This window comes from uncultured Granulicatella sp. (genome assembly GCF_963521425.1).
Lineage (GTDB): Bacteria > Bacillota > Bacilli > Lactobacillales > Aerococcaceae > Granulicatella.
Map to the genome: position 1 here is coordinate 1 of NZ_CAUQUN010000003.1, position 107355 is coordinate 107355.

The following is a 107355-nucleotide window of genomic DNA, read 5'->3' on the forward strand; positions in this document are numbered from 1 at the left end:
GCTGTGTTGTTCTGAATGGTTCCAAAATATGACGATGGTCGTGGTGCATTAGATTGGGGTTTTAGAGCTGTGTTGTTCTGAATGGTTCCAAAATTAGTTGAGTTACAATTTGAGCAAACAATTGGTTTTAGAGCTGTGTTGTTCTGAATGGTTCCAAAATCTAAATATTACTATGAGTTATTACTTCAAAGTTTTAGAGCTGTGTTGTTCTGAATGGTTCCAAAATCCATTAGCATCTTGATACATCATAATCAGAGTTTTAGAGCTGTGTTGTTCTGAATGGTTCCAAAATGATATGCAAGACGGGGTGGAATTATAATCAGCTTTAGAGTTATGTTGTTTTGAATAGTAATTAAATGATAATGTTACAAAGCTAAATAGTTTTTTAGGAGTAAAATTATGGCAAATAAAATGATACTTGTAGAAGAAAAAGAAGCGTATGTAAAAGGGATGGCAAATTGATAAGGAACACCTAGAATCTATCTAGGTGTTTTTTTCTTGTTCATTAGTAGTATTACTAAACTTATAAAATTCATTCAACAAGACTCAAAAGTATGCTAAGTATATGTTATATGTTAAAATCAAAGAAAATACATGATTAAAAGGGGTTAGGAAAATGAAAAATATTTCAGCAGCAGAATTTCAAAAAGTAAACCAATCAGAGGAAGTCGTTTTAATTGATGTTCGTGAAAAAGATGAGTATCAAGCTGGACATATTCCAGGAGCAGACAATTTTCCATTAAGTGAATTAGGAACAACTTGTTCGAATTTAGATAAAAATCAACCTTATTATGTCGTTTGTCAAGCAGGGGGGCGTTCTGCCAGAGCCTGCGAATTTTTGGAAGCTCAAGGTTTTGAAGTGGTGAATGTAACTGGTGGAATGAATGCTTGGCAAGGTGAAGTTGCTAAGTAGGAAAATTTTTCTATTGAACAGATGGCTCTCGGTTTCTCAATTTTCAATCGAATATTCAGTTTTGAATTTAAGTTCATTGGAAAATATGATAAAATGAAATAGAATTTGCAAAACTAGGAGGAGTATTGTGCCGGGATTATTTATTACGATGGAAGGCCCAGATGGAGCAGGAAAAACAACTGTGATTGAAAAGCTTATTCCATTATTAGAAGAACGAACAAATGTGACCATTACTTCTACTCGAGAACCTGGAGGAAGTCGAATTGCTGAAGATATTCGACAAATTATTTTAGATGTTCAAAATGTAGAAATGGATGTTCGAACAGAAGCAATTTTATATGCAGCCGCAAGAAGACAACATTTAACGGATCGAATTTTACCGAATTTAGAAAAAGGTGGCATTGTATTTTGCGACCGATTTGTAGATAGTTCATTAGTTTATCAAGGAGTAGCTCGTGGAATTGGTGTCGAAGAAGTGTATCAATTAAATCAATTTGCAACAGCAGGGAAAACACCAGATGTGACTTTATATTTGGATGTTCCAGCTGAAATTGGATTAGAAAGAATTCATTTAGCAAAAGGGAATCGTCAATTTGATCGATTAGATCAAGAAGGCCTACAATTCCACAAAATGGTTCGACAAGGATACTTGGATATTATACCGACAGATCCTGAACGTTTTATCCAAATCGATGCAACAAAAACAGTAGATGAAGTTGTGCAAGAATGTTTAACAGCTTTAGTAGACCGTTATCCAGAATATTTTACGAATGGAGAGAGATAATATGAAATTAATTATTGCAATTGTACAAGATAAAGATAGTCATTTATTAAGCGATGAGTTTGCAAATGCAAATGTTCGTGCAACTCGTTTATCTACAACAGGTGGATTTTTACGAGCAGGAAACACAACATTTTTAGTAGGGATTGAAGAAGAACGTGTGGAAGAAGTTTTAACAATTATTCGTGAAAACTGTGAATCAAGAGAACAATTAACAACTCCTCCAGTACACTTGGATACAACATTAGAAGCAGGAATGTCAATGCCAGTTCCAATTCGTGTAGGTGGTGCAACTGTATTTGTTGTTCCGGTAGAAGCTTTCCATCGTTTCTAATATGAGCATGCTGAAGCAATCTTTTATTCATGCAGTACAAAAAAATCGTTTAGGGCATGCCTATTTATTTGAAGGAATGCAAGGGGTTGGAAAAAGAGATTTAGCCCTCTTTCTTGCCAAATTAGTTTTTTGTCAAGAAAGAGATAATCATGAAGAACCTTGCTTAAAGTGTGATTATTGCCGAAGAATTGATGAGGGAAATTTCCCTGATGTCATGGAGGTTACTCCAGATGGGCAGACGTTAAAAGTAGACCAAATGCGTGAGTTAAAACAACAATTATCCAAAACAGCAATGGAAGGACATATGAAAGTGTGTATTATCCATGATGTGGATACATTAACGACTGGTGCAGCAAATAGTTTGTTAAAATTTTTAGAAGAACCAGAGTCTTCTATATTATTTTTATTACTAACAAGCCGACTTAGTAAAGTATTGCCAACAATTCAATCTCGTTGTCAAATTGTTCATTTTGCAACGCCTGTTATGGAAACTTTAACGAATCAATTAGAGGAAGCAGGAGTAATTCCTTCCGTCTCTCGTCTATTAGCAACATTGACAAGTGATTTGGATGAGGCATTAGAATTAGCCAATAGTGAATCATTCCAACAATTGCGTCAAGATAGTTGGCAATGGTATACACGAGTATTTCAAAATCGTTCGATGGCATTTGTAACGATTCAGTCGCAAATGATGCCGTTATTGACTTCAAAGGCTGAAGGTCAACGATTTTTAGAATTGTTATCCATTTATGTGAGAGATTCTCTTTATATGGCAATAGGTGCTAAAGAGCAAATGATTCAAAAAGATAAAGCAACGACTTTACAAACGATTGCGAATCAGTTAACTGTGCAAAAGTGGATTGAATTACATGAGAATACGACTAAATTGTTAGAAAAAGTTCAATCAAATGTAGGGATACAGGCTGCCCTAGAACAATGGGTATTAATGATTCCTTAGTAAGAAAGGAGAGATGGTATGACGAATCGTCAATTATATGACCGAGTAGAACAATTAAAAAGACAAGTTCATCAGCAATTAGAATTGTTAGAAGAAATTAGTCAAGAATTACAAGTGGTCATTGAAGAAAATCATAATTTAACGATGGAAAATCTTCACTTAAAAGAACGATTAGATACCATCGACGAATCTGTTCCAACAGATCAATCAAATGAGCAGGTGGAACAAAAGAAAAAACGCAGTCAGTCATTGATTAATTTGGAAAATATTTACGACCAAGGCTTCCATATTTGTAATTTTTATTATGGAAAACGTCGTGATAATGATGAAAATTGCATGTTTTGTACCGAAATTTTATTTAGTGAAAAGCAATAAATATTAGAATAACAGACTAAAAAAACACTTTTCTATTGGTAGCAAGGACGCCAGCAGCCTCGCAAATGCGAGTCTCATGGCTAAACTTCGAGCCTTGGTCTCGAAGTTTCCTGTAATATAAGCCGGTACGGCTTATATTACTACTGCTACGGGAAAAGTGTTTTTTATTCTGTTATTCTGGGTTCTATCATGATATTTGGTTGATATGTAAATGACGTAGAATACTAGCAACTGATGCATTTTCTCCTTAGCAAAAATAATATAAGCCGCGAAACGGCTTATATTACAGGGAGAATTCGAGACAAAGGCTCGAATTCTAGCCATGAGACTCGCTTAGCGAGGCTGCTGGCGACCTTGCTACGTTTAGGAAATTTCTTGTATTCTAGTATTCGTTTTTGTTAAAGAAAGCAATATCTTTATAAAAAGAAGCAATATGTTATATGATATTCACCTTTCTATCAAAAATATAATCGTTTATAATAAACATACGTAAGAAATGGGAGTGAAAGATATGAAACAAAAACCAAATGTTATTCTATTAATGGTGGATCAAATGAGAGCCGATGCGCTATCTTTTAATGATCCAAATCATTTTGCGATAACACCAACTTTAGATATGATGGCTTCTTTGGGATATAATTTCGAACAAGCCTATTCTCCTGTTCCGAGTTGTGTACCAGCACGTGCAGCCTTATTAACCGGAATGGATCAGTCTTCTACGGGTCGTGTAGGGTATGAAGACGAAGTTCCTTGGAATTATACAAATACATTACCTCAAACATTCAGAGATTGGGGATACCAAACAGAGTGTATTGGGAAAATGCACGTTTACCCTTCAAGAAAAAGAATGGGATTTGACCACGTAGTATTACACGACGGGTATTTACATGTCGATCGAAAATATGATAAAGCTTATGGGCAAAATTTTGAAGCTTCTAGTGATTATTTAGAATTTTTGAAAAAAGAATTAGGCCACGATATTGATATGATTGATGATGGTGTCAATTGTAATTCTTGGGATGTTCGTCCATGGGAATTGCCAGAAAAATATCACCCAACAAACTGGGTCGTTAGCGAGTCGATTCAATTTTTAAAACGTCGAGATCCTTCCGTGCCATTTTTCTTAAAAATGTCATTTGAAAAACCTCATGCACCTTTAAATCCACCGAAATATTTTTATGATTTATATATGGATGCATTGCCAGATGAAATAGATTTGCATATTGGAAACTGGGAACGACTAGAAGAAAAGATTCCGGATTTATATGCTCATCGTGGGAAATTAAAACCAGATGCGCAAAAAAGAATGTTAGCAGCTTATTATGGCTTAGTTTCTCATATCGATAATCAAATTAGCCGTTTCTTAACAGCGTTGCAAGAATTTGATTTAGATAAAAATACGATTATTTGGTTTGTATCCGATCATGGGGATCAATTAGGAGAACATTATTTATTTAGAAAAGCTTATCCTTATCAAGGAAGTATTAAAGTTCCATCGTTTATTTATGATCCAGGAAATATTATTGCAGCCAGTCATAAAACAATTAAGCAATTAGTAAAATTACAAGATATTTTCCCTTCATTAGTAGATTTAGCACTTGGAGAACAAGTGGAAGTGGATGGAAAGAGTGTGAAGCAATTACTGTTTGGTCATTATGAAGGTTGGAGACAAGATTTCCATGGGGAACATAGTAAGGGTGTCGATTCTTGTCAATTTGTCTTAACTCAAGATTGGAAATTCATTTGGTATCCTGTAAAGAATGAATATCAATTATTCCATATGCCAACGGATCCAAATGAAATGAAAAACCTAATATCAGAAGAAAGTTATGCTTCAGTTATTGAAGAGTTAACAGCAAAACTAGTGCAATATTTAGAAAATCGTCCGGAAGGATTTGTCAAAGATGGACAATTACGTCAAGTGCCAGTTGAAGCGATTCGTGCAACTCTTTATAAGGAGGAAGCTTAATGGAATTTGTTCAAATACCCGCTGGAACTTTTTTAATGGGAGATTCTACTCATCAAGGATTTGTAGAAGACTATGAAGGACCATCTGTAGAAAAAGAAGTTCATGCATTTGAAATGGCAAAAACTCCGGTGACGAATGCAGAATTTTTAGAATTTGTACAAGCAACTGGTTATCAAACTTTAGCGGAGAGATTAGGCGATTCCTATGTATTTCATTTGTTGTTGCCTGAGGAAAAAAGGGAGAATTATCCTCATGTAACAGGTTCTCCTTGGTGGAAAGTCGTGCCAAATGCTAATTGGGCACATCCATTTGGAGAAGGATCTAGTATAGAGGGAATCGAAGATCATCCAGTCGTTCATATTGCATTAGAAGATGCTATTGCTTATTGTCGATGGGCTAAGGTGCAATTGCCAACTGAAGTGCAATGGGAATATGCTGCTAGAGCAATGAGTACAAGTACATATCCTTGGGGAGAGGATTTAGTACCTGAATCAGGCTATCGCGCAAATACATGGCAAGGAGATTTTCCAAATACCAATGACGCATTAGACGGATTTGTTGGAACAGCTCCTGTGTATTCATTTGAACCGAATGATTTTGGATTATATCAAATGATTGGAAATGTTTGGGAATGGTGTAGTCATCAAAGAGGGATTGTTTTACCTTTAGTAGAAGAGAGGATTTCTATTGATTCGATAGTACCTAGTGGGGAATTTGCCATTCGTGGGGGATCATTTTTATGTCATTGTTCTTATTGTAATCGATATCGAGTAGCTGCTAGAAATGGCGCCTTTGTAACGTCTACAACAAGTCATATGGGATTTCGTTGTGTCCGTTTTGAGGAGGAATCATATGTACGTAGCAATATATAGCATCATCGTCTGGATTGCGACTTTTATTGGCGCAATAACGGGATTAGGTGGAGGAATTATTATTAAACCGGCTTTTGATTTTGTTGGGTTAGATCAAGCGGCGATGATTAGTGTGTATTCGACAATTGCAGTATTTTCGATGTGTATTGTATCACTTTATAAAAGATGGGATGATGTAAAAAATAGTCAGCGAAAAATTGCATTAGGTCTTTCAGTAGGTTCGATTGTAGGGGGATTATCTGGGGAACAAATTTTCCAAATGGCGTTACAAGCTTGGGGAAACCGATTGGTGAGTTTATCCCAATCGATTTTATTAGTCATCATTCTAGTGGGAATTATTGTGTATGCCTTTTTCCAAGAGAAAATTGTGACTCACTCCTTAAACCAATTATTTGGGATTATGGTTTTAGGGTGGAGTGTAGGTTTAGTATCGGTTTTTCTTGGAATTGGGGGAGGTCCTTTGAATATTGTGCTGTTATTATATTTCTTTTCAATGAAATCAAAAGAAGCGGCTTTTTATTCGATTCAAATGATTTTCTTCGCGCAGATTATGAAAATGGGCTCCATTGTGACGCATCTGCATCAGATTGAATGGAGTGGGTTATTAGTGATTTTGATTATTGTTTTTGCATTTTTAGGTGGATATTTTGGAACAAAAATTCAAAAGAAATTAACCCACCAACAAGTACTAAACTGTTATCATTTACTGATGATAGTCTTACTATTTATCAATTTGTATAATGTGTATCGACGACTATAATTTAAAAACTAGAACAGACTTCCTTTAGTTGCAAGGTCGCCAGCAGCCAGCTAATGCTGTCTCATGGGGAAATTTCGAGCTTAGGTCTCGAAATTTCCCTGTAATATTATCCGATATATATCGGATAATATTACTTTTGCTACTAAAAAAAGTCTGTTCTAGTTTTTTGAATTAACTACACAAAGTTGAAAAAGTACTAGGGGTTACAGAATAAAAAAATCTATGATGATAGATACGAATTTGGACAATCAACAAAAATTTAATTTTTGTGTGAAAGATGAATAAGAAAAATAGACAAGACTTTTTTGCCGCTAAAGTCATATAATTCAATATACATATTGGATTATATGACAGGTAAAATTCGAGACCGAGGCTCGAATTTTAGCCATGAGACTCGCTTTTGCGAGGCTGCTGGCGACCTTGCTGGCTAAAAAGTCTTGTCTATTTTTATTTACGTCTACTCTTGATGAATCAACTTATAAACGTCTTGTTTTTTTAGTTGGTTTTGTTTTGCTACCCATTTAATGGCGTCTTTTTGAGAAAGTTGTTGGTGCTCCATTGCCCATTGAACTTGTTCTTCTAAACTTAAATGTTCATAAGAAGCAGTTTCTTCCGTTGCAACGCTAGTTGTTACTTCTTCTGGACGAGTGGTCCCAATTAAAATACAACATTCGCCTTTTAATTCTTCTTCCGCACATAGAGTTTTCAATTCTAAAGCCGTTCCACGAATAAATTCTTCATGCTTTTTCGTTAATTCCCTACATAAAACGACTTCCTTTTCTTCACCATAGACTTGAACGATAAGACTAAAACAATCCTCTAATCTATAGGGAGACTCATATAAAATCACTGTTTCACTATGACTCGATAAAGCTGTTAACTCAGCCACTCGGTCCTTTTTCTTTCTAGGAAGAAATCCGTAAAAATAAAATGGTTGAGGAACTAATCCTGATGCGATGAGTGCAGTAATTGCAGCATTAGCACCCGGTAATGGAATAACGGTAATTCCTTCTTGAATACAAGCTTGAACAAGTTCAAATCCTGGATCACTAATCGAAGGAGTTCCGGCATCACTTACTTGAGCAATATTTTTTCCTTCTTTTAACCATTCGATAACACTAGGAATCCGTTCCTGTGTGTTATGTTCATGAAAACTTTTTTGAGGAGTTTGAATTTCAAAATGATTTAATAATTTCTGAGTATGTCTTGTGTCTTCTGCAAGAATAAAATCGACTTCTTGTAAAGTTCTAATGGAACGAAAAGTCATATCGTCTAAATTTCCAATGGGAGTAGGGATTAAGTATAGTTTCCCATAAGGTGATTCTTCAAAACTTTTTTGTCTCATGAAAGTTCCTCCTGTTGTAATAATTGAATGATAGGCATGGCTGTTTTTCTTATGCTCACACCTTGCCCTGTTAGATAGTTTATTTTTTGACTACGAGTTTGTTGTTTAAAAGCATATTCTGCTTTCAATGCTTCGGATTTAGTAGCATATTCTTTAGCATATAATAGGGTAATGGGGCGTCTTGTTTTTGTATACTTAGCTCCTGTTCCATTATTATGAGCCATGATTCTTTTTTCTACGTTTGTTGTGTATCCTGTATATAAAGTGTTATCCTTACATAAGGCAACATATATATAATGTGTTCCCATTTCATTAACCCCATAATACTTTTTTTAAATTATCCGTATATTGATTATTTTCATCAAAAATAGTAATCGGTGGTAAAATACGAACGCCACCCGGGTGTCCGTCTTTTATCAGTTCAATGAGGACAATATTACTTTCTTTTCCTTCTTTTGGATGAATGAATTGAATTCGTTTTGGTTCTAGTCGGTAGACTCTTGCTATTGTTAAAATATCCGTGAGACGATCTGGGCGATGAACGATAAAGGCTTTTCCTTTCATCTTTAGTAACCCGGATATGTTTTGCAGTAATTCTTCTAATGCTAAATGAATTTCATGACGAGCAATCGTGAAAGCTTCCTTTTGATTGACGAGAGCTTGTTCTTGTAATTTGAAATAAGGAGGATTACATGTAATGTAATCGACGGAGTCTTTCTTTAGTATCGTTGTAATTTCTCGAACATCTGCTTGGAGTATTTCTACTTTTTTTTCTAATTGATTGAGTTGGATTGTTCGATTTGCCATATCACATAACACTTCTTGTAATTCAACGCCTAAAATTTTATTGTTTGTTTTAGCGCTGAGTAAAAAGCTGACGACTCCATTTCCCGTACATAGATCTACAATGTTTGCTTTTTTTTGATGAGGGATAGTAGCGAAATCACTTAATAATACTGCATCAATTGAAAAAGAGAATACTTCCGAACTTTGGATAATATCAATATTTTCTCGTTCTAATCTATCTAGTCTTTCATGTGGTTTTAACTCAATCGTCATAAAGTCTCCTTAATTTCATCCAGTATAGTAGGTTTATTTTAGCATAGAAGGGAAGACTCTGCACAAAAATATATTTTTAAGAATCAAACTTAAGACCTATGACATCTAAAATGGAAAAAGGCATAATAGACTTGTAAATGATATTAGAAAATGAATGGAGGAATCCGATATGAATGAAAAAGAACGTATTTTAGATTTAGTAAAAAAAGGAGTGATTAGCTCGCAAGAAGCAATTTCTTTATTAGAAGAGCTTGGAAAAAATCAAGGGGAAGCTTCAAAAGTGAGTGAGCAAGAGAAAAAAGATGCATCCACTTACCAAAAAGAAGATGAAAAACGATTCGATACAGTTTTAGACAGTATCGCATCTGTTGTCACAAATTTTTCAAGTGAATTTGATAAAGAATTTGAAACATTAAACCAAGTGACTCAACAAGTGAAACAAAAAGAAGAACGAATCGAAGAACTTCATACAGCAAAAGCTCTTGATAAACTAACTGTAGAACAAGAAATGGAATTACAAAGACTTAATGAAGAATTAGAAGTCTTACGTTCTCAACAAAGAAGTTTAGAAGAAGAGAAAAAAGCAGCACAAGATGAAATGAAACGATTGAAAAAAGAAGAATTCGATGAAAAAATTAAAAAAACCAAACAAAAAATTGAAGAAACAGATTGGCAACAAACAACAAGTGATTCTCTATCACAATTAGGAGGAATCATTGGACGATTTGCAGGTCAATTTGCTAAAGCAGCTGCTGAAACAGCTCGTAATGTAAGTGTTACGATTAAAGATCATCCAAGTTTTTCAACGATGTCTCCATTTTTCTATAAAACAACTCATTCTTATGCCTTTGAAGAAGAGTTTGGCGAAATTGGTATTGTTGAAATCAAAGTGGCAAATGGTGATATCAAAATGAAAACTGCTCCTCAATCAACTGTAACGATTGAAGGAGAATTTCGATTAAATGAAGAATTTGAAACGGAAGAAGAAATTGAAAACTATATAAATGAGCGATTGAATGTTAGTCTAGAGAACGATACATTTAAATTCTTTATTCCAAGTAAAAAAGTTTATGCAGATGTGACTTTTGTTTTCCCAGAAAAAGAGTATGATTATGTTAGTGTTAAAGGGTTGAATAGTGGAATTCGAATGAAAGATTTCACGGGAAAAGATTTTTATGCAGAATCACAAAATGGTGAAGTTTCTGTTAAAAATGTGAGTGGAACTATGTTAGAACTGACAAGTAAAAATGGAACGATTAAACAATTAGATGGACAATTCAAAGATACTATTTTAGATGGAACAAATGGGAATATTATTTTTGATGCAGAAGCAGAAAGTGCCACACTAAAAACAGTTAATGGTTCAATTAAAGTGAAAAAAGTTTCACCAAATGCCAAACAAATTATGGCTAAAACGGTTAATGGAAATGTACAATTAGATGTACCAGAATCATTAGAATTAGAAGCAACTTTAAGTACATCACTAGGAAAATTACATTATGATGATGCACAATACGAAGTGATTAAACATGAAAAAACAGTGACAAGTCATTCAGTTGTTTTAAGAAAACAAAAAGAAACGGTTCCTGTTAGAATTACAGGGAAAACAACGACTGGAAGTGTGACATTAAATTCGGTACAATAGAGATAAATTCGTAAAGAGGAGAGAACTATGAAAAGAAAAAGATTAATGCGTTCAAAAGATAATCGTATATTAGCAGGTGTTATTGGTGGGGTGGCAGAATATTTAGACGTTGACGCAAGTATTTTAAGAGTCATCTTTGTATTGTTAACATGGTCAGGAATGCCAATCTTATTATATATTTTACTTGCGATAATTATTCCTTCAGAAAAAAGACCAAGAAATTACAACTATTATTATGATTCTTACAATCAACCGAGAAAAGAAGCTCGAAAAGTAGAAGAAGACGATTCTGATTGGAGTGACTTCTAAGGGGATGTTTTTAAGAAAAATCGCTATTAACACAGTAGGATTTATGGTCATTGCAGCATTGCTTCCTCAATTCGTTGTAACCAATTGGGGATCAGCTTTGTTTGCGGCGATTGTTTTATCAATTTTAAATGTTGTCGTGAGACCAATTTTGATGATTGCCTTTATTCCATTAATTGCGGCAAGTTTTGGTTTTTTCATGCTCATCATTAATGCACTAATACTTGGTTTAATGATGGGAATTGTTCCAGGGATTCACGTTACATCATTTTGGATGCTAATTGTGGTAAGTGTGTTATTAAATATTTTTAGAAAATTTGTTGAAAATTTCTTCAAGGAAGAAGAATATTATTAGGATAAAATGATTTTTCATAAGTAGTCATAAAGATCTACTATGAAGAGTCATTTTTTATTTCAGTCATCTGGGGGAAGGAAAATATTAGAGAATCTATAAAGTTTTAGTGTAGAATTTACCCGAGAAGTATAAAAATGTGGTATGATAAACTAGAATAAGTAGAAAATGAGGGATGATATGAAATCGAACGTAACGATAGAAAAACTTGCCGAAAAACTTCATTTAAAACCATTACATGGTTTAGAATATTTAAATCGTGAAGTTACCACTAGTGAAATTTCAAGGCCAGGATTAGAATTAGCAGGATATTTTAATTTTTATCCAGCAGAAAGAATTCAATTATTAGGAAGAACAGAATTATCATTTGCAGCACAATTATCTTCGCAAACTAGATTAAAAACAATGCGTCGATTATGTACACCTGAAACACCTTGTTTTGTTATCGCAAGAAAATTATTACCACCAGAAGAATTAGTTCAAGCAGCAGAAGAAGCTAAAATTCCTATTTTACAAGCAAGCTCGAGAACGACTCATGTATCGAGTAGTGTTACGAATTATTTGGAAAGTCGATTAGCTCCTCGTACATCAATGCATGGTGTATTAGTAGATGTATACGGAATTGGAATGTTGATTACTGGAGAAAGTGGCGTTGGTAAATCTGAAACAGCCTTAGAATTAGTTCAAAAAGGTCACCGTCTAGTAGCAGATGATCGTGTTGAATTGTATCAACATGATGAATTAACCCTTGTTGGTGAAGCTCCAGAAATTTTAAATAATTTAATTGAAATTCGTGGAATCGGCATTGTTGATGTAATGACATTATTTGGTGCAGGAGCTATTTTAGATACGAAACAAGTAGATTTATTAGTTCATTTAGAAAATTGGACACCAGATAAGCAATATGATCGTTTAGGAAGAGCAGTTGAAACGACTGAAGTGATGGGAGTAAGCATTCCAAAAATGAGAATTCCTGTGAAAACTGGTCGAAATGTTTCGATTATTTTGGAAGTTGCTGCGATGAACTTCCGTGCGAAAAAAATGGGATTTGATGCTACAAAAACATTCACAGAACGTTTAGAGCAGTTAATCGCTGAAAACAGCGAACAATAGGAGGCGATTGTATGAATGAATTTTTACTTCAAACGATTAATCCTATAGCTATTGAAATTGGTGGCTTACAAGTTCGTTGGTATGGTATCATTATTGCAACTGCTATTTATATCGCAGCTACTCTAGCAGATAGAGAAGCAACTAAAAAAGGATTTCGTAAAGATTTTGTAGTTGATTTAGTATTTTGGGCAATTCCATTAGCCTTTTTAGGAGCAAGATTTTATTATGTTTTGTTTGAATGGAAGCATTATATTGCTAACCCGATTGATATTATTAAAATTTGGGAAGGCGGTATTGCCATTTATGGTGGATTAATTGGTGGAGCCTTAACAACTTATTGGTTTTGTAAGAAGGAAGAAGTTTCCTTTATTTTGTTATTAGATATTTTAGCGCCTGTTGTCTTATTAGCACAGTCAATTGGACGTTGGGGGAATTTCACGAATCAGGAAGCTCATGGTGCAGAAGTTACGAGACAATTTTTAGAAAATCTTTATTTGCCAAGTTTTATTATTGATCAAATGAATATTAATGGCGTTTATTATCATCCAACTTTTTTATATGAATCTTTATGGTCTGCTTTAGGAGTTATTTTATTAGTCATTTTAAGAAAGAAAGCTTCTATTAAAGTTGGGGAAATTGCAGCGACTTATCTGATTTGGTATGGATGTGGTCGTTTTGTAATTGAAGGAATGCGTACAGATAGTTTATGGCTATTTGGAGTGATTCGTATTTCTCAAGCATTATCTTTAATCTTAGTGATTGGAGCCATCATATGGGTATGGATGCAAAGAAGAAATCATCCACAGAGACCTACTTATGCATCCGTTGATGATCCAAAATCATCGGATTTATGGATTTAAAGGAGTCAGTTTATGAAACAAAAAATTGCAATTTTAGGGGCAGGTTCTTGGGGAACAGCATTGGCTATGGTTTTAAAAGACAATGGTCATGATGTATGTTTATGGGGAAATAATGCTTCTCAAATTGAAGAAATTTATACAAACCATACAAATCATCAATATTTACCAGAAGTTATTCTAAATGAAGAAATTTATGCAACAACAGATTTAGAAAAAGCACTATCAAGGGCAAATGCAGTTTTATTTGTGCTTCCAACTAAGGTTATTCGTTTAGTCGCTAAACAAGTGGCTCCTTTATTAGAAGGCAATCCTGTGATTATTCATGCGAGTAAAGGGTTGGAACAAGAAAGTTACTTGAGAATTTCTGAAATTTTAAAACAAGAATTACCAAAAGAGAAGTATGAAGAGATTGTCGTGCTTTCTGGGCCAAGTCATGCAGAAGAAGTTGCTAAAAAGGATTTAACAACAATTACTGCTGCATGTGCTGAATTATCATCCGCAAAAATTGTTCAACAATTATTCAGTAATTCTTATTTTAGAGTATATACGAATATGGATGTTATTGGCGTGGAATTAGGAGCAGCATTGAAAAATGTTATTGCAGTTGGTGCAGGTGCTTTACATGGACTAGGCTATGGAGATAATGCTAAAGCAGCTTTAATGACTCGTGGTTTAGCAGAAATTAGTCGTTTAGGAATTGCTTTTGGAGCAGATCCACTAACTTTTATTGGATTAAGTGGAGTGGGTGATTTAATTGTAACTTGTACAAGTATTCATTCAAGAAACTGGCGAGCAGGAGATCAATTAGGTCAAGGAAAATCTTTAGACGATATTTTATCTAATATGGGAATGGTTGTTGAAGGTGTCGAAACATGTAAAGCAGCTTATAAATTAGCTCAGGAAAAAGGAATTGAAATGCCGATCACAAACGCTGTTTACAATATTTTATATAATGGGAAAAATATTAAAACAGAAGTTTTACAATTGATGGAAAGAGAAAGAAAATCAGAAGTATCATTAAAATCACATCAAGAACAAATGGAGGTATCACAATGAAAAAAGTAAAAAAAGCAGTTATTCCGGCAGCTGGTCTAGGAACACGTTTATTACCAGCAACAAAAGCGATGGCAAAAGAAATGTTACCAATCGTAGATAAACCAACGATTCAATATATTGTAGAAGAAGCTTTAGCTTCAGGAATTGAAGAAATTTTAATTGTTACTGGAAAGAGTAAACGTCCAATTGAAGACCATTTTGATTCAAATATTGAATTAGAATCTAATTTGGAATCAAAAGGGAAAAAAGAGTTGCTTGAGTTAGTTCAAGAAACAACAGGAATTAAATTATACTTTGTTCGTCAATCTTATCCTAAAGGGCTTGGAGATGCAGTTTTACAAGCGAAAGCATTTGTTGGTGGAGAGCCATTTGTTGTTATGCTTGGAGATGATATTGTCAAAGCAAAAGTACCGTTAACAAGACAACTAATTGAAGGATATGAAAAAACTCATGCTTCAAATATTGCGGTAATGGAAATTCCAATGGAAGATACAAATAAATACGGAATTATTGAACCAGAAAGTAAAGTAGCTGATGATTTGTATAATGTTCGTCACTTTGTAGAAAAACCAAAACCAGAAAATGCACCAAGTAATTTAGCGATTATTGGTCGTTACTTATTAACGCCTGAAATTTTTGATATCTTAGAAAATCAAAAACCAGGAGCAGGTGGAGAAATTCAATTAACAGATGCGATTGATACATTAAACCAAACTCAACGTGTATTTGCGAAGAAATTTGAAGGTACAAGATATGATGTTGGAAATAAACTTGGTTATATGACAACAAGTATCGAGTTCGGATTAGAGCATCCAGAAATTAAAGATGAATTAAAAGATTATATTATTGATTTAGCTCATCAATTAGAAGGTAAAACTTCAAGCAAGAAAGTTGTTGAATCAAAAGAAAAATAATAAAATAGAATAGACAATAAAAGGACTGAACAACAAAAGTTGCAACTAGGCAGTAGTTTTTGTTCAGTCTTCTTTTATAACTAAAGGTAAAGGAGATTCGATAATGGAAGAAAGAACAATTTATGATGTGATTATTATTGGTTCAGGACCTGGAGGGATGACAGCGGCATTATATGCTTCACGTGCGAACTTAAAAACATTAATTTTAGAAAAAGGAGTTCCTGGTGGAGAACTTTTAAATACTTCTGACGTAGAAAATTACCCAGGATTTTCAAATATTAGTGGACCAGATTTAGCAGACAATATGTATAAAGGAGCAATGCAATTTGGTGCAGAATATGCATATGGCAATGTAAGTGGTATTGAAGTGGATGGAGATTTACGTATTGTTCATGCAGGGAAAAAATCTTATGCCGCTTATGCAGTAGTGATTGCGACTGGTTCTTATCACCGTAAATTAGGGGTTCCTGGTGAAGAGGAATATGCTGGAAGAGGTGTTTCTTATTGTGCAGTGTGTGATGGAGCTTTCTTCAAAGGTAGTGATTTATTAGTCATCGGTGGAGGAGATTCTGCCGTTGAAGAAGGAACTTATTTAACACAATTTGCCAATAAAGTTACGATTGTTCACCGTAGAGATACCTTACGTGCACAAAAGATTTTACAAGATCGTGCATTTGCGAATGAAAAAATGGACTTCTTATGGAATAAAGCTGTAGAAGAAATTTCAGGAGATGAGCAAAAGGTGACTCATGTTACATTAAGAGATACTCAAACTCAGGAACTTTCTCAAGTAGAAGCTGCGGGAGTATTTATTTATGTTGGATTATTACCGTTGACAGAGCCGTTTAAAGATTTAGGAATTACAAATGAAGAAGGCTGGATTGTCACAAATGAAAAAATGGAAACAAGCATTCCTGGCATTTATGCAGTAGGAGATGTGCGCCAAAAACATTTAAGACAAATTACAACAGCTGTTGGTGATGGTGGAATTGCCGGAAATGAAACATATCACTATGTAGAAAGTATTAAGGAAAAATTGGCAAAATAATAGAATTGTTTGTTTCGAAATAGAAATTCACATATTTGAGAAATGGGAGTTTTCTTAAAGAAAATATATCGAATTTGTAGCAACAGCCGTTGACAAATGTGTAGGATTTTGTTATTATAAACAGGCAAATCGTAAAAAAATCGATGAGTTATTGAATCTATTTGGAAATGAGAGGTGTCATTCATGCGTATCAACATTTTATTAGAATGTGCTGAAACAGGTGAACGTTTATACTTAACAAGCAAAAACAAACGTAACAACCCAGAACGTTTAGAATTAAAAAAATATTCTCCAAAATTACGTAAACACGTTGTTTTCAAAGAAACTAAAAAGTAATTTCGAGAAAAGTAATTGGAAGGTCAAGCGAAGCTTGGCCTTTTTTTCTTGTTACGGAAGAGAACTGGATTTTTTGAAATAGTAGCAAAGGACGCCAGCAACCCTGCGGTTTCATGGCTAAAATTCGAGCCTAGGGTCTCGAATTTCCCTAACATTAGTAGCCATTCAGTGGCTCCTAATGTGTTTGCTACTATAAAAAATCCAATTCTCTTTTTTCGTGACCGTATGAGGGGACGTATGTAAAGTGGATTTTTTGATATAGTAGTAAAGGACGGCAGCAGCCCTGCGGTTTCATGTGATTGCTACTATAAAAAATTCATTTGTCACCATAACACTACCTTAATAGTTCAAAATCTTGTATACTGTTAAAGGTGATTAAAATGGAGAAACAGCATACAAAAAATTTTATAACGAGTGGAAATATTAATCGAGTCATTTTAACGATTGCCACTCCTTTAATGATTAATAATTTAATTCGAACTTTATATAATTTAACGGATGGATTGTATGTAGCTCAGTTGTCTGCTGAAGATTTTGCGGCGACTGCGTTTATTTGGCCGTTAAATTTTTTATTTATCTCAATTGGTTTGGGAATTAGTGTTGGAGCAACGGCTCTCATTGCGCAATATTTCGGAGCAAATGATTTAAAATTAGCTAAGAAATATACTTGGAATACGATGGCGTTAACGTTTGTTTTTGGTTTTCTATTATCAACGATTGGCTATATTTTTGCTGGTCAATTTGTAGAATGGATGGGAGCTAGTGGAGTCTTTTATGAGAAATCGACTGCGTATTTAAAAATTAATTTTATTGGATTATTTTTTGATTTTGCTTATTTTGGATATCAAGCATTGCTGAATGCGCAAGGTAGAACAAGAGTCATTACAGTAGTTAGTACAATATCCTCTATCACGAATGTCTTATTAGATCCGATATTTATTTTTGCAACGATTCCTTTTACACAAATTCCTGGATTAAATGCGGGGATTGAAGGAGCTGCTTGGGCAACGGTAATTGCGAAAATTATATTATGGTTTTTAGCGATTATGGCTACTAGAAGAGAATCCATTATTCATGTTCCATTGTATGAAGTGGATTATGATGCATCTGTTATTCGTAAAATTTTACAAGTAGCATGGCCTTCTGCATTTGGATATGGGGGAGCTGCATTTGGTTTTACTGTATTAAATGGATTAATTCAGTCATACGGGACTTCTGTTCTTGCAGCTTATTCTATGGTTAATCGTATTTCAGATATTTTAACACAACCGCAAATGGGAATTGGATCTGCTTTAACAGCCATTATTGGGCAAAATATGGGAGCAGGATTATTTGAACGAGCTCATGCGATATTTAAACGAGCATTGATTTGGGTGTTATTCATTTCTGCACTTGGAAGCGTAGCTATTTTTATGTGGCAAGATACTTTACTTCATATTTTTATTAAAGATGTAACGGATACGATTCTTTGGAATAGTGCGGTTGAATATTTATATTACACAGCATTCATTATTTTCTTTATGGGGATGTTTTCTGCGTATAGTGGATTTTTCCAAGGTTGTAGTGCAACAAAATATTCCATGAATATGTCAATTGGACGTTTATGGGTTGCTCGTTTACCAATTATTTGGATATTAGGAAGTTTAACAGAGTTAGGAGCTACTGGTATTTGGATTGCGATGTTACTTTCGAATGCTTTAACGGTTTTATATGGACATTTAGTTTATAAATGGAAAGACTGGAGTAGCATGCATTATGCAAAAGGAGAGAGTTAGTACATGTTGAAAGAATTTATTAAATATTATAAACCGTATCGAAAATTATTTTTATTAGACTTTACTTGTGCGGTTATTGTGGCAATTTTAGAATTAGCCTTTCCTGTAATGGTTCATCGTGTCATTGATGAAGTGTTACCACAACAAAATGTTGGAATTATTTTAGTAGTAGGATTTAGTTTAGTGGCGCTATATGCGACTTCTACAGTATTAAATTATATTGTCGTATCCTTCGGGCATTTATTAGGCATTAATATTGAAACGGATATGAGAAGAAATTTATTTGCCCATATTCAAAAACAATCATTTTCATTTTTTGATAATATGAAAATCGGTGAATTATTAAGCCGTTTATCGAGTGATTTATTTGATATTAGTGAATTAGCACATCATGGTCCAGAAGAATTGTTTATCGCTATTATGACGTTAATTGGTTCGTTTGTATTGATGTATCAAGTTCAACCAACACTAGCTTTATGGACAATTGTATTTGTTCCGTTTTTAGCGATTGCATTAGCGGTTTTCAATCGAAAAATGTCAGCAATTAATCGTCAAATTTATAAAGGCTTAGCTCACTATTCTGCTGGTTTGGAAAATGTGTTAAGTGGGATGCGAGTGGTAAAGGCTTTTGCCAATGAAGAACATGAACAACAATTATTTGAAGGGTTAATTCAAGAATATCGCACGAATAAAATTCAGTTTTATAAAACAATGGGTTCAAGTAGTTCGTTTAATTATTTATTAATGCGTAGTATTAATTTATTTACATTAATGCTTGGTTCGTATTTTACCGTTACAGGACAACTTACTGCGGGAGAATTAGTGGGGTATATTTTACTAGCAAATGTTTTTGTTCGACCTATTGATAAAATGAATTCGATGATTGAATTATATCCAAAAGGAGTTGCTGGATTCCGTCGTTATCAAGAATTAATGGCTATTGAACCGGATATTCAAGATCGACCTGATGCAATCGAAGCGCCTCATTTTGAAGGAGATATTTCTTATCGTAATGTAAGTTTTGGATATGAAGAAAACAAAGCTGTTTTGGAACATGTTTCAATGGATGTGAAGAAGGGAGAAACCGTTGCGTTTGTAGGGCCTTCTGGTGTAGGGAAAACAACATTGGTGAATTTATTACCTCGTTTTTATGAATTACAAGAGGGAGAAATTTTAATCGATGGGCAAGATATTCGTAACTTTACAATGCAATCGTTAAGACGTCAAATTGGAGTTGTTCAACAAGATGTATTTTTATTTAATGGAACGATTCGTGAAAATGTACTTTATGGTCGATTAGATGCAACGGATGAAGAAGTAGAAGAAGCTATTGAGCGTTCTAAATTAAGAGAAGTAGTCGATGATTTAGAGTTTGGTTTAGATACTCAAATCGGAGAACGTGGGGTCAAATTATCTGGTGGACAAAAACAACGATTATCGATCGCCCGTATTTTCTTAAAAAATCCTTCGATTTTAATTTTGGATGAAGCAACAAGTGCATTGGATACTCAAACGGAGAAATTTATCCAACAATCCTTTGATGAACTCGCAAAGGGAAGAACGACTTTTATTATTGCGCACCGATTAGCAACCATTCAACATGCAGACCGTATTATTGTAGTAACAGAAGATGGTTTAGCAGAAGATGGTACGCATGAGGAATTATTGAAGAAAAATGGCATTTACGCTAATTTATATCATGCACAATTTGCGTAATGAAAGAGGAAAAATACTTTGCTATTATGGCAAAGTATTTTTTATTTTATCTAATAGAATATATGAATAAATTAATGAAGCATACATTAAATTGCAGAAAGTTTCTGCAATTTTTTGTCATTTACAGGGAAAAAATCCTGGAATATAATTTAAATATAAATGATATAGCTATTGAGTTTATGAAAAAGAGGTGTACTGATGTTAACTAAGAGGCAGTTGAAATTAGTTGAAATACTAAGTAATTTAGAAACTTATCAGACTGTTGCACGAGTTGCTAATTGTTTAGGAGTATCAGAGAGAACTCTTCATACGGAATTGAAAGTTATAGAAAGTGAAGGTTTTAAAATAGATAGAAAAAGAGGTCTTGGGATAAGATTAAAAGAACTAAACCAAGAGTACGATATATCTGATTTTGAAATTGATAATATTAAAAATCGCCGAATTGAAATTATGAAAAAAATTATTTTCGATCAACAAAGTATAACTTTTTTTGGATTAGCAGAGGAGTATTTTACAAGCACAACATCAATTCAAAATGATATACGAGTAATTTCAAAGATTTTATTTAGAGACACTAATGTTAATTTGGTAAGCGATTACTTAGGTACTCGACTAGATAAATGTAGTACGGAGGAAATGATTAAAGTGATGGTTAACTTTAATTCATTTATCATTTCTGAGATGGAAGATAGAAATTTAGATGATAATAATAAACTGGTTTTATTATCAGAATACTATTCTAGGGATGTTGTATTTGTTTGTAATAGTATACTTTATAGCTTTGTGAAGAAAAATGTAAACGCTATTTCTGATGCGTATATAGAATATTTCCTTAGATATTTAATTGTATTAGTATATCAATTAAAGAATGACAGACATATTACTTTGGTTGAAAATTCAGTTGATTATTTTCAACACTCTTTCTATATTGATAGTGCTGTAAAAATATTGCATAAAGCATCATTACGATTGCATTTTAATTATACTAACGAAGATGTTCAATATTTATCATTACTTTTGTTGAATTATAGGTTTGAAGAATTACCTCAAGAAAAAGTAGATAACAATTTTATTAATGATTTAGTAAAACAAGTTTCTAAAGCGATGAATATTGATTTTTATAAAGATGATGTATTGTTAAAACAGTTACATCAACATATACCAGCTATGCTTTCAAGATTAAAATATCAAACAGTAGTAAAAAATCCTTTTTCAGAACAAATTAAATTAGAATATTCAATCACATACAATATTCTATGGATAATTTTAGAAGAAATATTACCTCAAAATATAAGTAAAATAAATGAAGATGAAAATGCATTTTTAACTTTATATTTCCAACTATCTATTGAAAAATTAAAGAAGGGAAGAAAAATTCTTGTTATATGTCCAACAGGAATTGTAACTTCTGAGCTTTTAATAAACAAAATTAAAACAGTATCACCATCTTTTGATAGGATTGAGATAGCTTCAATATCTGAAGCTTTTGAACTCGATTTAAATTCTTATGATTTAATATTAAGTACAGTAAAGATACCTAAAAAACTTAAGAATGCATATCTTGTTTCACCGTTAATAAGTGATGATGATTTAAAATTTTTGTTTAATAAAAATAAATCATTAGATAAGAAAAAAGCCAATTTAGATTGTTTAAAAGAGTTTATTAAACAAGATTTGATATTTGTTAATGAGACGATGAATAATCGAGAGAGCCTATTTCAAAGGACAGGAAAAAAATTGGTTGAAAAAGGTTACGTAAATGATTTTTTCCTTAATAGCTTATCAGAGCGTGAGAATTTAGGAGGGACTGATTTACCATTAGGTGTAGCTGTTCCTCATGGGAAAACGAAGGATGTGAGAAAGAGTTTTATTACTATCGTAAAGCTAGATAAGAAAATTCATTGGAAAGATTATAAGATTAATTTAGTTTTTATGATAGGAATTGCTCAAGACGATATTCATCTAACAAAAAAAATTATTTCTAATATATATAATCTTATTAGTGATGAACAAATATTAAAACAATTGAGACAAGTGAAAACGAGTAAGGAGGTTGAGGATATACTTTATGGAAGAAAGTAAAATTATAAATAGAAATTTAATCTTTTTAGATGAACCTAAAGTTGATAAAGAACAAATTATTAAATTTTTTGCAAACAAATTAAAAGAGAATCATTATATTGATGATGAAAATACATTTTATGAAGCAGTTATGGAAAGAGAATACGAAATTCCAACTGCAATTGGATATGACATTGCAATCCCACATGGAAAATCAAATACTGTCTTACAACCTTTTATTGCTTTTTTAAGAACGCAAAATAAATTTAAATGGACTGAAGGTTATGAGGATGATGTACAATTAATTTTTCAAATAGGGGTACCTGCAACTGGAAATGAAAAATTACATTTAAAATTTATATCTGAGGTTAGCAAAAAATTATTAGATGAGCATTTTAGAGATAAGTTAAAGACTTTTTCTGATGCAGAACAAATATATGAATTATTAAATTCTATAGAAATATAGGAACAAAAGGAGGAATAATTATGAAAATTGTAGCAGTAACTGCTTGTCCTACAGGGATAGCACATACGTATATGGCTCAAGAAGCTATTGAAAAAGAGTGTTTAAAACGTGGTTATGAAGTACATGTTGAAACGCAAGGTGGAATGGGAATTGAAAATGAACTAGAACAAGATGTTATTGATGAAGCTGATTTTGTTATTTTAGCAATTGCTGTAGAAATTGAAGGACAAGATCGGTTCGAAGAAAAGGAAAATGCTGGAAAGGTATTATACATTGAACCTGGAGAGGCAATTAGAAATCCAGGAGCAATGATTGATCAGATTGAATCTATTTAATGGGGGGATTTATCATGGATTATAAAGTTATGAAGGAACTACAAAAAGCTTTTAATACAGGTGTTTCTTATATGTTACCTGCAGTTGTTGCAGGTGGGGTGTTTATTGCTTTATCTCTTGCAACAGGTAAGCCAGGAGATGGAGGAATGGAAACAACTAATCAATTTATGAAAAATATGCTCGATATAGGTGTTGGGGCATTTTCAGTAATGATTCCTATTTTAGCAGGGTACATTGCATATTCAATTGCAGGAAAACCAGGTTTAGCTCCTGGTATGGTTTTAGGTTATATTGCGAATAATCCAATAGGTGAGGCAAAAGTAAAAACAGGGTTCTTAGGTGCAATGCTTTTAGGGGTTTTAGCAGGTTATTTTGTTAAATGGTGTAAAACATGGAAAGTTAATAATACTATTAGAACTTTAATGCCAATTATTATTATTCCGATTTTATCAGTATTTACGTTAGGTATGTTTTATATTTATGTTATTTCAGTTCCAATTGGTGCTGCAATGAATTGGCTAGTTAACACATTAAGTACAATGCAAGGTGGTTCAACAATTCTTTTAGGATTAATTATTGGTGCTATGACTGCTATTGATATGGGGGGGCCAATTAATAAGACTGCAACAGCTTTTACCTTAGCGTTAATGGCAGAAGGTATTTATTCACCAAATGGTGCTCACCGTATTGCAGTTGCTATTCCACCACTTGCAATGGCGATTTCAACTATTATTGATAGAAAAAAATATACAAAAGAAGATAAAGATTTAGGAATGTCAGCGTTGTTTATGGGCTTAATAGGGATTACCGAAGGAGCTATTCCGTTTGCAGTTAAAGATATGAAACGTGTATTACCTGCAATTATTATTGGTAGCGCTGTCGGTGGAGCGTTAGGGATGATAAATAATGTTGAAGCTTTAGTTCCACACGGTGGTTTAATTATTCTTCCGGTAGTAAATGGAAAACTATGGTATGTTATTGCAATGTTAATTGGTACTTTGGTTTCTGTAGCCATTCTACATTTTACAAAACCAAATTTATCTGAAGATGAATTAATAAAATAAAAGAGGAGAGGTAATAATTATGAGTAAACTTTCAATTAAAAATGTTGTAAATGGGTTGCTAGAATTACAAAAAACAGGGGAATCAGCAACGTTATTAGGAATTGGACCAATGTCTAAAAATTGCGTTCAAGCAACGTTAGAATTATCTAAAGAAGATGATTATCCAGTAATGTTTATTGCTAGTAGAAATCAGGTAGATTTAGATGAATTAGGTGGAGGATATGTAAATGGTTGGAATCAATTTACTTTTGCTAAGGCTGTTCAAGAAGTAGCAGAAGAAATTGATTATGATAATATGTATTACTTGTGTCGAGATCATGGGGGACCTTGGCAAAGAGATAAAGAAAGAAATGATCATTTACCAACTGAAGAAGCAATGAATTTAGGTAAACAATCATATATTGGAGATATTGAAGCAGGTTTTGATTTGTTAATGATTGACCCAACGAAAGATCCTTTTGAAATTGGGAAAGTTATTCCTTTAGATACTGTTATAGAAAGAACAGTTGAGTTAATTGAATTTTGCGAAAAAGAACGTAAGTCTCGTAATCTTCCAGTTATTGGATATGAAGTTGGTACAGAAGAAACTAATGGAGGATTAACTTCCACTGAAACATATGAAACATTTATTAATAGATTAAAAGTGGAATTAGAAGATAAAGGATTACCAATGCCTACATTTATTGTTGGTCAAACAGGAACATTAACTCGTAAAACGGAACAAGTAGGACATTTTAATTTTAAAAATGCATATGATTTAGCTCAAATGGCTAAAAAATATGGAGTCGGTTTAAAAGAACATAATGGGGATTATTTAGATGATGTAACCTTATTAGAGCATATTCCTTCATCTATTACAGCAACTAATGTTGCTCCACAATATGGAACAGAAGAAACACGTGCGTACTTGAACCTAGCAAAAGTGGAGCAAAAACTTGTAGAGTATGGGTTAGTTAAAGAACCTTCTAAAATTGCAGAAGTTTTATTAGTCAAAGCAATTGAAAGTGAACGTTGGAGAAAATGGATGGTAGGAGAACAGGTAAATCTTACAGTCCAAGAAATTCTTAATGGAGATAAATCTTTACAACAAGAAATTTTAGATATTGCTGGACATTATACATTTAATGATTCTGAAGTTAAATCGGAAATTGAAAAATTATATTCAAATCTAAATAAGCATAATATTGATGGAAAACGTTATGTGATTGATCATATTAAACGCCCAATTCGTGATTATGCTGAATGTTATAATTTAAAAGGCGTTACAACAAGAATCAAGAATATTATTAAGTAAAAGAATGTCCCTTTTAGGGACATTTTTTTACAAAGAAAATGACGAAATATTTTATTGTTTGAAGAATAGTTAAATTTAATGTAAAGAAGGTATATTAAATGGGATTTGATTTAAAAGATAGTTTAGCAGTTAATACACTCAGAGTTCTTTCGGCAGAATCGATAGAAAAAGCTAATTCAGGACATCCCGGTCTTCCACTTGGCGCAGCGCCTATGGCGTATGTGCTGTGGAATAAAATTCTAAATGTAAATCCTAAGACAAGTCGTAATTGGACTAATAGAGATAGATTTATTTTATCCGCAGGACATGGTTCTGCACTTCTTTATAGTCTGTTACATTTATCAGGATATGATGTTAGCATAAATGATTTAAAAAATTTCCGTAAATTAGGATCAAAAACTCCTGGGCATCCAGAGGTCAATCATACAGATGGTGTTGAAGCAACAACGGGACCTTTAGGTCAAGGAATTGCAAATGCAGTTGGAATGGCTATGGCAGAAAAACATCTAGCGGCTAAATATAATAAGAATAATTTTGAAATTGTAAATCATTATACATTTGCGCTTCATGGAGATGGATGTTTAATGGAAGGTGTAGCTCAAGAGGCTATTAGTTTAGCTGGACATCTTAAATTAGGAAAATTGATTCTTCTATACGATTCGAATAATATATCTCTTGATGGGCCTACTTCGAAAACTTTTACAGATGATATAAAATCAAAATTTGAAGCTAGTGGTTGGCAATACATTTTAGTTGAAGATGGAAATGATTTGCAAGAAATAGAAAAAGCTATCAACCTTGCTAAAAAAGAAGATAAGAAGCCTTCACTGATTGAAGTGAAAACGATTATAGGTTATGGTGCAATAAAAGAGGGGACATCTGCAGTGCACGGCGCTCCTTTAGGAAAAGAAGGGGTTGAACATATAAAAAAAGTATATGACTATAATTATTCTGAATTTGATGTGCCTAAAGAAGTGTTAGAATGTTTTGAGTTAGGTATAAAAAAACGTGGAGAAAAAGCAGAATTATTATGGAATAAAATGTTTGAAGAATATCAGGAAAAATATCCAGAATTAGCAAAAGAATATCTGCTTTCTTTTGAAAATAGAGAAATTAAAATTGAATTGGAACCTCATAAATTAGGGACATCAATGGCTAGTAGAGTTTCTAGTCAAAAGGCTATCCAACAAATTTCTAATCAAGTTTCTGAATTTTGGGGAGGATCTGCTGACTTATCATCATCCAATAAAACAATGATAGATACTGAATCAGACTTTGAATTTAATAACTATATTGGAAGGAATATCTGGTTTGGTGTACGAGAATTTGCAATGGGAGCAATTATGAATGGAATTGCACTCCATGGAGGAACTCGTATTTATGGTGGCACATTCTTTGTATTTTCGAATTACTTACTTCCTGCAATAAGAATGGCAGCAATGCAGGGATTACCAGTAGTGTATGTTATGACACATGATTCTATTGCAGTGGGAGAAGATGGACCTACGCATGAGCCGATTGAGCAATTAGCTTCCGTTCGTTCTATGCCGAATATAAATGTTATACGACCTGCAGATGGTAATGAAACAAATGCAGCATGGAAAAGAGCTTTATATGAAACAAAACGTCCTACAATGTTAGTGTTGACGAGACAAAATTTACCTGTATTACTTGGAACAAATGAGTTTGCAGAAGAAGGAATAAATAAAGGAGCATATATAATTTCAGAAGCTAAAGGAGAAATAGACGGGATTATTATTGCTACAGGTTCAGAAGTCGCATTAGCTTTGGAATCACAAAAAGAACTTGAAAAAGAAGAGATATATGTACGAGTAGTTTCTATGCCATCTCAAAATATATTTGATGAACAATCATTAGATTATAAAGAAAAAATACTTCCTACTGCTATAAAAAAGAGAATGGTAATTGAGGCAGCCTCAAGTTTTGGTTGGGGTAAATATATTGGGATGAATGGTAAAACATTGACAATTGATACTTGGGGATTATCAGGATCTGGAGAGTTGTTGTTTGAAAAATATGGATTTTCGGTAGATAATGCCATTAAAATTTATAAATCGATTCATATGTAGTAGTTATGAATAGAAGTGGAAGTTAAACCGTAATATTTAAAGAATAATAGGAGAGTGTTACTCTCTTATTATTTTTTTACTCTTTTATTTGCCGTCTATACTTTGATATTCTTCTTATAAATATGATACAATGACCCAGAGAAATTTGAAGGAGAAAATCAATGAGTATTTTAAATGTAGAAAAATTAACCCATGGGTTTGGGGAACGTGCAATTTTTAATGATGTCAGTTTCCGTTTATTAAAAGGGGAACATATTGGATTAGTCGGAGCAAATGGTGAGGGCAAGTCCACTTTTATGAATATTGTAACAGGAAAACTTCAACCAGATGAAGGAAAAATTGAATGGTCTAAAAATGTGAAAGTTGGTTATTTAGATCAACATACAGTTTTAGAAAAAGGAATGACCGTTCGAGAAGTATTACGTAAAGCATTTGATGATTTATTTGTGGCAGAAGCTCGTATGAATGAATTATATATGGCAATGGGCGATGCAGATGAAGCTTCTATGAATGCGATGTTAGAAGAAGTTGGAGAAATTCAAGAACGTTTAGACAGTCATGATTTTTATATTTTAGATGCAAAAATCGATGAAGTGGCTCGTGCATTAGGTGTTGTAGCATTTGGTATGGATAGTGATGTCAGTGAATTAAGTGGTGGACAACGTACGAAAATTTTACTTGCAAAATTATTATTAGAAAAACCAGATATTTTATTATTAGACGAACCAACGAACTACTTAGATGTGGAACATATTGAATGGTTAAAACGTTATTTACAAGAGTACGAAAATGCGTTTATTTTAATTTCGCATGATATTCCATTTTTAAATAGTGTTGTCAACTTAATTTACCATATGGATAACCAAGAATTAAGTCGTTATGTAGGAGATTATGATCAATTCCAAGAAGTGTATGCGATGAAAAAATCTCAATTAGAAGCGGCTTATAATCGTCAACAAAAAGAGATTGCAGATTTGAAAGACTTTGTAAATCGAAATAAAGCTCGTGTAGCTACTCGTAATATGGCAATGTCACGTCAAAAGAAATTAGATAAAATGGAAGTGATTGAGCTAGCAAGTGAAAAACCAAAACCTAAATTTGAGTTCAAAACTTCTCGTGCACCAGGTCGTTATATTTTCCAAACAGAAGGATTAGTCATTGGATACGACCGTGCTTTAACGGGTTCGTTGAATTTAGAAATGGAACGTGGACAAAAGATTGCGATTGTTGGAGCAAATGGTATCGGAAAAACTACTTTATTAAAAAGTTTATTAGGAATTATTAAACCGTTAGAAGGAAAAGTTGTACGTGGAGACTATATTGATTTAGGATATTTTGAACAAGAAACTCCTCAAGGAAATCGTAAAACAGCCTTGGAAGAAATTTGGGACACATTCCCATCAATGACTCAACCCGAAGTTCGTGCGGCATTAGCTCGTTGTGGATTAACAAGTAAGCATATTGAAAGTCAAATTCAAGTATTAAGCGGGGGAGAACAAGCAAAAGTTCGTTTCTGTAAATTAATGAATGATGAATCAAATGTATTAGTGTTGGACGAACCAACGAATCACTTAGATGTAGATGCAAAAGATGAATTAAAACGTGCCTTAAAAGAATATAAGGGTAGTATTTTAATGGTTTGCCACGAACCGGAATTTTATGAAGGTCTAGCAACAGATATTTGGGATTTTTCAAAACTTTCATCTTAAATATATGATTTTTTGAGCAAAATTGAGTACAATGGTAGTAGCAAATGATTTGAGGAGGAAATATCATGGCAGATAAAGGCGTTACATTATATTTCATGAGACATGGCGAGACAGTTTTTAATCGATACAATAAAATTCAAGGATGGGCAGATACTCCATTAACAAAAGAAGGTAGATTAGATGCCATCCGTTCTGGATTAGGAATGAGAGATATTCCATTTCACTCAGTGTATACAAGTGATTTAAGAAGAACAATTGAAACAGCTCAATTAGTATTAAGAGATCATCCTTTAAGAGATCAATTAAGCTTACAAATGATGCCAGAATTTCGTGAAGTTTGTTTTGGAAGTTTAGAAGGACAAAATGCAACAGAAGTTTGGACGAATTTGTATAAAACATTACAACGTACCTTTGATCAAAATGATGGTAGAAATGTCATAGAAGAGATGAATCAAATTAAAGCAATGGATCCAGACCATATTGGAGAAAACTTTATGGAGTTTTGGACTCGTGTAGAACAAGGGTTGATTAAAGTAATCGATAAACATCGTGATACGAATCAACATATTCTAATTGTTAGCCATGGAATGACGATTCGTAATATTTTACATGAATTAATTCCTGACTTTAAACTATCAGATATGATTGATAATTCTTCTTTAAATATTGTGGAATATTCAAATGGACAGTATCATTTGAAAGCATTAAATCAAACAAGTCATTTTGCATTGAGAAAAGAAGCGGTAGAGCGTGAATTCTCATTATTACCAATGACATTATTTGAAAAATAAAGAAATTTAAAATGACTTTTCTAAAAGTAGTCAAGAATGCCAGATGATGCAGGACGATACTATTTGGAAAAGTCATTTCTAGTTTTTAGAGGAAAGTAGGGATAAATATGTGGATGGTATTTGCATTGTTATCGGCTTTTTTTGCAGCATTAACATCAATTTTAGCGAAGATTGGAATTAATGGAGTGAATTCTAATTTGGCAACGGCAGTTAGAACAGTAGTAGTTGTTGCAATGTCATGGTTGATGGTATTTATAACGAATCAACAATCCGGTTTAAGTGAGATTAGTAAGAAGAGCTGGATATTTTTAATCTTATCAGGATTAGCAACAGGAGCATCTTGGTTATGTTATTATCGTGCATTGCAATTAGGAAATGTAGCAGAAGTTGCAGCGATAGATAAGTTAAGTATTGTGATTACAGTATTTCTAGCAGTTATCTTTTTACAAGATACGCTGACGATTAAAACGTTGATTGGTTGCGGATTGATTACTATAGGAACTGTTTTAATGGTATGGTAATGTAGAATTTTACTGATTAGAAAAGGAGTGTTGTTGTGAATCAATTTTTGAATGTAATGATGGGCATTTTTTCTCTAACAATGATGATTGATTTTGTAGTAGTCGTATATAAGGGATTTCGAGCAGAAGATATTCGTGTGCCACTATTGATTTTAGTGATTTCATTTGTAGGAGTCATTATTATTAATGAATTACTGTTTATTTTTTTAGGATAAATTCATGATAGAGTGAATAGATATAATTTGCGTGAAGGTTAATTTTTTGTTAGTATAAAAGAATGTACGGGGTCGTTACGGATTCGACAGGTATAGGTTGAGCTTTCAATGCATTTCGTAGGTTACGGCTACGTAAAAACGTTACAGTTAAATATAACTGACAAACAACAAACAAACACTTTAGCTTTCGCAGCTTAATAACTGCAAGCTAAGATCTGTCCGGCATCGCCCATGTGCTCGGGTCCAGGTCTCATTATTAGTGGGATACGGTTCACTTTTCCGTCTGTCTAAGTGAAACAGAGATGATCAGGCTAGCTTAAGATGATGCTTGTTTATCAGCTAATCAGTAGCGAAACTCTAAATGGATAAACTATGAATGTAGATTTGATTGTGTCGATATATTTGGACAGGGGTTCGACTCCCCTCGGCTCCATTTTTTTACGATGAATAAGGCTTAGAAATGTTGATATTTCAATGTTTCTAAGCCTTTGTTGTTTTGAGTAATTTAATATTTTAGAAAATTCTTATAAAGGTAAAGTGTATATGTGTTTACTTTTTGCGATCCTTTTTAAAGTACTTTAAGTAAGTGTAGATGATATTTAAAAAAAGAGCAATCTCCGTATAATGTCCATCAAATAGAAAAGTGCAGATTAGTAAACAGAATAGTAATATAGGTATCACGATATCTCTAAATCTATTTTTCGGTTTCATTTTTTCTACTCCAATTCTTAATATTATTATAGTTATTATATCACAACAAAAAGAAGCATAGAAATATATCTCCAAAATTTCTATGCTTCTTTATTCTATTCTTATTATTGTTTACTTAATTGTCGTTGTGCTGCTAATTCAATCATACGATCAGCGAGATGTTGATTTCGAACGAGCAGTGGTCCATGGAAGTAAGAGCAGAATACATTTTTGTAATGTACACCTTCAGTTTTATCCTCATCATTATTTCCATTCCCGCTAGTGACAGTACCTAATGGTTTAAGATCTTTGCAGAGATAGGTTCTTCCTATGTGATTTTCGTAACCAACATATGTTTCCCCTGTTTCTTCATCGTAAATTGTTATATCTCCGATAAATCGGTGGTCAAATTGACCATTTGTATAGCAGTCAATAGCGCCAATTCCATCTAATTTTTCACCGGCTGCATTAATATAGTAACGTCCTAATAATTGGAAGCCACCGCAAATTCCTAAAACAACTCCATCGTCTTCAATGAAGTGGATTAAGGCGTCTTTTTTATATTGTAAGTCTTTGGCAACAATGGTTTGTTCATAGTCTTGTCCGCCACCGAACATGACGATGTCAAAGTCTTCAGGATTGAATAGATCTCCTAAACTAATCAATGTCGTTTCGACTTCATAGCCTAATTTTTTTGCTCGATGTTGGAGCATCAGTAGATTCCCATTATCTCCATAAGTATTCATTAAATTTCCGTATAAATGACAAATTCTGATTTTCATGAAGTCATTCCCTCTTTCAAGTAACCATGTTTAGCTAAGTCTTTACGGAGTTGTAATAATGCCGTATACGTTGCTAAAATATTTATTTTTTTCGTTGGTACTGATTTTAATTTTTCAATTAAATCATCATTGTTTTCTGTTTTGGTGAGAGTTGTAAATCCTGCAACTTCCATTCGAGTTTCTAAGTCGTCTACTCGAATGCCGCCAATATAGGTTTGTTTTGGAGTGAGTTTTGCGAGTTCTTCAAATTCACCATCCCAAATCCAACTAATATCTTGTCCATCTGCGTAATTATCGTTTAATAAGACAGCAAGTGAAAATTCTTCTTTTTCATAGCCGAGTAGTTGTACGATTTGGTTAAATCCTACTGGATTTTTAATTAAGTTAATCATGACTTCTTTGTCTTCCAATGTAAAGGTTTCTTGACGACCGAAGACTCTTTTCGCTTGTCCAAATCCTGCTTGGATTTCTTCAGGAGTTAAGCCAAAAAATCTAGCCGCAGCATAGGCACTTAGTGCATTATATATATTGTATAGTCCTCCGATTGGAAGTGAAAAATCAAATCCATCAATTTTGAAAGAAGATTTTGTCAAAGATAATTCTGTCAGTTCTGTGATGGCATAGTCTAAATTAGGGCGTTTGAAATCTCCGTTCGGGCAGTAGTATTTCCCTAAATTACTATACGTAATAAAATTATATTGTAAAATGGAATGACAATGTGGACATAAAATACCGTCCGTATTGTAATGTGCTTGATAATGACCATCTTCTGCATGATTGAATCCAAAATACAGTCTTGGATTTGGAAGAGTATCACTATTGAAAATTGGCGCATCTCCATTTGATAGAATAGTAGCCTCAGGAGCGAAACTTGCACCATCTAACATATATTGATAAGTTGTATAAATTTCACCAAAGCGGTCCATTTGATCTCGGAAAATATTTGTAAATACGAATAATTTTGGTTGAATAAATGGTGTAATATGTTTAATTGTTGCTTCGTCTACTTCTAATACAGCAATATTTTTTTCACCTTTAACAGGAGTATGATTTAAAAATGTTGAAACGATTCCCTGTGTTAAATTTGCCCCTGTTGGATTCGTTAAAATATTTGGGTATTTTTGTTTTAATAATTGAACGATTAATGAAGTTGTTAAAGTCTTTCCATTTGTTCCACTAACAATAATGACTTCATAATGGGCTGATAAATGTTTTAAAATATTTGGATCAATAGCACGAGCTACTTTTCCAGGGAAGCTACTTCCACCTTTAGTAAAAGTTTGAAGTGCCCAGCGAGTGAATTTTCCCGCTTCAATAGCCAATTTGGTACGTATATTCACGAAATGTGCATCCTTTCAAAAAATATTCTTTTTTATTGTAGCATAAATTTACTGAAAAGGAATACATTTCGCTTGTTTTCTTATTAAGAAATGAATAAGAATTTGTTTGGAATTATATGAAAAAGTTCATAATGATTTTTTATAGTTTTTCGTTGCACAACTTTCGATATTATCGTAAGATGTTAAGGGTATATGAAAAGTGTCAGGAGGTTAAAATTGTGGCACAATTATTTTTTAAATATGGTGCAATGAATAGTGGAAAGTCGATTGAAATTTTAAAAGTTGCTCATAATTATGAAGAACAAAATAAATCTGTTTTATTATTTACAAGTGCAATCGATGATCGTGATGAAGTAGGATATGTTTCTAGTCGTATTGGAATTCGAAGACAAGCGATTCCGATTTATGATGAAACAGATATTATTGCCATTGTAAATGAACAAGAGGTGAAACCTGCTTGTATTTTAATTGATGAATCTCAATTTTTAAGTAGAGAACATATTTTAGATTTAGCGCATATTGTAGATATTTTGGATATTCCAGTAATGGCTTTTGGATTGAAAAATGATTTTCAAAATGAATTATTTACCGGTTCTAAATATTTATTATTATATGCTGATAAAATTGAGGAAATTAAAACGATTTGCTGGTACTGCCATAAAAAGGCAAGTATGAATATGCGTGTCGTAGATGGAAAACCTGTTTATACGGGTGAACAAATTCAAATTGGCGGAAATGAATCGTATTATCCTGTTTGTCGTTATCATTATTCACACCCAGGTGAAGAAAGAGTTTAAGGAGGAAGTTATGTTTGATCAATTAGATAGTTTTATTATTCGATATGATGAGTTATCTGAGTTATTAAGTGATCCAGATGTCATTAGCGATACAAAACGTTTCATGGAATTAACAAAAGAAGAGTCTAATTTGCGTCCGAAAGTTGAAACTTTTAAACGTTATCAGCAAGTAGTGGAAGAAATTGGCGATACAGAAGAAATGTTAGGAGAAGGCTTAGATAGCGAAATGGCTGAAATGGCTAAAGAAGAATTAGCTTCTCTTAAAAAAGAAAAAGTAGAATTAGAAGAAAAAATTAAATTCTTATTATTACCAGAAGATCCAAATGATGGTAAAAACATTATTATGGAAATTCGTGGTGCTGCTGGTGGAGATGAAGCAGCATTATTTGCGGGAGATTTATTATCTATGTACCAAAAATATGCTGAATCACAAGGTTGGCGTGTAGAAGTAATGGACGCTAACGTTACAGGTATTGGTGGCTATAAAGAAGTTATTTTAATGATTACAGGGGATAATGTATTCTCAAAATTAAAATATGAATCAGGAGCTCATCGTGTGCAACGTGTTCCTTCAACTGAATCACAAGGTCGTGTTCATACATCAACTGCAACAGTTGTAGTCATGCCTGAAGCAGAAGAAGTAGAAATTGAATTAGAAGATAAAGATATCCGTGTAGATATTTATCATGCTTCTGGTGCGGGTGGACAACACGTTAATAAAACAGCTTCTGCCGTTCGTTTAACTCACTTACCAACAGGTATTGTCGTAGCCATGCAAGATGAACGTTCTCAATTGAAAAACAGAGAGAAAGCGATGAAAGTATTACGTGCTCGTGTATACGATAAAATTTCTCAAGAAGCTCAATCAGAATATGATGCAAATAGAAAATCTGCCGTTGGTACAGGGGATCGTTCAGAACGTATTCGTACATACAATTTCCCTCAAAACCGTGTGACAGATCATCGTATTGGATTAACGTTACAAAAATTAGACCAAGTTCTTGCAGGAAAAATTGATGAAATTGTCGATGCATTAATTTTATACGACCACACTGAAAAATTGGAGCAATTAAATAATGGAAATAACTAATCCAACGAATCAGGAAGTCCTAGTTAGGGCTTCTTGTTTTTTACAAGAAAGACAACCTTCTTTTTCGAAAGAAGATTGTGAGTGGTATGCTCGTCAATTAAGTTTATATTTGAATAATTGGACGATGACAGATTTACTCATTCATTTGAATCAGCCTGCAGTAGTTGAATTATGGGAACAAATGGAACCACTCCTTATTCGGTTATCAAATTTTGAACCATTACAATATATTACAAAGCAAGCAGAGTTTTATGGACGAGAATTTATCGTGAGTCCCGACACTTTAATTCCAAGACCTGAGACAGAAGAATTAGTTGAAAAAATTATTGCCTTTTTATCTGAACAGTCTAGTGGAAAAGTGTTAGAAATTGGAGTAGGAACAGGTTGTATCATTCATACATTAGCTTTAGAATGTCCGGACTTTTTTTATCAAGGTGTGGATATTTCAGAAGGAGCGCTTGAAGTTGCAAAGAAAAATCAAGAGAAATACCAGTTAGAAAATGTCTCTCTATATTTAAGTAATGTATTTCAAGAAGTTTCTCCTCAAAAATTTGTATGTCTGATTAGTAATCCACCTTATATTGATGTTTCAGAAAAAAATATGATGGATGAATCAGTTTTACGCTTTGAACCAGAAGTAGCACTTTTTGCTGAAGATGAAGGGTTAGCGATTTATCGTAATATTGCAGAAAATTTAGAAAATTATTTATTGGAAGAAGGGCAAGCCTTTTTTGAAATTGGGTTCCAGCAAGGAAAGGCTGTTCAACAATTATTTGAATACTATTGCCCAAATCGAGAAGTGAGTGTTCATAAAGATTTATCAGGAAATGACCGAATGATTATTGTAGGAAGGAGGAAGTAATATGAAAACACAAATTTTTCATCAAGAGACATTAGACAAAGCAGTTTCTTTATTGAAAGAAGGAGAAGTTGTAGCTTTCCCAACAGAAACGGTATATGGATTAGGAGCGATTGCAACGAGTCAAGAAGCTGTCTTAAAAGTGTTTGAAGCAAAGGGAAGACCGAGTGATAATCCATTAATTGTTCATGTTCATTCTGTAGACCAAGTCATCAATACTGTTGAAGAATTTCCAGAAAGTGCGAAATTATTAGCAAAACATTTTTGGCCAGGACCATTAACGATGATTTTAAAAGCGAAACCTGGTATTTATGCACCGGCATTATCAGCTGGATTACCGACTGTATCCTTTAGAATGCCAAATCATAAATTGACATTATCGTTAATTGAACAAGTTGGAATTCCATTAGTGGGTCCAAGTGCAAATCAATCGACAAAACCAAGTCCAACAAGAGTCCAACATGTGGTAGAAGATATGGAAGGAAGAATTGCTGGTATCGTAGATGGTGGAGATACAAGTGTAGGGGTTGAATCTACAGTGATTGATTTAACGAATGAAGAAGGCCCCGTTATTCTACGTCCAGGAGTTATTACAAAAGAAGAAATTGAACCAATTATTGGTCCTTTAGTGGAATATATGAAAACGACAACGGGGGAAAAAGTAACGCCTAAATCACCTGGAATGAAATATCGTCACTATGCTCCAACTACTCCAGTAGTTGTGGTGGAAGGCTCTCTAGAGTTTTGGCATTCAATCATTGAAGAATATCAAGAACAAGGTAAAAAAGTTGCAGTTATGGCAACAGATAATATTTTAGATGAAGTGAGCTCAAATGTGAGCGAGTCTTATTCATTAGGTAAAAAAGATTCAGTTGCAGATATGAATCATCATTTATTTAATGCATTGCGTTCGCTAGATCATACAGATGCGACCATTATTTTAGCGCAAGCAAGTGTTAAAGAGGGTGCGGGATTGGCGTATATGAATCGCTTAGAAAAAGCATCTAGTTTTACTAAAAAAGAAAGATAAAAGAATCTTCTAGCATGGGTGAACATATGAGTTGCTAATTTTGATGAGAATGAGAAACTATGTTAGAATAATTCTATAGAAGAAAAGGAGTGAAGCTAATGACACAGTTTAAAGAAGATACACTAGTGTTTGAGGCAATTGAAAAAGAAGCCCAGCGTCAAAAGCATGGTATCGAATTAATTGCTTCAGAAAACTTCGTTTCACCTGCTGTATTAAGAGCGCAAGGTAGCATTTTAACAAATAAATATGCTGAAGGTTACCCAAATCGTCGTTATTATGGTGGATGTGAATATGTCGATGTAATTGAACAATTAGCAATCGACCGTGTTAAAGAATTATTTGGAGCGGAATATGCCAATGTTCAACCCCATTCTGGTTCTCAAGCGAATATGGCAGCTTATCGAGCGCTTGTTTCAAAAGGGGACAAAATTTTAGGAATGGATTTAAGTCATGGCGGTCATTTAACTCATGGAATGGGAGTTAACTTCTCTGGTCAAGATTATGATTTTATTGCGTACGGATTGAATCCAGAAACAGAAATGATTGATTATGATGCGTTAGAAGAAATTGCTAAAAAAGAACGCCCAAAACTAATTGTTGCAGGAGCTTCTGCTTACCCAAGAGAAATTGATTTCAAACGTATTAGTGAAATCGCCAAAAGTATTGATGCTTATTTCATGGTAGATATGGCGCATATTGCTGGGTTAGTTGCCAAAGGAGCTCACCAAAATCCAGTGTTGTATGCAGATGTAGTTACTTCAACAACGCATAAAACATTACGTGGACCAAGAGGTGGCTTAATTTTAGCCAAGCAAGAATTTGCGAAAAAAATTAATAGTGCCATTTTCCCAGGGATTCAAGGGGGACCATTAGAACATGTGATTGCAGCTAAAGCAGTTGCGTTCCATGAAGCACTTCAACCAGCGTTTGGAGAGTATATCGAACATGTCGTTGAAAATGCAAAAGCAATGGCGGAAGTCTTTAATGAAAGTGGGATTCGCCCAATTTCTGGTGGAACAGATAATCATTTATTATTATTAGATATTACTTCTACTGGATTGAACGGAAAAGAAGCTCAAGAATTGTTAGATAGTGTCGGAATTACAGTGAATAAAAATGCCATTCCTTTCGATCCATTGCCACCAATGAAAACAAGTGGTATTCGTGTAGGGACAGCAGCTATTACTACTCGTGGCTTTGATAAAGAAGCAGCGAAGAAAGTGGCAAAATTAATTGTAGAAACACTAGCTCATGCAACTGATGAAGGAAAATTAGACGAAATTCGTCAATCTGTACAAGAGTTGACAAAACAATTTCCATTATATGAATAACACAATGTAATCAGTCACATTAATAATGAAAACACTATTTTCTTAATGAAATTTTAAGGAAAAAACTCGTTTTTTCCTATTTATATACTAGTATTTTGATTGTTTTTTTTGTAGAATAACAAATAGTGAAAATATATTGTGGAAGGGGCAAGCAAGATGGGTAATTTTCATGTGTTAGATCATCCGTTAATCCAACATAAATTAACGATGATTCGACAAAAAGATTGTGGAACAAAAGTCTTTCGTGAGGTTGTAAATGAAATTTCAATGTTAATGGCATATGAAGTTTCAAGAGATTTACCATTAGAGGATGTGGAAATTGAAACACCTTTAGTGAAAACAACACTAAAGACTTTAGCTGGTAAAAAAGTTGCCATTATTCCTATTTTACGTGCTGGTTTAGGAATGGTTGACGGAATTTTAGAATTAATTCCAGCTGCCAAAATTGGACATGTCGGAATGTACCGTGATCATGATACATTACAACCTGTTGAGTATTTCGTTAAATTGCCTTCAGATATTTCTGAAAGACAATTATTTGTAGTTGACCCAATGTTAGCTACAGGAGGATCGGCAGTTGCTGCGATTGATGCGTTATTAAAACGTGGAGCGCAACCAAATTCGATTAAGTTTTGTTGTCTTGTAGCAGCGCCAGAAGGAGTAAAAGTTCTTCAAGAAGCGCATCCGGAAATCGATATTTATGCTGCGGCATTAGATGAGCGATTAAACGAAAACGGCTATATCCTTCCGGGATTGGGCGATGCTGGTGATCGCCTATTTGGAACCAAATAAATAAAATCGTAGTCACGCTTTTGCGTCTGACTATTGCCATGAAATCTGACAATAATCACCGTTTAAGCAATGCATGCGATAGGTGAAAATTGTCAGTTTTTTATTTGGAATAAATAAGGGAGTATGAGTTATGGAAGCTTTACCAAAAACGATAGAATTTTTTGGTTTGTCTTTTTCAGTTCCAATCTTACTTTCTTGTCTTGTAACATTATTAGTAGTAACAATTTTTTCAATTGTATCTGCAAGAAATGTTTCTATGAAACCAGGAAAGATGCAAAATGTTTTTGAATCTCTGATGGATTTCACAAAAGGGATTGTAAACAGTGCAGTAGATGAAGAAACGGGCAAGTCATATTACTTATATGTATTTTCACTCTTCTCATTTATTTTAATCGCCAATATGGTCGGTTTAGTGATTTATTTCCATTATGGAGAACATAGTTACTTTGCTTCTCCGACGGCAAGTCCAGTTGTGTGTTTAGCGTTATCATTGATGACGACATTAATTGCACACTATTCTGGTGTTCAAAAAATGGGATTTAAAGGCTATATTAAAAACTCTTATTTGAGCCCGATGTCTTTAATGTTACCGATTAAATTAATTGAAGAGTTTACAAATACAATTACACTTGCATTCCGTCTATACGGAAATATTTATGCAGGTGAAGTATTGTTAGGATTAATTGTGATGTTTTCATCCAGTTTTGGTATCTTAACATATATTTTTGCAATTCCATTAGGAATTGTTTGGCAAGGATTTTCCGTAGTTATCGGAGCTATTCAAGCCTATGTATTTTGTACATTAACAATGGTGTACATTGCACATAAAGTAGAACATGAATAATTTTTAGAAATGAGGAATTAACTTATGACAGAATTAGCAGCAGCAATCGCAGTAGCAGGGGCAGCTTTAGCAGCCGCTTTTGGTAACCAAGCAGTTATCGTAAAAACAATTGAATCAATGACACGCCAACCAGAAATGAGTAATGAATTACGTTCAACAATGTTCGTTGGGGTAGCCTTAATCGAAGCGATGCCTATCTTCGCAGTATTAATCGCTTTAATCCTAGTTTTCATCAAATAATCAGTTTATTCGATAAATTTGTTGAAAAGGAGGGATGATGGATGTTTCAGTATATGTTAACAGTTAGCACTGTTCTTGGAGATACACTTGTTGTCTTAATTTCAATTATTTTATTACTATTTTTGGTAAAGTTTTTCGCTTGGGATAAAATTGAAGCGATGTTAGAAGCTCGTCGTCAAAAAATTAGTAAAGATTTAGAAGAAGCTGAAAAGAAACGTAAAGCAGCTGAAGAAATTCAAGCAAATGCAAAAGAAATTATTCATAATGCAGAAGTAAAAGGTCAAGAAATTTTAAATTCGACTAGAGAAGCAGCTTCAAAAATGCAAGATGAAATGATTAAAGAAGGACGAGATGTCGTATCTAGAATGAAACTAGATGGACAACGTGAAGTAGATTCCATGAAACAACGTGCTTTGGCGCAAATGCAAGATCAAATTGTAGATTTATCTGTTCAACTTGCAAGCCAAATTTTAAATAAAGAATTGACTGAGCAGACACATCAAGATGTGATTGAATCCTTTATTGAAGGGTTGGAAAGCTGATGGTGAAATTTCATAAAGAAGTAGTCAAAGTAGCCAGTCATTTTTATGGTCAAGTCAAGTATGATGGGACTTTAAAAACAGTTACAGAAGAATTACAAGAAGTATTAGACGGAATTCAAAATACTGCACGCTTTCGTCAATTAATGCATTTAGAACAAGTATCCGTTGAAGAAAAAATGGCATTATTACAAGAAGCTGTTTCGAATTTATCACAAAGTACACAAGATTATTTAAAATCTTATTTACACCCTGATAAATCTGCTTATTTAATTGAAGCAATCGAAGCTTTTCTTGATATTTATTCAGCGAATCGACTTGAAATGATTTCAGCAGTTCCACTAACAGAAGAACAAATGAATCGTATTGCAGAAGCTTTTCAAAAGAAAATGAGAAAAGAGTATGATTCATTCGTCAATACGGTTGATCCAAGCGTGATTGGTGGAGTGAAATTAAAGACAAAAGAATATTTATTAGATGGAACATTATTATATAAACTTGAACAGTTTAAAAAGAAAATTAGTCAAACAGGATTGAAGGGGTGAGACAATGGATACGGAATTCGGTAATATCACAGCAGGAATCCGCAACCAAATTAATTCCTTTGAAGCGGAACAACACATTGAAGAAATTGGTGAAGTTTCATTTATTGGGGACGGAATTGCTCGTGTCATCGGTCTTACCAATGTCATGGCTGGTGAATTAGTAGAATTTGCAAATGGTACTTATGGTATGGCACAAAATCTAGAGAAAAATGATGTCGGTGTTATTATCTTTGGTACATATGAAAATATCCATGAAGGAGAATCGGTGCGTCGTACAGGTCGTATTTTAGACGTTCCTGTAGGAGATGCTTTGATTGGTCGTGTTGTGGATGCTTTAGGTCGTCCAATTGATGGCTTAGGAGCTCTTGATACAACAAAACGTCGTCCAGTAGAAAATGAAGCACCTGGTGTAATGCAACGTAAAAGTGTTCACCAATCATTAGCCACTGGATTAAAAGTAATCGATGCATTAGTTCCAATTGGTAAAGGACAACGGGAATTAATTATCGGAGACAGAAAAACAGGTAAAACAAGTATTGCAATCGATGCAATTTTAAACCAAAAAGGTAAAGATACATTATGTATTTATGTTGCAATTGGACAAAAAGAATCTACTGTAAAAGCTTTAGTAGAAACATTAAAACGTTATGGAGCAATGGATTATACAACTGTTGTATCTGCTAGTGCTTCACAACCAGCTCCAATGCTCTATATTGCTCCTTATGCAGGAACTGCAATGGGAGAAGAATTTATGTATAACGGAAAAGATGTGTTAATTGTTTATGATGATTTATCAAAACAAGCAGCAGCTTATCGTGAAATTTCATTATTACTTCGTCGTCCTCCAGGTCGTGAAGCGTATCCAGGGGATGTGTTCTATTTACACTCTCGTTTATTAGAACGTTCAGCGAAATTAAATGATGAATTAGGTGGCGGTTCATTAACAGCCTTACCAATTATTGAAACTCAAGCGGGAGATATTTCTGCTTATATTCCTACTAACGTAATTTCTATTACAGATGGTCAAATCTTCTTAGAAAGTGATTTATTCTATTCAGGTGTTCGTCCAGGTTTATCTGCCGGGTTATCTGTATCACGTGTAGGGGGATCAGCGCAAATTAAAGCGATGAAAAAAGTTTCAGGTACATTACGTATCGACTTGGCAAGTTACCGTGAATTAGAAGCCTTCACACAATTTGGTTCTGATTTAGATGCGGCAACTCAACAAAAATTAAATCGTGGTAAGAGAACCGTTGAAGTATTAAAACAAGATGTTCATAGACCATTACCAATTGAACATCAAGTATCTATTTTATTTGCATTAACACATGGAATCTTAGATTCTATTCCAATTGAAAGATTGAAAGATTTTGAAAAAGCATTGTATCATCATTTAGAAAATGAACATGCTGATATTTTAGCAAGTATTCGTGATGAAGAAAAAATTCCAGATGAAGAAGCTTTCTACCAAGTGATTGACAAGTTTAAACAAATTCATCTATACGAACGTTAAAAGTAATGCGAACTAGAAAGAAGAGGTGAATTGTATGGCGTCTTCATTAAACGACTTGAAGAAGCGAATTATTTCAACGAAAAAAACAAGTCAAATTACAAGTGCTATGCAAATGGTTTCTGCTTCAAAACTAGCTAAGTCTGAACAAGCCGTTCGTCGTTATCATGATTATGCAGAAAAAATTCGTGAAGTTGTAACGCATTTATTATATGCTGAACAAAAACATGACATTGAAGAAACTGATGAAGAGATTGATTCAAATGAAGAGGAATCATTTATTGACTATCATGATTTATTAATCGAAAGACCTGTGAAAAAAACAGGTTATCTAGTCATTTCATCAGACCAAGGTTTAGCCGGAAGTTATAATTCTTCAATTTTCCAAGCAACACGTGAAATGTTGCAAACGGATCATGATTCAAAAGATGAGTATGTGATTTTAACGATTGGTGGAGCTGCAAGTCGCTTCTTTAAAAAGATGGGCATTGATGTTCGTTTAGAAATTAATGACGTCAGTGACATTCCATCATTTGAAGAAGTACGTAAAATTGTAAGTAGCGCGGTACAAATGTTTAGACAAGGTGAATTTGATGAATTTTATGTTTGTTATAATCACCATGTGAATGCATTATTATCCAATTATCGTGTTGAAAAAATGTTACCGATTATTGACTTAGATGAAGATGAAGCAAAAGAATATGAGTTAGATTATATTTTTGAGCCGAATAAAGAAATTATTATGGAAACATTATTGCCTCAATATGCAGAATCTCTTATTTATGGGGCGATTATCGATGCAAAAGCTGCTGAGCATGCTTCACGTATGACAGCGATGAGAAGTGCAACTGATAATGCGAGAGACTTAATTAGTGATTTGACACAAGATTTAAACCAACGTCGTCAAGCACAAATTACACAAGAAATAACTGAGATCGTTGGCGGAGCAGCAGCTCTAGAAGAACAGTAAGAGTGAAAGGAGGAAATTTTTTGAGAACTGGAGAAATTTTACAAGTTGTTGGACCAGTTGTGGACGTTGTATTTCCTTTAGAAGAAGGCGTGCCTGATATTCACAATGCCCTACATGTTATTAAAGAAGATGGTGAAGGGCATAAAAAAACAATTACGCTTGAAACAGCTGTTGAATTAGGGGATGGTGCTGTACGTACAATTGCCATGGAATCAACTGATGGTCTTCAACGAGGTATGAAAGTTATTGATTTAGGACGTACAATTAGTGTTCCAGTAGGAACAGAAACTTTAGGACGTGTATTTAATGTATTAGGGGATACAATTGATTTAGGGGAGAAATTTCCTGAAGATTTTAGACGTGATGAAATCCATAAACCAGCCCCTAAATTTGAACAATTAAGTAGCCAATACGAAATTTTACAAACAGGTATTAAAGTTATTGACTTATTAGCGCCTTACTTAAAAGGTGGTAAAATTGGATTATTTGGAGGTGCCGGAGTAGGTAAGACGGTATTAATCCAAGAATTAATCCATAATATTGCTGAAGAATTAGGTGGTATTTCTGTATTTACGGGTGTTGGAGAACGTACTCGTGAAGGGAATGACCTTTACCATGAAATGCAAGATTCAGGTGTATCTGCTAAGACTGCCATGGTATTTGGACAAATGAATGAACCACCAGGAGCTCGTATGCGTGTTGCGTTAACAGGATTAACGATTGCTGAACATTTCCGTGATGAGCAAAAACAAGATGTATTATTATTCATTGATAATATTTACCGTTTTACTCAAGCGGGTTCAGAAGTATCTGCCCTTTTAGGTCGCATGCCTTCAGCTGTAGGGTATCAACCAACATTAGCAACTGAAATGGGACAATTACAAGAACGTATTAGTTCAACAAAAGATGGATCTATTACATCTATTCAAGCTATTTACGTTCCTGCCGATGACTATACTGACCCAGCGCCAGCTACAACATTTGCCCATTTAGATGCTACAACGAACTTAGAGCGTCGTTTAACTGAGCAAGGGATTTACCCAGCGGTGGATCCATTAGCTTCAACTTCAAGTGCTTTAACTCCTGATATTGTAGGAGAAGAACACTACGAAGTAGCTATGAAAGTTCAACAAATGTTACAACGTTATCGTGAATTACAAGATATTATCGCTATTTTAGGGATTGATGAATTATCTGATAGTGAAAAAATTATTGTAAACCGTGCAAGAAGAATTCAATTCTTCTTATCTCAAAACTTCCACGTTGCAGAAGCATTTACAGGTCAACCAGGTTCATATGTTCCTATTAAAGATACAGTACGTGGCTTTAAAGGAATTATTGATGGAGAATATGATGATATTCCTGAAGACTTATTCCGTAATGTTGGTCCGATTGAAGATGTTCTTAAAAAAGCACAAGCGGCAGGTTACCGAGGAGGTAATTAATCATGCTTGAAAATCGAGAACTTTTAGTCGTCGTAACGACTCCAGAGGGAAAAGTTTATAATCACCGTTCTTATTCGGTTAGTGCTGAAGCCATTGATGGAGGAATTACAATTCTTCCAAACCATGCGCCAATTATGTTGCCGTTAAAAATTGGTGAGTTACGAGTAAAACGTTTCTTAGAAGATTCTCCTACTGATTATATTGCGATTGGTGGAGGAATTATGGAAGTGCGTGATAATGTCGTAACGGTTATTGCGAACGTTGCAGAACGTGCACGTGATATTGACGTGAGTCGTGCAGAACAAGCGCGTGATAAAGCAGAAGCGATTATCCAAGATAAAAATTGTTCTAAGAGTGAAGTAGAACGTGCGAAAATTGCATTGAACAAAGCAATTAACCGTATTGGTGTTTCAAAACATCGTCGATTAAAACAATAATGAAAATGAAAACTGTTGGTACGCCAGCAGTTTTTTTCATTTTCTTTGAAAAAAACAGAAAATACCTATTGCAAAACAAAAAAAGAACTGCTATAATCATAAAACGTAAATGTTACGATTTAAGAAAAGTTTAAAACGAAAAGAGGAGAACAAATGGCTAAAAAGTCAAAAATTGCTAAACATCAAAAACAATTAGCATTAGTAGAAAAATATGCACAACTTAGATATGAATTAAAACAAGCGGGAGATTATGAAGCACTTCGTAAATTACCGATTAATTCAAATCCAAATCGTGTGAAAAATAGAGATATGGTTGATGGTCGACCAAGAGCTTATATGAGAAAATTTGGAATCTCAAGAATTAAATTCCGTGATTTAGCTCATAAAGGCTTAATCCCAGGTGTTGTAAAAGCAAGCTGGTAATTCAAAGTCAGTAATGGAGGAAAAGAAATGAAACAAGATTTAGCAACAGCATATAGACAAATGAAAAGTCCAAATATTAAAACTCGTAAACGTGCGTTAAAATTAATTCATGAAGCAAAACGTGGAAAGAAAAAATAAGAGGAGTACAATGATGAAAGTAAGTAAAAAAATTATAGCAGTGTTAGGAGCAGCGTTTTTATTAGGTGCTTGTTCTCAACCAACTACTTCTACAAAACCTCAAAAAGAATCTAAATTAAATATTATGACAACATTTTTCCCAATGTATGATTTTACTAGAAACATTGTTGGAGATGAAGGAGAAGTTTCTTTATTAATTGGAGCTGGAACTGAACCGCATGAATATGATCCAACTGCAAAAGATATTGCAAAAATTTCACAATCAGATGCTTTAGTTTATGATAATGAAAATATGGAAACTTGGGTTCCAACTGTGATGAAAAGTTTAACAGATTCAAAAGTAAAAGAAATTAAAGCAACAAAAGATATGGAATTATTGCCAATTGAAGACGAACATGAACATGAAGGAGAAGAACACCATGACGAACATGAACATGAGTTTGATCCACATGTATGGTTATCTCCTAAAAAAGCAAAATTATTAGTTGAAAAAATAACAGCTCAATTGAGCGAAGCATTTCCTGAAAAAGCATCTGCATTTAAAACAAATGCACAAGCATATTTAGAAAAATTAACAGAATTAGATAAAGAATATTCATCAGCTTTAAAAGATGCGAAACAAAAGAATTTTGTAACACAACATACAGCGTTTAGATATTTAGCAACAGATTATGGTTTGAATCAAGTTGGAATTGCAGGAATTTCTCCAGAAGCAGAACCTTCACCAGCTCGTTTAGCTGAATTAACGAAGTATATTAAAGAAAATGAAATTCGTTATATTTATTTTGAAGAAAATGCATCAGAAAAAATTGCGAAGACTCTAGCAACAGAAACGGGAGTTGTGTTAGAGGTGTTAAATCCATTAGAATCTTTAACAAAAGAAGAAATGGATAAGGGTGATGATTATATTTCAGTAATGAAAGAAAATCTTCAGGCTTTATTGAAAACAACAACCGTAGCAGGTAAAGAAATTAAGCCGGAACATTAAAATTTTCTAAGTTAACATAAAGAAATTCGTCGGGAGTATGGATTATAGTGAGTTTCTTTGTTAGTGTAGAGAGTTTAAGATTAAACTTCTATAGAGACGAGAGTTTCTATAGAAGTTTTTTTGTAGAAATGAATACTATATATAGTTTAAAAATCTGTTGAAAAACACAATATGTAGGTGTATGATAGTGAGGGTAATAAAAATGTAAAGGAGGAGTGAGAGTTGAGTGTAGTGCTTGTAAAGAAAAGAGATGAAAGAGTAGAGACATTTCATCGTCAAAAAATCTTTCATGGAATAGAAAGAGCTGAAAAAAGTTTATACGGTAAACTTTCAAGCAATCGTAAAGAAATATTAGATGAAGTTATGAAAAAAATTTTAGTAGAAATTGAAAGTTTAGCGATAAAAATCATTAAAACAGAAGAAATAGAAGCTATTGTTTTGAATTGTTTGAAACAAGAAGGAGAAACGGTATTAGCGAATCAATTTCTTGCCACTCGAATTGAATGGGATAAAAAAAGAGATAAAGAAATGGATGTTACCCAAAGGTTAACTAAATTAAGCCAAAGAGATGCGAGTATTATTCATGAAAATGCCAATAAAGATAGTGAAATCTTTAATACGCAAAGAGATTTGATGGCAGGAACAGTAGGGAAAGCTTTCGGACTAAAAATGCTTCCCCCTCATGTTGCCAATGCTCACTTAAAAGGGGATATTCATTATCATGACTTAGATTATCATCCTTATTTACCAATGACGAATTGTAGTTTAATTGATTTTAAGGAAATGTTTGAACATGGCTTTAAAATTGGAAATGCAGATGTCGAAAGTCCTAAATCAATCCAAACAGCTACTGCTCAAATGGCGCAAATTATTGCGAATGTCGCTTCAAGTCAATATGGAGGATGCTCTGCTAATCGTATTGATGAAGTATTAGCACCTTATGCAAAGCTAAATTATGAAAAACATTTACAAGATGCTAAAAAATGGGTGGATGGAGCGGAAAAACAAGAAGCGTATGCGTTAGAAAAAACGAAAAAAGATATTTATGATGCCATGCAATCGCTAGAGTATGAAATTAATACGCTCTATACTTCTCAAGGGCAAACTCCATTTACAACACTCGGATTTGGATTGGGAATGTCATTATTTGAACGAGAAATTCAAAAAGCAATTTTAAAAGTAAGAATCAAAGGGATTGGGAAAGAAGAAAGAACGGCTATTTTCCCTAAATTAATTTTTACGTTAAAACGTGGCGTGAATTTAGAACAAAATGATCCGAATTATGATATTAAAACATTAGCTTTAGAATGTTCAACTAAAAGAATGTATCCAGATGTTTTAAATTATGAACAAATTGTTAGAATTACGGGTAGTTTTAAAGTGCCGATGGGTTGTCGTTCATTTTTACAAGGGTGGAAAAATGAAAAAGGCGAAGATGTATCGGATGGAAGAATGAATTTAGGAGTTGTCACATTAAACATTCCGAGAATTGCCTTAGAATCAGATGGCGATAAAATACAATTTTGGAGTATTTTAGAAGAAAAGTTACAAATTTGTAAAGATGCATTAGTGTACCGGGTAGAACGCTGTAAAGAGGCAAAATCAGCGAATGCGCCTATTTTATATCGTTATGGTTCTTTTGGAAAACGATTGATGAATGATGAAGTGGTAGACGAAGTATTCAAACATCGTCGTGCAACAGTATCGCTTGGATATATTGGTTTATACGAAACGGCTACTGTCTTTTTTGGAAATTGTTGGGAAACAAATCCAGAAGCAAAAGACTTTACTTTAAATATTGTGAAACGATTGAGCGAAAAAACAAAGGAATGGTCGGATGAATATGACTATCATTTTAGTGTTTATTCAACTCCAAGTGAAAGCTTAACGGATCGTTTTTGTCGATTAGATTATGAAAAATTTGGTGCAATAGCAGATATTACAGATAAAGAATATTATACAAATAGCTTCCATTATGATGTGAGAAAATCACCTACTCCATTTGAAAAAATTGAGTTTGAAAAAGATTATCCTGTTTATTCCTCAGGAGGATTTATTCATTATTGCGAATATCCAGTTATGAAACAAAATCCAAAAGGGCTTGAAGCGGTATGGGATTATGCGTATGAAAGAGTAGGGTATCTTGGAACCAATACACCGATTGATCGTTGCTATGAATGTGGCTATGAAGGAGAGTTTGAACCAACTGCCAAAGGGTTTGAATGTCCCGTATGTAAAAATAAAAATCCGAAAACTTGTGATGTTGTTAAACGAACTTGTGGTTACTTAGGAAATCCTCAAGCTCGTCCAATGGTCCACGGAAGACATCAAGAAATTAAATCACGGGTTAAACATCTCTCCAATGAACGAAATCTAAGAAATTAGGAGGATTTGGTATGAAGTTTCCAAAACCGGGGGAATGGACAAGTGAGCAATATTCTAAAGGAAAAATTGCTAGTTATAAACCTTATAATTTCGTAGATGGAGAAGGCGTGCGTTGTTCTTTATATGTAAGTGGTTGTTTATTTGCTTGTGAAGGTTGTTATAATGTCAAAGCACAAAATTTCAATACAGGAATTTTTTATACAGAAGAATTAGAAAAACAAATTATTCAAGATATTGGAGCTAGTTATTGCCAGGGATTAACTTTGTTAGGTGGAGAACCTTTCTTAAATACTCAAGTATGCCTGTCCTTAGTTCGTAAATTACGAAGTATTTATGGTCATTCCAAAGATGTTTGGTCATGGACAGGATATACTTGGGAAGAGTTACAGTTAGAAACACCCGATAAAAAAGCTTTATTACAAGAACTTGATATTTTAGTAGATGGAAGATTTGATATTAAAAAAAGAGATTTAACATTGCAATTTAGAGGAAGTTCGAATCAAAGAATTATTGATGTGCAAAAGTCCTTGCAGGATGGGCAAGTTGTTTTATGGGATGGATTAAGAGAATAGGAGAATTTTTATGAGGATGATTGATAAGAAATTAGTTGTTTCATGATTCTATTCAGAAATCCTAATGATAATTCATATGCTTACTGAATTTTGTAAAGAAAGTAGATATCGAAGGTGAAATATCACTGATAGTCTGCTTTCTTTTTTATGAATTTAAGGATAAAACATAGCAATTTCTTTGGAAAATCTTTATAATGTAACTGATAACAAAAAATGAAGGAGCGATTATGCCTCAAGGAAAAATTATTCGAGCCTTAAGTGGCTTTTATTATATCGAGTCCTCACATCAAATTTACCAAACTCGGGCACGTGGAGTTTTTAGAAAAAGAGGGCAGTCTCCATTAGTGGGAGATATTGTAGATTTTACAAGTGATACTCTGGAAGAAGGAGTATTAGAAAAAATTTATCCTAGGAAAAATGCTTTGATTCGCCCACCTGTTTCAAATGTAGATATTGGTGTAGTGGTGATGTCTGCTGTGGAACCGGATTTTTCAACGCATTTAGTGGATCGATTTTTAGTGTATTTAGAAGGAATGGAAATTCAACCTGTTTTATTAATTACGAAGGTAGACTTATTAACTTCAGCACAATTACAATGTTTAGAAGCAGTGAAGAAGAAATACCAAGAAGTAGGATATGAAGTATGGTATTCTTCAGAAGTAAAAGATCACATAAGTGACTTTTTATCTTCTTATAAAGGGAAACTAGTTGTCTTTTTAGGGCAATCTGGGGTTGGAAAGTCAACAATGTTGAATCAATTAATTCCTCAATTAAATCAAGAAACTGGAGAAATTTCTAGCGCGCTAGGTCGAGGAAAGCATACGACTAGACAAGTTTCCCTACATGAAGTAGAAGAAGTTTGGATAGCAGATACCCCGGGGTTTAGTACGGTAGATTTTATTGGTGTGGAAAAAGAAGACCTTCCGCATTTATTTCCTGAATTTGAAGAATACTCTACTCAGTGTAAATTTAGAGAGTGTTCTCATCAACATGAGCCTCAATGTGCCGTGATAGAAGCTGTACAAGAGGGGAAAATTTGGCAAGAAAGATATGACCACTATCAAGATTTCTATGAAGAAATTAGCCAGAGAAAACCAATTTATCAAAGAAAAAAATAATCGTTATGTTATAAAGGAGTCAAAAACATGAAAGTAGCACCTTCAATTTTAAGTGCAAATTTTGCAACATTAGGAGAAGACGTTAAAAAAGTAGAACAATTAGGAGCAGATTGGATTCATATCGATGCAATGGACGGTCAATTCGTTCCTAACTTAACACTTGGACCAAATATTGTAGAAGGACTTCGTCCTATTACAACATTAACATTAGATTGTCATTTAATGGTTCAAGAACCAGAGCGTTTTGTAAAAGAATTTGCAAAAGCGGGGGCGGACTATATTTCTGTTCATATTGAAGCAACAAATCATATTCATCGTACATTACAACTGATTAAATCTGAAGGAGTAAAAGCTGGAATTGTGATTAATCCAGGAACTCCAGTTAGTGCGATTAGTGCTGTATTAGGAATGGTTGACTTAGTATTAGTGATGACTGTAAACCCAGGATTTGGTGGACAAGCATTTATTCCTGAAACATTAGATAAAGTAAGAGAATTAGTAGAATTACGTAAAGAAAACGGCTATCAATACTTAATTGAAGTAGATGGTGGTGTGAATGGTCAAACAGCTAAATTATGTCGTGAGGCAGGGGTAGACGTTGCAGTAGCAGGTTCATATGTTTACTATGCAGACGATATTAAAAAGGCAATTGATTCTATTAAAGAAGCTTAAAAGAGGAATTGGGTATGGAAATAATCGTAGTTATTGGGGGACCATTAGATAAAGGAGCAATAAGACGATGGTTAAATCAGAAGCTTCAGCAAAAGGATAATCAAGAATTTCAATTTATTGGAGTAGATGGTGGCTGTTTAAAATTAATGGAGGAAGAGCTACCGATTGATTTAGCAATTGGTGATTTTGATTCTATTTCAGCAGAAGATAAAGAAACATTAAAAAATTATGCTTCTAAAATGATTGAATTTCCTTCTGAAAAAGATTTTACTGATTTTGAAGAAGCATTGATGTGGGTTGCAAAATTCTATCCTCAAAAAAATGTTCATGTACTAGGAGCTTTTGGTGGAAGAGTAGATCATGCCATTAGTTGTTTATGGACCATGTTTCGTCCAGAATTACAAGCATTAATTCCGTATCTTTCGCTAGAAGATGAATGGAATCATATTTCTTTCCTAACCCCAGGAATGTATACATTGAAAAAAATACCACATACAAAATATTTATCTTTTATATCAACTGGACCTGTACAACAATTAACGTTAAAACAGGTGAAATATCCTTTGAATGATCAAGATTATGATTTTCCAATTGCGTTAATTAGTAATGAATTTATCGATGAAAAAATGGAAATTTCATTTAAGTCTGGTGGAATCATCGTGGGTCAAACAAGAGATTCATGGAGATAAATCGGAAATTTTTTATAGTAATATGAAAATTGTTATCATCCCGCTGTTTTTCTATGAAAATGATGGGATGATGTTTTCTTTTGAGTTGAATTTTCATAGGAATGAGATATACTATAGTTGAGTCCAAGAAGATTCAAAAAAATATATATTGGAGGTCTTTTTATGTTAAAAGAAGTATTAGAATTAGGAAAATTCGTTAAAAAAACGAGTGTATTTGTAAGTGGAGTTGTAGTAGGTTCATTAGGACTTAAAGTTTTAGCGAGCAAAGATACTAAACACGTTGTTGCTAAAGCAGTAGCAAAATCTTATAAATTAAAAGATGGATTAGATGCAACAGTTTCTCAATTGAAACAACATGCAGATGATGTTTTAGCTGAAGCAAATGACTTATATGTTGAAGAAAAAGCAGCTAACTTAGCAACAGTAGAAACAAGTGAACAATAATGAAAGTAACAATTAAAGCTCAATCAAAAAATAGAGTGCGTTTGGAAGTACCTTTTAAATGTACAGCTGCTGTTCAGTTGTATTTAGAAGAAGAAAAAAGACTATTTCCAGAAATTACGCAAATCATTTGTTATAAAGATGGAAAGCATATCGCATTTACTTTTGAAACAGGACATGAATCAAGTGTTTATCGTTTCCTAGATCATTTAGAGGTGACTACTTTAAATGAAAAACAAAAAGATTTTACAGTGGATGCTCAAGTGACACCTGTGGATATTGTAGCTTCCCATATTTACCGTAAATTGGTTGCAAAAGTATTGATTCCGCAACCATTAAAAATTTTCTGGTTATTATGGAAAATGAAGAAATTCGGAAAAGCTGCATTTGAATCTATTTTAGAAAAGAAATTATCCATGAGTATTTTGGATTTTGTAGCGATTGTAACATCGATGGCAATGGGAGATCATAAAACAGCTGATACTATTATGTTCTTATTAAATCTTGGAGATGATTTAGATGAATGGTCTCAAAAGAAATCCGTTGAAGATTTAGAGAAAAATCTAAAAAATAATATTTATGAATTATGGATTGAAAAAGACGGAGAACGATTCAAAAAATTAAGTCATCAAGTAGAAGTAGGCGATGTATTCGTTGCTACTGAAGGACAAGAGATTTATTTTGATGGAACAGTTGTATCTGGTCGTGGATTTTTAAATGAAAGTTCATTAACTGGAGAAGCCTTCCCAGTGTCTAAAAAAATTGGAGATACTGTTTTTGCCAATACGGTTGTAGAACAAGGTGAATTATTAGTAAAAGTTACGAATGCTGAACAAAATTCACGTTTACAACAAATTGTTCAATTGATGAAAACAAGTGAATTACATCAATCGAAACAACAAAAACAATTATTAGAAAAAGCAGACAGTCTGGTAAAATATAATTTCATTGGAATGGCAGTGACCTATTTATTAACTAGATCGGTGCAAAAAGCGCTAACTTTCTTATTAGTGGATTATTCATGTGCCTTAAAATTATCTTCCCCTGTGACTTATTTAACAGCTATTAAAGCAGCTTCTACAAGAGGAATAGTTGTAAAGGGTTCTAGTTCACTAGATGAGTATCCAATGATTGACACTTATGTGTTTGATAAGACTGGGACTTTAACAACAGGAGTGCCAAAAATTCAAAAGATTTTACCTTATCGTGGATATTCAGAGGAAGAAGTTCTACGAATTGCGGCATGTTTAGAAGAGCATATTTATCATCCAATTGCGAGTGCAGTAGTTCAAAAAGCAGAAGATGATGGAGTAGAGCATGAGGAAATGCATGGTAAATTAACGCATGTTGCTTCCAAAGGAATTTTATCTTCGATTGATGGTGAAAAAGTTGTCATCGGAAGTTTAGAATTGTTGAAAGAACATCAAGTAGCAATTTCTGAAGAACAAGCTAAGATTATAGAAGAGTATATTCAATGGTATCACCTATTGTATTTAGGATATAAAGGAGAATTAATTGCAATTTTCTTGATTGATACACCATTACGTCCAGAAACCATTGAAGTTCTGCAATCGTTAAAAGAACGAGGAAAGAATATTATTTTATTAACTGGGGACACGAAGAAACGAACAGAATCCATTTGTTCGCTTATTCAATTTGACGAAGTATATACAGAAGTGAAACCAGAACAGAAACATCAAGTGATTCAAGATTTACAAGATAAAGGACATCGTGTCTTTATGATTGGTGATGGTCTAAATGATTCAGCAGCTCTCTCAAAAGCAAATGTTGGAGTAGTGATGGCAAGTTCATCAGATATTGCTAGACAAGCTAGTGATATTGTATTCTTAGAAGAAACTTTATCAGGTATTCTCGTTTTAGATGATATTTCTGCACAATTGCAAAAACAATTAGGTAGAAACTTGAATACGACTGTATGGGTGAATACTTCTTTAATGGGATTAGGATTGTTTAATTTATTAACGCCTAGTACATTAGCTGTGTTCCATAATTTAACAACGACTGTTATTATCGGAAAAAGTTTTACTTATATTAAATAAAAGAAAAAAGACTGGACATTGTCCAGTCTTTTTGTTTGTGTAAATTAAACGCGTTCTACTTTACCTGATTTTAATGCACGAGTTGAAACCCATACTTTTTTAGGCTTTCCATCGATTAAAACGCGAACTTTTTGTAAGTTTGGTTTCCAAGTACGACGGTTAGCGTTCATAGCGTGAGAACGAGTGTTACCTGTTTCAGAACGACGTCCAGTGAAATAACATACTTTAGCCATGGTCATTCTCCTCCTTTAATTTAAATCATTGATCAGCTGATATAATTTTTAAACTAAATCATATACTTAAATAATTTATCATAGTTAAGGGTAGAATGCAAGCTAGAGTCTAAGTTAAAGTATAAATTTTTCTTAAAATATATTTTGGTAGCGCATTTTCATACATAAAAGGTTAGGTAAAATGAATCATTTATGATAAAATGATAAAGAATCATCGAACAGTCTGTAAAAAAACAGGTTGTACGAAATTTAAGGAGGTTACAAAAATGACAGTCAAAATTCAAACAGAACAAGGGTTAATTGAATTAAGCAATGAAGTTATTGCTACTGTAGTTGGTGGTGCAGCAACAGATAACTATGGAGTTGTTGGAATGGCCAGCCGTAATCATATTCGTGATAATTTAAATGAAATTTTGAAAAAAGAAAACTATTCTCGTGGCGTAGTGATTCGTCAAGAGGAAGAAGGCGTAGCTGTTGATGTATATATTATCGTAGGTTACGGAACTAAAATTTCTGCAATTTGTCGCAATGTTCAAGAACAAGTAAAATATAATTTAGAAACGATGTTAGGATTTTCTGCGAACACTGTTAATGTTTATGTTCAAGGAGTAAAAATCATTGAAGCGTAAGCTTTGATGGTGTGTCAGGAGGATATAAGAATCAATGGTAACAAAAAATATTATTACGGCTCAAGATTTTCGAGCAATGGTAGAAATTGGTGAAGCACGTTTAAGTGAAAATGCTGAATTTGTCAATTCATTGAATGTATTTCCGGTTCCAGATGGAGATACAGGTACAAATATGAGCCTTTCATTTAAATCAGGTGCAGAGCGTGTTGCAAATTCTTCTGCTCAAACAGTAGGAGAGTTAGCACAAGATTTAGCAAAAGGTTTATTAATGGGTGCTCGTGGAAATTCAGGAGTTATTTTATCTCAATTATTCCGTGGTTTTTCAAAAGCAGTTGAAGGAAAAGACGAATTAACAGGAGAAGATTTAGCAGAAGCCTTTACTAAAGGGGTTGAAACAGCTTATAAAGCCGTGATGAAACCTGTTGAAGGAACAATTTTAACAGTTGCTCGTGAATCTGCTAAAAGAGGCGTTCGTAAATTAGAACGTTCAAATGATATTATCGAAGTGATGGGTTCTGTATTCCGCGGAGCTCAAAAATCATTAGATAAAACTCCAGATTTATTACCTGTATTAAAAGAAGTTGGTGTAGTTGACTCAGGTGGTCAAGGCTTAGTATTTATTTATAACGGATTTTACGAAGCTTTAACAGGTGAAGCTACTCCAGTTCAAGGATTATCAACGAATAAGATTGATTTAAGTTCAGTAGCTCATCATGAAAGTGGAATTGATTATGAACATGCTTCTACAGCAGATATTCAATTTGGATACTGTACTGAAATTATGGTACGCATTGGTGAAGGGGAAACAGTAGTAGATACTTTTGATTATGATACATTCCGTAATTATTTAAATGAATTAGGAGATTCTTTATTAGTTGTAGCGGATGATGAAATTATTAAAGTTCACGTTCATACAGAGCGTCCTGGTGAAGTCATGAATTATGGACAACGCTTTGGTTCATTAATGAAAGTGAAAGTTGATAATATGCGTTTGCAACATGAAGAAGTTTTAAAAACTGACTATACTGAAAAAGTAAAAGCAGTTGCTCCAAAAACTGAGTATGGAATTGTTGCTGTAGCTGCGGGTGAAGGAATTCATGAATTATTCAAGAGCATGGGTGTGACAACGATTATTAATGGTGGTCAAACAATGAACCCAAGTACAGAAGATATTTTAGCAGCAGTAAAAGAAGCTCATGCTGAAAAAGTGATTGTTTTACCAAATAATAAAAATATTTTAATGGCTGCAAACCAAGCTGCTGAAGTAAGTGAAGATGCAGAAGTAGCAGTTGTGGCAAGTAGAACAATTTCTGAAGGTTTATCTTCATTATTAGCGTTCAACCCACAAGCTAGTTTAGAAGAAAATAAAGAGGCGATGACAGAACAATTGTCATTAGTGACAAGTGGTCAAATTACAAATGCCGTTCGTGATACTTCCATTGATGGAGTTGATATTAAAGAAAATGACTTCATGGGTATTGTAAATGGAAAAATTTTAATTAGTGTACCAGATCGTAAACAAGCAACAATTGATACAATTGCGAAAATGGTGAATGAAGAATCTGAAATTTTAACAATTTTAGTTGGGGAAGATGTAGCAATAGAAGAAGCAGAAGAAATTGTTTCTTATGTAGAAGAACATTTCCCAGATATTGAAGTTGAATTACACGAAGGTTTACAACCTGTATACGCATATTTATTAGCAGTAGAATAGAATATTAGAGAGACTGGATGGAAAAACGTCCAGTCTTTTTTGTCGATAGAAACGAGATAATAGAAGTAGCCATAAGGTATGAAACCGTAGGTCATCGAAAACGTTCAAGCGAAAGAACCGTCAAAATTTCGTCATAATAAACGTTTTAATGAAAGAATCCGTCAAAAAAGACCAGAATTTTAATAGTAGCATTAGTAATATGAACCGAAATGGTTCATATTACAGGAAACTTTGAGACCCTAGGCTCAAAGTTTAGGCATGAGACCGAAGGGCTGCTGCCGTCCTCTTGCTACTATTATAATTCTTGTCTGAAATATATTAAAAAAACAACAACAGTTGACAGTATGTCTTTTCCTCTCTAAACTATAAAAGAATAGAATGTTTGGAGGTGAAGAAATGGATAAAACAATATTTCAATCAGTAAGATTTTTATCAGGTGTCGGACCTAAACGAATGGAACCATTACATGACTTAGGAATTGATACCATCTATGACTTATTAACACATTTTCCATTTCGCTATGAAGACCTTCAAGTAAGAGATGTTTCGACCATCATGGATCAAGAAAAAGTCACATTAGCAGGAATTATTGTAACAGAACCAGTCGTTCATTATTATGGATTTAAGAAAAACCGAATTTCCTGCCGAATGGCGATTGGAGAACAGGTTATTCAAGTGTCCTTTTTTAACCAGCCCTATTTGAAAAATAAATTAATCCAACATCAAGAATGTATTATTTTTGGAAAATGGGACGCAAAACGTTCCACTTTAATGGGAATGAAAATCATTTCAACTAAAGAAGATATGGAGGAAACGTCCAATTTTGAAGCGGTATATCGAACCAATAAATCCATTCGTCAGAGTACACTATTAAAATTAATTCAAACAGCTTTGCCGATTTATAAAGAAAATATTCCAAATCCACTACCAGCTTCTATTCAGAAAAAAAGACAATTACTATCGCATCCGGAAGCTGTAGAAGGGATACATTTTCCAAAAGATGAACGTCATTCAAAACAATCGAGACAGCAATTAGTGTATCAAGAATTATTTTGTTACCAACTAAAATTACAAAGCTTAAAAAAGAAAAGGCATTATGCTAAACAAGGGCAAAGCATTTTATATGAAAATACAGCATTAAAAGCATATATTAAAACTTTACCTTTTACATTAACCGAAGGACAAAAGAAAGTAGTTAATGAAATTTGCTATGACCTTAGAGCTCCGTATGAAATGAGTCGCTTATTACAAGGTGATGTAGGAAGTGGGAAAACAGTAGTTGCTACAATTGCGATGGTAGCGACTGCTTTAACAGGAAAGCAAGCGTGCTTAATGGTTCCAACAGAATTATTAGCAGACCAACATTACGAAACCATTTGTGCTTTAACAAAAGAAACAGAAATAAAAGTTGGAAAACTGACTGGAACAACAACTCTAAAAGAAAGACGGCAGTTATTAGAGCAATTAGAAAAAGGAGAACTTCAACTGTTAGTGGGGACTCATGCTTTATTCCAGGAAGATGTCATTTATCACGATTTAGCTTTTATTGTAATTGATGAACAGCATCGTTTTGGAGTGAAGCAAAGAGCACAATTAGCTCAAAAAGGAACAGGAGTAAATGTGCTGCAAATGACAGCAACTCCAATTCCAAGAACACTAGCCATTACGACTTTTGGAGAAATGGATACATCCATCTTAAAAGAAGCTCCTAAGGGACGACAACCGATTCAAACATTTTGGGTCAAAGAACAAGAGTTAGAAAAAGTATATGATTATATTGAAAAACAAGTTCAAGCTGGAAGACAAGCTTATGTCATCTCTCCTTTAATTGAAGAAAGTGAAAATTTAGATGTTCAAAATGCGACTGAAATTTATGAAATGATTTCTAAACGATTTGAAAATCGTTTGTCGGTAGGATTATTACATGGACGTTTAAAAAGTGATGAAAAAGAAAGTGTTATGACTGCTTTCCAAAAGAACGATGTACAAGTATTAGTTTCTACAACCGTTATTGAAGTAGGTGTAGATGTACCAAATGCTACTGTAATGGTCATATTAGATGCAGACCGATTTGGATTAGCTCAATTACATCAGTTAAGAGGACGAGTAGGACGTGGTGAACATGCTTCTACGTGTATTTTGATTGCATCGCCTAAAACAGAGCAAGGAAAACAAAGAATGCAAATTATGTGTGAATCGACTGATGGATTTTATCTTAGTCAAAAAGACTTAGAATTACGTGGATCAGGTGACGTTTTTGGATTACGACAATCAGGAATCCCAGAGTTTAAAGTGGCTGACATTGTTCAAGATTATGATATACTAGAACAAGCAAGAGAAGATGCTATTACATTTGTTATCGAAGAAGAGGACAGTGTAGCTTATAAAGAAATACAAGAATTTATCGAACAAACAAGTCGTGAAATGGAGGAAATTGTAAATGGTTAGAATTGCCATTGATGCGATGGGTGGAGACAATGCTCCTAAAGAAATTGTAGCAGGTGCTATTCAAGCAGCAAAAGAATATCCAGAAAATGAATTTCAATTATATGGAGATGAAGAAAGTATCCAAGTAGTGATGACAGAAACACTGCCGAATATTAGAATCATTCATTGTAGTGAAAAAGTAACAAGCGAAGATGAACCCGTAAAGGCAGTTCGTCGAAAAAAAGATGCTTCTATGGTAGTTGCAGCTCAAGCTGTGAAAGATGGAGAAGCAGATGCTCTATTTTCAGCAGGAAATACGGGAGGATTACTTGCAAGTGGTTTATTAATTGTTGGTCGTATTAAAGGGATTGATCGTCCAGGATTAATGCCAGTATTACCAGTTGTCGGAAAAGAAAATCGCCAATTTATTTTAATGGATGTTGGTGCAAATGCTCAATGTAAAGTACAAAATTTAGAACAATTTGCAGTCTTAGGTTCTTATTATGCAAAATACGTCTTGAATATTGAAAATCCAACAGTCGGTTTATTAAATAATGGAACTGAAGAAGGTAAAGGAAATGATTTAGTAAAAAGTGTGTATCCACTTCTTCAAGAAAATTCATCGATTCATTTTGTTGGAAATGTTGAAGCAAGAGAAATTTTAAATGGAATTGCAGATGTTGTTGTAACAGATGGTTTTACAGGGAATGCAGTTTTAAAAACGATTGAAGGTACAGCTTTAACGATGATGAATTTATTAAAGGAAAATATTTTAAATCAGGGTATTACTGGTAAACTGGGTGCTTTATTATTGAAAAGTACTTTCCGTTCATTGAAAAATACTTTGGATTATTCTCAATTTGGTGGGGCTGTTTTATTTGGATTGAAGGCTCCTGTAGTGAAGGCGCATGGTTCTTCAAGTGCAAGTAGTGTTTATTTTGCGTTAAAACAAATTGATACGATTGTTCGAAGTGGCGTAGTGAAAGATTTGGTCGATTATTTCGAGGAGAACTAGAAAGAGACTTTGCGGTATAGTAATAGACGACGGCAGCAAACAGCTTTGCTGTTTCATGCCTAAAAATTGAGCCTTGGTCTCAATTTTTCGTGTGATATAATCAGCCACCGCTGATTATATCACTAGTATTACTATGCAAAGTCTTTTCTGTTTGAACGGATATTTATGAGAGTGTATTTAAGAAATTTACTTTGCGATTTCATGCCTTATCTACTATGCAAAGTATTTTCTACGTAAATATAAGAAAAGTGACGTGCTGTTGTTGCAGACGTCACTTTTTTCGTTGTTTATTTAAAAATTGTTGGGAATGTTAATAGAATTGAAATAATCCATAATAATGCAAAAGTCCATAAACAAAAATGAATGATAGACTGATACGATTTTTTCTTTTGTGGAATATACCTTTTTTTCTTTGAACGAAAACTATAAAGGAAAAAGTCAAAGTTTCCAGATTGAATGACTAATAGAGTTAAGCCAATGATTAGAAAAGGGAAACTCAATAGAGTTAAAGTATTTCCAATATAAACAAAATCGAAAATAGATATTTTTGATAAAATCGCATAGATAATGATGAGAATTGTAAGGATAAAAGTAGTTCCTAGTGAATAGAATAAGAGACGTTTATTCAAGTTGATAACCTCTCTTATTCTTTTGGAGAATCAGAATCTTCATCTTGTGTTTCCATAAATGTAAAATTCTTTTCAATTAAATCTGCGGTTTCATTGATTAATTTTCTCATGGCTAGATAAGAATTTAACATTCGAATAGCGTTTGAAATACTAAATGTGGCAAAAACGCAACAAAAAATTGTTGAAAATTCCCAACCACGAATGGGAAGTAATTGTACTGCTAAAAAAATAAAGAAACTAGCAATTAAAATTTCAACTATAAAATGTACAAAAAATTGTTGTTTACTAATCATAAAAAAGCCCTCCCCATCATTATTCCTTAAAAAAATCTTACAAGATTATAAAGAATTTTTCAAGTAATTTTCCTTGATTTTTTTTGACCAAATGAGTACTATAGTAATGTGGTTAGCACTTGAGAAGAAAGAGTGCTAAAAAAATCAAGGAGGAATGAATATGTTAAAACCGTTAAAAGATCGTGTTGTTATTCAAATGGTAGAACAAGAAGAAAAAACAGCAGGAGGTTTATTTTTACCAACTGCAGCACAAGAAAAATTACAATTTGCGACAGTTTTAGCAGTAAGCGAATTTACTGAAGAAAAAGATCGTCAAGTTCAAGTAGGAGACCGTGTTGTCTTTGAGAAATATACAGGAACTGAAGTTAAATTAGATGGTCAAGAATATATTATTGTAAAAGAACAAGATATTATTGCGATTGTTCAATAAGAAAGTGAGGAACTGAAAGATGGTAAAAGATATTAAATTTTCAGAAGATGCAAGAGCATCGATGCTACGAGGAGTAGATATTTTAGCAAATACAGTGAAAGTAACTTTAGGGCCTAAAGGGCGTAATGTTGTATTAGAAAAAGCATTTGGTTCACCATTAATTACAAATGATGGGGTAACAATTGCAAAAGAAATTGAATTAGAAGATCATTTTGAAAACATGGGAGCTAAATTAGTTGCAGAAGTAGCTTCTAAAACAAATGATATTGCAGGAGACGGAACAACAACTGCAACAGTTTTAACACAAGCAATTGTTCGTGAAGGATTAAAAAATGTTACTGCAGGTGCAAATCCAGTAGGTATTCGTCGTGGGATTGAATTAGCGACACGTGCTGCTGTAGAAGAATTACACAAAATTTCTCGTCCTGTAGAATCAAAAGAAGCGATTGCGCAAGTAGCAGCGATTTCTTCAGGATCTCAAGAAGTCGGTAGTTTAATTGCAGAAGCAATGGAAAAAGTAGGTAACGATGGCGTTATTACAATTGAAGAATCAAAAGGAATTGAAACAGAATTAGATGTTGTAGAAGGAATGCAATTTGATCGTGGATACTTATCTCAATATATGGTAACAGATAACGATAAAATGGTTGCTCATTTAGATAATCCTTTTATTTTAATTACAGATAAAAAAGTATCTAATATTCAAGAAATTATTCCATTATTAGAACAAATCGTTCAACAAGGTCGTGCATTATTAATTATTGCGGATGATGTAGATGGAGAAGCATTACCAACATTAGTATTAAATAAATTACGTGGAACATTTAATGTAGTTGCTGTTAAAGCTCCAGGATTTGGTGACCGTCGTAAAGCAATGTTAGAAGATATTGCTGTATTAACAGGTGCTCAAGTCATTACAGAAGATTTGGGCTTAGAATTAAAAGATGCTACTTTAGCACAATTAGGTACAGCTGGAAAAGTAGTTGTTTCTAAAGATAATACAACAATTGTTGAAGGAGCAGGTTCAAAAGAATTAATTGCGAATCGTGTAGCTTTAATTCGTTCTCAAGCACAAGATACAACAAGTGATTTTGATCGTGAAAAATTGCAAGAACGTTTAGCAAAATTATCAGGGGGAGTAGCTGTTATTAAAGTAGGTGCTGCAACTGAAACAGAATTAAAAGAGAAAAAATTACGTATTGAAGATGCTTTAAATGCAACACGTGCTGCTGTTGAAGAAGGAATCGTTTCTGGTGGTGGAACTGCACTAGTGAATGTTCAAAAAACAGTAGATGCTTTAGAATTAGAAGGTGACGAAGCAACAGGAGCAAAAATTGTTTCTCGTTCATTAGAAGAACCACTTCGTCAAATTGCAACAAATGCAGGATTAGAAGGTTCTGTAATTGTAGCTCATTTGAAAGCTCAAGAGTTAGGAATTGGATATAATGCAGCGAGTGATGAATGGGTAAATATGATTGAAGCAGGAATTGTAGATCCTACTAAAGTGACTCGTTCAGCTTTACAAAATGCAGCATCTGTATCTGCTTTATTATTAACAACAGAAGCAGTTGTAGCAGATAAACCAATCCCAGCTGCACCAGCAATGCCTGGAATGGATCCAGGAATGGGTATGATGTAATTGTAACATATATAAACTAGACTTCTCTGAAGTAGCAGAGGGGACGCAAGCAGCCTCGCGAAGGCGAGTCTCATTGCTAAAAATTGAGCCTAGAGTCTCAATTTTTCCAGTGATAAAATCTGCAATAGCAGTTTTTATCACTCGTGCTACAGCGAGAAGTCTGTTTATTTGGACGTGTGTTTATGACTGAACGTATAAAAGCAAGACTTCTCTGAAAGTAGCAGAGGGGACGCAAGCAGCCTTGCGAAGGCGAGTCTCATTGCTTAAAAATTGAGCCTAGGGTCTCAATTTTTCCAGCAAGAAGTCTGTTTATTTGGTCGTTTATTTATAAGAATACGAATAAAAGTAAGACTTCTCTGAAGTAGCAAAGTGAACGTAAATGGGCGTGAGCTACTTTGGGAAGTCTTTTTTCATTTTCATAAAAAAACATTGAATTCTGTAAAGTTATAGTATACACTACTGTATATACAGTAGAAAAGGGGATATATTCAATGAAAAAGAATAGATTTTTAACGTTAACAGCTTTACTAACAGCAATTGCGATTGTGATTCCAATTATAATGCCATTTAAAATTGTCATTCCACCGGCATCATATACTTTAGGAAGTCACGTAGCTATTTTTATTGCGATGTTTCTTTCTCCATGGATGACGGTATTTGTTGTATTAGGTTCTACCATTGGTTTCTTCCTAGCAGGATTCCCATTTATTATTGTTTTGCGAGCATTTTCTCATATTTTATTTGGAACTTTAGGGGCTCTTTATTTGAGAAAGTTCCCCAATATATTAGAAAATAAAAAATCTTCATGGATTTTTAATATTGTTTTAGCAATTATTCATGCCATTGGTGAAGTTTTTGTATGCTTTGTCTTTTATAGTGTGACAGGTCAAGATCTTCAAAAATTATTGTATGTCTTATTTGTCTTAGTGGGGGTTGGTACGATTATTCATAGTATGGTAGACTATGTAGTAGCGATTGGTATTTATCGTTCATTAAAGAAAATCCATAAGAGAGAGGGTTAATAGTGACCATTACACGTCGAAAGAAATTATTGACTTTATTAAAAGAATCTTCATCAGCGATTAACGGACAGCAATTAGCGGATCATTTTCATGTGACAAGACAAATTATTGTTCAGGATATTGCCATTTTACGTGCAGATGGGGAAGAAATTATTTCAACGAATCGAGGTTATATTCATTCTGCTTCTAAGCAACCGCAACAAATGCATCGTTTGTTTAAAGTAAAACATACGATTGATGATATTGAAGATGAGTTAGTTGCTATTGTGGATAATGGTGGAAGAGTAAAAACAGTGTTAGTGGATCATCCTGTTTATGGGGAAATTCAAACATTATTGAAAATGACTTGTCGTAGAGATATTGTTCATTTTATGAAGCAAGTGGAGAAAACGAAGTTTCGTCCTTTGTCTGAGATTACTGATGGAGTTCATTATCATTTAGTGGAAGCTGATACGAAGCAAGATTTAGATGAGATTGAAAGAGCTTTGAGAAAATTGGGGTTTTTAGTCGACGATTCCTTATAATTTACGTATAGACTTTCTAGTATAGTAGTAGGCGACGCCAGCAAACCTTCGGTTTCATGGCTAAAAATTGAGCCTAGGGTCTCAATTTTTCTTGTAATAAAATCTGCGTGGCAGTTTTTATCACTTGTACTACTATAGAAAGTCTTACTTTTTGGACGTGTATTTATGAGAGAGCGTATAGGATTTAGACTTTCTAGTATAGTAGTAAGCGACGCCAGCAAAACTTTAGTTTCATTGGTACTACTATAAAAAGTATTACTTGTATTCATCTCTATGTAAAAAACAAGACTTGTCGAAGTGCAAGTCTTGTTTTTTGTTTGTCCATTATTCGTTTATTTTTGTTGAATCAGTTTGTAAGCTGGAGAATTTTCTAATTCTTGTTTTCGGTATTCCAGTAAAAAATCGAGAGCTTCTTGTGCAATGGAAGAAATTGGTGAATGTTGTTCTAAGCCTTTAGCAATCCAGTAAATATAGCTATTAAAATCTTCTTCCTCTTCAATTTCTAATAGTGTTTGAAAATTTTCTGGATGGAATAATCCTAATTGTTGTCTGCGAGTATGAATGCTCATCCAATGACGATGGTTGAATGATACAATTTCAATATGAGGTTTCAGAGAATCGATTAAATCCTCAAATGAAGAAGCAATCGTTAACCATTGATCCATCTCTACATCTATGAGGCGAATGCTAGGTTCTTTTCCTTTTTCAAGATAATCAAAACAATAGTAAACAGATTCGTCTTTAAAAAATGGAATAAAGTAATCGGGCAGACCTGTTTCTTCAGGGGAAAAACAGTCATCCAATAAACTAATCCAATTTCCCTTTTCTAAACCTGCAATGCCATTTAATAGAGTATAGTCTAATCCAAAACGAGTAGGTTCAATTGTTTTAATTTTTGAATGAAGAAAATAACCTGCTCCTTCCTGTTGAATCCATTGTAAATAACTTTCAGGTAAGTCTCCAATAGTCCAATGGTGATGAATTGGAGTAGTAGAATCTAATAGTACTTTTGTAAAAGCTTGTTGAATCAGTGACATGTTTTCCTCCAAATTTAGGTCTAAAGTATGAGGTAAGTTGTAGTAAATATGGTAGAATAAACTCAATTAATCGATAATAGTTTGCAAAACTAAAATGATTTGTTACAATTAACTGTATAAAATATAAAGGAGTGTGTCAATATGACATTATGGATTATTTTAGGAATTATTGCAGTAGTCATTATTTGGGCTGTGTCTGCATATAATGGTATTGTAAAATTAAAAAACTGGGTAGGCGAAGCAGCAGCTCAAATTGATGTTCAATTAGGGAGAAGAAATGATTTAATACCTAATTTAGTAGAAACGGTCAAAGGTTATGCTAAACATGAACAAGAAACACTTTCTCAAGTAATCGCAATGAGAAATCAATTAACAAATATGGGAAGCGATGCTTCTGTTCAAGAAAAAATGGATGTTTCAAATCAATTAAGTGGAACATTAAAAACAATTTTTGCGCTTTCAGAAAGCTATCCTGATTTAAAAGCAAATACAAACTTTATTAAACTTCAAGAAGAATTAACAAATACAGAAAATAAAATTGCGTATTCTCGTCAATTATATAATTCAAGCGTGGCTCAATATAACATTAAAATTCAAATGATTCCAAATAATATTATTGCGAATTTTGGAGGGTTTACAAAAGAACAAATGTTAGAAATTCCAGCGGAAGAGCGTGCAGTTCCAAAAGTTCAATTCTAAAATTGACCGTAGGTGACGAAAATGATGTATGAACAAATTGCTGCCAATAAAAGGAAAACGTGGTTGGTAGTAGGATTATATCTAATTTTATTTTTACTTGTAGGTATTGGATTAGGTTATACAGTAATGGATAATGCTGTTGCAGGAATGGTAATAGCTTTAGTTGCAGGTGGATTATATACAATGATGATGATTAGTCAATCAACAGATGTTGTGATGCGATTAAATCATGCAACTGAAGTAACGGAATACGAACAAGCACCTCAATTGTGGCATATTGTTGAAGATATGGCAATGATTGCAAAAGTTCCAAGACCAAGAATATTTGTGATTGACGATGACTCTCCGAATGCATTTGCAACTGGAAGTTCTCCTGAAAAAGCAGCTGTTGCTGTAACAACAGGTTTATTACAACGTTTGAATCGTGAGGAATTAGAAGGAGTTTTAGCTCATGAATTTGCTCATATTCGAAATTATGATGTAAGATTACAAACTATTGCGATTGCACTTGGCGCGGTGATTGCTATTTTAGTGCAATTTGGTAGTCGAATGATGTTTTGGGGGCGTTCTTCTAGACGTTCAAAAGATGATGAAAATGGACTTGCAGTGATTATGATGGTGATTTCTATTTTAGCAATGATATTAGGACCATTTATGTCTACCATTTTACAGTTAGCAATTTCAAGAAATCGTGAATATTTAGCAGATGCAACAGCAGTAGAATTTACTCGAAATCCTCAGGGATTGATTTCAGCATTGGAAAAAATTTCTAAAGCTCCAGCAATGGAAGAAGCAGATCCTCAAAGTGCAGCATTATATATAGCAAATCCTTTTAAAAAGGGAAATGAGGAAAAAGATTCTTGGTTTGCAACGCATCCAGCAACAAGTAATCGAATTAAACGTTTAAGAGAGATGTAGGATTAAAGACAGTTGAAGTTTTATTAAGAAAGGCTTCGATTGTCTTTATTTCAATTTTGTTACAAAGAAAAAGCTTTCACATGAAATTTGTAACGAAATAAATATACATAAAATGGGATATTTCCCCTATAATAGTAATGTGGAATAAATATAAGGGAGGAGTTTTGTGATGCAATCAATTTATGTACATTTAGATTCTATTTCGAATCATGTATTAAGTAGTTCGATTCGTTTTCAACCAACTGTATTGACACAAAACGAGGTTCCTAAAAATTTATTATTATTAAAGGGACGGTCTCCATTAGCAACTTATGATGATTATACAGGATTTTACTATATTAAAGATTCTAAAAAAATCATTGCATTTTTAGAAGAAGTTCAAACGGGTACAACAGAATATAATTGGATTGATTTTGAGTCGTTAGAATTTTTACATCAACTAACGCCTCAAGAAATTGCTGATTTACTATATATTTCGCATGCAAATACACATTTACATTCTCCGTTTTTTTATAAATTACAAAATAATTTTATATTTTTAAATTTGGGGCAAGAATTTACAAAAGTTTATTATCGTAAAATGGATGATTTTTATCGACAATTAGCTGGGCAATTAACGAAAAAAATGAGTGAAGAAATGACTCGTTTAAACCGACGATTATTTTTTAATCAAGAGAAAAACGCTACAGAATTACCCGTAGAATTATTAAAAGAATTAGTGACGTATTTTAAAGTCGGTATGGTATTTTCAACGGAAAGAATCAAAAAAGATTTACTAGAATATACGATTCCACTATATGTAGCAGAAGATCGTTATCATGTGATGGAAAATGTGTATATTAAAGATAACTTATTTGGTCAGTTAATCTATCATGATGAGCGAGGCTGGACATTAGATATTTTTAAAAGAAAATCAGATATACTATAGAACGTTCTTAAGTGAAGTTGCTTACTTTCTTTAAGAACGTTTTTTTGATAGAATAATTGTAATAAATAAGAAAAGAGGTTAGGTCATGTATTATGTAAAAAATCAAAGAAATGGGAAAGAAATCTATGATGCAACAACAAATTTGGCAATCGAATATTTCTTATTAAATGAGAAAAAATTAGATGAGCCGATTTTGTTATTTTATGTCAATGAAAATGCGATTATTATTGGGAAAAATCAAAATACTTATGAAGAAGTCAATCAAGATGGAGTCGATGCATTAAAAGTCCAAGTTGTTAGACGTTTTTCTGGTGGTGGAGCTGTTTATCATGATATGGGAAATATTTGTTTCTGCTTCATTACAGAAGATGATGGAGATAGTTTCCGTGATTTTGGGAAATTTACACAACCTGTTATTCGTGCACTACATAAAATGGGAGCAACTGGCGCTGAACTTCAAGGAAGAAATGATTTACTCATTGATGGAAAGAAATTCTCAGGAAATGCAATGTACTCAAATAATGGTCGTTTAACGGCTCATGGAACATTGATGCTAGATGTGGATGTAACGATTTTACCGCAATTATTACGTCCAAAAGCTGATAAAATTGCATCAAAAGGAATTAAATCCGTTCGTTCACGTGTCACAAATATTAAGCCTTATTTGGCAGAAGAATTCCAAGATTTAGATATTTTACAATTTAGAGAAGTGTTATTAAAAAATATTTTCGAAGTGGAAGATACTTCACTCATTAAAGAATATGTTCTAACAGAAGAAGATTGGGAAAAAATTGAAGTGTTGAGAAAGACTTATTTTAATAATCCTGATTGGAACTATGGAAAAAATCCAAAATTTGCGTTAACACAATCAAAACGTACAACAGCAGGACAAGTTGAATTCCACTTAAATGTTGAGCAAAATCATATTAAAGAAATTAAAATTAATGGTGATTTCTTTGGACTTGGAGAAATTAGTGATGTAGAAGAAAAATTAACAGGAATTGAATATCAAAGAGATGCAGTCTCTAGAGTATTTGAGACTATAGATGTTCGTAAATATTTTGGAAATGTAGCGGCTGAAGAATTAGTAGAGTTATTATTGAGCTAATACGAATGATAGAAAAGGTGTTATTACTTTACATTCTATGAAAATTCGTTACAATAGTACTATTCTCAAAAAATAATGAATGAATTTTTAAATGTATGTAAGTGAGGTGAATATTATGGAAATGGAACGTATAAATGATGATACTATTTTAGTAAGAATTGAAAATGAAGATCTACAAGAACGTGGCACTTCTGTTTCAGAATTATTAGCTAATCCTACAGAAATAGAAGAATTTTTCCATAGTATTTTAGTAGAAATGGATGTCATTGATCAATTTGAAGATTCTGAAGGTATGAGTTTCCAAGTGATGCCAAATCCAGAAGGTATTGAATTATATGTTACTAAATATGTTGAAAAAAAAGATATTGAAGCAGATAGCGAACGTTTCGTTCGAAATTTAGTCGATACGATTCAACATTCTTTAGGACATCGAATGGGAAAACCAAAAAAAGAGAAAAAAGTAGAGGCGCCCATTGAGAAAGAAAAAACATTGGAGCCGCTGGATTGCACAGTATTTTTTGACTCATTTGAGGATTTTGTTCAGTTAGCAAAAATGTATCCATATAATGTTCAAAAATCATCTTTATATCGATATAGTAACTATTATTTTCTACATGTATACCAAGATGTTTTTGGAGGAGAAGATTTTACTGCAGATGTAGCTCTTTTAAGAGAATTTGGTGAATTTTCTAGAGTATCTTGGGAAGTTGTTCAAGAATATGGCGAAGTAATGATAAAAGAGAAAGCAATTGAAACAGCTAAAAAATATTTTAAATAATGTAAGTAGTGGGAGTGAGCAAAAACAAATTCTGTCATTTGCTGACTCCACTATTTTTATAGAGGAGTAAAAATCATGAATGAAACAATTCAAACACAATTAAATCACCGCTCCATTCGAGCGTTTAAGGAGCAAGAATTAACAAAAGAAGAAGTGGAATTATTAGTAGATGTAGCAAGACATACTGCAACGAGTAAATTTATGCAAGCTTATTCGATTATTAGTATTACAGATCCAACATTAAAAGCTGCCTTTGCTGCAATTTCAAAACAACCATATGTTGAAAATAATGGGCATTTATTTTTATTTGTAGTAGATTATCATCGTAATGTTCAATTAACTAAAGCGCAAGATAGACCAGCCAAATTACAAGGAACAGCAGATTATTTTATTGCAGGATTAACAGATGCAACGATTGCTGCTCAAAATATGGTAGTAGCGGCTGAATCACTAGGAATGGGAACAGTATTTTTAGGAAGTTTACATAATGATGCTCAGCAAGTTATCGATTTATTAGGATTGCCTGAATATACATTCCCAGCAGTTGGTTTAGCGGTAGGATGGCCAGATCAAGAACCTCAATTAAAACCACGCTTACCAAAAGAATTGATACATATGGAAAATCAGTATCAAGCATTAGAAAATCCATTAAAAGACATTGAAGTATATGATGAAGAGATTACAGGATACTATGACACAAGAGACTTAAATAATCGAGTGGATCGATTCAGCAAACAAGTGGCGGATAAAATGGAAACATTACCTCCAAAAAGATTAGCGTTATTAGAAGTAATTCAGCAACAAGGATTTTTGAAAGAACAATAATTGAAAATAAACTAGAGAAAAAACGTAAATAGAAGAGGAAAAGAATGAAAATATTAATAGCTGAAGATGAATGGGATTTAGCCGAAGCTTTGAAATTAATGTTTGAATTACAAAAATATAATGTAGAAGTGGTAGATAATGGAGAAGATGCGATTTTTTATGCGGAAACAACTCCTTATGATGCCATTATTTTGGATGTGATGATGCCAAGAAAAAATGGTGTTGAAGTAGTAAGAAATTTACGTGCTAAAGGAATTTCAACACCTGTAATCATGTTAACTGCTAAAAGTCAACTTGAAGATAAAGTGTTGGGCTTAGAAGAAGGCGCAGACGATTACTTAACAAAACCATTTGAAGCCGCGGAATTATTAGTCCGTGTAAAATCACTTTTACGTAGACCAACTCAATTTGTAAGTTCAATTCTTTCATTAGGAAATGTTCAATTGAAAAGGGAACAATATTTGATGGAGACACCTTCTGGACAAGTATCTTTAAATAATAAAGAATTTCAGTTAATGGAATATTTTATGTTGCATCAAAATCAAATTTTATCGACAGATTTTATGATGGAAAAAGTTTGGGGATATGATGCAGAATGTGAGATTAATGTTGTATGGGTTAATATTTCTTCTCTTCGAAAGAAATTAGCAAGTATTCAAGCTAATGTCGGAATAAAATCAGCAAGAGGATTAGGATATCAACTTGTAGTAGAAGAGTAGGAGGAAAATATGTTTCAAGAACTTCAAAAAAGTTTCATAAAGAATGCCATGCTATCTTTTTCTCTTATTCTCACGTTCGTTTTGATGTTACTGAATGGGATATACTATAAACAAACGATAGAGCAAATAGATAGAGTAGCAACTATGTTAGTCGATCATAATGGAATTTTTCCAGATGCTCCTAGTACTAATCCACCCGTAAATTTTCTAGAAGAATTTATAACTTTAGGAACCGAATGGAAAAAAGATGATCAATTATCGACTCGATATGCGGTTGTTAAATTTTCCAATCAACAAATTCAATCAATAAATCAAACGAATTTAGTGAGTGTTGATGAAGAGCTCTTAAAAAAACAAGCTCAAGAAATTATAAGTGGAAATGTTCAAAGTGGTTGGAGTAAGATGTTGCGTTTCCGTTTATCTAAGGGAAATGAAGAAACATTGTTAGTATTTGTAGATGCTAAAAAGGAAATTTTACAGATTGTAAGATTGATGATTGTGACAATCCTTGTCTTTTTCATCTGTTTAATCGGCATTTATGGATTGATTCGTTTGTTATCTAAACGTGCGATTCAACCATTTGTTGATAATGTAACAAAACAACAGCAATTTATTGCAAATGCCAGTCATGAAATAAAAACTCCTTTAGCTGTTTTATCTGCTAATAATGATTTACTAGCAATGATGGGAACAGAAAATCGATGTATTGATAGCAATCGAAGACAAATTAAACGTTTAAATGCTTTAATAGAACAAATGTTATTTTTAGCAAGATATGATGAAAGTCAATTAACTCTTACAGTTGAAAAAGTTGACTTAGTTCAAATTTCCAAGGAAATAATTGATGATTTATCTCCAATTCTACAAGAAAAGGGATTATTTGTTCAGTTTCAAGGGGAAACTAGTTATGTAGTAAATGCTGATAAAGGTTCTATACAAGAATTGATTAGAATATTAATGGATAATGCTATTAAATATACAGTTATTGATAAGGTAATCACCATTAAAGCTACGGCTGAAGCATTTTTTATGGTCAATCAAACAGATCCGATGACAGATGAACAAGCGAGACAATTATTTGATCGCTTTTATCGAATTGATTCATCAAGAAATCGAACAACGGGCGGTAGTGGATTAGGATTATCGATTGCACAAAAAATTGCTGAAATCAATCAGCTACAATTGAGTGCAGAGCTAGTCGATCAAAATAGAATTCGATTTAAAATTGCTTCAAAGAATCGAAAATAAAGCAGTAACTTGATACAATAAAAATGTAAAAAAAATTAAGAAGAAAAGAGGATGACAATGGATATTAAAGATTTTACAGAACATGAACAAAAACAAATTAATGCGGGATTAACGACTTCTGTTATTACTGATAAAGAAGCAGCAAAAAAAATTCTTGAATTAGTACCAAGTGAATGGATTAAGAAAATTCCATTTTTAGTTAGAGCTCATGCAACAACAAGAACAGTAGCAAGAGTTGCAAAACAGTACCCAGAACTTTATGCAGTAGCCAAACAAGAAGGACCTTTACCTGAAAAGGAAAGAGAAGAATTAAGAGAAATTATGACAAATATTTTTGCAGAAAAAATGAATAAGCATAAAATTAAATAACTATTATTAAAAAGATAGGGATAGTCATTTAGACGACAAAAAGTAAAAACTTTGTGTCGTCTTTTTTGTTTGGTTAAAAAATATTTTTTCATTGATGATTTTAAGTTGATTTTAAGTTGATAGATTAATATAACATCATCAACAACAAGTTGATGGGAAGAGAGGAAAAAAAGATGAATAGACAAAGAATCATACAATTATTATCAACCATTACAATTGCAAGTATTTTAGTAGCTTGTCAAACTACTCAATCTCAAATTGATAGCACTTCTAATAATGTTCAAACAGCACAAAACGTACCAGCAAAACCAGGAGGAGAGGGCTTTGGAGGAAGTGACCAAGTAACTCAAGGAGAAGCTGCAACGAATTTAACAACAGATTCAACTATTTCAGGAGAAACCTATGAATCAACAGGAGATGATGAAAATGCATTACGTGTTACAGGAGCAACAGTGATGTTAAATGGAGTAACTATTCAAAAAAGTGCAGGTGCTACTTCAAATACTGAAAATGGAGATTTCTATGGTATGAATGCAGGATTTTTAGCAACAGATGGAGCAAATGTTTCTATTAAAGATGCGACTATTTTAACTTCAGCACAAAACGGAAATGGAATTTTCAGTTATGGAAATCAGACAACGGTTAATGTAGAAAATACTACGATTCAAACAATAAAAGATAATTCAGGAGGAATTCAAACAACAGGTGGAGGAACAATGAATGCGAGTAATTTAACTGTTACAACTGCAGGAAATTCATCAGCAGCTATTCGTACAGATCGAGGTGGTGGAACAGTAGTCGTTAATAAAGGAACATATACCTCAAATGGTTATAATTCACCAGCAGTTTATTCAACCGCTGATATTACCGTTAAAAATGCGACTTTAAATGCAGAAAATTCAGAAGCTTTAGTAATTGAAGGGCAAAACTCTATTTACTTAGAAAATACGGATGTAACAGGAAATATGAGTTCAACACAAGGTAGTTCTTCAGATAATAATGTTCATAATGTAATGATTTATCAATCAATGTCAGGAGATGCAGAAACAGGAACATCCGTATTTACAATGAAAGGTGGTACATTAACAGGACGAAATGGAGATCAAATTTACGTAACGAATACACATAGTAAAATTCATTTAGAAGATGTAACCATTAAAAACTTAGATACAACAGGAAGACTGTTAGCAGTTTTAGGAAATGATGCTACTCGTGGATGGGGAACAGCAGGTCAAAATGGAGGCCGAGTAGAGTTAACAACGAATCATCAAACTTTATCAGGAGCTATTGAAGTAGATACAGTTTCAACGTTAAACTTTACGATGGGAAAAGGAACAAACTTCACTGGAACTATTCAAATTGTAAAAAATGCAGAAGGAGGTACAGCAGTTGAGAATAATGCTGTGATTACAGTAGAAGAAGGGGCGACATGGACACTAACAGGGAATGTAACAATTACTGCATTAGAAAACAAAGGAACAATTAATTTCAATGGATACACGATTACATTAGCAGATGGAACAGTTTTATCATAAATAGGAAGGAGAGAATCACTACAACAAAAAGCCCAGCCATATTTTTCATGGTTGGGCTTTTTGACGTTAAATGTTTAAGCTATCATAAACAGATTGTTTCATTTCTGAAATTTCAAGTACTCTTGTGTGTCGGATTTCTGCTTCCAGTACACTTGTTACTGCTTGAGGAATCTCTATACCGCTTAATTGACGTACTTCATCAATTAATTGTTGATCACTTAAAGTGGTAACGTCAGAGTCTTTGACAGCCGATACAACGCTTTGTGGGAATTTGTATGGGCTTGCTGTAGATACAATGACTGTTGGAGTGTTGTCTTTTGTTTCTTGTTGATATTTATCATAGGCACATTGAGCAACAGCTGTATGTGGATCTAATAAATAGTTTTCTTTTGTTAAAACAGATTCAATGGTTTGAGCTGTTTCTTCTTGACTAGCACGAGCAGCATAAAACTCTTCGTATGAGTGTAACACTTTTTTTTCGATATGATAGTGACCATTGTTTGTTAAGGAATCCATTAATGCTTTTGTTTCTTCGGAATTGTTTCCTGTCATTTCGAAAATTAATCGTTCTAAGTTACTAGATACTAAAATATCCATACTTGGTGAACTTGTTACTTCAAATTTTCTTTGACGGTTGTATGTCCCTGTATGGAAGAAGTCTACCAATACATCATTTTCATTTGAAGCACAGACTAATGTTTGAATTGGAACCCCTAATTGTTTTGCATAATATGCTGCTAAAATATTCCCGAAATTTCCAGTTGGAACGACAACATTCATAGCTTCTCCAATGTTAAGAGCACCTTGTTTTACTAATTGTGCATACGCATAAACATAATACACAACTTGTGGGCATAAACGACCAATATTGATAGAGTTAGCAGAAGAAAGTTGGAATCCTTTTTCTGCTAATGTTTGGTTTAAATCTGCATCATTAAATAGTTTTTTCACCATTGTCTGAGCATCATCAAAGTTTCCTTTGACACCATAAACAAATGTATTGTCGCCAGCTTGAGTAACCATTTGACGTTCTTGAATCGTACTTACGCCACCTTTTGGATAAAAGACAATAATTTTTGTATGTGGCACATCTGCAAATCCTGCTAAGGCAGCTTTTCCTGTGTCTCCAGAAGTAGCTGTTAAAATGACGATATCTTTGTCTTGTTGATTTTTCTTAGCTGCAGTGGTTAATAAATAAGGTAAGATTGATAAAGCCATATCTTTAAAGGCAATGGTACGTCCATGGAATAATTCCATAATATAGGCATTGCCAACTTTTTTAACAGGGGCAATTGCTGGATCATCAAAAGTTGTATCATAAGCAGAATGAATACAATGTTGTAATTCTTCATCTGAAAAATCAGTTAAAAATGCTTTTAAAATTGGGAATGCAATTTCTTGATAAGATTGGTGTTGCAATGTTTCCCAGTTCAATGATAATTGTGGCATTGTCGTTGGAACGTATAACCCTCCATCTTCAGCAATCCCTTTTAAAATTGCTTGAGAAGCTGTTACACGATTATTTTTATCTCGAGTACTAATATAGTGTAATTCTGTCACAATTTATCCTCCTTTATCTCTTCTAATGCTTTGTATTTTACCATAAGTTTTTCCATGTGCCTACTAAGTTGAATAGTATCGTTAAAAGAGAAACCATAAAAAAAGAGGGTAGAATTTTATATTCTAACCTCATAAAAAAATTATGCTTCATGTCTGAAATAAGGTTTATTTTTTAAACTCTTTAATAGTAATAATCCGAAAACTGTTGTGAAACTGATTTTAATCAAATCCGGCAAAATAAATGGAATAACTACAAGGTTGAGAGCTTTTGAAAAATCTGCATGTGTAATCAGGATAAAACCAATTACTCCACCAATAAATAGAGCGACTTCACCTAAAAGATTCGCTATAAATAAACGAACGGCATTTTGTTTTCTCTGTGCAATAATAGAAGTAACGAATGCACGAATAGGGAAGAAAACTAGAAAACCAGCAGTTGGTCCAAAGAAAGCTTGAAATCCACCTTTTCCACCTGCAAAAACAGGAAGTCCAATGGCACCTAATAATAAATAAAGTAAAATAGCAAGTGTGGCTTCTTTTGGACGATAGACGGTAGCAACTAATCCAATCGCTAATGTTTGTAAAGTAATAGGAATAGGCCCTAAAGGAATTTGAAAGGGTGACAATGCTGCCACTAGTGCTGCTCCCAATGCGATTAATGTTAAAGAATAAGTTTTGTTCATAATTGTTAACCTCCTAACTTTCGTTATGGTAACAATATAAAAGAGTTTAGAAGTGTTGTCAATCTTTTTTTATAAATTTTGTATAGATTGTTTGAAAAACATTATAACCCTTGATAAAATAGATACAATACTTTTTAGATTAATACGAAAAGGAGTGAAGATATGCTTAAAAAAATAGTTCCCTATTTTTCAAAATATAAATATTTCCCATTTTTAGCATTTTTATCTATTTTAGTGGAAGTTGTCTGTGAAGTTGGTCAACCCATTATTATGTTAAAAATTATTGACGAAGGAATTCCAAATCGAGATACTTCTATGATTTTATGGTATGGAATTTTAATGATTATCGTTGCGATGATTTCCCTTGGAGCAGGAGTGTTAGGTGCAAAATTTGCTTCTATTGCAGGAACAGGTGTTGCGAGTGAATTAAGAAGTGCTCAAATGAAGAAGATTCAAGAATTTTCGTTTAAGAATTTAGATTTCTTCTCAAATGCATCCTTAATTACACGTATGACAAGTGATGTGACAAATGTTCAAAATACAGCGATTATGACGATGCGTATTTTAGCACGTGCACCAATGATGTTTTTATTCGCCTTCTTCTTTGCGGTATCATTGAATGCACAATTGTCATTAGTCTTTGTAGTAGCCGTTCCATTTTTAGTAGTGAGCTTGGCTCTTATTATTTCAACAGCGTTTCCTCGTTTTAGATTATTACAACAGGCAACAGATGGTATTAACCGTACTCTACAAGAAAACTTTATTGGAATTCGAGTAGTGAAGTCCTTTGTTCGTGAGCCTTTCGAACGTGTGAAGTTTGGCGTTGAAAATACAAACTTTAAAACACGTGCTTTACATGCGATGTATGTTATCGTTTGGAATAACCCTATCATGCAATTAACCGTTTATGCTTGTACGATTGCAGTGATGTGGTTTGGTGGGAATTTTGTAATGCATGGAGAGATGACAACAGGGGAATTAATTAGTTTCATTTCTTATATTACACAAATCTTAATGTCCTTAATGATGATTTCCTTTGTTTTTGTCATGTTAACAATGACAAAAGCTTCAATGGATCGTATTTTTGAAGTGATTGAAACAGAAGTAGATATTGTAGAACCTGAGCAAGTCATTCCAACAAAAATTACTCGTGGTGATGTAGAGTTTGATCATGTTCATTTCTCATACGGAAAAGATCAACAAGAAGAAGTGTTAAATGATATTCATTTTTCAGTGAAAAGTGGTCAAGTTCTTGGGATTATTGGACCAACAGGTTCTGGGAAAACATCCCTTGTTCAATTAATTCCTCGATTATATGATGCTACGGCTGGAACTGTTCGAGTTGCAGGGAAAGATGTTCGAGACTATGCCTTTTCAGATTTAAGAAGCCAAGTAGCGATGGTTCTTCAAAAAAACACACTATTTTCTGGAACAATTCGAGAAAACTTATTATGGGGAAATCCTCATGCAACCGAAGAAGAAATGATTCAAGTTGCGAAATATGCTCAGGCTCACAACTTTATTATGGAGATGCCAGATGGATATGATACAAAAGTAGAACAAGGAGGAAGAAATTTCTCTGGAGGTCAAAAACAACGTCTATGTATTGCAAGAGCGATGTTGAGAAAACCAGCTGTTTTAATTTTAGATGATTCAACTTCTGCGGTGGATACAACAACAGATTCATTAATTCGAGAAGCGTTCTTTAATCATTTACCAGATACAACCGTTATTATAATTGCGCAAAGAATTTCTTCTATCCAAGGTGCAGATAAGATTGTTGTATTAGAAGATGGAAAAATGAATGGAATTGGAACACATGAAACATTAATGGAAACCAATGAATTGTATCGTGAAATTTATAAAACTCAAATGGAAGGAGCGAAAGTAGATGAGTGCTAAAAAAATCGGGCAAAAACGTCCTGAAAATTTAAAGCAAACATTAGCCGACTTATGGAGCTATTTATGGAAAAGTAAGTGGAGTCTTTTCGCAGTTCTTCTATTAGTTGTGTTAGGCAGTGCCGCTGGGATTGTAGGGACTTACTTTATTCGTCCATTGATCAATGATTTTATTGCGACAAAAGATGTAGCAGGTCTAGCGAAAATGCTAGGAGTTATTGGATTGATTTATATCACTGGAGCGATTGCGAGTTATTTCTCTGGTAAAATTATGATTACGATTGGTCAACAAACGATTGAAACAATGAGAAAAGATTTATTTGACCATATTCAAACATTGCCGATTCGCTTCTTTGATACGAATAAGCATGGAGATTTAATGTCACGCTTTACAAATGATTTTGAAAATATTCAACAAGCATTTAATAATAGTATGTTGATGATTGTTAGTTCTTTATTACAACTAGTATTAACATTTGTTATGATGATTATTTTATCTCCGATTTTAACGGGAATGTTGATTATTATGGTCTTCATTATGTTTGCAATTGTAAGATTTGTAGCAGGTCGTTCTGGTAAATTTTTCGCTGAGCAGCAAAAAGTTTTAGGGCAAGTGAATGGCTTTGTGGAAGAACATATGGAAGGACAAAAAGTTGTTAAAGTGTTCAATCATGAAAGATTAGTCTTAAAAGAATTTGAAACTTTAAATGCTCAATTAAGAGAAGCAGCAAATCAAGCGCAATTTAATTCAAATATTATGTTCCCCATTTTAGGTAATATTAGTTATATCAATTATGCTTTAACCGCTTCTGTTGGTGGATATTTAGTTGTATTCCAAGGAATGGATGTTGGGGCGTTAGCTTCATTCTTGCAATATTCAAGAACGTTTGCACAACCATTAGCACAAATGTCACAACAAACAAATGTTTTATTAGCAGCGATGGCTGGAGCAGAACGTATTTTTGCGATATTAAAAGAAGAATCTGAAGTGGATGAAGGAACGGTGACTTTAGATCAAACAGATTCGAAACAATGGTATTGGGTAAAAGGCGACGAGAGAATCCCTGTTGTTGGGAATATTCAATTGAATGAAGTGGACTTTAGTTATGTTCCAGATGTACCGATTTTGAAAAAAATAAATGTTTGGGCTGAACCCGGATTGAAAGTAGCCTTTGTTGGTGCAACAGGAGCAGGGAAAACTACCATTACAAATTTAATTAATCGATTTTATGAAATTGATAATGGGAATATTACGTTTGATACAATTCCTATTACGGAAATTAAGAAAGATGATTTACGTAAAACCATTTCGATTGTATTACAAGATACTCATTTGTTTACTGGTTCAATTGCGGATAATATTCGTTATGGGAATTTAGAGGCGAGTGATGATGAAGTAGTGAAAGCTGCAAAATTAGCGAATGCACATGGATTTATTAAACGTTTGCCTCATGGGTATCAAACAGAGATTACTGGTGATGGTGAAGGTCTTTCTCAAGGACAAAGACAGTTACTTGCGATTGCTAGGGCGGCAGTGGCAAATCCGAAAGTGTTAATTTTGGATGAAGCGACTAGTTCGATTGATAGTCATACGGAAGCATTGATTAGTAAAGGGATGGATCAATTGATGGAAGGTAGAACTTCATTTGTAATTGCCCATCGTTTATCTACGATTCGTAATGCGGATGTGATTATGGTAATGGATCATGGTGAGATTATTGAGCGTGGAAACCATGAAAGTTTAATGGAAAAACAAGGTGTGTACTATCAATTGTATACAGGGCAGCTTGATTTAGACTGATAATTTTAGAAATAGACTTTGCAATATAGTAGCTAGGGACGGCAGCAACCACCTTCGGTGTTTCATGCCTAAAAATTGAGCCTAGGTCTCAATTTTTCCCGTGATATAATCAGCGTTCGCTGATTATATCGCTTGAGCTACTATGCAAAGTCTTTTCTGTTCGTACGGATATTTATGAGAGTTCGTAAATGAATTAGACTTTGCTATATAGTAGCTAGGGACGCAAGCAGACCTTCGGTCTCATGCCTAGAGTTACTAAGCAAAGTCTTTTTTCTTTGAACGGATATATATAAGTGTACGTTCGAGAGATAGACTTTATATTGTTAGAAATATACCTTTTCAACAAAAATGTAACTACTTTCAATCAATTCAATTTTATGTTAGGATAAAAACGATTAGGAGGTTTTTATGACAGATACAGAATTAACCATTGAACAACGTGCATTGGATATTGTAAAGAAAGAATTAAATCAATATTCACCAAAACAAATTGATACAGTATTAGCTTTATTAGAAGATGGCAATACTGTTCCTTTTATTGCACGTTATCGTAAAGATCAAACAGGGAGTTTGGATGAAGTTCAAATTCGTGAAATTGAAGAAAGACATCATTATTTAGTAAATTTTGAGAAAAGAAAAGACGAAGTTATTCGATTAATTGATGAACAAGAAAAATTAACAGATGAAATTTTATCTGACTTAATGAATGCTAAAACACTAACGGCATTAGAAGATATTTACCGTCCATTTAAACAAAAGAAACGTACGAAAGCGACAATTGCTAAAGAAGCAGGTTTAGAACCGTTAGCTGAATTTTTATTAGCTTGTACTTCTGAAGAGGTTGAAGCAAAAGCTGCAACATTCATTAACGAAGAAAAAGAAATTTTAACAGTAGAAGATGCGTTAAATGGAGCGTTAGAAATTATTGCGGAAAAAGTCTCCGATAATGCTCATTACAGAAAATTACTTCGTGAACACACGGTTCAAAAAGCCATGCTTGTGACAAGTCTGAAGGACGAAGAAAAAGATGAAAAACACGTATATGAAATGTATTATGATTATCAAGAATTGGTGAAAACAATTGTGCCACATCGAATTTTAGCGGTGAATCGTGCTGAAAAAGAAGGTGTGTTAAAAGTTAGCTTAGAAGTTGATAAAACAATTCCGTTAGAAAAAATAATGAAGAAAGAAATTTTGAATACGAATTCTCCATCTGCTCCATATGTGAAAGCCGCAATTGAAGACAGTTATAAACGTTTCATTGCACCCGCAATTGAACGTGAAATTCGTTCTGAATTAACAGAAAAAGCCCAAACTCAGGCTATCGAGATTTTTGGAGAAAATTTACAAAATCTGTTATTACAAGCACCAATGAAAGGTCATGTGATTTTAGGATTAGACCCTGCTTATCGAACTGGTTGTAAACTAGCGATTATTGATGAAACAGGGAAAGTATTGGATAAAGCAGTTATTTATCCTCACCAAGGAGCAAGCGATTTTAAGCGTGCTCAAGCAGGAACGACATTCAAGAAATTATTGGAAGATTATCAAGTTACTTTAGTGGCTATTGGAAATGGTACTGCAAGCCGTGAATCGGAAGCATTCGTGAGTGAACAGATTAAAGGGCTGAATCGTAAAATTTATTACACGATTGTCAGTGAAGCAGGAGCATCTGTTTATTCTGCTAGTGAGATTGCACGAAAAGAATTTCCAGATTATCAAGTAGAAGAACGTTCTGCAGTAAGTATTGCTCGTCGCCTGCAAGATCCATTGGCAGAATTAGTGAAAATCGATCCAAAAGCAGTAGGAGTAGGACAATATCAACATGATGTGAGTGAAAAACAATTAGATGCAAAACTAGATATTGTGGTTGAAACAGCTGTGAACAAAGTCGGTGTCAATGTTAATACAGCAAGTGCTGCATTATTGGAACATATTGCTGGATTAACTAAAACAACTGCCGCAAATGTAGTCGCTTTTCGTGATGAAAATGGAAAATTTACCAATCGTTCTCAATTGAAAAAAGTTCCTCGTTTAGGACCAAAAGCCTTTGAACAAGCAGTAGGATTTTTAAGAATTGTAGATGGTAAAAATCCACTTGATGGGACAGATATTCACCCAGAGTCTTATGAATTTGCTGAAAAGATTTTAGAAAAAATTCAAGCAACAAAAGTAGAAATCGGGACTGAAAAAGTAGAACAAGCTTTATCTGCATTAGATAAAAAGGCATTATCTAGTGAACTAGGAATAGGGATTGAAACTTTAGAATTAATTTTTGCAGGATTAACAAAACCAGGAAGAGACCCGCGTGAAGAAGTTGATCCCCCAATTTTAAGAAGTGATGTATTATCCATGGAAGATATTCAAGTCGGAATGGAATTACAAGGGACGATTCGTAATGTAGTCGATTTTGGAGCATTCGTGGATATCGGAGTTAAACAAGACGGTTTAGTTCATATCTCAAGAATGAAAAAAGGTTTCGTGAAGCATCCTAGTGATGTCGTTGCAGTTGGTGATATTGTGACAGTTTGGGTTACTGAAATTGATATGAAAAAAGGAAGAGTAGGCTTATCGATGCTACCTCCAAAAGAGAATGAAAAATAATTTATTAAACTTCATTTAGGGCATTATACCCTAGATGGAGTTTTTCTTTTTTTACATTCAGTATTTAAATTGAATTAATTTCTCATCATTCTTTAGAAAAAACGATGCTTTGTGGTATAATTATTTTGAGTTATTTTATTCAAAAGGAGAAAGAAAATGTCAGAGATTAATCAAAATCATGCTCTTGAGCAATTAAAAGAAAATGCTAATAAAATTTACCAATTAATTAATCAACAAAAAAATCATTTATGTATTGCTAAATGCCCAGCATTTGAAGAAGTGGTAGATACACAATTATTTGGATTTTCTAAACAAGTAGAATTTGCTGTCGCAATTGGAGTTGTGGAAGCCAATGAAGGACATCAGTTAATGGCTGATTTGGAATATGCATTAAATGAAGTATATAGTGATGTATATGAGAAAAACTGGCAATCTTAAAGAAAGTAAGAGGGATTATTGGTTTGAAAGTACAAGATAAAGTAAAAAATCTCTTCCAAGTAGATAAAATTATTTTGGTGATATTCATTTTATTATCTGCATTTGGTCTTGTTATGATTTATAGTGCAAGTAGTTATTTTTCATTAACTTCTGTAGGGAACTCCGAATATTTTTTAATTCGTCAATTTGCATTCGTTGTGGCAGGAATTGCTATAGCGATTGGAATTGCTAATAATGGGAAAAAATTCTTTTTTAATGAACGCTTATTACAGATAGTCTATGTAATACTAATTTTATTACTCTTATTCGTTTTCACTCAATCAGGAATTAAGGGTGCTAAAAGTTGGATTAATTTACGGATTTTTAATTTACAACCTTCTGAATTTGCTAAAGTTATTTTAATATGGGCAAGTGCTTTTTATTATCAAAAGTTTAAAGACAGTAAGGATTGGAAACAATTATATATGTATCCAATGGGGATGATGGCTTTAGTAAGTATTCTTGTTTTAATGCAACCAGACTTTGGAACAGTAATGATTACAGTCGTGATGATGTGGTTATTAGCATTAACAACAGGATTTTCTAAACGAGCGATTAAATATTCTGGAGTTGCTTTTGTGATAGGTTATTTATTTACTTATTTACCAATTTCTATTATTCAGTACTTACCTTTTAAAGCTTATCAAATCGGTCGATTTCTTTCATTTCATAATCCTTGGGATGATACGAGCGGTGTAGGTTATCAATCGATTCAAGGATTCTTAGCTTTAGCTAGGGGTGGACTAACAGGTACTGGTTTATCTAGCTCTATCCAGAAGACAGGATTTTTACCAGAAGCTCATACGGACTTTATTTTAGCGATTGTTGGTGAAGAACTAGGATTTATTATTGTGTGGCTTGTATTAGTCGTTCTATTCTTCTTAATTTTATATATTTTTTGGAAAGCTCAATTTTGTCGATCATTATTTTCTCGATACTTATGTCTAGGTGTTGGAATTTTTCTATTAGTACAAAGTGGAGTGAACATTGGAGCGTTACTTGGCTTGGCTCCAATTACTGGAGTTCCATTACCATTTTTAAGTTATGGTGGTTCGAGTTTTATTGTTTCTAGTATTGCGATTGGGATGGTACTTTTTGCATTAAAATATGACCAAGAATATCAGGAAGAAGTTAAGAATTATATTAGAATGAATGAATTCAAACTTGAGGAAGATGAAGAAGAGGAATTTTCTCAAGAAGAAAAGTCAGAAGAAGCAAATGAACAATTGATTGATGAAAAGGAGGATGAGCATGAAGAAATTACTAGTGGCTAATCGTGGAGAAATTGCGATTCGTGTATTTCGTGCAGCTTCGGAATTAGGATTTGAAACGGTTGGTATTTTTGCCAAAGAAGATGATCATTCATTACATCGTTTCAAAGCTGATGAAGCATATTTAGTTGGAGAAGGAAAGAAACCAACTGAAGCTTATCTAGATATGGATGATATTATTCGTATTGCGAAACAATCAGGAGCAGATGCGGTTCATCCTGGTTATGGTTTTTTATCTGAAAATATTGATTTTGCTAGAAAGTGTCAAGAAGCGGGACTAACATTTGTTGGGCCTCGTTTAGAACATTTAGATATTTTAGGAGATAAATTAAAAGCCAAAACTGCTGCACATAAGGCTGGCTTACAATCTATCCCTGGGACAGAAGGGACAGTGTCTTCTGTTCAAGAAATTTATGATTTTGGAGAACAATTTGGTTATCCGATTATGATTAAAGCTGCACTTGGTGGCGGCGGTCGTGGAATGCGTGTTGTTTATCGTAAGGATGATGTTCAAGATAGCTATGAACGTGCAGTTGGAGAAGCGATTAAAGCTTTTGGTGCTGGAGAATGTTATGTTGAAAAGTATATTGAAAATCCACAACATATTGAAGTACAAATTTTAGGGGATAAACATGGAAATGTTGTGCATTTATTCGAACGTGATTGCTCTGTTCAAAGACGACACCAAAAAGTTATTGAAGTAGCTCCATGTGTTTCTCTTTCAGAAGATATGCGCTCAAAAATTTGTAATGCTGCAGCTAGCTTTATGAAAGAAATTGAGTATGTCAATGCAGGAACGGTTGAGTTTTTATTAGATGGAAATCAATTTTACTTTATTGAGGTAAATCCAAGAATCCAAGTAGAGCATACCATTACTGAATTGATTACAGGAATAGATATTGTTCAAGCACAATTAAAAATTGCGCAAGGAATGGATCTACATCAAGAAATTGGCATTCCTACTCAAGAGGATTTAACCTTCAGTGGTGCTGCGATTCAATGCCGTATTACAACTGAAAATCCTGAAAATAACTTCTTACCAGATACTGGTAAAATTAATACGTATCGTTCTCCAGGTGGATTAGGCATTCGTTTAGATGCGGGAAATGCCTTCCAAGGAAATGTGGTAACGCCATATTTTGACTCACTATTAGTAAAAGTATGTACGTATGGTCGTGATTTTTCTCAAGCAGTTACAACGATGCAACGTGCTTTAAAAGAATTTAGAATTCGTGGAGTGAAGACGAATATTCCATTTTTAAAAAATGTAATCCATCACGAAGATTTCTTAACAGGAACCGCTAAAACAACGTTTATTGATACAACACCTAAATTATTTAAGTTTCCAAAAGAAAGCAACCGTGGAAATAAAATTTTAAAATATATATCTGAAATTACGGTTAATGGGTATCCAGGAATCCCACAAGAAACAAAGGCGTTCGAGAGACCAACTTATATCGAAACATTGAAGTCCGTTTCAAAACCAGAAATAACGGCTAAGCAGTTACTGGATGAAAAAGGTGCGGATGCAGTTTCGAAATGGGTATTGGAACAAGAAAAAGTTCTTTTAACGGATACAAGTTTTAGAGATGCGCATCAAAGTTTAATGGCAACAAGAATGCGTTCGATTGATTTAATTCAAGCGGCTCAGCAATATGAAGCAGCAGTTCCTCAATTGTTCTCAGCAGAAGTATGGGGTGGAGCAACGTTTGATACAGCTTATCGATTCTTAACAGAAAACCCATGGAATCGATTGGAAAAAATTCGTAGAGCAATGCCAAATACTTTGTTACAAATGTTATTGCGTGGTTCTAATGCAGTAGGCTATTCTAACTATCCAGATGCTGTGATTCGCTCGTTTATTTTAGAAGCAGCAGCAACAGGAATTGATGTGTTTAGAATTTTTGACAGCTTAAACTGGTTGCCTCAAATGGAAGTGAGTATTCAAGCCGTTCGTGATGCAGGAAAAATTGCAGAAGCGACAATGTGTTATACAGGCGATCTATTAAATCCAATGCAAACAAAATATACATTAGAATATTATAAACAATTTGCTAAAGATTTAGAAAAATCGGGTGCACACATGATTGCCATTAAAGATATGGCAGGATTATTGAAACCTCAAGCAGCCAAACAATTGATTACAACTTTAAAAGAATCAGTGGATATTCCAATTCACTTACACACACATGATACGAGTGGAAATGGTATTTTAACATTAGCAACAGCGATTGATGCTGGAGTGGATGTAGTCGATGTAGCCTTTAGTGCGTTAGCAGGTGGAACATCTAATCCAAGTATGGAAACTTTATACTATGGATTAGAAGGTACAAGTCGCCAACCTGAATTAGAAATGGAAAATGTAACAACGTTAAACCGTTATTGGGGAACAATTCGCAAATCTTATCATGCATTTGATCAAGCACAAGTTTCTCCAAGTCCAGAAGTTTACTATCATGAAATGCCTGGAGGACAATATACGAATTTATACCAACAAGCTAAATCAGTTGGTTTAGGAGAACGTTTCGAAGAAGTGAAAGAAATGTATCACCGTGTAAACCAATTATTTGGAGATATTATTAAAGTAACACCTTCCTCTAAAGTAGTTGGAGATATGGCGTTATTCTGTATTCAAAATGAACTTAATGAAGAAAATATTTATGAAAAAGGGTTAACACTATCCTTCCCTGAATCAGTGATTCAATTCTTTAGAGGAGATTTAGGTCAACCGGTTGGTGGATTTAATGAAAAACTTCAAAAAGTTGTATTAAAAGATATTGAACCAATTACTGTTCGACCAGGATTATTAGCTCCTGAAGTAGATTTTGAAGAAGTTCGCAAAGAATTAGAAACTCTACTTGGGCATAAGCCAAAAGACCAACAAGTACTAAGTTATCTCATGTATCCAAAAGTGTATAAGGAATACCAAGAGAGAAAAGAACTATATGGAGATTTAAGTAAATTAGATACGCAGACATTCTTCTATGGAATGCGTATGGGTGAGACGATTCAAATGGAATATGCTCCAGGCAAAGTCTTTATGATTACATTAGTACAAATTGGGGAACCAGACCAAGATGGAAATCGAATTATGTTCTATCGATTCAATGGACAAAGCCGAGAAATTATTGTCCATGATGCGAGTGCAACAATGACAACTGTTAAACGTCAAAAAGCAGATGCGAATGACTTTGGACAAATTGGGGCAACCATGCCAGGTAGTGTCCTAAAAGTATTTGTAACAAAAGGTGAGGCGGTTCGTAAAGGACAAGTGTTACTTGTGACAGAAGCAATGAAGATGGAAACAACGATTCAAGCACCATTTGATGGCGTTGTTGAAACGATTGCTGTTAAAGAACAAGATATGATTGATGTCAGTGATTTACTATTAACAATTCGTAAAAAATAATGAAGAGAGGAGTAAACATGGAACAAGTAGAAAGAAGAGCGATTATTGTATGGCTCTATACATTAAAACCTATTAAACAATTAAAACGTTTCGGTAATATTCAATATATTTCTAAACGTCTAAAATATATTTACTTGTATGTCAATGAAGAAGAAGTGGAAAGTGTTATAGATAAAGTTAGCAAATTTCACTTTGTTCGAAAAGTTGAAGTATCTCCTCGCCATGAAGTTCGAATGGATTTTACACAAATCTTACCGGAATTACGTGAGGAAATTGAATTAGAAAAACAAGCATTGGCTACAGAAGCGTAATGTTTAGATGTAAAAGTCATGACCATCTATTTAAAGGGTGGTCATGTTTTTTTTAGAGGAAATAAAGCGAAAACATCTTTACTTGCTTCTGTTTTAAACCTATCGAATTCGAGAGGTTTAAATGGTTATTTTACAAACGAGTGACTTTTGCAAAGCTTTCTTCTGCTTATTGTGAGTTGTTATTCTTTTTTTGAAAGTTTATAATAAGGAGAATCATATTAAAGGAGGAACACAGATGAGAATTATTTCTGGCGAATTTGGTGGAAGACATCTTCGTGCTGTTCCAGGAAAGAACACAAGACCCACAACGGATAAAATTAAAGAATCCTTATTTAATATTTTAGGAGGATATTTTGATGGTGGTGTCATGTTGGATATGTATGCAGGCAGTGGAGGAGTAGCCATTGAAGCTGTTTCTAGAGGAATGGACCATGCCTTTTTATTTGAAAATAATCGACAAGCGATTCAAACCATTGAACAAAATATTGAAATTACAAAGAGTTCGAATCAGTTTACATTACTGAAACAAAATGTGAAGCATGGATTAAAAACATTAGCTACAAGAGAAGAGTTTAAACCAGTCTCATTAGTATTTATGGATCCACCGTATCGTCTGCAAGAAATTATCCATGATATTGAACAATTGGAAAAATTATCATTAGTAGCAGAAGATGCTGTAGTTGTCGCAGAAGTGGATAAAGCAGTACAATTACCAGAAAAAATTGGACGATTTACTCAATGGAAACGAGTAGAGTATGGAATTACAGCATTAATTTTCTTTGAATTTGAATAGGAGATTTGTATGGTAAAAGCAATTTATGCAGGAAGTTTTGATCCCATTACAAAGGGGCATCTTCATTTAATCCAACGGGCGACAGTATTATTCGATGAAGTGATTGTGTTAATTTCTCATAATCACCAAAAGCAATATACTTTAACAAAAGAAGAGAGAGTTCAAACAGTTCAAAAAGCTGTGTCAAATTGGGAAAATGTTCGAGTTGTCGTACAAGATGGGGGCTTAACGGTTGAAGCGGCGAAACAATTAGGAGCAACTGTCCTTTTAAGAGGAGTTCGTAATAGTCAAGATTTAGAATTAGAAAAGACATTAGCGTATCATAATCATCGATTAGATGAGAATATTGAAACTGTCTTACTCATAAGCGAGCCAGCCTATGAATATGTCAGTTCAACAATGGTGAAAGAATTAGCGAAATTTGGCGGAGAATTTGAGTCTTTTGTTCCAGAGTCTGTAGCAGAAATTTTGGAAAAAAGATATACTGGACAAGAGTGTCAACAAATGACGCTTCAAGAAAGAAGTGAGTAAGTATGAAAAAATTTTCTTTACGAACGATTGTTATATCGCTCGTCAGTTTATTAGTTCTAGGAATCATTGCATTTTATCCTTTACCTTATGTATTAGAAATGCCGGGCAGCGCTGAAAAAGTAGAGGATTTTATTACTATTGAAGGAGTTAATGAGAAGAAGGAAGGATCTTTCCGAGTAATGACGGTATTGTCCCAACAAGCAACCCCTTTATTGGCACTTCAAACATTACTTCCTCATGTTGAGATGATTCCAAAGGAAAAAGTGTATGGAACAACTCCTAGTAAGGAGTACAATAAAATTCAGGAATATTATATGCAACAAGCTAGAAATGCAGCCATTTTAGTAGCGTATAAGGCAGCTGGGAAAAATGTTCAAGAAGAATTTTTAGGTGTATATGTGATGACTGTAGTTCCTGAATCTGATTTTAAAGAGAAGATTCAAGTAGGAGATATTGTGACAAAAGTGGATGGAGTATCATTTTCATCCGCACAAGAAATGATTGAAGCCATTAGTTCTAAAAAAATTGGGGATAGTGTTACAATTGAAATTAATCGTAATCAAGAAATTATTGAAAAAACAGGAGTCTTGGTAGAAAATCCTGACACAGGAAAACCAATGTTAGGGATTCAATTAGTGACGCATTCAAAACTTCATGAATCTCCTAAAGTAGATTTTGATCCGCATGGGGTTAGTGGACCATCGGCAGGTTTGATGTTTACATTAGAAATTTATAACCAATTAACGGATAAAAATTTAAAACAAGGTAGAATTGTGGCTGGTACTGGCACAATGAATGAAAAAGGAGAAGTTGGACGAATTGGTGGAGTAGATAAGAAATTAGTGGCAGCTGTTCGAGCAGGAGCAACTATTTTCCTAGCACCAGATGATGAAATCACGGATGAAATGAGAGAAAAAAATCCTAACATTTTATCGAACTATGAAGAAGCTAAACGAACCGCTGAAAAGATAAAATCCAACATTCAAGTTTATCCTGTAAAAAAATTTGAAGATGCAGTAAAAATTTTAGAAAAATAAAATACAAAACGTCATTTTTTTCGTATCTATAGTTAGAGGAGGGGAAAATGATGTTTTATTTTTTTATGCAAGTGAAAAGGTGGTTGATGGAATATAAAAAGGTTCTGTCAATTATTGGTGGTGTGTTAGCAGTTATCGTTATTATCTTTGTAGGAAGAGGAATGATGGCTTCACCTACGAAAGAAAAAGTAATGGTAACGAATGCTGTGAATACAACAAGAGTGGAAGAAACAACTGCGATGATGCCACAAAATTGTTATGTGGATATTAAAGGAGAAGTTCTTCACCCTGGAGTGTATGAGTTTTCTTGTGAGAGTCGTATGCAAGAAGTGATTAAAAAGGCAGGAGGATTTACAAACGAGGCAGATGAAACAAAAATTAATTTAGCACAAAAAATTACCGATCAAATGCAAATTATTGTCCCTAATTTACATTCCAAACAAGAAGGTGGAGTGACAGAGGAAACTTCAGGAAAAGCAACTTCCTCTAATACGACTCTATCTAACTCAAAACAAGGAGTTATCAATATTAATACAGCAACTTTGGAAGAATTACAAACGATAAAAGGAATCGGAAAGAAAAAAGCAGAAGCCATCCTACAATATCGAAAAGAACATGGAGCGTTTCGTTCAAAGGAAGACTTATTACAAGTGAAAGGGATTGGAAAGAAAGCTTTAGAAGCGATTGAAAGCCAAGTGACTTTCCAATGAAGAAGTGGATTTGGATAGCGGTCTTAGAAATTATATTAGGAAGTTTAATCTTTTCTGAATCTTCGCTGTTTTTAAAAGGGATTTATGTTTTGATAGGAATATGGACGTTCATTCTTCATTTTAGAAGTAAACAACAGATGTTCTGGGTAGTTATTTTCCTCATTTTTGTTGGATTACGTTCTTATCAAGTTTATCATCCTAAAGTTGTTCCTGAAGGGGAGTTGTCCGGAATCATCAGATTAAATCGAGATGATTTGAAAATCAATGGAGACTTTGTAACGGGAATTGCTGAATTAGAGTTGACTTCTTCTAAACATCAAGTGTTATTCCAATATAAAATGCATTCAGAAAAAGAGAGAGCCTTATTTGAGGAAGAGGAAGCGAATCTCACTTTATCCGTAATAGGAAAGAGTAAACAGGTGAATGAACCTAAAAATAGAGGGGATTTTAATGAAAAAAGTTATTATCGGAGCATTGGGATTCTACGTGTATTTGAAGTCAGAGGGTTTAAACAAATGACAAATGCTCCTTCATGGATGTCGCTATTTCAAAATTGGCGTAGAAAATTTTATTTAAAAATAAATGCTCAGCCAGAAAGTTTTGTCCGTACCTATGCTTTATTATTACTGTTCGGAAAAACGAAAGATGCGGATGCAACAGTAATAGGGCATTATAAGAGACTTGGCATCATGCATGTTTTAGCTATTTCAGGGCTTCATATTACATTATTTATTCATATGCTTGAAAAAGTATTATGGAAATGGAAAATTTCTCGAGAAACAAGTGTTACTGTTATCATCATTGGATTAGTCATTTATGGCTACTTTATTCATTGGAATATTAGCGGCACACGAGCGATTTTGATGTATGTTTTAGCGCAAATATCCAAGAAGTTTCATTGGAAACTGACAACAGCGGATTGTTTAGGAATCATATTTTTACTGTCACTGTTTTATCGAGCGAGTATCATTGAAAATGTAGCTTTTCAACTAAGTTATGGATTAACAGCTATTTTATTATTGACGAGTTATTTTGCCAAACATAATCTTCAAGGAAAATGGAAGAAAACCATTTGTATTGCTTTTTTGACGCCTATGCTTGCCTTGCCATTGATTTGTCACTATTTTTTCACGTGGAATATTTTAAGTGTGTTATTAACTGGTTTAGTTGTTTTGTTGTTTGAAAGTATCCTTATTCCAGGAATTTTGTTCTATGCCTTAGCAGTAGTATTAGATTGTGTGTGGATTTCTAATGGCTTAGTTTTCTTTTTAGATACGTTATTAAATGGATTGAATCAAATCTTTTCTTTTTGTGAGCAATTTTTATTTTTACGATTTACATTTGGTATCTGGTCAGCAGTAGCTTGGATGTTGTATTGGGGTATTCTTTATGCAGCTCTTGTTTGTTATGAAAAATCATGGTTTCGTCCTTATTCAAGTATCGTTTTTGCGTTTTGTTCTTTTATGATTGCGCTTAGCGTTCCTTATCATCTACAGGAGCAAATCATCTTTTTAAGTACAGGTTCGCAGGTTTCAGTATTGTGTATTCCAAAAGGATTTAATGATGCTACTTTAATAGTAAGAGGAGGAAATTCATTCATAGATTCTAAGGGGAGTGTCCTTCATAAACAATCATTTTCTAAAACTGTTACGAATAATGTTTTAGTCGAAGGAATTTCTCAGTTGGATTCCATTGTACTAACGAATGCTAGTGTGGAAGATAGTGAGGATTTAAAAGAATTAATACAAGATTTTTCCGTAGGTGAGGTCGTCATTTCTAAAAATTCATCTGAAAAAAGATATTTTGGAAAATTGGATGATTCAACACAGTTTCATGAAGTAGGAAAGAGACAGCTAAATTCTGGAGTACAATGGGAATTGATTCCGGAGAATGAAAGTAAGAAGAGCGTTCGAAATTCCATTTTTACAATTCAAGGAGAACGAATACTCATAGTAGAAGATAAGATAAATACTCTATCTCATAAAGCTGAAATTGTCATAGCTACTAAGAAAAATACAGAGGTAATTGAAAAAGCAAAAGGCTTTTCAAAAATGCAAACGAAAACTTTACTATTAGAAAAAGGAAGAGGAACGGTGAAATCACATCTTAGTTCACGCTTCTTAGATCAGTTAGAACAACAAATACCTCATATATGGATTTCAGAAGAAGATGGAGCAGTTCATATGATGCAAGAAAAAGGCGTACGAAAATTCCATACGATAAAAAGTCATAAAGACGAGTGAAACCATGGACAAAAAGAACACTTCACGATACACTAGACTAAGAGAAAGGGGAGTCATGAATGGAATTTCAAAAGAAAATAGAAGAAATTAAATCGGGGAAATTGTCGCCCATTTATATTGTTCAAGGAAAAGAAGATTATTTACAAAATTGGGCAAGACAAGTATTTTTAGAATCCGTAGTGGCTCCTGAAGATCAAGAATTAAATGTCGGTCGTTTTAATATGGAAGAAATTTCTGTCCAAACAGCCATTGAGGATGCAGAATCTGTCCCATTTTTTGGAGATAGACGTTTAGTGATGATTGATAAACCCCATTTTTTAACAGGTGAAAAAGAAAAATCAAAAATTGATCATCAACTTGAAAGATTACAGTTTTATTTAGAAAATCCCTTAGAGTCTTCTGTCGTTGTATTTTTTGCACCTTATGAAAAGTTAGATTCTCGTAAAAAAATCGTGAAGCAATTAAAAAAAGTAGCAGTCTTATTAGATGCTTCTTCATTAGAAGAAAAAGATGTTAGAGCGATGGTCCAACATAAAGTACAAGAACAGGGCGTTTCGATGGAAACGTCAGTTCTACAGTTATTTTTAGAAAAATTACACTATTCTCTAACCGATGCGATGAGAGAAATTGATAAGTTAATCTTATCTGCTATGGATACGAAAGTGATTGATAGTGACTTAGTGGCAACATTAGTTCCAAAAAGTTTAGAACAAAATATTTTTGAACTAGGAGAAGCCGTCCTTCGAAAAGATAGTAAAGTAGCGATTGAAATTTATCGAGATTTACTATTACAAAAAGAAGACCCGATTAAAATGAATGCCATTTTATTAGGGCAGTTTCGCTTATTATTACAAGTAAGCTACTTACAAAAAGAAGGCTATCACGAGCCTGAAATGCAAAAGGTATTAGGGATCCATCCATACCGTGTAAAACTCGCTCTAGGGCAATCTAGAAAATTTTCGATTGCTTTATTAGAAGCAGCGTATCGATTATTAGTAGAAACAGAGTATGCTTTGAAAACAGGACTTGGAATGAAAGAATTGCAATTAGAAACATTTATTTTGAAGTTTTGTCAAAAGAGTGTATCAGCAGGTTGAAATGAAAATAAAAAGTACAAAAAAGGCCCGAGAATCATTTCTCAGGCTTTTTATTATTTGCTTAATTTTGAAGCAAGACGTGATTTATCACGAGAAGCTTTGTTTTTGTGGATTAATCCTTTAGAAGCAGCTCCGTCGATTGCTTTGTGAGCAGCACGTAATAATTCTTCAGCATTTTCAGCACCTTCAGCTACTGCAGCTTCAAATTTTTTGATAGCAGTACGCATAGCAGAAGTTTGTGAGTTGTTTGCTAGTGTTGACTTTTTGTTTGTACGAACACGTTTGATTTGTGATGCGATATTTGGCAATGGGTTCACCCCTCTTTCTTACATTTATATAATCACTGATCAGTTGTCTCCAACAGGAATTATTATACAAAAGTCCTTATAAAAATGCAAGTCTTGCGATGAAATAGTATATAAAATAAGTGGATTTGGAGGACTTTTCTGTCATTAAAGAATCCATATTTTGATAATTCACTCTTGTTTGTTTTCCACTTCGAGCATGCTATACTATTTAGGAATATGGAAAAAGGAGTGGACGAATGGATCATTTTGAATTACATTCTCCCTATCAACCGCAGGGAGATCAACCACAAGCGATTAAAGAATTAGTCTCTGGAATTTTAGAAGGAAAACATGAACAAACCTTACTAGGAGCAACAGGAACGGGTAAAACTTTTACGATTGCTAATGTGATTAAAGAAGTGAATAAGCCTACTTTAGTATTAGCGCACAACAAAACATTAGCGGGGCAGTTGTATGGAGAATTAAAAGAATTCTTCCCGAACAATGCCGTAGAATATTTTGTATCTTATTATGATTATTACCAACCTGAAGCCTATGTTCCTTCTAGTGATACTTATATTGAAAAAGAATCTAGCGTCAATGATGAAATTGATAAATTACGCCATTCTGCTACAAGTGCTTTGCTTGAAAGAAGAGATGTTATTGTTGTAGCTTCTGTTTCATGTATTTATGGATTAGTAAATCCTGAAAATTATAGAGAGCATGTTCTATCTTTACGAGAAGGAATGGAAGTTGAAAGGAATCAGTTACTCACTCGATTAGTAGAAATGCAATTTGAACGTAATGATATTGATTTTCGAAGAGGTAGTTTTCGAGTAAGAGGAGATATTGTAGATATTTTTCCTCCTGGTCATGATTCTTCTGCTATTCGTGTAGAATTTTTCGGTGATGAAATTGAAGCTTTAAAAGAAATTGATGTTTTAACAGGAGAAGTGAAAGCTACCGTAGAACATGTACCTATTTTCCCAGCAGCTCACTTTGTATCAAATGAAGATGAAATTAGTCGAGCAGTTTCTACGATTAAAGCAGAATTGAAAGAACGCTTAGAAGAATTAAGAGAAAATAACCAATTATTAGAAGCACAACGATTAGAACAACGAACGAACTATGATATTGAGATGTTACTAGAAATGGGCTATTGTAATGGAATTGAAAATTATTCAAGACATATGGACGGAAGAAAACCAGGTGAAGCACCCTATACCTTATTAGACTTCTTCCCAGAAGATGCCTTATATGTTGTTGATGAATCTCATATTACCATGTCACAAATTAGAGGAATGTTTAATGGAGACCGAGCTCGTAAAGAACAGTTAATTCAATATGGATTCCGATTACCGAGTGCTTTAGATAATCGACCATTACGATTTGAAGAATTTGAAGAAAGAATTCCACAAATGATTTATGTTTCTGCAACTCCAGGACCTTATGAAATGGCTCATACTCCAACCGTTACAGAACAAATTATTCGACCAACAGGTTTATTAGATCCATTAATTGAAGTGCGACCTATTAATGGACAAATTGATGACTTAATCCGTGAAATTCATGACCGAATTGAAAAGAATGAACGGGTATTTATTACGACATTAACCAAGAAAATGTCAGAAGATTTAACCGATTACTTAAAAGAAGTCGGTATTCGTGTGAAATATCTTCATAGTGATATTAAAACACTAGAAAGAACAGAAATTATTCGAAATTTACGTCTAGGTGAATTTGATGTATTAGTCGGTATTAACTTATTAAGAGAAGGATTAGATGTACCGGAAGTATCACTTGTTGCCATTTTAGATGCGGATAAGGAAGGATTTTTAAGAAGTGAACGTTCCTTAGTTCAAACAATTGGACGTGCTGCAAGAAATGCGAATGGTCGGGTAATTATGTATGCTGATAAGATTACGGATTCTATGAAATATGCCATTGATGAAACCAATCGTCGTAGAAGTATTCAAGAAGCTTATAATAAAGAACATGGTATTACTCCAAAAACGATTCATAAAAATATTCGTGATTTAATTGCAATTACTCATGTAGTGGAAAAAGAAGAAACACCTAAGACTGATTTCAAACAAATGACGGCTCAACAAAGAAGAGAAGCCATTGAAGTGATGGAATTAGAAATGCGTGCTGCAGCTAAAGACTTGAACTTTGAAAAAGCGGCACAAGTTCGAGATATGATATTAGAACTTCGAGCGCAATATAAATTATAGGAATAAGGATAAAAAAATGAAATGGACATTAACTTCTGATTTAAAAGAATATGAAGGGAAAACATTTCCTAGCAAAATAGAAGGATTTTATTTTTATATTGAGAGTGCTTCTGTCGAAAAAGGCTTAGAAATTATTGTAAAAGATGAATTTCATGAACGGTATTCATTATTTGATGTGATAACTACAAATAGTAAAATTGCAGAGCAATTAAGGCAAGAAGCGGAAGAGATGGTATTTCAATGGTGTTATTCAGTGGATACATATTTAGTAGCTTTAAAAGAAAAATGGAATCATTGGATATTGGAGAATGTTACGCCTTATTCAGCAATGCCCTTTAAAAAATCAGCAGCTACAGTATACAATGTGAAAGAAAACGGAAAATGGTATGCATTAATGATGGAAATTCCATTTAGTAAATTAGGAATTACAAGTAATGAAATAGCACTGATTCTAAATGTAAAGATTTCTCCAGAAGAAAAGGAAACTCTCCTACCAAAAGAGGGAGTGTTTGAAGCATATCATATGAACAAAAAGCATTGGATTTCGATTGCATTGAATGTTTGTAAGGATGAAGCATTCATACAGAAGTGTGTTGTAAATAGCTACAAATGTATTCGTTAAAAGGACAAATTCTTTACATTTTTTGAAACATTCGATATAATTTTCATCACATAGACTTATAGTAAAGAGGAGATTCATTATGGTAAATATTGCAATTGTAGGTGCAACAGGTGTTGTAGGTACAAAAATGATTGAAAGATTAGCAGAAAGTAACCTTCCTGTGGAAAATTTATATTTATTAGCTTCTGCTCGTTCAGCAGGAAAAGTATTACAATTTAGAGGAAAAGATTATGTTGTCGAAGAATTAACAGAAAATTCTTTTAAACGTGAGATTGATTATGCGATTTTCTCTGCTGGTGGAGGTACTTCATTAAAATTTGCTCCAATCGCAGAAAAAGATGGCGTGATTGTTATTGATAATTCAAGTGCATGGAGAATGGATCCTGAGATTGACTTAGTAGTTCCAGAGTGTAATGCACCAACATTAGAAAGAAAAATTATTGCGAATCCAAACTGTTCTACAATTCAATCAGTAGTGCCATTAAAACCACTACATGAAGCGTTTGGCTTGAAGAGAGTCGCTTACACAACTTATCAAGCAGTATCTGGTTCAGGACAAGCAGGGATTAATGATTTAGTCAATGGAGAAAAAGGATTAGCGCCAACAAATTATCCTCATCCAATTTATAATAATGTATTACCGCATATTGATGTTTTCTTAGAAAATGGTTATACAAAAGAAGAAATGAAAATGATTCAAGAAACTCGTAAAATTTTAGGGTTAGAAGAATCAGTGGCAATTACTGCAACTTGTGTGCGTGTGCCTGTTATGAATTCACATTCAGTAGAGATCAATGTCACTTTTGAAAAAGATACTACTCCAGAAGAAATTCGTGAAATTTTATCAAAAGCTCCTGGTGTCGTAGTAGTGGATAATCCTGCTAATAATGAATATCCAACACCTTTAATGGCAACTGGGCATGATGAAGTGTTTGTTGGAAGAATTCGTCGTGATATTTCTCAACCAAATAGTTTCCATATTTGGTGTGTAGGGGATAATATTCGTAAAGGTGCAGCAAGTAATGCTGTACAAATTGCGGAGTTAATTGAAGAAAAAGAATTGCGTAGAAAATGACTTCCCTGAAGTAGCACTAGGACGCCAGAAGCCCCTTTCGGGTCTCTTGGCTAAAAATTGAGCCTGGGTCTCAATTTTCCCTGTACTAGAAGCCGGTTTGGCTTCTAGTACTCGTGCTACTGCGAAAAGTCATTTTCTATTTTAGGAGATGTGTAATGAGAAGGCGTATGAGAGTATGCCTTTTTTGCATATATTTGCATTTTTTATAGACTTTGTTACAATTTAATTATTAAATTTTTGGATTAGGAGTAAGAGTTTGAAGACATTATGGAAATATGTTCGTTATTATAAAAAAGAAAGTTTGCTAGCACCTTTATTTAAATTGTTAGAAGCCAGTTTTGAACTATTTGTGCCATTAGTGATGGCTCAATTAATGGATGTTGGAATTACTCAAAATCGCCCGTCTTATATTTTAATGATGTGCGGTTTGTTAATTCTTCTTGCGGTGATTGGTTTAATCGTTTCGATTACTGCACAGTATTTTGCTGCTAAATCAGCGACTGGCTTTGCTAAGAAATTACGTTATGCTTTATTAGAAAAAATTACAACATTAGATTTTTCAACCATTGATCAACTTGGAACAGATTCACTGATTACAAAAATGACAAGTGATATTCAACAAGTTCAAACAGGTTGGAATTTATTTTTACGCTTATTACTTCGCTCACCTTTTGTAGTTGTAGGGGCAATGATAATGGCATTTATTGTAAATGTACAAGCAGCTTGGGTATTTGTTGTAACGATTCCTATTTTAGCCATCATTATTTATGCTATTTTATTAAAAACCATTCCTTTATTTACAAAGGTACAAGAAGGAATGGATCGTATCACTCAAAAGACAATCGAGAATTTAACGGGAGTGAGAGTTCTTCGGGCTTTTAATCGAGTAGAATTTGAACAACATACGTTTCAAAATGAAACAGATGCATTAGCGAATCAACAAAAATTCGTCAGTCATCTATCGAGTTTAACGAATCCAATGACGATGATTATTATTAATATTGCGATTATTATGTTATTACAATTAGGAGCTGTACAAATTGATACAGGAATCTTAACAAAGGGACAAGTTATTGCGTTAGTCAATTATATGTCTCAAATATTATTAGAGCTTATTAAATTAGCAAATCTAACGATTCAAGTGACACGTTCCATTGCTAGCGCTAAGAGAATTGAAGCAATATTGACGATTGAACAACATGATGAGTTTGCAGAAGAGATGGACAGTTTATCTTCAACAGAAGAGAAAGATATTGTACTTTCATTTGAAAATGTTTCTTTGAAATATGAAGGAGATAGTCATGAAGTGCTAGAAAACTTAACTTTCTCTGTAAAAAAAGGGGAAACTTTAGGGATTATTGGTGGAACAGGAAGTGGGAAAACTTCACTGATTTCATTGATTCCTAAATTTTATCGACCAACAAGTGGAACGATTCGTATGTTTGGGCAACCCCTAGAAACTATTCCAACAGAAGAATTAAGACAGAAATTAGGGATTGTTCCACAAAAGGCAGCTTTATTTAGAGGAACGATTGCTGAAAATTTAAGATGGGGAAAATCAGATGCTACAACTCAAGAATTATATGAAGCCTTAGAAATAGCCCAAGCAAAAGAAATGGTTGAACAAAAACCAAATCAATTAGAGTATGTATTGGAACAAGAAGGAAGAAATCTGTCCGGTGGACAAAAACAACGCTTGACGATTGCTCGAGCAATGGTTAGAAAGCCAGAGATTTTAATATTAGATGATAGTTTTTCTGCTTTAGATTATGCAACAGACGCAGCATTAAGAAAAGCTATTGCAAAAGCTCCATTTAAACCAACAACAATCATTGTCTCTCAAAGAGCGGCTTCAGTGATGCAAGCTCATCAAATTATTGTGATGGAAAAAGGAAAAATCGTTGGAATTGGAACGCATGAAGAGTTACTGGAAACAAATGCGATTTATCAAGAAATATATGCCTCACAATTTCAAAAGGAGGAACAGCCTCATGAAGCATGAAAAAAGGGAAGTGTATAAAAAATTATTTCCTTATTTAAAACCATATCGTTTTATCTTACTATTTTCTCTGTTTTTAGCAATAATTAGTGTGTTATCTAGTGTATGGATTCCAAAAGTAATTGGTCAAAGCATTGATGCTATGATAGGAGTTGGTGAAGTACAATTTTCTATTGTAACAAATGGCTTATTATGGATTTTTGTTTTAGCACTCATTAGTATGGTGAGTCAATATGTGATGAGTTTGTGTCATAATCATATTGCTTATGGCATGGTGAAGTCATTGAGGGATGATGTTTTTATTCATTTATCTAAAATACCCTTAAGTTACTTAGATTTAAAAGCCCATGGTTCTCTTCAAAGTATTGTTATTTCGGATACAGAACAAATGGCAGATGGATTGTTATTAGGCTTTTCTCAATTATTTACAGGAATCTTAACGATTATCAGTACATTATTTTGGATGTTTAGTATTCAACTGACAATGACAGTAGTAGTTCTTCTTTTAACGCCTATTTCATTTGTCGTTGCATCCTTTATTGCTAAAAAAACATATGATTTATTTCATGACCAATCAACATTAAGAGCGGAACAAACAGCCTTTACTCATGAAACGATTACTGGAATAAAAGTAGTTCAAGCGTATAGTCAAGAAAAAAATGTATTAGAAACTTTTGATAAAATGAACGAAAATTTGGCGAACCGTTCTTTAAAAGCTATTTTCTATTCTTCGATTACGAATCCAGCAACTCGTTTTGTGAACAGCTTAGTGTACACCGTAGTAGGATTAGTGGGAGCATTTTTTGTATTGAAATCTCAATTAAGTATTGGACAATTGGCAGCATTTTTAACGTATGCAAATCAGTATACAAAACCTTTTAATGAAATTTCAGGTGTGATGACTGAGTTTCAAAATTCAATTGCTTGTGCAAGTCGTGTATTTGAATTGATGGAAGAGCCTATTGAATCTGAAGAAGAAAAAGAAATCCAATTACCAGAAATGATTAAAGGAGAAGTGCTATTTGAAAATGTGTCATTTTCTTACCAAAAAAACCAATCACTGATCGAGGATTTTTCTTTAGAAGTAAAACCTGGAGAAAAAATTGCGATTGTGGGACCAACTGGAAGTGGTAAGAGTACACTTATTAATTTATTAATGCGATTTTATGAAGTAGATAAAGGGAATATTACAATTGATGGAATTTCTATAAAAGACATGAGTAGACAGCAACTCAGACAATTATTTGGAATGGTCTTACAAGAAACATGGTTGCAATCGGGGACCATTCGAGAAAATTTATTATTAGGAAATCCCAATGCAACCGATGAAGAAATTCAACAAGTATTAATGCAATGTCAATTAGATAAAATGATTGAAAAACTACCAAAAGGATTAGAAACACCTCTTCATCGACAAGGAGAAGACTTCTCACAAGGGCAGCGACAACTCTTGTCCATTGCTCGAGTAATGCTAAGTAAGCCATCGATGCTGATTCTTGATGAAGCAACTTCTTCTATTGATACAAGAACAGAGTTGAAAATTCAACAGGCCTTCCAAACATTAATGGAAGGGAAAACAAGTTTCATTGTGGCTCATAGACTTTCAACGATTCAAAATGCAGATAAAATATTAGTGTTGAAAGATGGGCAAGTCATTGAACAAGGAATACATGAAGAACTAATTGCTCAGCAAGGGTTCTACCAACATCTTTATCAAAGTCAATTTATGAATGAGTAAGAGTAAAAAAGACTTTTCTTCAGTAGCAGAACATGTCGTAAGCTACGAGGAAAAGTCTTTTGATTTATTTGAGAGAAGTCATTAAGTTTGGAATTCTTCTAAAGCTAAGCTTGCTTCTTCCCATTCTATCATTACTTCTTCTAATGATTCATTTAAGGTTTGTAAAGTTTGTTGAAGTTCTGCTGAACGAGTAGGGTTCGTATAAACTTCTTCTAATGTTAATTCTTCGTGAACGGAAGAAATTTCTTGTTCGATTTGATGTAGTTTTTCTTCAAGTTGTTCTACCTGTCTTGTTAGAGTACGAAGTTGTTTTTGTTCTTCTTTTGAGCTTAAGTAATTTTTCTTTGTATCGGTTAAAGCTACTTCTGCTTGAACGACAGGAGTGGCTTCTTCTTGTTTTAAGGCTTCAAGCTCTTGTTTCTTTTCAATATAGTAATCGTAATCTCCTAAATATAAGGTACTTCCTTCAGGAGTGATTTCTAAAATAGAAGTTGCCACTTGATTAATGAAATATCGGTCGTGTGAAACAAAGCAAATTGTTCCATCATATTCAATGAGCGCTTGTTCAAGAACTTCCTTACTATCGATATCTAAGTGGTTCGTAGGTTCGTCGAGTAATAAGAAATTATCATGTTCTAATGAAAGTTTTGCTAAAGCAAGTCTTGCTTTTTCTCCCCCACTTAATTGGGCAGTGGATTTTTCAACATCTTTTCCTGAAAATAGGAAACTTCCTAAAATCGTACGAATATCTTTTTCGGGCATCGTTGTATGTCGGCTCCAAAGCTCTTCTAAAACGGTTGTTTTAGAGTTTAATCCACTTAAGTTTTGATCATAGTAACCGACTTGAACATTAGCCCCTAATGAACTTTCTCCTGAAATCCATGGAATTTCTTGCGTTAGAGATTTTAAAAATGTTGATTTACCAATTCCGTTTGGACCAACAATCGCAATGGCTTCTTGTTTGCGGATGTTTAAATTGATTGGTCCCGCTAGCGTTTGCCCGTCATATCCAATAAAAGCATCTTGCACATTTAACACTTGATTCCCAGATTCTTTTTGAACAGAAAATGAAAAACGAGCGGACCTTGAATCTGACTGAGGTTTTTCGATGCGTTCCATTTTTTCTAATTGTTTTCTACGGGATTGTGCTCGTTTCGTCGTAGAGGCACGAACAATATTTTTCGCAACAAATTCTTCTAATTTTTGAATTTTCTCTTGTTGTTTTTCATAAGCTTTTTGTTGTAGTAAGAATCGATTTTCACGTTCAGTAACATAGTATGAATAATTTCCCTTATAATATTCGCAAGTGTGATGATGAATTTCATAGACTTCTTGACAGACTTTATCTAAAAAGTATTGGTCATGGCTCACAATTAGTAGTGATACCGGTGAAGATTTTAAGTAATCTTCTAACCATGTTAATGTTTCGATATCTAAATGGTTGGTAGGTTCGTCTAAAATTAAGACGTCATGTTTTTCTAATAAAATTTTAGCTAATGCTAGACGAGTTCTTTGTCCGCCGGATAATTGTTGAATAGGTTTATCATAATCTTCAGGATAAAATTGGAATCCATGTAAGACAGAGCGAATTTCACCTTCATAGCCATAGGCGTTCATTTTATTTAATTGTTCTTGTAAATCATCGTAACGTGTTAATGTTTGTCGGTAGAGTGATTCATTGGCTAATACGTCTGGATTTCCTAATTTATCAGCGATTAAAAGAGCTTCCTTTTTTAAAGCTTCAACTCCTTTAAATAATTCTATCATTTCTTCCCAAATTGTATTTTCAGAATGGACTGAAGCATATTGATCTAAGTAACCGATGGAAAGGTCTTTTTTCTTACTGACCATTCCTAAACTAGGTTCTTCAATTCCGGCTAAAATTTTTAATAATGTTGATTTTCCTGTTCCGTTTCTTCCCACTAATGCAATACGAGAACGTTCTTGGACTTCAAGGGAAATATTTTCAAATAGTACATCTGGGCCAAAATGTCTAGCTAGCCCTTGACCTTGTAATAAAATCATGTCATAATCCTCTTTCTATGCAGTTTCAAATTTATTCTATCATACATATGGTAAGGACAAAAGTTTTTAATGTTCTTTATTTAAATGTAAGATTGAGAAAAAATCACAATATGCTTGAGATGTGAATATTTTAAGGAATATGTATAATAAAATGTACAAATGTAATAATTTTATGTAAAAACAAGCATATCGCTTGTGAAATATATGAAACTTATGCTAGAATATTTATGAAATTTGATATAAAGGAGATTGAAAAATGAAAAAAATTGAAATTCCAAAAGCTACGGCAAAGCGCTTGGCAATTTATCATCGTTATTTAAGATTTTTACATGATGCAGGAAAACGTCGTATTTCATCAACAGAATTAAGTGATGCTGTAAAAGTAGATAGTGCGACAATTCGTCGTGACTTTTCATATTTTGGAGCGTTAGGAAAACGTGGTTATGGTTATGATGTGGAGTATTTATTAG

102 protein-coding genes, 1 other RNA gene, 1 pseudogene and 1 CRISPR repeat array are annotated in these 107355 nt (G+C 33.6%); of the genes and pseudogenes, 91 read left to right on the forward strand and 13 right to left on the reverse strand.

The features are described 5' to 3' along the window. Positions 1-358: a CRISPR direct-repeat array (repeat unit 28 nt; unit sequence GCTGTGTTGTTCTGAATGGTTCCAAAAT). A 258-nt stretch (positions 359-616) separates the two neighbouring features. From RWO76_RS01260 to RWO76_RS01295, 8 genes are all read left to right on the forward strand, one after another. Beyond that, positions 617-913 carry a rhodanese-like domain-containing protein gene (locus tag RWO76_RS01260; RefSeq protein ID WP_314353786.1) on the forward strand — a complete coding sequence of 99 codons (297 nt, stop codon included), beginning with the start codon at positions 617-619 and terminating at the stop codon, positions 911-913. 127 nt (positions 914-1040) lie between these two features. Continuing rightward, the gene (gene tmk, locus RWO76_RS01265) at positions 1041-1697 is read left to right on the forward strand and encodes a dTMP kinase (protein ID WP_314350024.1); all 657 of its coding nucleotides are present in this window, start codon (positions 1041-1043) and stop codon (positions 1695-1697) included. A gap of 1 nt (position 1698) precedes the next feature. Continuing rightward, positions 1699-2028, forward strand: a complete 330-nt coding sequence (locus RWO76_RS01270; protein WP_314353787.1) for a cyclic-di-AMP receptor — start codon at positions 1699-1701, stop codon at positions 2026-2028. Between the two features lie 7 nt (positions 2029-2035). Further along, positions 2036-2986 carry a DNA polymerase III subunit delta' gene (gene holB, locus RWO76_RS01275; protein WP_314353788.1) on the forward strand — a complete coding sequence of 317 codons (951 nt, stop codon included), beginning with the start codon at positions 2036-2038 and terminating at the stop codon, positions 2984-2986. Positions 2987-3004: 18 nt separating this feature from the next. Then, on the forward strand, positions 3005-3361 hold the full coding sequence (locus RWO76_RS01280; protein ID WP_006703426.1) for an initiation control protein YabA: 357 nt from the start codon (positions 3005-3007) through the stop codon (positions 3359-3361). A gap of 511 nt (positions 3362-3872) precedes the next feature. Next, the gene (locus RWO76_RS01285) at positions 3873-5330 is read left to right on the forward strand and encodes an arylsulfatase (protein ID WP_399543038.1); all 1458 of its coding nucleotides are present in this window, start codon (positions 3873-3875) and stop codon (positions 5328-5330) included. Next, positions 5330-6202 (forward strand): formylglycine-generating enzyme family protein, encoded by an 873-nt coding sequence (locus RWO76_RS01290; protein WP_314353791.1) that lies wholly within the window; start codon positions 5330-5332, stop codon positions 6200-6202. Before RWO76_RS01285 ends, RWO76_RS01290 begins: the two co-directional genes overlap by 1 nt. After that, entirely contained in the window at positions 6183-6962 is a 780-nt protein-coding gene (locus RWO76_RS01295) for a sulfite exporter TauE/SafE family protein (protein ID WP_314353793.1), read from the forward strand. Before RWO76_RS01290 ends, RWO76_RS01295 begins: the two co-directional genes overlap by 20 nt. A gap of 457 nt (positions 6963-7419) precedes the next feature. Here RWO76_RS01295 and rsmI read toward each other — a convergent pair whose 3' ends face one another. From rsmI to RWO76_RS01310, 3 genes are read right to left on the reverse strand one after another with little or no spacing between them, the layout of a single operon-like run. Then, positions 7420-8307 carry a 16S rRNA (cytidine(1402)-2'-O)-methyltransferase gene (gene rsmI / locus RWO76_RS01300; RefSeq protein WP_314353794.1) on the reverse strand — a complete coding sequence of 296 codons (888 nt, stop codon included), beginning with the start codon at positions 8305-8307 and terminating at the stop codon, positions 7420-7422. Continuing rightward, positions 8304-8615: a GIY-YIG nuclease family protein gene (locus RWO76_RS01305; protein WP_314353795.1), complete on the reverse strand. Its 312-nt coding sequence runs from the start codon at positions 8613-8615 to the stop codon at positions 8304-8306. The genes rsmI and RWO76_RS01305 overlap by 4 nt, the downstream gene beginning before the upstream one ends. Before the next feature lie 4 nt (positions 8616-8619). Then, positions 8620-9366: a tRNA1(Val) (adenine(37)-N6)-methyltransferase gene (locus RWO76_RS01310; RefSeq protein ID WP_314353797.1), complete on the reverse strand. Its 747-nt coding sequence runs from the start codon at positions 9364-9366 to the stop codon at positions 8620-8622. A gap of 169 nt (positions 9367-9535) precedes the next feature. Here RWO76_RS01310 and RWO76_RS01315 point away from each other — a divergent pair, with 169 nt between their 5' ends. The 22 genes from RWO76_RS01315 (at position 9536) to ssrA (ending at position 31469) form a co-directional block, all read left to right on the forward strand. Beyond that, the gene (locus RWO76_RS01315; protein WP_314353798.1) at positions 9536-11011 is read left to right on the forward strand and encodes a DUF4097 family beta strand repeat-containing protein; all 1476 of its coding nucleotides are present in this window, start codon (positions 9536-9538) and stop codon (positions 11009-11011) included. Between the two features lie 27 nt (positions 11012-11038). Further along, positions 11039-11320 (forward strand): PspC domain-containing protein, encoded by a 282-nt coding sequence (locus RWO76_RS01320; protein ID WP_314353800.1) that lies wholly within the window; start codon positions 11039-11041, stop codon positions 11318-11320. Positions 11321-11324: 4 nt separating this feature from the next. Further along, on the forward strand, positions 11325-11672 hold the full coding sequence (locus RWO76_RS01325) for a phage holin family protein (protein WP_314353802.1): 348 nt from the start codon (positions 11325-11327) through the stop codon (positions 11670-11672). A 177-nt stretch (positions 11673-11849) separates the two neighbouring features. Next, complete coding sequence (gene hprK / locus RWO76_RS01330; RefSeq protein WP_314353803.1) at positions 11850-12782, forward strand: HPr(Ser) kinase/phosphatase; 933 nt, start codon at positions 11850-11852, stop codon at positions 12780-12782. Between the two features lie 11 nt (positions 12783-12793). Then, entirely contained in the window at positions 12794-13642 is an 849-nt protein-coding gene (gene lgt, locus RWO76_RS01335; RefSeq protein ID WP_314353804.1) for a prolipoprotein diacylglyceryl transferase, read from the forward strand. A gap of 12 nt (positions 13643-13654) precedes the next feature. Further along, positions 13655-14698 carry an NAD(P)H-dependent glycerol-3-phosphate dehydrogenase gene (locus tag RWO76_RS01340; protein WP_314353806.1) on the forward strand — a complete coding sequence of 348 codons (1044 nt, stop codon included), beginning with the start codon at positions 13655-13657 and terminating at the stop codon, positions 14696-14698. Next, positions 14695-15612, forward strand: a complete 918-nt coding sequence (gene galU, locus RWO76_RS01345) for a UTP--glucose-1-phosphate uridylyltransferase GalU (protein ID WP_314353807.1) — start codon at positions 14695-14697, stop codon at positions 15610-15612. The genes RWO76_RS01340 and galU overlap by 4 nt, the downstream gene beginning before the upstream one ends. A 103-nt stretch (positions 15613-15715) precedes the next feature. Further along, positions 15716-16660, forward strand: a complete 945-nt coding sequence (gene trxB / locus RWO76_RS01350) for a thioredoxin-disulfide reductase (RefSeq protein WP_314353808.1) — start codon at positions 15716-15718, stop codon at positions 16658-16660. A 183-nt stretch (positions 16661-16843) separates the two neighbouring features. Further along, entirely contained in the window at positions 16844-16996 is a 153-nt protein-coding gene (gene rpmG / locus RWO76_RS01355) for a 50S ribosomal protein L33 (RefSeq protein ID WP_005607156.1), read from the forward strand. Positions 16997-17376: 380 nt separating this feature from the next. Further along, positions 17377-18771, forward strand: a complete 1395-nt coding sequence (locus RWO76_RS01360) for an MATE family efflux transporter (RefSeq protein ID WP_314353809.1) — start codon at positions 17377-17379, stop codon at positions 18769-18771. 3 nt (positions 18772-18774) lie between these two features. Further along, entirely contained in the window at positions 18775-20487 is a 1713-nt protein-coding gene (locus RWO76_RS01365; protein ID WP_314353810.1) for an ABC transporter ATP-binding protein, read from the forward strand. 198 nt (positions 20488-20685) lie between these two features. Next, positions 20686-22569, forward strand: a complete 1884-nt coding sequence (locus RWO76_RS01370; RefSeq protein WP_314353812.1) for a PTS sugar transporter subunit IIA — start codon at positions 20686-20688, stop codon at positions 22567-22569. Then, on the forward strand, positions 22556-23014 hold the full coding sequence (locus RWO76_RS01375) for a PTS sugar transporter subunit IIA (RefSeq protein ID WP_314353813.1): 459 nt from the start codon (positions 22556-22558) through the stop codon (positions 23012-23014). The genes RWO76_RS01370 and RWO76_RS01375 overlap by 14 nt, the downstream gene beginning before the upstream one ends. Before the next feature lie 20 nt (positions 23015-23034). Beyond that, positions 23035-23349, forward strand: coding sequence for a fructose PTS transporter subunit IIB (locus RWO76_RS01380; protein ID WP_314353815.1), 315 nt, complete (start codon positions 23035-23037; stop codon positions 23347-23349). Between the two features lie 14 nt (positions 23350-23363). After that, a complete protein-coding gene (locus tag RWO76_RS01385; RefSeq protein ID WP_314353817.1) occupies positions 23364-24413 on the forward strand; it encodes a PTS fructose transporter subunit IIC in 1050 nt (349 codons plus the stop codon). 19 nt (positions 24414-24432) lie between these two features. Next, positions 24433-25707 (forward strand): class II D-tagatose-bisphosphate aldolase non-catalytic subunit, encoded by a 1275-nt coding sequence (locus tag RWO76_RS01390; RefSeq protein ID WP_314353818.1) that lies wholly within the window; start codon positions 24433-24435, stop codon positions 25705-25707. Positions 25708-25805: 98 nt separating this feature from the next. Continuing rightward, positions 25806-27797: a transketolase gene (gene tkt, locus RWO76_RS01395; protein WP_314353819.1), complete on the forward strand. Its 1992-nt coding sequence runs from the start codon at positions 25806-25808 to the stop codon at positions 27795-27797. Positions 27798-27958: 161 nt separating this feature from the next. After that, positions 27959-29506 carry an ABC-F family ATP-binding cassette domain-containing protein gene (locus RWO76_RS01400; protein WP_314353820.1) on the forward strand — a complete coding sequence of 516 codons (1548 nt, stop codon included), beginning with the start codon at positions 27959-27961 and terminating at the stop codon, positions 29504-29506. 65 nt (positions 29507-29571) lie between these two features. After that, on the forward strand, positions 29572-30297 hold the full coding sequence (locus RWO76_RS01405) for a histidine phosphatase family protein (protein WP_006703451.1): 726 nt from the start codon (positions 29572-29574) through the stop codon (positions 30295-30297). A gap of 107 nt (positions 30298-30404) precedes the next feature. Then, on the forward strand, positions 30405-30818 hold the full coding sequence (locus RWO76_RS01410; RefSeq protein WP_314353822.1) for an EamA family transporter: 414 nt from the start codon (positions 30405-30407) through the stop codon (positions 30816-30818). 35 nt (positions 30819-30853) lie between these two features. Beyond that, positions 30854-31033: a hypothetical protein gene (locus tag RWO76_RS01415; protein ID WP_314353824.1), complete on the forward strand. Its 180-nt coding sequence runs from the start codon at positions 30854-30856 to the stop codon at positions 31031-31033. 68 nt (positions 31034-31101) lie between these two features. Then, positions 31102-31469: a transfer-messenger RNA gene (gene ssrA, locus RWO76_RS01420) on the forward strand. Between the two features lie 379 nt (positions 31470-31848). On the opposite strand, the gene RWO76_RS01425 is transcribed toward ssrA, so the two are convergent. Beyond that, complete coding sequence (locus RWO76_RS01425) at positions 31849-32505, reverse strand: adenosylcobyric acid synthase (RefSeq protein WP_314353825.1); 657 nt, start codon at positions 32503-32505, stop codon at positions 31849-31851. Further along, on the reverse strand, positions 32502-33845 hold the full coding sequence (locus RWO76_RS01430; RefSeq protein ID WP_314353826.1) for a Mur ligase family protein: 1344 nt from the start codon (positions 33843-33845) through the stop codon (positions 32502-32504). The genes RWO76_RS01425 and RWO76_RS01430 overlap by 4 nt, the downstream gene beginning before the upstream one ends. A gap of 218 nt (positions 33846-34063) precedes the next feature. On the opposite strand from RWO76_RS01430, the gene RWO76_RS01435 reads away from it, so the two are divergent. The 24 genes and pseudogenes from RWO76_RS01435 (at position 34064) to RWO76_RS01550 (ending at position 55760) form a co-directional block, all read left to right on the forward strand. Beyond that, positions 34064-34642 carry a thymidine kinase gene (locus tag RWO76_RS01435; RefSeq protein WP_314353828.1) on the forward strand — a complete coding sequence of 193 codons (579 nt, stop codon included), beginning with the start codon at positions 34064-34066 and terminating at the stop codon, positions 34640-34642. Between the two features lie 10 nt (positions 34643-34652). Next, positions 34653-35732, forward strand: coding sequence for a peptide chain release factor 1 (gene prfA, locus RWO76_RS01440; protein WP_006703455.1), 1080 nt, complete (start codon positions 34653-34655; stop codon positions 35730-35732). Then, positions 35719-36594: a peptide chain release factor N(5)-glutamine methyltransferase gene (gene prmC / locus RWO76_RS01445; RefSeq protein ID WP_314353829.1), complete on the forward strand. Its 876-nt coding sequence runs from the start codon at positions 35719-35721 to the stop codon at positions 36592-36594. The genes prfA and prmC overlap by 14 nt, the downstream gene beginning before the upstream one ends. A 1-nt stretch (position 36595) precedes the next feature. Further along, on the forward strand, positions 36596-37621 hold the full coding sequence (locus RWO76_RS01450; RefSeq protein WP_314353831.1) for an L-threonylcarbamoyladenylate synthase: 1026 nt from the start codon (positions 36596-36598) through the stop codon (positions 37619-37621). Positions 37622-37719: 98 nt separating this feature from the next. Next, a complete protein-coding gene (gene glyA / locus RWO76_RS01455; protein ID WP_314353833.1) occupies positions 37720-38952 on the forward strand; it encodes a serine hydroxymethyltransferase in 1233 nt (410 codons plus the stop codon). A gap of 156 nt (positions 38953-39108) precedes the next feature. Next, complete coding sequence (upp, locus tag RWO76_RS01460) at positions 39109-39744, forward strand: uracil phosphoribosyltransferase (protein WP_314077561.1); 636 nt, start codon at positions 39109-39111, stop codon at positions 39742-39744. Between the two features lie 130 nt (positions 39745-39874). Continuing rightward, positions 39875-40588, forward strand: a complete 714-nt coding sequence (atpB, locus tag RWO76_RS01465) for a F0F1 ATP synthase subunit A (protein ID WP_227930874.1) — start codon at positions 39875-39877, stop codon at positions 40586-40588. A 24-nt stretch (positions 40589-40612) separates the two neighbouring features. Continuing rightward, positions 40613-40828 carry a F0F1 ATP synthase subunit C gene (atpE, locus tag RWO76_RS01470; protein WP_006703461.1) on the forward strand — a complete coding sequence of 72 codons (216 nt, stop codon included), beginning with the start codon at positions 40613-40615 and terminating at the stop codon, positions 40826-40828. Positions 40829-40869: 41 nt separating this feature from the next. Further along, positions 40870-41370, forward strand: coding sequence for a F0F1 ATP synthase subunit B (gene atpF / locus RWO76_RS01475; RefSeq protein WP_314353835.1), 501 nt, complete (start codon positions 40870-40872; stop codon positions 41368-41370). Beyond that, complete coding sequence (gene atpH, locus RWO76_RS01480) at positions 41370-41912, forward strand: ATP synthase F1 subunit delta (RefSeq protein WP_314353837.1); 543 nt, start codon at positions 41370-41372, stop codon at positions 41910-41912. The genes atpF and atpH overlap by 1 nt, the downstream gene beginning before the upstream one ends. Before the next feature lie 4 nt (positions 41913-41916). Next, positions 41917-43425, forward strand: coding sequence for a F0F1 ATP synthase subunit alpha (gene atpA, locus RWO76_RS01485; RefSeq protein WP_314353838.1), 1509 nt, complete (start codon positions 41917-41919; stop codon positions 43423-43425). A 34-nt stretch (positions 43426-43459) separates the two neighbouring features. Next, complete coding sequence (locus RWO76_RS01490; protein ID WP_314353840.1) at positions 43460-44392, forward strand: F0F1 ATP synthase subunit gamma; 933 nt, start codon at positions 43460-43462, stop codon at positions 44390-44392. Between the two features lie 20 nt (positions 44393-44412). Further along, positions 44413-45837 (forward strand): F0F1 ATP synthase subunit beta, encoded by a 1425-nt coding sequence (gene atpD / locus RWO76_RS01495; RefSeq protein ID WP_314077546.1) that lies wholly within the window; start codon positions 44413-44415, stop codon positions 45835-45837. A 2-nt stretch (positions 45838-45839) separates the two neighbouring features. Further along, entirely contained in the window at positions 45840-46274 is a 435-nt protein-coding gene (locus RWO76_RS01500) for a F0F1 ATP synthase subunit epsilon (RefSeq protein WP_314353842.1), read from the forward strand. Positions 46275-46427: 153 nt separating this feature from the next. Further along, positions 46428-46697 carry a 30S ribosomal protein S14 gene (rpsN, locus tag RWO76_RS01505; RefSeq protein ID WP_227930881.1) on the forward strand — a complete coding sequence of 90 codons (270 nt, stop codon included), beginning with the start codon at positions 46428-46430 and terminating at the stop codon, positions 46695-46697. A gap of 27 nt (positions 46698-46724) precedes the next feature. Beyond that, positions 46725-46835: a putative metal homeostasis protein gene (locus RWO76_RS01510; RefSeq protein ID WP_227930882.1), complete on the forward strand. Its 111-nt coding sequence runs from the start codon at positions 46725-46727 to the stop codon at positions 46833-46835. Between the two features lie 13 nt (positions 46836-46848). After that, positions 46849-47820, forward strand: a pseudogene (locus RWO76_RS01515) (metal ABC transporter substrate-binding protein); the annotation flags it as partial. 225 nt (positions 47821-48045) lie between these two features. Next, positions 48046-50208 carry an anaerobic ribonucleoside-triphosphate reductase gene (gene nrdD / locus RWO76_RS01520; protein ID WP_314353843.1) on the forward strand — a complete coding sequence of 721 codons (2163 nt, stop codon included), beginning with the start codon at positions 48046-48048 and terminating at the stop codon, positions 50206-50208. 11 nt (positions 50209-50219) lie between these two features. Beyond that, on the forward strand, positions 50220-50780 hold the full coding sequence (nrdG, locus tag RWO76_RS01525; protein ID WP_314353845.1) for an anaerobic ribonucleoside-triphosphate reductase activating protein: 561 nt from the start codon (positions 50220-50222) through the stop codon (positions 50778-50780). Between the two features lie 227 nt (positions 50781-51007). Beyond that, positions 51008-51898 carry a ribosome small subunit-dependent GTPase A gene (gene rsgA, locus RWO76_RS01530; protein WP_314353847.1) on the forward strand — a complete coding sequence of 297 codons (891 nt, stop codon included), beginning with the start codon at positions 51008-51010 and terminating at the stop codon, positions 51896-51898. Positions 51899-51925: 27 nt separating this feature from the next. Continuing rightward, a complete protein-coding gene (gene rpe / locus RWO76_RS01535; RefSeq protein ID WP_314353849.1) occupies positions 51926-52570 on the forward strand; it encodes a ribulose-phosphate 3-epimerase in 645 nt (214 codons plus the stop codon). A 14-nt stretch (positions 52571-52584) separates the two neighbouring features. Further along, entirely contained in the window at positions 52585-53259 is a 675-nt protein-coding gene (locus RWO76_RS01540) for a thiamine diphosphokinase (protein ID WP_314353851.1), read from the forward strand. A 162-nt stretch (positions 53260-53421) separates the two neighbouring features. Continuing rightward, complete coding sequence (locus RWO76_RS01545) at positions 53422-53703, forward strand: DUF6110 family protein (protein WP_314353853.1); 282 nt, start codon at positions 53422-53424, stop codon at positions 53701-53703. Further along, on the forward strand, positions 53703-55760 hold the full coding sequence (locus RWO76_RS01550; protein ID WP_314353854.1) for a heavy metal translocating P-type ATPase: 2058 nt from the start codon (positions 53703-53705) through the stop codon (positions 55758-55760). Before RWO76_RS01545 ends, RWO76_RS01550 begins: the two co-directional genes overlap by 1 nt. Before the next feature lie 44 nt (positions 55761-55804). Here the strand turns inward: RWO76_RS01550 and rpmB are convergent, their stop codons facing one another. Further along, on the reverse strand, positions 55805-55993 hold the full coding sequence (gene rpmB, locus RWO76_RS01555; RefSeq protein ID WP_006703478.1) for a 50S ribosomal protein L28: 189 nt from the start codon (positions 55991-55993) through the stop codon (positions 55805-55807). Positions 55994-56259: 266 nt separating this feature from the next. On the opposite strand from rpmB, the gene RWO76_RS01560 reads away from it, so the two are divergent. The 4 genes from RWO76_RS01560 to plsX all read left to right on the forward strand — a co-directional run bounded on the left by RWO76_RS01560 (position 56260) and on the right by plsX (position 61778). Next, positions 56260-56622, forward strand: coding sequence for an Asp23/Gls24 family envelope stress response protein (locus RWO76_RS01560; RefSeq protein ID WP_227930892.1), 363 nt, complete (start codon positions 56260-56262; stop codon positions 56620-56622). 34 nt (positions 56623-56656) lie between these two features. Beyond that, positions 56657-58336 (forward strand): DAK2 domain-containing protein, encoded by a 1680-nt coding sequence (locus tag RWO76_RS01565; RefSeq protein WP_314353855.1) that lies wholly within the window; start codon positions 56657-56659, stop codon positions 58334-58336. A 396-nt stretch (positions 58337-58732) separates the two neighbouring features. After that, positions 58733-60784 carry an ATP-dependent DNA helicase RecG gene (gene recG / locus RWO76_RS01570; protein ID WP_314353856.1) on the forward strand — a complete coding sequence of 684 codons (2052 nt, stop codon included), beginning with the start codon at positions 58733-58735 and terminating at the stop codon, positions 60782-60784. After that, on the forward strand, positions 60777-61778 hold the full coding sequence (gene plsX / locus RWO76_RS01575; protein ID WP_314353857.1) for a phosphate acyltransferase PlsX: 1002 nt from the start codon (positions 60777-60779) through the stop codon (positions 61776-61778). The genes recG and plsX overlap by 8 nt, the downstream gene beginning before the upstream one ends. A 287-nt stretch (positions 61779-62065) precedes the next feature. Here plsX and RWO76_RS08810 read toward each other — a convergent pair whose 3' ends face one another. Together RWO76_RS08810 and RWO76_RS01580 are read right to left on the reverse strand one after the other, a co-directional pair. Next, complete coding sequence (locus RWO76_RS08810; protein ID WP_399543043.1) at positions 62066-62407, reverse strand: DUF3899 domain-containing protein; 342 nt, start codon at positions 62405-62407, stop codon at positions 62066-62068. A gap of 14 nt (positions 62408-62421) precedes the next feature. Further along, a complete protein-coding gene (locus tag RWO76_RS01580; protein WP_314353858.1) occupies positions 62422-62700 on the reverse strand; it encodes a DUF4305 domain-containing protein in 279 nt (92 codons plus the stop codon). A 160-nt stretch (positions 62701-62860) separates the two neighbouring features. Here RWO76_RS01580 and groES point away from each other — a divergent pair, with 160 nt between their 5' ends. The 4 genes from groES (at position 62861) to RWO76_RS01600 (ending at position 66315) form a co-directional block, all read left to right on the forward strand. Continuing rightward, positions 62861-63130, forward strand: coding sequence for a co-chaperone GroES (gene groES, locus RWO76_RS01585; RefSeq protein WP_006703485.1), 270 nt, complete (start codon positions 62861-62863; stop codon positions 63128-63130). A gap of 19 nt (positions 63131-63149) precedes the next feature. Further along, a complete protein-coding gene (groL, locus tag RWO76_RS01590; RefSeq protein WP_314349272.1) occupies positions 63150-64769 on the forward strand; it encodes a chaperonin GroEL in 1620 nt (539 codons plus the stop codon). A gap of 491 nt (positions 64770-65260) precedes the next feature. Then, positions 65261-65791 (forward strand): ECF transporter S component, encoded by a 531-nt coding sequence (locus RWO76_RS01595; RefSeq protein WP_399543045.1) that lies wholly within the window; start codon positions 65261-65263, stop codon positions 65789-65791. Positions 65792-65793: 2 nt separating this feature from the next. Continuing rightward, positions 65794-66315: a transcription repressor NadR gene (locus RWO76_RS01600; RefSeq protein ID WP_314353859.1), complete on the forward strand. Its 522-nt coding sequence runs from the start codon at positions 65794-65796 to the stop codon at positions 66313-66315. Between the two features lie 332 nt (positions 66316-66647). On the opposite strand, the gene RWO76_RS01605 is transcribed toward RWO76_RS01600, so the two are convergent. After that, positions 66648-67352 carry an SMI1/KNR4 family protein gene (locus RWO76_RS01605; protein ID WP_314353861.1) on the reverse strand — a complete coding sequence of 235 codons (705 nt, stop codon included), beginning with the start codon at positions 67350-67352 and terminating at the stop codon, positions 66648-66650. 141 nt (positions 67353-67493) lie between these two features. Here RWO76_RS01605 and RWO76_RS01610 point away from each other — a divergent pair, with 141 nt between their 5' ends. The 10 genes from RWO76_RS01610 (at position 67494) to RWO76_RS01655 (ending at position 76479) form a co-directional block, all read left to right on the forward strand. Then, entirely contained in the window at positions 67494-68051 is a 558-nt protein-coding gene (locus RWO76_RS01610; protein WP_314353863.1) for a LemA family protein, read from the forward strand. A 21-nt stretch (positions 68052-68072) separates the two neighbouring features. After that, positions 68073-68969: a zinc metalloprotease HtpX gene (htpX, locus tag RWO76_RS01615; RefSeq protein WP_314353865.1), complete on the forward strand. Its 897-nt coding sequence runs from the start codon at positions 68073-68075 to the stop codon at positions 68967-68969. Positions 68970-69138: 169 nt separating this feature from the next. Then, positions 69139-69897, forward strand: a complete 759-nt coding sequence (locus RWO76_RS01620; protein ID WP_314353867.1) for a hypothetical protein — start codon at positions 69139-69141, stop codon at positions 69895-69897. Between the two features lie 85 nt (positions 69898-69982). Beyond that, the gene (locus RWO76_RS01625; protein WP_314353869.1) at positions 69983-71005 is read left to right on the forward strand and encodes a lipoate--protein ligase; all 1023 of its coding nucleotides are present in this window, start codon (positions 69983-69985) and stop codon (positions 71003-71005) included. Between the two features lie 115 nt (positions 71006-71120). Next, complete coding sequence (locus RWO76_RS01630; protein ID WP_314353871.1) at positions 71121-71783, forward strand: adaptor protein MecA; 663 nt, start codon at positions 71121-71123, stop codon at positions 71781-71783. Positions 71784-71858: 75 nt separating this feature from the next. Then, positions 71859-72608, forward strand: a complete 750-nt coding sequence (gene nfsA, locus RWO76_RS01635; protein ID WP_314353873.1) for an oxygen-insensitive NADPH nitroreductase — start codon at positions 71859-71861, stop codon at positions 72606-72608. 44 nt (positions 72609-72652) lie between these two features. After that, a complete protein-coding gene (locus RWO76_RS01640) occupies positions 72653-73327 on the forward strand; it encodes a response regulator transcription factor (RefSeq protein WP_314353874.1) in 675 nt (224 codons plus the stop codon). Between the two features lie 9 nt (positions 73328-73336). After that, positions 73337-74575, forward strand: coding sequence for a histidine kinase dimerization/phospho-acceptor domain-containing protein (locus RWO76_RS01645; protein WP_314353875.1), 1239 nt, complete (start codon positions 73337-73339; stop codon positions 74573-74575). A 57-nt stretch (positions 74576-74632) separates the two neighbouring features. Further along, entirely contained in the window at positions 74633-74944 is a 312-nt protein-coding gene (locus tag RWO76_RS01650; RefSeq protein ID WP_006703501.1) for a hypothetical protein, read from the forward strand. Between the two features lie 173 nt (positions 74945-75117). Next, positions 75118-76479, forward strand: a complete 1362-nt coding sequence (locus RWO76_RS01655) for a hypothetical protein (protein WP_314353876.1) — start codon at positions 75118-75120, stop codon at positions 76477-76479. Positions 76480-76545: 66 nt separating this feature from the next. On the opposite strand, the gene thrC is transcribed toward RWO76_RS01655, so the two are convergent. After that, positions 76546-78039, reverse strand: a complete 1494-nt coding sequence (gene thrC / locus RWO76_RS01660) for a threonine synthase (protein WP_314353877.1) — start codon at positions 78037-78039, stop codon at positions 76546-76548. Positions 78040-78179: 140 nt separating this feature from the next. Beyond that, on the reverse strand, positions 78180-78722 hold the full coding sequence (locus RWO76_RS01665) for a biotin transporter BioY (RefSeq protein ID WP_314353878.1): 543 nt from the start codon (positions 78720-78722) through the stop codon (positions 78180-78182). 162 nt (positions 78723-78884) lie between these two features. On the opposite strand from RWO76_RS01665, the gene RWO76_RS01670 reads away from it, so the two are divergent. The 13 genes from RWO76_RS01670 to holA all read left to right on the forward strand — a co-directional run bounded on the left by RWO76_RS01670 (position 78885) and on the right by holA (position 96905). Continuing rightward, on the forward strand, positions 78885-80624 hold the full coding sequence (locus tag RWO76_RS01670; RefSeq protein WP_314353880.1) for an ABC transporter ATP-binding protein: 1740 nt from the start codon (positions 78885-78887) through the stop codon (positions 80622-80624). Next, positions 80614-82422 carry an ABC transporter ATP-binding protein gene (locus tag RWO76_RS01675; RefSeq protein WP_314353882.1) on the forward strand — a complete coding sequence of 603 codons (1809 nt, stop codon included), beginning with the start codon at positions 80614-80616 and terminating at the stop codon, positions 82420-82422. The genes RWO76_RS01670 and RWO76_RS01675 overlap by 11 nt, the downstream gene beginning before the upstream one ends. Positions 82423-82830: 408 nt before the next feature. Then, on the forward strand, positions 82831-85026 hold the full coding sequence (locus RWO76_RS01680; RefSeq protein WP_314353883.1) for a Tex family protein: 2196 nt from the start codon (positions 82831-82833) through the stop codon (positions 85024-85026). 156 nt (positions 85027-85182) lie between these two features. Further along, positions 85183-85464, forward strand: a complete 282-nt coding sequence (locus tag RWO76_RS01685) for a DUF1507 family protein (RefSeq protein WP_314353885.1) — start codon at positions 85183-85185, stop codon at positions 85462-85464. Positions 85465-85487: 23 nt separating this feature from the next. After that, positions 85488-86777, forward strand: coding sequence for a putative peptidoglycan glycosyltransferase FtsW (locus RWO76_RS01690; protein ID WP_314353886.1), 1290 nt, complete (start codon positions 85488-85490; stop codon positions 86775-86777). After that, positions 86755-90183, forward strand: coding sequence for a pyruvate carboxylase (locus RWO76_RS01695; protein WP_314353887.1), 3429 nt, complete (start codon positions 86755-86757; stop codon positions 90181-90183). The genes RWO76_RS01690 and RWO76_RS01695 overlap by 23 nt, the downstream gene beginning before the upstream one ends. Positions 90184-90200: 17 nt before the next feature. Continuing rightward, the gene (locus RWO76_RS01700) at positions 90201-90494 is read left to right on the forward strand and encodes a YlbG family protein (protein WP_314353888.1); all 294 of its coding nucleotides are present in this window, start codon (positions 90201-90203) and stop codon (positions 90492-90494) included. A 217-nt stretch (positions 90495-90711) separates the two neighbouring features. Then, on the forward strand, positions 90712-91287 hold the full coding sequence (gene rsmD / locus RWO76_RS01705; protein ID WP_314353906.1) for a 16S rRNA (guanine(966)-N(2))-methyltransferase RsmD: 576 nt from the start codon (positions 90712-90714) through the stop codon (positions 91285-91287). Positions 91288-91296: 9 nt separating this feature from the next. After that, the gene (gene coaD / locus RWO76_RS01710) at positions 91297-91818 is read left to right on the forward strand and encodes a pantetheine-phosphate adenylyltransferase (RefSeq protein ID WP_314353889.1); all 522 of its coding nucleotides are present in this window, start codon (positions 91297-91299) and stop codon (positions 91816-91818) included. A gap of 2 nt (positions 91819-91820) precedes the next feature. After that, complete coding sequence (locus tag RWO76_RS01715) at positions 91821-92855, forward strand: SepM family pheromone-processing serine protease (RefSeq protein WP_314353891.1); 1035 nt, start codon at positions 91821-91823, stop codon at positions 92853-92855. A gap of 47 nt (positions 92856-92902) precedes the next feature. After that, positions 92903-93565 (forward strand): ComEA family DNA-binding protein, encoded by a 663-nt coding sequence (locus RWO76_RS01720; RefSeq protein WP_314353893.1) that lies wholly within the window; start codon positions 92903-92905, stop codon positions 93563-93565. Continuing rightward, positions 93562-95808 carry a ComEC/Rec2 family competence protein gene (locus RWO76_RS01725; RefSeq protein ID WP_314353894.1) on the forward strand — a complete coding sequence of 749 codons (2247 nt, stop codon included), beginning with the start codon at positions 93562-93564 and terminating at the stop codon, positions 95806-95808. Before RWO76_RS01720 ends, RWO76_RS01725 begins: the two co-directional genes overlap by 4 nt. Before the next feature lie 59 nt (positions 95809-95867). Beyond that, positions 95868-96905, forward strand: coding sequence for a DNA polymerase III subunit delta (holA, locus tag RWO76_RS01730; RefSeq protein WP_314353895.1), 1038 nt, complete (start codon positions 95868-95870; stop codon positions 96903-96905). A gap of 53 nt (positions 96906-96958) precedes the next feature. On the opposite strand, the gene rpsT is transcribed toward holA, so the two are convergent. Beyond that, positions 96959-97213 (reverse strand): 30S ribosomal protein S20, encoded by a 255-nt coding sequence (gene rpsT / locus RWO76_RS01735; protein WP_006703518.1) that lies wholly within the window; start codon positions 97211-97213, stop codon positions 96959-96961. Positions 97214-97449: 236 nt separating this feature from the next. On the opposite strand from rpsT, the gene uvrB reads away from it, so the two are divergent. The 5 genes from uvrB to RWO76_RS01760 all read left to right on the forward strand — a co-directional run bounded on the left by uvrB (position 97450) and on the right by RWO76_RS01760 (position 104860). Further along, complete coding sequence (gene uvrB, locus RWO76_RS01740; RefSeq protein ID WP_314353896.1) at positions 97450-99426, forward strand: excinuclease ABC subunit UvrB; 1977 nt, start codon at positions 97450-97452, stop codon at positions 99424-99426. Positions 99427-99442: 16 nt separating this feature from the next. Further along, positions 99443-100048 carry an MmcQ/YjbR family DNA-binding protein gene (locus RWO76_RS01745; RefSeq protein WP_314353897.1) on the forward strand — a complete coding sequence of 202 codons (606 nt, stop codon included), beginning with the start codon at positions 99443-99445 and terminating at the stop codon, positions 100046-100048. 79 nt (positions 100049-100127) lie between these two features. Next, entirely contained in the window at positions 100128-101123 is a 996-nt protein-coding gene (locus tag RWO76_RS01750; RefSeq protein ID WP_314353898.1) for an aspartate-semialdehyde dehydrogenase, read from the forward strand. 256 nt (positions 101124-101379) lie between these two features. Next, the gene (locus tag RWO76_RS01755) at positions 101380-103125 is read left to right on the forward strand and encodes an ABC transporter ATP-binding protein (RefSeq protein WP_314353899.1); all 1746 of its coding nucleotides are present in this window, start codon (positions 101380-101382) and stop codon (positions 103123-103125) included. After that, on the forward strand, positions 103115-104860 hold the full coding sequence (locus tag RWO76_RS01760; protein ID WP_314353900.1) for an ABC transporter ATP-binding protein: 1746 nt from the start codon (positions 103115-103117) through the stop codon (positions 104858-104860). The genes RWO76_RS01755 and RWO76_RS01760 overlap by 11 nt, the downstream gene beginning before the upstream one ends. An 81-nt stretch (positions 104861-104941) precedes the next feature. On the opposite strand, the gene RWO76_RS01765 is transcribed toward RWO76_RS01760, so the two are convergent. Next, entirely contained in the window at positions 104942-106885 is a 1944-nt protein-coding gene (locus RWO76_RS01765) for an ABC-F family ATP-binding cassette domain-containing protein (RefSeq protein WP_314353901.1), read from the reverse strand. Between the two features lie 256 nt (positions 106886-107141). Here RWO76_RS01765 and RWO76_RS01770 point away from each other — a divergent pair. Continuing rightward, the coding region (locus RWO76_RS01770; RefSeq protein ID WP_314353903.1) for a winged-helix domain-containing protein at positions 107142-107355 on the forward strand (214 nt) is incomplete at its 3' end.

What these genes read in the sequence shown, in the direction of transcription:
- RWO76_RS01260 (WP_314353786.1), top strand. Translation starts at nt 617, where the DNA reads ATGAAAAATATTTCAGCAGCAGAATTTCAAAAAGTAAACCAATCAGAG.
- RWO76_RS01270 (WP_314353787.1), top strand. Translation starts at nt 1,699, where the DNA reads ATGAAATTAATTATTGCAATTGTACAAGATAAAGATAGTCATTTATTA.
- holB (WP_314353788.1), top strand. Translation starts at nt 2,036, where the DNA reads ATGCTGAAGCAATCTTTTATTCATGCAGTACAAAAAAATCGTTTAGGG.
- RWO76_RS01280 (WP_006703426.1), top strand. Translation starts at nt 3,005, where the DNA reads ATGACGAATCGTCAATTATATGACCGAGTAGAACAATTAAAAAGACAA.
- RWO76_RS01285 (WP_399543038.1), top strand. Translation starts at nt 3,873, where the DNA reads ATGAAACAAAAACCAAATGTTATTCTATTAATGGTGGATCAAATGAGA.
- RWO76_RS01290 (WP_314353791.1), top strand. Translation starts at nt 5,330, where the DNA reads ATGGAATTTGTTCAAATACCCGCTGGAACTTTTTTAATGGGAGATTCT.
- RWO76_RS01295 (WP_314353793.1), top strand. Translation starts at nt 6,183, where the DNA reads ATGTACGTAGCAATATATAGCATCATCGTCTGGATTGCGACTTTTATT.
- rsmI (WP_314353794.1), bottom strand. Translation starts at nt 8,307, where the DNA reads ATGAGACAAAAAAGTTTTGAAGAATCACCTTATGGGAAACTATACTTA.
- RWO76_RS01305 (WP_314353795.1), bottom strand. Translation starts at nt 8,615, where the DNA reads ATGGGAACACATTATATATATGTTGCCTTATGTAAGGATAACACTTTA.
- RWO76_RS01310 (WP_314353797.1), bottom strand. Translation starts at nt 9,366, where the DNA reads ATGACGATTGAGTTAAAACCACATGAAAGACTAGATAGATTAGAACGA.
- RWO76_RS01315 (WP_314353798.1), top strand. Translation starts at nt 9,536, where the DNA reads ATGAATGAAAAAGAACGTATTTTAGATTTAGTAAAAAAAGGAGTGATT.
- RWO76_RS01320 (WP_314353800.1), top strand. Translation starts at nt 11,039, where the DNA reads ATGAAAAGAAAAAGATTAATGCGTTCAAAAGATAATCGTATATTAGCA.
- RWO76_RS01325 (WP_314353802.1), top strand. Translation starts at nt 11,325, where the DNA reads ATGTTTTTAAGAAAAATCGCTATTAACACAGTAGGATTTATGGTCATT.
- hprK (WP_314353803.1), top strand. Translation starts at nt 11,850, where the DNA reads ATGAAATCGAACGTAACGATAGAAAAACTTGCCGAAAAACTTCATTTA.
- lgt (WP_314353804.1), top strand. Translation starts at nt 12,794, where the DNA reads ATGAATGAATTTTTACTTCAAACGATTAATCCTATAGCTATTGAAATT.
- RWO76_RS01340 (WP_314353806.1), top strand. Translation starts at nt 13,655, where the DNA reads ATGAAACAAAAAATTGCAATTTTAGGGGCAGGTTCTTGGGGAACAGCA.
- galU (WP_314353807.1), top strand. Translation starts at nt 14,695, where the DNA reads ATGAAAAAAGTAAAAAAAGCAGTTATTCCGGCAGCTGGTCTAGGAACA.
- trxB (WP_314353808.1), top strand. Translation starts at nt 15,716, where the DNA reads ATGGAAGAAAGAACAATTTATGATGTGATTATTATTGGTTCAGGACCT.
- rpmG (WP_005607156.1), top strand. Translation starts at nt 16,844, where the DNA reads ATGCGTATCAACATTTTATTAGAATGTGCTGAAACAGGTGAACGTTTA.
- RWO76_RS01360 (WP_314353809.1), top strand. Translation starts at nt 17,377, where the DNA reads ATGGAGAAACAGCATACAAAAAATTTTATAACGAGTGGAAATATTAAT.
- RWO76_RS01365 (WP_314353810.1), top strand. Translation starts at nt 18,775, where the DNA reads ATGTTGAAAGAATTTATTAAATATTATAAACCGTATCGAAAATTATTT.
- RWO76_RS01370 (WP_314353812.1), top strand. Translation starts at nt 20,686, where the DNA reads ATGTTAACTAAGAGGCAGTTGAAATTAGTTGAAATACTAAGTAATTTA.
- RWO76_RS01375 (WP_314353813.1), top strand. Translation starts at nt 22,556, where the DNA reads ATGGAAGAAAGTAAAATTATAAATAGAAATTTAATCTTTTTAGATGAA.
- RWO76_RS01380 (WP_314353815.1), top strand. Translation starts at nt 23,035, where the DNA reads ATGAAAATTGTAGCAGTAACTGCTTGTCCTACAGGGATAGCACATACG.
- RWO76_RS01385 (WP_314353817.1), top strand. Translation starts at nt 23,364, where the DNA reads ATGGATTATAAAGTTATGAAGGAACTACAAAAAGCTTTTAATACAGGT.
- RWO76_RS01390 (WP_314353818.1), top strand. Translation starts at nt 24,433, where the DNA reads ATGAGTAAACTTTCAATTAAAAATGTTGTAAATGGGTTGCTAGAATTA.
- tkt (WP_314353819.1), top strand. Translation starts at nt 25,806, where the DNA reads ATGGGATTTGATTTAAAAGATAGTTTAGCAGTTAATACACTCAGAGTT.
- RWO76_RS01400 (WP_314353820.1), top strand. Translation starts at nt 27,959, where the DNA reads ATGAGTATTTTAAATGTAGAAAAATTAACCCATGGGTTTGGGGAACGT.
- RWO76_RS01405 (WP_006703451.1), top strand. Translation starts at nt 29,572, where the DNA reads ATGGCAGATAAAGGCGTTACATTATATTTCATGAGACATGGCGAGACA.
- RWO76_RS01410 (WP_314353822.1), top strand. Translation starts at nt 30,405, where the DNA reads ATGTGGATGGTATTTGCATTGTTATCGGCTTTTTTTGCAGCATTAACA.
- RWO76_RS01425 (WP_314353825.1), bottom strand. Translation starts at nt 32,505, where the DNA reads ATGAAAATCAGAATTTGTCATTTATACGGAAATTTAATGAATACTTAT.
- prfA (WP_006703455.1), top strand. Translation starts at nt 34,653, where the DNA reads ATGTTTGATCAATTAGATAGTTTTATTATTCGATATGATGAGTTATCT.
- prmC (WP_314353829.1), top strand. Translation starts at nt 35,719, where the DNA reads ATGGAAATAACTAATCCAACGAATCAGGAAGTCCTAGTTAGGGCTTCT.
- RWO76_RS01450 (WP_314353831.1), top strand. Translation starts at nt 36,596, where the DNA reads ATGAAAACACAAATTTTTCATCAAGAGACATTAGACAAAGCAGTTTCT.
- glyA (WP_314353833.1), top strand. Translation starts at nt 37,720, where the DNA reads ATGACACAGTTTAAAGAAGATACACTAGTGTTTGAGGCAATTGAAAAA.
- upp (WP_314077561.1), top strand. Translation starts at nt 39,109, where the DNA reads ATGGGTAATTTTCATGTGTTAGATCATCCGTTAATCCAACATAAATTA.
- atpB (WP_227930874.1), top strand. Translation starts at nt 39,875, where the DNA reads ATGGAAGCTTTACCAAAAACGATAGAATTTTTTGGTTTGTCTTTTTCA.
- atpE (WP_006703461.1), top strand. Translation starts at nt 40,613, where the DNA reads ATGACAGAATTAGCAGCAGCAATCGCAGTAGCAGGGGCAGCTTTAGCA.
- atpF (WP_314353835.1), top strand. Translation starts at nt 40,870, where the DNA reads ATGTTTCAGTATATGTTAACAGTTAGCACTGTTCTTGGAGATACACTT.
- atpH (WP_314353837.1), top strand. Translation starts at nt 41,370, where the DNA reads ATGGTGAAATTTCATAAAGAAGTAGTCAAAGTAGCCAGTCATTTTTAT.
- atpA (WP_314353838.1), top strand. Translation starts at nt 41,917, where the DNA reads ATGGATACGGAATTCGGTAATATCACAGCAGGAATCCGCAACCAAATT.
- RWO76_RS01490 (WP_314353840.1), top strand. Translation starts at nt 43,460, where the DNA reads ATGGCGTCTTCATTAAACGACTTGAAGAAGCGAATTATTTCAACGAAA.
- RWO76_RS01500 (WP_314353842.1), top strand. Translation starts at nt 45,840, where the DNA reads ATGCTTGAAAATCGAGAACTTTTAGTCGTCGTAACGACTCCAGAGGGA.
- rpsN (WP_227930881.1), top strand. Translation starts at nt 46,428, where the DNA reads ATGGCTAAAAAGTCAAAAATTGCTAAACATCAAAAACAATTAGCATTA.
- RWO76_RS01510 (WP_227930882.1), top strand. Translation starts at nt 46,725, where the DNA reads ATGAAACAAGATTTAGCAACAGCATATAGACAAATGAAAAGTCCAAAT.
- nrdG (WP_314353845.1), top strand. Translation starts at nt 50,220, where the DNA reads ATGAAGTTTCCAAAACCGGGGGAATGGACAAGTGAGCAATATTCTAAA.
- rsgA (WP_314353847.1), top strand. Translation starts at nt 51,008, where the DNA reads ATGCCTCAAGGAAAAATTATTCGAGCCTTAAGTGGCTTTTATTATATC.
- rpe (WP_314353849.1), top strand. Translation starts at nt 51,926, where the DNA reads ATGAAAGTAGCACCTTCAATTTTAAGTGCAAATTTTGCAACATTAGGA.
- RWO76_RS01540 (WP_314353851.1), top strand. Translation starts at nt 52,585, where the DNA reads ATGGAAATAATCGTAGTTATTGGGGGACCATTAGATAAAGGAGCAATA.
- RWO76_RS01545 (WP_314353853.1), top strand. Translation starts at nt 53,422, where the DNA reads ATGTTAAAAGAAGTATTAGAATTAGGAAAATTCGTTAAAAAAACGAGT.
- RWO76_RS01550 (WP_314353854.1), top strand. Translation starts at nt 53,703, where the DNA reads ATGAAAGTAACAATTAAAGCTCAATCAAAAAATAGAGTGCGTTTGGAA.
- rpmB (WP_006703478.1), bottom strand. Translation starts at nt 55,993, where the DNA reads ATGGCTAAAGTATGTTATTTCACTGGACGTCGTTCTGAAACAGGTAAC.
- RWO76_RS01560 (WP_227930892.1), top strand. Translation starts at nt 56,260, where the DNA reads ATGACAGTCAAAATTCAAACAGAACAAGGGTTAATTGAATTAAGCAAT.
- RWO76_RS01565 (WP_314353855.1), top strand. Translation starts at nt 56,657, where the DNA reads ATGGTAACAAAAAATATTATTACGGCTCAAGATTTTCGAGCAATGGTA.
- recG (WP_314353856.1), top strand. Translation starts at nt 58,733, where the DNA reads ATGGATAAAACAATATTTCAATCAGTAAGATTTTTATCAGGTGTCGGA.
- plsX (WP_314353857.1), top strand. Translation starts at nt 60,777, where the DNA reads ATGGTTAGAATTGCCATTGATGCGATGGGTGGAGACAATGCTCCTAAA.
- RWO76_RS01580 (WP_314353858.1), bottom strand. Translation starts at nt 62,700, where the DNA reads ATGATTAGTAAACAACAATTTTTTGTACATTTTATAGTTGAAATTTTA.
- groES (WP_006703485.1), top strand. Translation starts at nt 62,861, where the DNA reads ATGTTAAAACCGTTAAAAGATCGTGTTGTTATTCAAATGGTAGAACAA.
- groL (WP_314349272.1), top strand. Translation starts at nt 63,150, where the DNA reads ATGGTAAAAGATATTAAATTTTCAGAAGATGCAAGAGCATCGATGCTA.
- RWO76_RS01595 (WP_399543045.1), top strand. Translation starts at nt 65,261, where the DNA reads ATGAAAAAGAATAGATTTTTAACGTTAACAGCTTTACTAACAGCAATT.
- RWO76_RS01605 (WP_314353861.1), bottom strand. Translation starts at nt 67,352, where the DNA reads ATGTCACTGATTCAACAAGCTTTTACAAAAGTACTATTAGATTCTACT.
- RWO76_RS01610 (WP_314353863.1), top strand. Translation starts at nt 67,494, where the DNA reads ATGACATTATGGATTATTTTAGGAATTATTGCAGTAGTCATTATTTGG.
- htpX (WP_314353865.1), top strand. Translation starts at nt 68,073, where the DNA reads ATGATGTATGAACAAATTGCTGCCAATAAAAGGAAAACGTGGTTGGTA.
- RWO76_RS01620 (WP_314353867.1), top strand. Translation starts at nt 69,139, where the DNA reads ATGCAATCAATTTATGTACATTTAGATTCTATTTCGAATCATGTATTA.
- RWO76_RS01625 (WP_314353869.1), top strand. Translation starts at nt 69,983, where the DNA reads ATGTATTATGTAAAAAATCAAAGAAATGGGAAAGAAATCTATGATGCA.
- RWO76_RS01630 (WP_314353871.1), top strand. Translation starts at nt 71,121, where the DNA reads ATGGAAATGGAACGTATAAATGATGATACTATTTTAGTAAGAATTGAA.
- nfsA (WP_314353873.1), top strand. Translation starts at nt 71,859, where the DNA reads ATGAATGAAACAATTCAAACACAATTAAATCACCGCTCCATTCGAGCG.
- RWO76_RS01640 (WP_314353874.1), top strand. Translation starts at nt 72,653, where the DNA reads ATGAAAATATTAATAGCTGAAGATGAATGGGATTTAGCCGAAGCTTTG.
- RWO76_RS01645 (WP_314353875.1), top strand. Translation starts at nt 73,337, where the DNA reads ATGTTTCAAGAACTTCAAAAAAGTTTCATAAAGAATGCCATGCTATCT.
- RWO76_RS01650 (WP_006703501.1), top strand. Translation starts at nt 74,633, where the DNA reads ATGGATATTAAAGATTTTACAGAACATGAACAAAAACAAATTAATGCG.
- RWO76_RS01655 (WP_314353876.1), top strand. Translation starts at nt 75,118, where the DNA reads ATGAATAGACAAAGAATCATACAATTATTATCAACCATTACAATTGCA.
- RWO76_RS01665 (WP_314353878.1), bottom strand. Translation starts at nt 78,722, where the DNA reads ATGAACAAAACTTATTCTTTAACATTAATCGCATTGGGAGCAGCACTA.
- RWO76_RS01670 (WP_314353880.1), top strand. Translation starts at nt 78,885, where the DNA reads ATGCTTAAAAAAATAGTTCCCTATTTTTCAAAATATAAATATTTCCCA.
- RWO76_RS01675 (WP_314353882.1), top strand. Translation starts at nt 80,614, where the DNA reads ATGAGTGCTAAAAAAATCGGGCAAAAACGTCCTGAAAATTTAAAGCAA.
- RWO76_RS01680 (WP_314353883.1), top strand. Translation starts at nt 82,831, where the DNA reads ATGACAGATACAGAATTAACCATTGAACAACGTGCATTGGATATTGTA.
- RWO76_RS01685 (WP_314353885.1), top strand. Translation starts at nt 85,183, where the DNA reads ATGTCAGAGATTAATCAAAATCATGCTCTTGAGCAATTAAAAGAAAAT.
- RWO76_RS01695 (WP_314353887.1), top strand. Translation starts at nt 86,755, where the DNA reads ATGAAGAAATTACTAGTGGCTAATCGTGGAGAAATTGCGATTCGTGTA.
- RWO76_RS01700 (WP_314353888.1), top strand. Translation starts at nt 90,201, where the DNA reads ATGGAACAAGTAGAAAGAAGAGCGATTATTGTATGGCTCTATACATTA.
- coaD (WP_314353889.1), top strand. Translation starts at nt 91,297, where the DNA reads ATGGTAAAAGCAATTTATGCAGGAAGTTTTGATCCCATTACAAAGGGG.
- RWO76_RS01715 (WP_314353891.1), top strand. Translation starts at nt 91,821, where the DNA reads ATGAAAAAATTTTCTTTACGAACGATTGTTATATCGCTCGTCAGTTTA.
- RWO76_RS01720 (WP_314353893.1), top strand. Translation starts at nt 92,903, where the DNA reads ATGATGTTTTATTTTTTTATGCAAGTGAAAAGGTGGTTGATGGAATAT.
- RWO76_RS01725 (WP_314353894.1), top strand. Translation starts at nt 93,562, where the DNA reads ATGAAGAAGTGGATTTGGATAGCGGTCTTAGAAATTATATTAGGAAGT.
- holA (WP_314353895.1), top strand. Translation starts at nt 95,868, where the DNA reads ATGGAATTTCAAAAGAAAATAGAAGAAATTAAATCGGGGAAATTGTCG.
- uvrB (WP_314353896.1), top strand. Translation starts at nt 97,450, where the DNA reads ATGGATCATTTTGAATTACATTCTCCCTATCAACCGCAGGGAGATCAA.
- RWO76_RS01745 (WP_314353897.1), top strand. Translation starts at nt 99,443, where the DNA reads ATGAAATGGACATTAACTTCTGATTTAAAAGAATATGAAGGGAAAACA.
- RWO76_RS01750 (WP_314353898.1), top strand. Translation starts at nt 100,128, where the DNA reads ATGGTAAATATTGCAATTGTAGGTGCAACAGGTGTTGTAGGTACAAAA.
- RWO76_RS01760 (WP_314353900.1), top strand. Translation starts at nt 103,115, where the DNA reads ATGAAGCATGAAAAAAGGGAAGTGTATAAAAAATTATTTCCTTATTTA.
- RWO76_RS01765 (WP_314353901.1), bottom strand. Translation starts at nt 106,885, where the DNA reads ATGATTTTATTACAAGGTCAAGGGCTAGCTAGACATTTTGGCCCAGAT.